At 66.9% G+C, this 111,352-nt stretch carries 110 protein-coding genes, 1 tRNA gene and 1 pseudogene; 55 read left to right on the top strand and 57 right to left on the bottom strand.

The features are described 5' to 3' along the window. The first annotated feature begins 25 nt into the window (after positions 1-25). The 6 genes from ACE3P6_RS11610 to ACE3P6_RS11585 all read left to right on the top strand — a co-directional run bounded on the left by ACE3P6_RS11610 (position 26) and on the right by ACE3P6_RS11585 (position 5,108). Positions 26-817 (top strand): lytic transglycosylase domain-containing protein, encoded by a 792-nt coding sequence (locus ACE3P6_RS11610; protein ID WP_374395096.1) that lies wholly within the window; start codon positions 26-28, stop codon positions 815-817. Positions 818-860: 43 nt separating this feature from the next. Then, positions 861-935 (top strand) — tRNA-Glu (locus ACE3P6_RS11605). Positions 936-1,024: 89 nt separating this feature from the next. After that, complete coding sequence (locus ACE3P6_RS11600; RefSeq protein ID WP_374395071.1) at positions 1,025-2,239, top strand: ABC transporter substrate-binding protein; 1,215 nt, start codon at positions 1,025-1,027, stop codon at positions 2,237-2,239. Positions 2,240-2,423: 184 nt separating this feature from the next. Then, positions 2,424-3,281, top strand: coding sequence for an ABC transporter permease (locus tag ACE3P6_RS11595; RefSeq protein WP_374395068.1), 858 nt, complete (start codon positions 2,424-2,426; stop codon positions 3,279-3,281). Next, positions 3,271-4,074, top strand: a complete 804-nt coding sequence (locus tag ACE3P6_RS11590; RefSeq protein WP_374395066.1) for an ABC transporter permease — start codon at positions 3,271-3,273, stop codon at positions 4,072-4,074. The genes ACE3P6_RS11595 and ACE3P6_RS11590 overlap by 11 nt, the downstream gene beginning before the upstream one ends. Next, on the top strand, positions 4,071-5,108 hold the full coding sequence (locus ACE3P6_RS11585; protein ID WP_374395064.1) for an ABC transporter ATP-binding protein: 1,038 nt from the start codon (positions 4,071-4,073) through the stop codon (positions 5,106-5,108). Before ACE3P6_RS11590 ends, ACE3P6_RS11585 begins: the two co-directional genes overlap by 4 nt. A gap of 9 nt (positions 5,109-5,117) precedes the next feature. Here the strand turns inward: ACE3P6_RS11585 and ACE3P6_RS11580 are convergent, their stop codons facing one another. Genes ACE3P6_RS11580 through ACE3P6_RS11570 form a run of 3 tightly spaced genes read right to left on the bottom strand, consistent with a single transcriptional unit; the run spans position 5,118 to position 8,477 of the window. Beyond that, positions 5,118-6,110: a diguanylate cyclase gene (locus ACE3P6_RS11580; protein WP_374395063.1), complete on the bottom strand. Its 993-nt coding sequence runs from the start codon at positions 6,108-6,110 to the stop codon at positions 5,118-5,120. Between the two features lie 3 nt (positions 6,111-6,113). Next, positions 6,114-6,731, bottom strand: coding sequence for a heme NO-binding domain-containing protein (locus ACE3P6_RS11575; RefSeq protein ID WP_374395061.1), 618 nt, complete (start codon positions 6,729-6,731; stop codon positions 6,114-6,116). A gap of 21 nt (positions 6,732-6,752) precedes the next feature. Beyond that, positions 6,753-8,477 (bottom strand): hypothetical protein, encoded by a 1,725-nt coding sequence (locus ACE3P6_RS11570; RefSeq protein WP_374395059.1) that lies wholly within the window; start codon positions 8,475-8,477, stop codon positions 6,753-6,755. Between the two features lie 129 nt (positions 8,478-8,606). Between ACE3P6_RS11570 and ACE3P6_RS11565 the strand changes: the two genes are divergently transcribed. Then, positions 8,607-9,056 carry an N-acetyltransferase family protein gene (locus ACE3P6_RS11565; protein WP_374395057.1) on the top strand — a complete coding sequence of 150 codons (450 nt, stop codon included), beginning with the start codon at positions 8,607-8,609 and terminating at the stop codon, positions 9,054-9,056. A 16-nt stretch (positions 9,057-9,072) separates the two neighbouring features. Here ACE3P6_RS11565 and ACE3P6_RS11560 read toward each other — a convergent pair whose 3' ends face one another. From ACE3P6_RS11560 to ACE3P6_RS11550, 3 genes are read right to left on the bottom strand one after another with little or no spacing between them, the layout of a single operon-like run. Further along, the gene (locus ACE3P6_RS11560; RefSeq protein ID WP_374395054.1) at positions 9,073-9,465 is read right to left on the bottom strand and encodes a c-type cytochrome; all 393 of its coding nucleotides are present in this window, start codon (positions 9,463-9,465) and stop codon (positions 9,073-9,075) included. Positions 9,466-9,518: 53 nt separating this feature from the next. After that, the gene (locus ACE3P6_RS11555) at positions 9,519-10,196 is read right to left on the bottom strand and encodes an ABC transporter ATP-binding protein (RefSeq protein WP_374395052.1); all 678 of its coding nucleotides are present in this window, start codon (positions 10,194-10,196) and stop codon (positions 9,519-9,521) included. Continuing rightward, positions 10,189-11,475: a lipoprotein-releasing ABC transporter permease subunit gene (locus tag ACE3P6_RS11550; protein WP_374395050.1), complete on the bottom strand. Its 1,287-nt coding sequence runs from the start codon at positions 11,473-11,475 to the stop codon at positions 10,189-10,191. The genes ACE3P6_RS11555 and ACE3P6_RS11550 overlap by 8 nt, the downstream gene beginning before the upstream one ends. Before the next feature lie 180 nt (positions 11,476-11,655). Here ACE3P6_RS11550 and ACE3P6_RS11545 point away from each other — a divergent pair, with 180 nt between their 5' ends. From ACE3P6_RS11545 to ACE3P6_RS11535, 3 genes are all read left to right on the top strand, one after another. Then, complete coding sequence (locus ACE3P6_RS11545) at positions 11,656-11,925, top strand: hypothetical protein (RefSeq protein ID WP_374395048.1); 270 nt, start codon at positions 11,656-11,658, stop codon at positions 11,923-11,925. 188 nt (positions 11,926-12,113) lie between these two features. Continuing rightward, positions 12,114-12,452 (top strand): ArsR/SmtB family transcription factor, encoded by a 339-nt coding sequence (locus tag ACE3P6_RS11540; protein WP_374395046.1) that lies wholly within the window; start codon positions 12,114-12,116, stop codon positions 12,450-12,452. Beyond that, positions 12,449-12,892 carry an SRPBCC domain-containing protein gene (locus tag ACE3P6_RS11535; protein ID WP_374395043.1) on the top strand — a complete coding sequence of 148 codons (444 nt, stop codon included), beginning with the start codon at positions 12,449-12,451 and terminating at the stop codon, positions 12,890-12,892. The genes ACE3P6_RS11540 and ACE3P6_RS11535 overlap by 4 nt, the downstream gene beginning before the upstream one ends. Positions 12,893-13,240: 348 nt before the next feature. Here the strand turns inward: ACE3P6_RS11535 and ACE3P6_RS11530 are convergent, their stop codons facing one another. The 3 genes from ACE3P6_RS11530 to ACE3P6_RS11520 all read right to left on the bottom strand — a co-directional run bounded on the left by ACE3P6_RS11530 (position 13,241) and on the right by ACE3P6_RS11520 (position 15,887). Beyond that, positions 13,241-14,797 carry a trimethylamine methyltransferase family protein gene (locus ACE3P6_RS11530; RefSeq protein WP_374395041.1) on the bottom strand — a complete coding sequence of 519 codons (1,557 nt, stop codon included), beginning with the start codon at positions 14,795-14,797 and terminating at the stop codon, positions 13,241-13,243. Positions 14,798-14,901: 104 nt separating this feature from the next. Further along, positions 14,902-15,594 carry an HAD family hydrolase gene (locus ACE3P6_RS11525; protein WP_374395039.1) on the bottom strand — a complete coding sequence of 231 codons (693 nt, stop codon included), beginning with the start codon at positions 15,592-15,594 and terminating at the stop codon, positions 14,902-14,904. A gap of 14 nt (positions 15,595-15,608) precedes the next feature. Next, positions 15,609-15,887: a DUF3572 domain-containing protein gene (locus tag ACE3P6_RS11520; protein WP_374395037.1), complete on the bottom strand. Its 279-nt coding sequence runs from the start codon at positions 15,885-15,887 to the stop codon at positions 15,609-15,611. 135 nt (positions 15,888-16,022) lie between these two features. Here ACE3P6_RS11520 and ACE3P6_RS11515 point away from each other — a divergent pair, with 135 nt between their 5' ends. After that, positions 16,023-17,408 (top strand): diguanylate cyclase, encoded by a 1,386-nt coding sequence (locus ACE3P6_RS11515; RefSeq protein ID WP_374395035.1) that lies wholly within the window; start codon positions 16,023-16,025, stop codon positions 17,406-17,408. Between the two features lie 24 nt (positions 17,409-17,432). Here the strand turns inward: ACE3P6_RS11515 and ACE3P6_RS11510 are convergent, their stop codons facing one another. From ACE3P6_RS11510 to ACE3P6_RS11495, 4 genes are read right to left on the bottom strand one after another with little or no spacing between them, the layout of a single operon-like run. Further along, a complete protein-coding gene (locus ACE3P6_RS11510) occupies positions 17,433-17,912 on the bottom strand; it encodes a periplasmic heavy metal sensor (RefSeq protein WP_374395033.1) in 480 nt (159 codons plus the stop codon). Between the two features lie 2 nt (positions 17,913-17,914). After that, positions 17,915-18,256: a hypothetical protein gene (locus tag ACE3P6_RS11505; protein WP_374395031.1), complete on the bottom strand. Its 342-nt coding sequence runs from the start codon at positions 18,254-18,256 to the stop codon at positions 17,915-17,917. After that, a complete protein-coding gene (locus ACE3P6_RS11500) occupies positions 18,237-18,845 on the bottom strand; it encodes an RNA polymerase sigma factor (protein WP_374395028.1) in 609 nt (202 codons plus the stop codon). Before ACE3P6_RS11500 ends, ACE3P6_RS11505 begins: the two co-directional genes overlap by 20 nt. A 40-nt stretch (positions 18,846-18,885) precedes the next feature. Beyond that, positions 18,886-19,392: an EF-hand domain-containing protein gene (locus ACE3P6_RS11495; RefSeq protein ID WP_374395026.1), complete on the bottom strand. Its 507-nt coding sequence runs from the start codon at positions 19,390-19,392 to the stop codon at positions 18,886-18,888. Between the two features lie 185 nt (positions 19,393-19,577). Between ACE3P6_RS11495 and ACE3P6_RS11490 the strand changes: the two genes are divergently transcribed. Together ACE3P6_RS11490 and ACE3P6_RS11485 are read left to right on the top strand one after the other, a co-directional pair. Further along, entirely contained in the window at positions 19,578-20,003 is a 426-nt protein-coding gene (locus ACE3P6_RS11490; protein WP_374395023.1) for a DUF983 domain-containing protein, read from the top strand. Next, positions 19,996-20,607 carry an NUDIX domain-containing protein gene (locus tag ACE3P6_RS11485; RefSeq protein ID WP_374372509.1) on the top strand — a complete coding sequence of 204 codons (612 nt, stop codon included), beginning with the start codon at positions 19,996-19,998 and terminating at the stop codon, positions 20,605-20,607. The genes ACE3P6_RS11490 and ACE3P6_RS11485 overlap by 8 nt, the downstream gene beginning before the upstream one ends. Here the strand turns inward: ACE3P6_RS11485 and ACE3P6_RS11480 are convergent. Further along, complete coding sequence (locus tag ACE3P6_RS11480; protein ID WP_374395021.1) at positions 20,527-21,519, bottom strand: fatty acid desaturase; 993 nt, start codon at positions 21,517-21,519, stop codon at positions 20,527-20,529. The genes ACE3P6_RS11485 and ACE3P6_RS11480 overlap by 81 nt on opposite strands. A gap of 108 nt (positions 21,520-21,627) precedes the next feature. Here ACE3P6_RS11480 and ACE3P6_RS11475 point away from each other — a divergent pair, with 108 nt between their 5' ends. After that, on the top strand, positions 21,628-22,485 hold the full coding sequence (locus ACE3P6_RS11475; RefSeq protein WP_374395019.1) for a helix-turn-helix domain-containing protein: 858 nt from the start codon (positions 21,628-21,630) through the stop codon (positions 22,483-22,485). Here the strand turns inward: ACE3P6_RS11475 and ACE3P6_RS11470 are convergent. Genes ACE3P6_RS11470 through ACE3P6_RS11460 form a run of 3 tightly spaced genes read right to left on the bottom strand, consistent with a single transcriptional unit; the run spans position 22,482 to position 24,601 of the window. Further along, the gene (locus ACE3P6_RS11470) at positions 22,482-22,925 is read right to left on the bottom strand and encodes a lipocalin (RefSeq protein WP_374395018.1); all 444 of its coding nucleotides are present in this window, start codon (positions 22,923-22,925) and stop codon (positions 22,482-22,484) included. The genes ACE3P6_RS11475 and ACE3P6_RS11470 overlap by 4 nt on opposite strands. 32 nt (positions 22,926-22,957) lie before the next feature. Then, positions 22,958-23,503 carry a hypothetical protein gene (locus tag ACE3P6_RS11465; RefSeq protein WP_374395016.1) on the bottom strand — a complete coding sequence of 182 codons (546 nt, stop codon included), beginning with the start codon at positions 23,501-23,503 and terminating at the stop codon, positions 22,958-22,960. A 57-nt stretch (positions 23,504-23,560) separates the two neighbouring features. Further along, complete coding sequence (locus tag ACE3P6_RS11460) at positions 23,561-24,601, bottom strand: aldo/keto reductase (RefSeq protein ID WP_374395014.1); 1,041 nt, start codon at positions 24,599-24,601, stop codon at positions 23,561-23,563. A 98-nt stretch (positions 24,602-24,699) separates the two neighbouring features. Between ACE3P6_RS11460 and ACE3P6_RS11455 the strand changes: the two genes are divergently transcribed. From ACE3P6_RS11455 to ACE3P6_RS11435, 5 genes and pseudogenes are all read left to right on the top strand, one after another. Then, entirely contained in the window at positions 24,700-25,338 is a 639-nt protein-coding gene (locus ACE3P6_RS11455; protein ID WP_374395012.1) for an ImuA family protein, read from the top strand. A gap of 73 nt (positions 25,339-25,411) precedes the next feature. Continuing rightward, positions 25,412-25,981 carry a YceI family protein gene (locus ACE3P6_RS11450; protein ID WP_374395010.1) on the top strand — a complete coding sequence of 190 codons (570 nt, stop codon included), beginning with the start codon at positions 25,412-25,414 and terminating at the stop codon, positions 25,979-25,981. A 1-nt stretch (position 25,982) separates the two neighbouring features. Continuing rightward, positions 25,983-26,525 (top strand): cytochrome b, encoded by a 543-nt coding sequence (locus ACE3P6_RS11445; RefSeq protein ID WP_374395008.1) that lies wholly within the window; start codon positions 25,983-25,985, stop codon positions 26,523-26,525. Positions 26,526-26,618: 93 nt separating this feature from the next. Continuing rightward, positions 26,619-28,337, top strand: a pseudogene (gene metG, locus ACE3P6_RS11440) (methionine--tRNA ligase). A gap of 380 nt (positions 28,338-28,717) precedes the next feature. Next, positions 28,718-28,873 carry a hypothetical protein gene (locus ACE3P6_RS11435; RefSeq protein WP_374372535.1) on the top strand — a complete coding sequence of 52 codons (156 nt, stop codon included), beginning with the start codon at positions 28,718-28,720 and terminating at the stop codon, positions 28,871-28,873. Positions 28,874-28,880: 7 nt separating this feature from the next. Here the strand turns inward: ACE3P6_RS11435 and ACE3P6_RS11430 are convergent, their stop codons facing one another. The 3 genes from ACE3P6_RS11430 to ACE3P6_RS11420 all read right to left on the bottom strand — a co-directional run bounded on the left by ACE3P6_RS11430 (position 28,881) and on the right by ACE3P6_RS11420 (position 31,204). Then, a complete protein-coding gene (locus ACE3P6_RS11430) occupies positions 28,881-30,089 on the bottom strand; it encodes an NAD(P)/FAD-dependent oxidoreductase (protein WP_374395007.1) in 1,209 nt (402 codons plus the stop codon). Positions 30,090-30,208: 119 nt separating this feature from the next. Continuing rightward, a complete protein-coding gene (locus ACE3P6_RS11425) occupies positions 30,209-30,715 on the bottom strand; it encodes a copper chaperone PCu(A)C (RefSeq protein ID WP_374395005.1) in 507 nt (168 codons plus the stop codon). Positions 30,716-30,841: 126 nt separating this feature from the next. Then, complete coding sequence (locus tag ACE3P6_RS11420) at positions 30,842-31,204, bottom strand: hypothetical protein (protein WP_374395003.1); 363 nt, start codon at positions 31,202-31,204, stop codon at positions 30,842-30,844. 125 nt (positions 31,205-31,329) lie between these two features. Between ACE3P6_RS11420 and ACE3P6_RS11415 the strand changes: the two genes are divergently transcribed. Then, positions 31,330-32,397 (top strand): dipeptidase, encoded by a 1,068-nt coding sequence (locus ACE3P6_RS11415; RefSeq protein WP_374395001.1) that lies wholly within the window; start codon positions 31,330-31,332, stop codon positions 32,395-32,397. Between the two features lie 36 nt (positions 32,398-32,433). Here the strand turns inward: ACE3P6_RS11415 and ACE3P6_RS11410 are convergent, their stop codons facing one another. Continuing rightward, positions 32,434-33,321 (bottom strand): LysR substrate-binding domain-containing protein, encoded by an 888-nt coding sequence (locus ACE3P6_RS11410; RefSeq protein ID WP_374394999.1) that lies wholly within the window; start codon positions 33,319-33,321, stop codon positions 32,434-32,436. 163 nt (positions 33,322-33,484) lie between these two features. On the opposite strand from ACE3P6_RS11410, the gene katG reads away from it, so the two are divergent. After that, positions 33,485-35,653 (top strand): catalase/peroxidase HPI, encoded by a 2,169-nt coding sequence (gene katG, locus ACE3P6_RS11405; RefSeq protein ID WP_374394997.1) that lies wholly within the window; start codon positions 33,485-33,487, stop codon positions 35,651-35,653. Positions 35,654-35,702: 49 nt separating this feature from the next. Here katG and ACE3P6_RS11400 read toward each other — a convergent pair whose 3' ends face one another. Continuing rightward, positions 35,703-36,611, bottom strand: a complete 909-nt coding sequence (locus ACE3P6_RS11400) for a LysR substrate-binding domain-containing protein (RefSeq protein ID WP_374394995.1) — start codon at positions 36,609-36,611, stop codon at positions 35,703-35,705. 92 nt (positions 36,612-36,703) lie between these two features. On the opposite strand from ACE3P6_RS11400, the gene ACE3P6_RS11395 reads away from it, so the two are divergent. Beyond that, positions 36,704-38,269: a trimethylamine methyltransferase family protein gene (locus tag ACE3P6_RS11395; RefSeq protein ID WP_374394993.1), complete on the top strand. Its 1,566-nt coding sequence runs from the start codon at positions 36,704-36,706 to the stop codon at positions 38,267-38,269. A 154-nt stretch (positions 38,270-38,423) separates the two neighbouring features. On the opposite strand, the gene ACE3P6_RS11390 is transcribed toward ACE3P6_RS11395, so the two are convergent. After that, on the bottom strand, positions 38,424-38,615 hold the full coding sequence (locus ACE3P6_RS11390) for a hypothetical protein (protein WP_374394992.1): 192 nt from the start codon (positions 38,613-38,615) through the stop codon (positions 38,424-38,426). Positions 38,616-38,892: 277 nt separating this feature from the next. Between ACE3P6_RS11390 and ACE3P6_RS11385 the strand changes: the two genes are divergently transcribed. From ACE3P6_RS11385 to ACE3P6_RS11350, 8 genes are all read left to right on the top strand, one after another. After that, positions 38,893-40,905, top strand: a complete 2,013-nt coding sequence (locus ACE3P6_RS11385) for a CocE/NonD family hydrolase (protein WP_374394990.1) — start codon at positions 38,893-38,895, stop codon at positions 40,903-40,905. Positions 40,906-40,995: 90 nt separating this feature from the next. Next, the gene (locus ACE3P6_RS11380; RefSeq protein ID WP_374394988.1) at positions 40,996-42,105 is read left to right on the top strand and encodes a succinylglutamate desuccinylase/aspartoacylase family protein; all 1,110 of its coding nucleotides are present in this window, start codon (positions 40,996-40,998) and stop codon (positions 42,103-42,105) included. Between the two features lie 23 nt (positions 42,106-42,128). Continuing rightward, complete coding sequence (locus ACE3P6_RS11375) at positions 42,129-43,733, top strand: peptide ABC transporter substrate-binding protein (protein ID WP_374394986.1); 1,605 nt, start codon at positions 42,129-42,131, stop codon at positions 43,731-43,733. Beyond that, positions 43,734-44,657, top strand: a complete 924-nt coding sequence (locus tag ACE3P6_RS11370) for an ABC transporter permease (RefSeq protein ID WP_374394984.1) — start codon at positions 43,734-43,736, stop codon at positions 44,655-44,657. After that, positions 44,647-45,519, top strand: coding sequence for an ABC transporter permease (locus tag ACE3P6_RS11365; RefSeq protein WP_374394981.1), 873 nt, complete (start codon positions 44,647-44,649; stop codon positions 45,517-45,519). The genes ACE3P6_RS11370 and ACE3P6_RS11365 overlap by 11 nt, the downstream gene beginning before the upstream one ends. Beyond that, on the top strand, positions 45,509-46,489 hold the full coding sequence (locus ACE3P6_RS11360) for an ABC transporter ATP-binding protein (RefSeq protein WP_374394979.1): 981 nt from the start codon (positions 45,509-45,511) through the stop codon (positions 46,487-46,489). Before ACE3P6_RS11365 ends, ACE3P6_RS11360 begins: the two co-directional genes overlap by 11 nt. Continuing rightward, positions 46,486-47,457: an ABC transporter ATP-binding protein gene (locus ACE3P6_RS11355; RefSeq protein WP_374394978.1), complete on the top strand. Its 972-nt coding sequence runs from the start codon at positions 46,486-46,488 to the stop codon at positions 47,455-47,457. Before ACE3P6_RS11360 ends, ACE3P6_RS11355 begins: the two co-directional genes overlap by 4 nt. Then, positions 47,454-49,262, top strand: a complete 1,809-nt coding sequence (locus tag ACE3P6_RS11350) for a prolyl oligopeptidase family serine peptidase (protein ID WP_374394976.1) — start codon at positions 47,454-47,456, stop codon at positions 49,260-49,262. The genes ACE3P6_RS11355 and ACE3P6_RS11350 overlap by 4 nt, the downstream gene beginning before the upstream one ends. Before the next feature lie 252 nt (positions 49,263-49,514). Here the strand turns inward: ACE3P6_RS11350 and ACE3P6_RS11345 are convergent, their stop codons facing one another. The 6 genes from ACE3P6_RS11345 to ACE3P6_RS11320 form a co-directional block, all read right to left on the bottom strand. Continuing rightward, complete coding sequence (locus ACE3P6_RS11345; RefSeq protein WP_374394973.1) at positions 49,515-50,591, bottom strand: ABC transporter ATP-binding protein; 1,077 nt, start codon at positions 50,589-50,591, stop codon at positions 49,515-49,517. Next, positions 50,591-51,508, bottom strand: a complete 918-nt coding sequence (locus tag ACE3P6_RS11340; protein WP_374394972.1) for a carbohydrate kinase family protein — start codon at positions 51,506-51,508, stop codon at positions 50,591-50,593. The genes ACE3P6_RS11345 and ACE3P6_RS11340 overlap by 1 nt, the downstream gene beginning before the upstream one ends. After that, a complete protein-coding gene (locus ACE3P6_RS11335; protein WP_374394970.1) occupies positions 51,505-52,503 on the bottom strand; it encodes an SIS domain-containing protein in 999 nt (332 codons plus the stop codon). Before ACE3P6_RS11335 ends, ACE3P6_RS11340 begins: the two co-directional genes overlap by 4 nt. A 3-nt stretch (positions 52,504-52,506) precedes the next feature. Continuing rightward, entirely contained in the window at positions 52,507-53,352 is an 846-nt protein-coding gene (locus ACE3P6_RS11330) for a carbohydrate ABC transporter permease (RefSeq protein ID WP_374394968.1), read from the bottom strand. 2 nt (positions 53,353-53,354) lie between these two features. Beyond that, positions 53,355-54,236 carry a carbohydrate ABC transporter permease gene (locus ACE3P6_RS11325; protein WP_374394966.1) on the bottom strand — a complete coding sequence of 294 codons (882 nt, stop codon included), beginning with the start codon at positions 54,234-54,236 and terminating at the stop codon, positions 53,355-53,357. Positions 54,237-54,307: 71 nt separating this feature from the next. Continuing rightward, positions 54,308-55,540: an extracellular solute-binding protein gene (locus ACE3P6_RS11320; RefSeq protein ID WP_374394963.1), complete on the bottom strand. Its 1,233-nt coding sequence runs from the start codon at positions 55,538-55,540 to the stop codon at positions 54,308-54,310. A gap of 121 nt (positions 55,541-55,661) precedes the next feature. On the opposite strand from ACE3P6_RS11320, the gene ACE3P6_RS11315 reads away from it, so the two are divergent. Then, positions 55,662-56,852 carry an ROK family protein gene (locus tag ACE3P6_RS11315; RefSeq protein WP_374394961.1) on the top strand — a complete coding sequence of 397 codons (1,191 nt, stop codon included), beginning with the start codon at positions 55,662-55,664 and terminating at the stop codon, positions 56,850-56,852. Positions 56,853-56,942: 90 nt separating this feature from the next. On the opposite strand, the gene ACE3P6_RS11310 is transcribed toward ACE3P6_RS11315, so the two are convergent. Then, a complete protein-coding gene (locus ACE3P6_RS11310) occupies positions 56,943-59,039 on the bottom strand; it encodes a sensor histidine kinase (RefSeq protein ID WP_374394959.1) in 2,097 nt (698 codons plus the stop codon). Here ACE3P6_RS11310 and ACE3P6_RS11305 point away from each other — a divergent pair. Then, on the top strand, positions 59,007-59,636 hold the full coding sequence (locus tag ACE3P6_RS11305) for a response regulator (RefSeq protein WP_374394957.1): 630 nt from the start codon (positions 59,007-59,009) through the stop codon (positions 59,634-59,636). The genes ACE3P6_RS11310 and ACE3P6_RS11305 overlap by 33 nt on opposite strands. A gap of 184 nt (positions 59,637-59,820) precedes the next feature. Then, positions 59,821-60,429 carry a LysE family translocator gene (locus ACE3P6_RS11300; RefSeq protein WP_374394955.1) on the top strand — a complete coding sequence of 203 codons (609 nt, stop codon included), beginning with the start codon at positions 59,821-59,823 and terminating at the stop codon, positions 60,427-60,429. A 17-nt stretch (positions 60,430-60,446) separates the two neighbouring features. Here the strand turns inward: ACE3P6_RS11300 and ACE3P6_RS11295 are convergent, their stop codons facing one another. Next, complete coding sequence (locus tag ACE3P6_RS11295) at positions 60,447-61,433, bottom strand: helix-turn-helix domain-containing protein (RefSeq protein WP_374394953.1); 987 nt, start codon at positions 61,431-61,433, stop codon at positions 60,447-60,449. A gap of 207 nt (positions 61,434-61,640) precedes the next feature. Between ACE3P6_RS11295 and ACE3P6_RS11290 the strand changes: the two genes are divergently transcribed. Beyond that, on the top strand, positions 61,641-62,858 hold the full coding sequence (locus ACE3P6_RS11290) for an aminomethyltransferase family protein (RefSeq protein WP_374394951.1): 1,218 nt from the start codon (positions 61,641-61,643) through the stop codon (positions 62,856-62,858). Positions 62,859-62,888: 30 nt separating this feature from the next. Here the strand turns inward: ACE3P6_RS11290 and ACE3P6_RS11285 are convergent, their stop codons facing one another. From ACE3P6_RS11285 to ACE3P6_RS11260, 6 genes are all read right to left on the bottom strand, one after another. After that, the gene (locus ACE3P6_RS11285) at positions 62,889-63,740 is read right to left on the bottom strand and encodes an ATP-binding cassette domain-containing protein (RefSeq protein WP_374394949.1); all 852 of its coding nucleotides are present in this window, start codon (positions 63,738-63,740) and stop codon (positions 62,889-62,891) included. Further along, positions 63,737-64,576, bottom strand: a complete 840-nt coding sequence (locus ACE3P6_RS11280; protein ID WP_374394947.1) for an ABC transporter ATP-binding protein — start codon at positions 64,574-64,576, stop codon at positions 63,737-63,739. The genes ACE3P6_RS11285 and ACE3P6_RS11280 overlap by 4 nt, the downstream gene beginning before the upstream one ends. Positions 64,577-64,580: 4 nt before the next feature. After that, positions 64,581-65,507: an ABC transporter permease subunit gene (locus ACE3P6_RS11275; RefSeq protein ID WP_374394944.1), complete on the bottom strand. Its 927-nt coding sequence runs from the start codon at positions 65,505-65,507 to the stop codon at positions 64,581-64,583. Beyond that, complete coding sequence (locus ACE3P6_RS11270) at positions 65,504-66,511, bottom strand: ABC transporter permease subunit (protein WP_374394942.1); 1,008 nt, start codon at positions 66,509-66,511, stop codon at positions 65,504-65,506. The genes ACE3P6_RS11275 and ACE3P6_RS11270 overlap by 4 nt, the downstream gene beginning before the upstream one ends. Positions 66,512-66,585: 74 nt before the next feature. Further along, entirely contained in the window at positions 66,586-68,184 is a 1,599-nt protein-coding gene (locus ACE3P6_RS11265) for an ABC transporter substrate-binding protein (protein WP_374395094.1), read from the bottom strand. A gap of 85 nt (positions 68,185-68,269) precedes the next feature. Further along, positions 68,270-69,463 carry a M24 family metallopeptidase gene (locus ACE3P6_RS11260; protein ID WP_374394940.1) on the bottom strand — a complete coding sequence of 398 codons (1,194 nt, stop codon included), beginning with the start codon at positions 69,461-69,463 and terminating at the stop codon, positions 68,270-68,272. Between the two features lie 214 nt (positions 69,464-69,677). Here ACE3P6_RS11260 and ACE3P6_RS11255 point away from each other — a divergent pair, with 214 nt between their 5' ends. From ACE3P6_RS11255 to ACE3P6_RS11215, 9 genes are all read left to right on the top strand, one after another. Then, complete coding sequence (locus ACE3P6_RS11255; RefSeq protein ID WP_374394939.1) at positions 69,678-70,370, top strand: GntR family transcriptional regulator; 693 nt, start codon at positions 69,678-69,680, stop codon at positions 70,368-70,370. 375 nt (positions 70,371-70,745) lie between these two features. Next, complete coding sequence (locus ACE3P6_RS11250; protein WP_374394937.1) at positions 70,746-72,404, top strand: Na/Pi cotransporter family protein; 1,659 nt, start codon at positions 70,746-70,748, stop codon at positions 72,402-72,404. A gap of 42 nt (positions 72,405-72,446) precedes the next feature. Further along, positions 72,447-73,562 carry an extracellular solute-binding protein gene (locus ACE3P6_RS11245; protein WP_374394935.1) on the top strand — a complete coding sequence of 372 codons (1,116 nt, stop codon included), beginning with the start codon at positions 72,447-72,449 and terminating at the stop codon, positions 73,560-73,562. 82 nt (positions 73,563-73,644) lie between these two features. Then, the gene (locus ACE3P6_RS11240; RefSeq protein WP_374394933.1) at positions 73,645-74,742 is read left to right on the top strand and encodes an ABC transporter ATP-binding protein; all 1,098 of its coding nucleotides are present in this window, start codon (positions 73,645-73,647) and stop codon (positions 74,740-74,742) included. After that, entirely contained in the window at positions 74,735-75,784 is a 1,050-nt protein-coding gene (locus ACE3P6_RS11235; RefSeq protein WP_374394930.1) for an ABC transporter permease, read from the top strand. The genes ACE3P6_RS11240 and ACE3P6_RS11235 overlap by 8 nt, the downstream gene beginning before the upstream one ends. Continuing rightward, positions 75,781-76,581, top strand: coding sequence for an ABC transporter permease (locus ACE3P6_RS11230; RefSeq protein ID WP_374394928.1), 801 nt, complete (start codon positions 75,781-75,783; stop codon positions 76,579-76,581). The genes ACE3P6_RS11235 and ACE3P6_RS11230 overlap by 4 nt, the downstream gene beginning before the upstream one ends. Further along, positions 76,578-77,615: a sugar phosphate isomerase/epimerase family protein gene (locus ACE3P6_RS11225; protein ID WP_374394925.1), complete on the top strand. Its 1,038-nt coding sequence runs from the start codon at positions 76,578-76,580 to the stop codon at positions 77,613-77,615. The genes ACE3P6_RS11230 and ACE3P6_RS11225 overlap by 4 nt, the downstream gene beginning before the upstream one ends. A 32-nt stretch (positions 77,616-77,647) precedes the next feature. After that, positions 77,648-78,409, top strand: coding sequence for an inositol monophosphatase family protein (locus ACE3P6_RS11220; protein WP_374394923.1), 762 nt, complete (start codon positions 77,648-77,650; stop codon positions 78,407-78,409). Between the two features lie 48 nt (positions 78,410-78,457). Then, a complete protein-coding gene (locus tag ACE3P6_RS11215; protein WP_374394921.1) occupies positions 78,458-79,945 on the top strand; it encodes a PLP-dependent aminotransferase family protein in 1,488 nt (495 codons plus the stop codon). Between the two features lie 311 nt (positions 79,946-80,256). Here ACE3P6_RS11215 and ACE3P6_RS11210 read toward each other — a convergent pair whose 3' ends face one another. From ACE3P6_RS11210 to glnH, 5 genes are all read right to left on the bottom strand, one after another. Further along, positions 80,257-81,177, bottom strand: a complete 921-nt coding sequence (locus ACE3P6_RS11210) for a MurR/RpiR family transcriptional regulator (protein ID WP_374394918.1) — start codon at positions 81,175-81,177, stop codon at positions 80,257-80,259. After that, the gene (locus tag ACE3P6_RS11205; protein WP_374394916.1) at positions 81,134-82,153 is read right to left on the bottom strand and encodes a C45 family autoproteolytic acyltransferase/hydolase; all 1,020 of its coding nucleotides are present in this window, start codon (positions 82,151-82,153) and stop codon (positions 81,134-81,136) included. The genes ACE3P6_RS11210 and ACE3P6_RS11205 overlap by 44 nt, the downstream gene beginning before the upstream one ends. Beyond that, on the bottom strand, positions 82,143-82,865 hold the full coding sequence (gene glnQ, locus ACE3P6_RS11200; RefSeq protein WP_374395091.1) for a glutamine ABC transporter ATP-binding protein GlnQ: 723 nt from the start codon (positions 82,863-82,865) through the stop codon (positions 82,143-82,145). Before glnQ ends, ACE3P6_RS11205 begins: the two co-directional genes overlap by 11 nt. 2 nt (positions 82,866-82,867) lie before the next feature. Beyond that, positions 82,868-83,524 carry a glutamine ABC transporter permease GlnP gene (gene glnP, locus ACE3P6_RS11195; RefSeq protein ID WP_374394914.1) on the bottom strand — a complete coding sequence of 219 codons (657 nt, stop codon included), beginning with the start codon at positions 83,522-83,524 and terminating at the stop codon, positions 82,868-82,870. Positions 83,525-83,599: 75 nt separating this feature from the next. Beyond that, complete coding sequence (glnH, locus tag ACE3P6_RS11190) at positions 83,600-84,331, bottom strand: glutamine ABC transporter substrate-binding protein GlnH (protein ID WP_374394912.1); 732 nt, start codon at positions 84,329-84,331, stop codon at positions 83,600-83,602. Between the two features lie 129 nt (positions 84,332-84,460). Here glnH and ACE3P6_RS11185 point away from each other — a divergent pair, with 129 nt between their 5' ends. Together ACE3P6_RS11185 and ACE3P6_RS11180 are read left to right on the top strand one after the other, a co-directional pair. Then, complete coding sequence (locus tag ACE3P6_RS11185; protein ID WP_374394910.1) at positions 84,461-85,789, top strand: aspartate aminotransferase family protein; 1,329 nt, start codon at positions 84,461-84,463, stop codon at positions 85,787-85,789. Next, entirely contained in the window at positions 85,786-86,577 is a 792-nt protein-coding gene (locus ACE3P6_RS11180) for a 3-keto-5-aminohexanoate cleavage protein (protein ID WP_374394908.1), read from the top strand. The genes ACE3P6_RS11185 and ACE3P6_RS11180 overlap by 4 nt, the downstream gene beginning before the upstream one ends. A 377-nt stretch (positions 86,578-86,954) precedes the next feature. On the opposite strand, the gene hisD is transcribed toward ACE3P6_RS11180, so the two are convergent. Genes hisD through ACE3P6_RS11150 form a run of 6 tightly spaced genes read right to left on the bottom strand, consistent with a single transcriptional unit; the run spans position 86,955 to position 92,717 of the window. Then, positions 86,955-88,253, bottom strand: coding sequence for a histidinol dehydrogenase (gene hisD, locus ACE3P6_RS11175; RefSeq protein ID WP_374394906.1), 1,299 nt, complete (start codon positions 88,251-88,253; stop codon positions 86,955-86,957). A gap of 5 nt (positions 88,254-88,258) precedes the next feature. Next, positions 88,259-89,116, bottom strand: a complete 858-nt coding sequence (locus ACE3P6_RS11170; RefSeq protein WP_374394904.1) for an ABC transporter permease subunit — start codon at positions 89,114-89,116, stop codon at positions 88,259-88,261. Next, a complete protein-coding gene (locus tag ACE3P6_RS11165) occupies positions 89,113-89,901 on the bottom strand; it encodes a taurine ABC transporter ATP-binding protein (protein ID WP_374394902.1) in 789 nt (262 codons plus the stop codon). The genes ACE3P6_RS11170 and ACE3P6_RS11165 overlap by 4 nt, the downstream gene beginning before the upstream one ends. Before the next feature lie 58 nt (positions 89,902-89,959). Then, a complete protein-coding gene (locus ACE3P6_RS11160) occupies positions 89,960-90,952 on the bottom strand; it encodes an ABC transporter substrate-binding protein (protein ID WP_374394900.1) in 993 nt (330 codons plus the stop codon). 42 nt (positions 90,953-90,994) lie between these two features. Then, a complete protein-coding gene (locus tag ACE3P6_RS11155; protein ID WP_374394898.1) occupies positions 90,995-91,678 on the bottom strand; it encodes an aspartate/glutamate racemase family protein in 684 nt (227 codons plus the stop codon). Between the two features lie 19 nt (positions 91,679-91,697). Next, the gene (locus ACE3P6_RS11150) at positions 91,698-92,717 is read right to left on the bottom strand and encodes a D-cysteine desulfhydrase (RefSeq protein WP_374394896.1); all 1,020 of its coding nucleotides are present in this window, start codon (positions 92,715-92,717) and stop codon (positions 91,698-91,700) included. A 111-nt stretch (positions 92,718-92,828) separates the two neighbouring features. Between ACE3P6_RS11150 and ACE3P6_RS11145 the strand changes: the two genes are divergently transcribed. Continuing rightward, positions 92,829-93,734 (top strand): LysR family transcriptional regulator, encoded by a 906-nt coding sequence (locus ACE3P6_RS11145; protein ID WP_374394894.1) that lies wholly within the window; start codon positions 92,829-92,831, stop codon positions 93,732-93,734. 91 nt (positions 93,735-93,825) lie between these two features. Here ACE3P6_RS11145 and ACE3P6_RS11140 read toward each other — a convergent pair whose 3' ends face one another. The 8 genes from ACE3P6_RS11140 to ACE3P6_RS11105 form a co-directional block, all read right to left on the bottom strand. Further along, complete coding sequence (locus ACE3P6_RS11140) at positions 93,826-95,322, bottom strand: amidohydrolase family protein (RefSeq protein WP_374394892.1); 1,497 nt, start codon at positions 95,320-95,322, stop codon at positions 93,826-93,828. Next, positions 95,319-95,975 carry a flavin reductase family protein gene (locus tag ACE3P6_RS11135; protein WP_374394890.1) on the bottom strand — a complete coding sequence of 219 codons (657 nt, stop codon included), beginning with the start codon at positions 95,973-95,975 and terminating at the stop codon, positions 95,319-95,321. Before ACE3P6_RS11135 ends, ACE3P6_RS11140 begins: the two co-directional genes overlap by 4 nt. After that, positions 95,976-97,148 carry an amidohydrolase family protein gene (locus ACE3P6_RS11130; RefSeq protein WP_374394888.1) on the bottom strand — a complete coding sequence of 391 codons (1,173 nt, stop codon included), beginning with the start codon at positions 97,146-97,148 and terminating at the stop codon, positions 95,976-95,978. A 56-nt stretch (positions 97,149-97,204) separates the two neighbouring features. Beyond that, positions 97,205-98,251 (bottom strand): extracellular solute-binding protein, encoded by a 1,047-nt coding sequence (locus ACE3P6_RS11125; protein ID WP_374394886.1) that lies wholly within the window; start codon positions 98,249-98,251, stop codon positions 97,205-97,207. A gap of 18 nt (positions 98,252-98,269) precedes the next feature. After that, positions 98,270-99,043: an ABC transporter permease gene (locus ACE3P6_RS11120; protein ID WP_374394884.1), complete on the bottom strand. Its 774-nt coding sequence runs from the start codon at positions 99,041-99,043 to the stop codon at positions 98,270-98,272. Further along, the gene (locus ACE3P6_RS11115) at positions 99,040-99,921 is read right to left on the bottom strand and encodes an ABC transporter permease (RefSeq protein ID WP_374394882.1); all 882 of its coding nucleotides are present in this window, start codon (positions 99,919-99,921) and stop codon (positions 99,040-99,042) included. The genes ACE3P6_RS11120 and ACE3P6_RS11115 overlap by 4 nt, the downstream gene beginning before the upstream one ends. Beyond that, complete coding sequence (locus ACE3P6_RS11110) at positions 99,918-100,970, bottom strand: ABC transporter ATP-binding protein (protein ID WP_374394880.1); 1,053 nt, start codon at positions 100,968-100,970, stop codon at positions 99,918-99,920. Before ACE3P6_RS11110 ends, ACE3P6_RS11115 begins: the two co-directional genes overlap by 4 nt. 101 nt (positions 100,971-101,071) lie before the next feature. Continuing rightward, a complete protein-coding gene (locus tag ACE3P6_RS11105) occupies positions 101,072-101,794 on the bottom strand; it encodes a GntR family transcriptional regulator (RefSeq protein ID WP_374394878.1) in 723 nt (240 codons plus the stop codon). Positions 101,795-101,930: 136 nt separating this feature from the next. On the opposite strand from ACE3P6_RS11105, the gene ACE3P6_RS11100 reads away from it, so the two are divergent. The 9 genes from ACE3P6_RS11100 (at position 101,931) to ACE3P6_RS11060 (ending at position 110,805) form a co-directional block, all read left to right on the top strand. Beyond that, positions 101,931-103,469 (top strand): sensor histidine kinase, encoded by a 1,539-nt coding sequence (locus ACE3P6_RS11100; RefSeq protein WP_374394876.1) that lies wholly within the window; start codon positions 101,931-101,933, stop codon positions 103,467-103,469. Further along, positions 103,466-104,074, top strand: a complete 609-nt coding sequence (locus ACE3P6_RS11095) for a response regulator transcription factor (protein ID WP_374394874.1) — start codon at positions 103,466-103,468, stop codon at positions 104,072-104,074. The genes ACE3P6_RS11100 and ACE3P6_RS11095 overlap by 4 nt, the downstream gene beginning before the upstream one ends. Before the next feature lie 88 nt (positions 104,075-104,162). Next, positions 104,163-104,645 carry a heme-binding protein gene (locus ACE3P6_RS11090; RefSeq protein ID WP_374394872.1) on the top strand — a complete coding sequence of 161 codons (483 nt, stop codon included), beginning with the start codon at positions 104,163-104,165 and terminating at the stop codon, positions 104,643-104,645. Between the two features lie 414 nt (positions 104,646-105,059). Beyond that, positions 105,060-105,317, top strand: a complete 258-nt coding sequence (locus ACE3P6_RS11085; RefSeq protein WP_374394869.1) for a hypothetical protein — start codon at positions 105,060-105,062, stop codon at positions 105,315-105,317. Positions 105,318-105,329: 12 nt separating this feature from the next. Beyond that, on the top strand, positions 105,330-106,673 hold the full coding sequence (locus tag ACE3P6_RS11080; protein WP_374394867.1) for a tyrosine-type recombinase/integrase: 1,344 nt from the start codon (positions 105,330-105,332) through the stop codon (positions 106,671-106,673). A gap of 164 nt (positions 106,674-106,837) precedes the next feature. After that, on the top strand, positions 106,838-107,038 hold the full coding sequence (locus tag ACE3P6_RS11075; RefSeq protein WP_374394864.1) for a helix-turn-helix transcriptional regulator: 201 nt from the start codon (positions 106,838-106,840) through the stop codon (positions 107,036-107,038). Continuing rightward, positions 107,035-107,241 (top strand): helix-turn-helix transcriptional regulator, encoded by a 207-nt coding sequence (locus ACE3P6_RS11070; RefSeq protein ID WP_374394862.1) that lies wholly within the window; start codon positions 107,035-107,037, stop codon positions 107,239-107,241. The genes ACE3P6_RS11075 and ACE3P6_RS11070 overlap by 4 nt, the downstream gene beginning before the upstream one ends. Before the next feature lie 69 nt (positions 107,242-107,310). Continuing rightward, entirely contained in the window at positions 107,311-109,881 is a 2,571-nt protein-coding gene (locus ACE3P6_RS11065; protein WP_374394860.1) for an AAA family ATPase, read from the top strand. A gap of 444 nt (positions 109,882-110,325) precedes the next feature. After that, positions 110,326-110,805, top strand: coding sequence for a hypothetical protein (locus ACE3P6_RS11060; protein ID WP_374394859.1), 480 nt, complete (start codon positions 110,326-110,328; stop codon positions 110,803-110,805). On the opposite strand, the gene ACE3P6_RS11055 is transcribed toward ACE3P6_RS11060, so the two are convergent. Continuing rightward, a partial coding sequence (locus ACE3P6_RS11055) for a hypothetical protein (RefSeq protein WP_374394857.1) occupies positions 110,789-111,352 on the bottom strand: 564 nt, incomplete at its 5' end. The genes ACE3P6_RS11060 and ACE3P6_RS11055 overlap by 17 nt on opposite strands.

The raw sequence follows: 111,352 nt of genomic DNA, 5'->3' as shown, positions 1-111,352 counted from the left end.
GCACAGGTGTCTGACCGTGAGCCTACTGTCCCGATTTGCCGTCCTCGCCCTTCTTTCCACGCTTCCCGCCTCGGTCCAGGCCGCCAGTTGCAGCGATACCGGCGGCCAGTATGAGGGCTGGAAAGCCGAAATGGCCACTGAGGCCAAGGCGGAAGGCGTCGGCAAGCGCGGGATCGACGCGCTGATGGCGACCTCCTATTCCAAGGCGACCATCGGTGCCGACCGCAACCAGAAAAGCTTCAAATACAGCCTGGAGAAATTCCTCAACGTCCGCGGCGCCGATACCATCGTGGCCCAGGGGCGGGCCCGCAAGGCGAAGAACCCCGACTTCTACGCCAGTCTCGAGGCGACCTACGGCGTTCCCGCCGGGGTCCTGATCGCGATTCACGGGATGGAGACCGGCTTCGGCGGCTTCATGGGCGATACCAACGTCGTTTCGGCCATCGCCACCCTGACCTACGACTGCCGCCGCTCTGACTTCTTCCGCCCGCACCTCATCGGCGCGCTGAAGATGGTCGATGCGGGCATGATCTCGGCCAAGACGACAGGGGCCAAGCATGGCGAGCTGGGCCATACCCAGTTCCTGCCCGGCAACGCCTATGCCTATGGCGTGGACGGCAACGGCGACGGCAGGGTCGATCTCTACAACCAGGCCGACGCGCTGGCGACCACCGCCAACTACCTTCGCAAGAAGGGCTGGAAGCCCGGCAAGGGCTACCAGGAAGGCGAGCCGAACTTCGCCGTGATCGGCCAGTGGAACGCCGCCAAGGTCTACCAGCAGGCCATCGCCATCATGGGCGCCCGCATCGACGGCTGACCCCTTGCATCCCCCCGCGCGCCCGGATAGGACGCGCGGCAGTGGCCCGTTCGTCTATCGGTTAGGACACCTGGTTTTCAACCAGGTAAGAGGGGTTCGACTCCCCTACGGGCTGCCACTTCCGTTACACTCCGCCAACGGCCCTGTGACTGGCATTTCATCCGGTTATCGGTTTCATGGGTTCAGACCCCGAGCCCCGGAGCCTCCATGCTGCGTCCCCTTGCCGTCCTCCTTCTCCTCTCCACCGCCGTCCAGGCCGACACCGCCGACGGCGCGGCGCTGAAGGCGATGACCTGGGACCAGATCACCGCAGAAGCCCGGGGCGGCACGGTCAACTGGTTCATGTGGGGCGGCGCCGACACCATCAACGCCTATGTCTCGGGCTACATCGCCGACCGGCTGAAGGCCGAGTACGACATCACCCTCAACCGCGTGCCGATCACCGATGCCGCCGACATCGTGAACCAGGTCCTGACCGAGAAGGAGGCGGGCGTCACCGACACCGGCGCAGTCGACCTCATCTGGATCAACGGCGAAAACTTCCGCGCGATGAAACAGGGTGATCTCGCCTTCTGCGGCTATACGGCATTGCTGCCGAACGACGGGCTGGTGAACTGGGACAATCCCGCCATCGCCAATGACTTCGGCGTGCCCGTCGACGGCTGCGAAGTGCCCTGGAACACCGTGCAATTCGCCTTCGCGACCGACAGCGCCAAGGTGGCCCAGCCGCCCGCCGACATGGCCGCGCTCCTGGACTGGATCAAGGCCAACCCCGGCCGCTTCACCTATCCCGCGCCCCCGGACTTCACCGGCAGCGCCTTCCTGCGCCATGTCTTCATCCATGCCGCCGGCGGCCCCGAGGCGCTGCTCGGCCCCTTCGACCAGGCGAAATTCGATGAAACCGCCGCGAAGACCTGGACCATCCTGAACGGGATCGAGCCCTTCCTCTGGCGCGAGGGCAAGACCTACCCCACCAGCGTCACCCAGCTGAACGAGCTTTTCGCCAACGGCGAGGTCGCCTTCACCTTCAACTACGACCCCGCGCAGTTCGGCCTTGCCGTCGATGCCGGGACCTACCCCGCGACAACCCGCTCCTTCGGGCTGAGCGACGGGACCATCGGCAACACCAACTACACGCTGATCCCGTTCAACTCGCCCAACAAGGCCGCCGCGATGGTGGTGCAGAACCTGCTTCTCTCGGGCGAGGCGCAGCTTGAAAAGGCCAAGACCGAAGTCTGGGGTGCCGCCCCCGCGATCGAGATCGCCCGCACCGCTCAGCAGGTCCAGGCCGGTTTCGCCGCGATCAAGGCGCACCCTTCCGTCGTCCCCGCCGCCGAACTGGCAAAGGCCGCGCTGCCTGAACTGCAAGCCGACTGGCTGACCGCCATCGAGAAGGGCTGGGCCGAACACGTCGGCAACTGACCGCTCCTCGTTCGCCTTCGGCTCCTCCTCGCCCGGCCCCGCCACACCGCGCGAGGAGGACCGAAGGTCCCGACGAGCTTCCTCACGGACGTCCGGCGACGAGAAGACGAAGTCGCACGAGGAGCACCCGCTTGCCCGCCGTTGCCGCATCGCGCAAGCTGCGCCCCACCGCAGGGACCGAACCGTGACCGACCGCAGCCGCCTCGCCCTTCTCCTCGCCCCCGCGCTGGCCATCCTGGCCGGGCTCTTCCTCACCGGCCTCGGCCTCACGTTCCTGCGCTCGCTGCACTACGCCCCCGCCCTGGGCGAAACCGCCCCGAACCTCTCCGCCTACTCCGCCATCCTCACCTCCCCCGGCTTCCTGAAATCCCTCGCCCTCTCGCTCTGGATCGCCACCGCCTCCACCCTCCTCGCCGCCGCCCTTGCCCTCTCAGCCGCCCTCCTCCTCCGCCAAAGCTTTCCCGGCCGCGCCCTCATCGCCTTTCTCGTCCAGCTGAATCTGACCATCCCCCATATCGTCGGCGCGGTGGGCCTCCTCTATCTGATCTCCCAGTCCGGCGCCCTCGCCCGCCTCGCCTTTGCCGCCGGGCTGATCTCCGGCCCGCAGGACTTTCCCGCCCTCACCCACGACCCCTACGCGCTCGGGATCATCCTGCTCTACGTCTGGAAGGAGACGCCCTTCATCACCCTGATCCTTCTCGCCAACCTGCAAACGCTGGGCGAGGATCACGAGGCCACCGCCCGCACCCTGGGTGCAACCCGCTGGCAGGCCTTCCGCCACGTCCTTCTGCCCATGCTGATGCCCGCCCTCGCTGCCGCCTCGGCGCTGGTCTTCGCCTTCGCCTTCGGCGCCTACGAGGTGCCACTCGTCCTCGGCGCCCATGCCCCGAAGGCACTGCCCATCCTCGCCTGGCAGGCCTGGACCGATACCGACCTCGCCACCCGGCCCGAGGCGATGGCGATGGCCGTCATCATCGCGCTGATCGGCCTCGCGACCCTCCTTCTCTACGCCCGCCTCCTCGGGGTCCGCGATGCCCGCTAGCACCCGCAGCCTCGCCGCCCTCGCCCTTGCAGGCTTCCTGGTCCTGCCGCTCCTGCCGCTTCTCGTCTGGTCCTTCGCCCACGGCTGGCGCTTTCCCGACCTGCTGCCGCAGGACTGGTCGCCGAAGGCCTGGGGCTACGCCCTCTCCCCCGCCTCCGGGGTCCTGCAGGGCTTTGCCACCACCACCCTCATCGCCGCTGCCACGACCCTGCTCGCCGCCCTGATCGGGGTGCCTGCGGGACGCGCCCTCGGCCTTCACCGCTTTCGCGGCAAGGCGCTTGTCACCCTCCTCCTCCTCGCACCGGCGATCCTGCCCGGCCTTGCCGTCGTCTTCGGCCTGCACGGCCTGTTCCTGCGCCTCGGCCTGACCGGAAGCCTGACCGGCGTCGTCCTCGCCCACCTGATCCCGGTCCTGCCCTACATGACCCTGATCATGGCCGCCGTCTTTTCCCGCTTCGACCCCGCGTTCGAGGCCCAGGCCCGCAGCCTTGGCGCCACGCCCCTGCAGACCTTCCGCGCCGTCACCCTGCCCGCCATCCTGCCCGGCCTGGTGACCGCCGCGCTCTTCGCCTTCCTCGTCTCCTGGTCGCAATACCTTCTGACCCTCGCCATCGGCGGCGGGCGGGTGCAGACCCTGCCCCTCCTCCTGTTCAGTTTCGCCAGCGCGGGGCGGAACGACATCACCGCCGCCGTGGCGCTGCTCTACATCCTGCCCGGCCTTGTCATCCTCGGCCTCACCGCCCGCCGCATCACCGGCCGCAACGCCGCCCTGACCGACAGCCTCCGACCATGACCACCCTGTCGCTGACCGGCCTGACCAAGGCCTTCCCCGGAACGGCGGGCGCCGCCGTGCGGGACCTGAGCTTCGTCGTCGAAAGTGGCTCGCTGACTGCCCTTCTCGGCCCCTCGGGCGCGGGCAAGACCACCACGATGAAGCTGATCGCCGGGCTTCTGGCCCCCGATGCGGGCGAGATCACGCTCGACGGCGCACCGATCACCCGCCTGCCGCCCGAGCGGCGCGAGGTGGCGATGGTGTTCCAGGCCCCGCTCCTCTTCCCGCACCTGACCGTCGCGCAGAACGTGGGTTTCGGCCTGAGGATGCGCGGCCAGACCGCCGCCGACAGCGCCAGCGCCGTTGCCGAGATGCTGGACCGTGTCCGCCTGACCGGCCTCGGCGACCGCCGCCCAAGCCAGCTTTCCGGCGGCCAGCAGCAGCGCGCCGCCCTCGCCCGCGCGCTGATTCTGCGGCCCAGGGTCCTGCTCCTCGACGAGCCGCTCTCGAACCTCGACCCCGCCCTGCGCGACGAGATGCGCGGCCTCATCCGCAGCCTTCAGCGCGAGACCGGCACCACCACCCTCGTCATCACCCATGACCAGGCCGAGGCGGTGGCACTGGCCGATTGCATCGGGCTCCTCCTCGACGGGCGCCTGGCCCAGTACGACATCCCCGAGACCTTCTACCGCCGCCCCGCAACCGAAGCCGTCGCCCGGTTCTTCGGCGGGGTGAACTTCATCCCCGGCACTGTGCGCGGCGGCCAGTTCCACTCCGCCCTCGGCCCAATGGCACTGCCCGCAGGTTCAGCCCAGGGCGACCATCTGCTGACGATCCGCCCCGAAGCCCTGCGCCTTGGCCCCGGCGAAAACAGCCGCCCCGCCCAGGTGACCGCCCTCACCTTCCTCGGCACCCAGACCCGCGTCGACCTTTCGGTCGACGGCATCGCCCTGCAGGCCCTTGCGCCGCCCGACGCCGCCCGCACCCTTGGCCCCGGCGACCGGATCACCGTCGCCCTGCCACCGGAAGCTCTCTGGCTCCTGCCCGCCAGCTGATCCTTTTGCCTAGACCCCCGGCAGAACCGCGCGCCCCCGCCCCGCGTGCTTGGCCGCGTAAAGCGCCCGGTCGGCCGCGGCCAGAAGCTGCATCGCATCCGGTGCGGCGAAATCGGTGGAGCGCACGATCCCGATGCTGGCCGAAACCCGCGCTGTCCGCCCCTCGAACGCCATTGGCTGGCTGACCCGGGCGATGATCCTGTCGGCGATGGATTGCAGCGTCTTCGGATCGCTGCGACCGGCGATGATCACCACGAACTCGTCGCCGCCGATCCGCGCCGCGCAATCCTCGGTCCGCACTTGCTCGCGCAGGATGCGGCCCACCGTCGCCAGCACGAAGTCGCCCGCCGCATGGCCCAGCGTGTCGTTCACCGCCTTGAAATAGTCGAGGTCCATGTGCAGCAGCCCGAACCCCGCCCGCGCCGCGCACATCCGCTCCAGCACAAGGTCGGCGGCGCGGCGGTTGCGCAACCCGGTCAGCGGGTCGGTCATCGCCTCTTCCTCGGCCGCCATCCGCGCGCCTTCCAGCCGCAGGTTCAGCCCCCGCAGCTCACGCGTGACGGCGGCATTGGCCTCGGCCAGGTACAGAAGCTCCATCGCCAGGTCGGTCGCTGCGAAATCGGCATCGGTCAAGGCGAGATCGCGCACCGCCGAGATCAGGTCGATCCCGAACGACAGGTTCAACAGCACCATGCCCCGTGATCCGAGCCGCTGGCCGAGGCCGCGCAGGCCAGCCTTGACCCCGTGGCGCGGCACCAGGCGAAAGCGGTTCCCGCCGCGCGCCAACACCTCCCCGACCGTCACCGCCCCGCCGGGCGAGCGCACCTCGAACAGGTCCTCGAACCGGGCGCCCGGCACCGCCGCGTCGCGCAGCACCTGCGCCAGCGTCGGCCCGTAGCTCAGCGCGCGACCCTCGGCATCAAGCAGCAGGTGCATTGGCATGAACCGCGCCAGCACGGCGCTGTCCAGCTCGATCCGATGGGCGGGAAGGTCGGCCTGCATGCCCTAGCCCTCCGGCGGCGCGAGATGAAAGTGTCGCGCCTCGGCGTGCCGCCGGTCAAGCACCGAAATCGTCGTGCGACCCTCCGCGCCCGGCTCGATCACGCAGAGCGCGCCATAGTCATCCGCCATCGCGGTCAGTAGACCGACCAGCACGCGCTGCAATCCGCGCACCGGTGACTGGCAGCGCAGTTCGAACCGGTCGGCCCCCACCTCGTCCAGCGTCAGGTCCGGCGCCTCCAGATGTGGCATCGCCAGCCGCGCCCGGCCCGGCAACTCCTCCAGGGAATGCAGGAAATCGGCATAGCAGGTGCCGCCGAAGCGCAGCAGCCTGCGCACGCCCTCGCGATCCGGGTTCGTCACCAGATAGGTTCCGACATCCTCCCAGACCGTGTCGACCGAGCGGCCCAGGACCTCTGCCGCCACCTGCCCGATGCGGTCCGCCGTGCCGGGATCATAGCGCAGCATCGGCTCGAAGGTCGGGATTTCCAGCCCCGCCGCGCTGCGCACCGCCTGCCAGACAGACGTGCCAAATGTATCAAGCACATAGCTTTGCAAGGACCGCAGCAGCAGCGCATCCATGTCCGACCCCGTCGCCATCTCGGGCCCCAGTCTAGCGCGCATGGGTTAACGGAATCCCCAGCGTCACGGCAGGAAGATCAGCCCGGTCGCGCCGGTGCCGATCTGGTTCAGCGGCACGGCTGTCACCGGCGGCGGAGTCTCCCGGAACTGCCGCAGCAGGGTTGCAGCCTCGGCGGCATCGGGATAGCGCCCGTCGGGATGCGAGGCGGTGCGCAACACCGGATTGCCGCCGTCATCCAGGTAAAGCCCCGATATCTCGACATAATCCGGGCTGCGCTGCAGGAACAGCATCGCCTCCTCGCCGGGACGGTCGGGCAAGAGGTCGGCCACCACCATCAGGCAGCGCGGTGCGCCTGTGTCCGGGCCCTCGCAAACCTGGTTCCAGTCCTGCAACTGGTAGTCGTCGACCGCCCGCAGAAGCGTGTCGCGCGTGCCCGTCGCCGTTGCGGGTTGCACCGGCATCGCTGCGATCAGCCCGGCCACCAGCGCCTCGCGGTCGACGACCGGCCCGGCAGGTTGCCCTGCCAGCGCCGCGGCCAGCGCCTCCTGCCCCGGTGCCTTGGCCTTTTCTTCAAGTGCCGCGATCACCGCCGCCCCCGGCTTTCCCCAGGACCGCAGCGCATACAGGTCCAGCGTCTCGACCCCGCCCGCCCCCGCTTCGAACCGCGCAAGCTGGCTTTCAGCCGAGATCCGTTCCGCGTTCAGAACCGGCGTCAGCCACAGGGCGGCCAGCGCGATGATCCCCAGTGCGATGCGGATGTTGCCTTGCCGGATACGCTCCATCCAGCCCGGGCCTCGCAGGACGGCCAGTGCATAGACCAGCCCGTAGACCAGCCCGACCCCCGCGACCAGCAGGATGAACAGCCGTTCCGGCGACCAACCGTGATCGGCCAGCCGCACCCAGATTGCGTATAGCGCCAGCCCCGCCACCACCGGCAGCACCAGCGCCATGCCCTTGGCACAGCGGACCAGGAGGCGGCTTTGCGTCGCGTCGGCATCGGTCTGGTCGATGGCGATGGAAACCAGCGCGATCCCTCCCGCCATCATGGTCAGCAGCAGCGTCGCCGGGGAAAGCCCGCCGGCCAGCCCGTCCAGCCCCCGGAAGGGCAACGCGACCAGGAACACCGCCATCACCGCCAGCACCACCGGCAGGAACAGCCGGAACACCCGCAAGGCGACATAGGGCGACAGCAGGTCGGCAAGGTCGTGGATCACCGCCATGCCCAGGCCGAAGACCGCCCCGGTCAGCACCATCGGCACCACCTCGTGATCCAGAAGCTGCCGGATCGCGTCGATGCCGACGATGCGCAGCACCTCGTCCGACAGGTAGATCACCAGCCAGACAAGGCCGGTGAACGCCGCCGCCGCCACTCCGCGCAGGACGATCGACCAGGCCTCCAGGAACAGCGTCGGATAGTCCCGCCAGCTTGTCCGCGCCGCTGCGATCAGGAAGGGCACCGGCAGCGCCGCCACCGTCAGCAGCGCAAGGGCAGGGATCGGGCCATTGAACATGTCCTCGGCATCTTCCCAGCGCAGCGCGGTCAGCCCGATCAGGCCCGCCACCAGCAGCCCCAGCCCGAAGGCCCGTGGCAGCGCACGGACAAGGCCGATGGGCCCGGCCATCGCCAGCAGCGCGCCGAAACCCGCCAGGACCAGGCCGAACAGCGCGAAAGCCGGATAGTGGCCGATCCAGCCCTTCTCTCCGGCCTGGAACACGGCCCAGACCAGCGCTCCGCCAAGGCCCCCCGCAATCGCAAGCCGGACCCGAGCCGCAATCTGCCCTGTCATCGAAGTTCCTCCTGCCTGCCCGTTGTTATTCATTTGTGCAGTCCCGACGCATAGTCAGGATTTCCAACCGATTGCCAAGCGCTTTGCGCGAGGGCTAAGCTTTCGGCCAGTCTCAGGAAAGGTCCTGCCATGTCCCCGACGATCCGCCCGCTCCGCCCGGAAGACGAGGCCGAATGGCGCAGGCTCTGGACCGGATACCTCGCCTTCTACCAGACCACCGTGCCCGAGGCTGTCTATGCCTCAACTTTCGCACGGCTTCTGGGCGACGATCCGCAGGATTTCAGCGCGCTGGTGGCCGAAGACGGTGGCCAGCTTCTTGGCCTGACGCATTTTCTCTTCCACCGCCACGCCTGGAAGATCGAGAATGTCTGCTACCTGCAAGACCTCTACGTCGACCCGCAGACGCGCGGCACCGGGCTTGGCCGCGCCCTGATCGAGGCGGTCTATGCCTGCGCCGATGCGGCCGGGGCTCCGGCGGTCTACTGGCTGACGCAGGACTTCAATCGCCAGGCGCGCCAGCTTTATGACCGCATCGCCCGGGTCACGCCCTTCATCCGCTACGTCCGCCCGCTCGGCTGACGATCTCGGCCCGCACCTACTTCTGCAGGGTCTTCAGGTATTCCGCGATCTGCACCAGCCGCACCGGCGTGGGCGAGGCGATGCCGTCGCCCCCGTCATAGGGCACGAGGTCCCCCTGCAACAGCGGCCCGAACTGCGGCATCGGCGATTTGCCGTCATGCCCGCCGGTATAGCCCCAGATCTTCGCCATCACCCGCGTGCCCGGGAACACCCCGCCATTGCGCGCCGACAGCCGCGTCAGGTCCGCCGGTTTCCGGTCCAGCGTCGCCGCCGCATCGCCGTCGCCCTTGCCGCCAAGCCCGTGACAGGCCGAACAGAAGGTCGCGAAATCCTCGGCCCCCGAAGGAACCTTCTCCTTCTCCACGCAAGCCGCCAGCGCCAGGACCGGGATCATCAACATCAACCGCATGGAACGCCCTCCTTTGCCCCAGCGTGACACCGCCCGACCCGCCGCGCCTTGATTCATGTCACCTGCCCCGCCGTCAGCCGCACGACCCGGTCCATCCGCGCCGCCAGCTCCAGGTTATGCGTCGCGATCAGCGCCGACAGGCCCGTCTCCCGCACCAGCTCCATCAACACCCCGAACACCTGGTCCGAGGTGCCCGGGTCCAGGTTCCCCGTCGGCTCGTCCGCCAGAAGCAGCTTCGGCCCGTTTGCCAGCGCCCGGCAGAACGCCACCCGCTGCTGCTCGCCCCCCGACAGCGCCGCCGGACGATGCCCGGCCCGCGCCGCCACGCCAACCTTGCCCAGCAGCTCCATCGCCCGCGCCTCGGCCACCGCCTTCGCTACGCCATTGGCCAGCTGCGGGATCACCACATTCTCCAGCGCGGTAAACTCCGGCAGCAGGTGATGGAACTGGTAGATGAACCCCACTTCCGCCCGCCGCGCCTCGGTCCGGGCCTTGTCCGACAGCCCCCCCATCTCGCGCCCGCCAAGCTTCACCGTGCCCCCATCCGGCACGTCCAGAAGCCCCGCGATGTGCAAAAGCGTCGACTTCCCCGCCCCCGAGGGCGCCACCAGCGCCACCACCTCGCCCCTGGCGACCGACAGGGTCGCTCCCCGCAGCACCACCACCTCGGACGGCTTGCCCCGGTTGTAGCCCTTCCCGATCCCCGAAAGCTCCAGCATCGCCTCACTCATAGCGCAGCGCCTCGACCGGGTTCATCCGCGCCGCCCGCCGCGCGGGCAACAACGTCACCACGAAGGACAGGACCAGCGACAGCACCACCGCCGACAGCACGTCCCCCGCCCGCAACTTCGCCGACAGGTGATAGATCGGCCGCACCGTCGGGTCCCAGACCCCGCCCCCCGCCAGCCAGTTGATGAAATCGAAGATCGGCGTGAAGTAGATGGCGAACAGACACCCCAGCGCCACTCCCAGAACAGTCCCCGCCACCCCGGTGAACGCCCCGCACAGGAAGAACACCCGCAGGACCGAGCCTTCGGTCAGCCCCATCGTCCGCAATATCCCAATGTCGCGGCCCTTGTTCTTCACCAGCATCACCAGCCCCGAGATGATGTTCATGCTGGCGATCAGAACCAGGATCGACATCAGGATGAACATCATGTTGTCCTCGACCGTCAGCGCCCGCAGGAAGGCCCCGGAACTGTCCTTCCAGCTCCACAGCATCGCCTCCGGGCCGCCCGCCGCCAGCAGTGCCGGGCCATAGCTGTCGATCTCCTCGGGGTGTTCCACCATCACCTGGAACTCGTCGACCCGCCCCTCTGCATTGAAGAAGGCCTGCGCCTCGGCCAGGGGCAGATAGGCCCGCGTCCGGTCGATGTCCGGGCTGCCGGTGTTGAAGACATAGACCACCTCATAGGCATTCACCCGGGGCGAATTGCCCAGCGCCGACTTCACCCCGTTGGGCGAGATCAGCCGCACCCGGTCGCCCACCGTCACCCCCAGCTCGCGCGCGACGCCCGACCCCAGCGCCACGCCCTTCGGGAAATCCTCGATCCGGCCCAGATCGTCCCCGCCCTCGTGCATCGCCGGGATCGCCGCGAAATCCTCCGGTCGCATCCCGTAGACCTCGGCGCCCGAATTCTCCTCGCCGTCCGAGACCATGACCTGTCCCCGCACCACCGGCGCGGCCTCGACCACCCCCGGCACGGCTGCCAGCGCGGCGTCGATCTCGCCGGTATCGGCAAAGCCGCGCATCAGCCGGCCATCGGCATCGACCTCGCCTGCGGAATAGACCGTCACATGCGCATTCGCCCCCAGGATGGTGCTGACGAATTCCGCCCGGAACCCGGCCCGGACCGCCATCGTCGCGATCAGCGCGAAGACCGCCAGCATGATCCCGATCAGGCTGATCCAGGTCATCACAGAAACCCCGCCTTCCGCCCGCCGCGCGCGCAGGTAGCGCCAGGCGATCATGAACTCGAAGCCGGAAAAGGGGGATGTTCTCGCTGCCATTCTCTCTCGCCCAAAACTGGCGCGACCTTCGGGTAGCGGGGCGGAAAGGTCAAGGCACAGCCCCGTCAGCGCGGATTTCCGCGCGTCCGGCTGTCGGGGAAGGCGTCCCCGCACACGTTGCGCTAGCTTTGCCGCGCGGCGCGTCCTGCCGCCTCAAACCAAGGTATGACGAGGGATATCATGCGTCTTGTCTCCAGCCTTCTGGCGCTTGCCGCCACCGGCTTTCTGGCCGCCTGCACCGAAGAGTCCTGCACGCAGGAGGTCGCGACCAGGAAGGCCACCGAGCTGACCACGAAACTGCAGGAGGTCGCCGCCTCCGACCCGGCGAAACTGGCCGCGCTGGCGCCCAAGGTGCAGGATCTTGCGACCAGGGCCGCTGCCAACGGGGGCAACGACCTGGCCGCCACCTGCAAGGCGCTCGACGAGATGATGGCCGAACTGTCGAAATGACAGCTTGGGTCCGGGTCTCCTGCAGGCCCGGACCACCCCCGGCGGCGCGCGGATCGTGCATCCCGCCCTTCGCCCGCTCCCCGAACGCATGACGACCACTCTCGCCTCGAAGGCGATCTGCAAATGTCTGTTTACTATTTCGCGAACTCATTATATAAATGATTCGTTAAATAACAACCAGCGAAACCATGTCCCCGCTCGATGCCCCCTTTGCCGCGCTTGCCGACCCGACCCGCCGCGCGATCCTCTCCCGGCTGGCGCAAGGCGAGGCGACCGTGCAGGACCTCGCCCGCCCCTTCGCCATCTCGCAGCCCGCGATCAGCCGCCACCTCAAGGTGCTGGAGGAAGCGGGCCTGATCGAAACCCGCATCCAGGGCACCGCCCGCCCGCGCCGCCTGAAGCCCGAGGCGATGGCCGGGCTCTGGCATTGGCTCGGCCAGTATCGCGCGCTCTGGGAAGACCAGTTCCGGCGCCTCGACGCCGTGCTCGACCGCCTCGACGATCAACCGGAAGGACCGCAAGAATGACCGATGCCCAGCTTGCCCTCGACGGCGACACCGACGTGGTGATCCGCCGCCGCTTCTCGCACCCGCCGGAAAAGGTCTGGCGCGCCCTGACCGAACCCGCGCTCATCCGCCAGTGGCTCTCGCCCGACCTCATCGACTGCCGGATCGACGCCCGCCCCGGCGGCAGCTTCCGCTACGACTGGCCGGAGTTCTCCTTCTCCGGCCCGATCCTCGAAGCCCGCGCCCCGCATCACATGGTGCATGTCGAGCATTTCAACGGCGACACTACCCAGGGTCCGACCGTCACCACCACCCTCGCCGCCGACGGCTCCGGCACCCGCATGACCGTGGTGATGCGCTACAAGGACGCCGCCGCGCGCGCGACCGCCATCGAACAGGGCTTCACCGACGGCATCGCCGAAGTCTACGGCCAGATCGAACAGGTCAGCTTTCCCGCCTGACCCCGAGCCCGCGGAAAAACTCTTTCACATTTGCTCAAATATCCCCGCCGGAGGCTCTTCACCCGAGCCTCTGCGCGTTCTTCACGCGCAGAGGCGAGACAAAAGGCTTGCGGCGCAGCCGCTCGATTCGAAAGCCGTCCCAACCCGCGACACCGCCGAATACAGCGCACCGACCTTGCACCATGCGCCTCCCCTCCCCCTCGTGGGGAGGGGCCGGGGGTGGGGGGCACCGGGCAGGGTGGGCAATTTCCCGCGCGCACGCCAATCCCAAACGTTAAAAAGATCTGAACGTCCGCGCGCAACCTATTGATTCAAAACGGCCCAAAATTCTGTCCACCGTGGACAGTTTCAGAAATCCGTCGGAGCGCCCCCCTCCTGCTTCCGCCGCGCCACGAAGCGCTGCAGCTCCTCCAGATGGTCGCCCGGCATCTCCGGCGCCTCGAACTCGGCCAGGATCTGCTTGTAGATCCGGTGCGCCCGCTCCACCGTCCAGACCGACCCGTCCGCAGCCCAAGCCTCATAGTTCCGCCAGTCCGACACGAAGGGCTGGTAGAAGGCGTGCTGGTAGCGATCCTGGGTATGCTGGATGCCGAAGTAATGCCCCCCGGCCCCCACTTCCCTGATCGCATCGAAGGCCAGGTCCTCATCCCGCGTCGCGAAGGTCGCCTCCTCAAAGTAGCGCTGGATCATCTGCAGGACCTCGCAGTCCATGATGAACTTCTCAGGGCTCGCGATCAGCCCCCCCTCCAGCCACCCCGCCGCGTGGTAGACCATGTTGGTCCGGCTCTGCACCGCCGACCACAGGCTGTTCGACGTCTCCCACATCGCCTGCCCGTCCGGCACGTTCGCGGCACAGACCCCGCTCGCCCGCATCGGCACGCCATAGTAGCGCACCAGCTGCCCCGTCATCTGCGTCGCCCGCATGTATTCCGGCGTCCCGAAGGCCGGCGCCCCCGACTTCATGTCGACGTTCGAGGTGAAGGTCCCGATCGCCACCGGACACCCCGGCGCGATATACTGCAGCAGCGCCACCGCCGCCAAAGCCTCGGCGATCGACAGCGCCACCGCCCCCGACATCGTCACCGGAGCCATCGCGCCGGCCAGCGTGAAGGGCGTCACCACCACCGGCTGGCCCCGCTTGGCCATCCGCATCGCCCCGTCCAGCATCGGATAGTCGTGCTTCAGCGGGCTGACCGAGTTGATGTTGGTATACATCCGTGGCCTGGCCTGGAATTCCTCCTCCGTCAGCCCCCCCGCGATCCGAACCATCTCCATCACGTCCTCGACCCGCTCCGCCCCCAGCGAATAGGCGTGGACAACCTTGTCGGTCAGCGTGAGCTTTTCATACAGGCAGTCCAGATGCCGGACGCTCGCATGGATATCCACCGGCTCCACCGGATAGCCGCCCGCCACATGGATGCAGTTGAAATACTGCGTCAGCTTCATGAATTCCTTGAACGTCTCGAAGTCGCCCGACCTCTTGCCCCGCTCCATGTCCCAGGCGTTCGGCGGGGACGAGACGTTCACGAACAGCATGTGCTTGCCGCCCATGATCAGCTCGCGCTCCGGGTTGCGCGGCGTGATGGTGAAGCTTTCGGGTGCGCGGCCCACCATCTCCATCACGAAATCCTCGTCCATGCGGACGTTGGTCCCGTTCACGGTGCAACCCGCGCGGCGCAGATGCTCCACCGCATCGGGGTTCAGGAATTCGATCCCGATGTCGCGCAGTATCCGCATCGCGGTCTTGTGGACCCGTTGCACCCCCTCGGCATCCAGCGGCTCGACCGGAGCGTCCGGGTTCACCGGAATCCGCCAGGGCATCTGGTCGATCACCGCCGAGCCCGCGCGAACCTTCATTCCCGCCCGCCCACCGGCACGTTTTCTCCGGGATGGTTCATCGGTCATCGTCGCTCTCCCTTGGCTTCAGCCAAGGATGACTGAACCCGCGCAGGAGTGATCACTGTGTTTGCGACGAAAAAGCGTCGTTTTTCGCAGATCGCGCTGAAGGGTCAGGCTTTCAGGCCGGAAAGCCAAGCCGGGATCGCCCCGATGTCGGCCAGAACCACATCGGCATGCGGCGCGAGATCTTCGCGCCCGGCGATGCCGGTCAGGACGGCGATGGTCCGCATTCCGGCCGCCCGGCCGGCTTCCAGATCATGCCGGCTGTCGCCCACCATGACAACCCGTGCGGGGTCCAGCCCCAACTGCCGCGCGAACGCCAGGCACATCCCCGGCCCTGGCTTCGCCCCGTGGCCCGAATCATAGCCCGAGATGAAATCGAAGCAGTCGGTGATGCCGTGGTTCGCCAGATGCCGCCGGGCGGGTACTTCGGAATCGTTCGTCGCCACCCCCAGCCGCAGACCCTGCCCACGCAGCGCCGACAGGAGCGGGAGCAGCGGCACCGCCTCGGACATCGGGGCCTGGCTGGCACTGGCGTCGATCCATTCGGTCAGGTCAGCAACCGTCCGGCCCGGAAGCTCGCCCACCAGCGCCGCCGCGATGTCTGCGGCAGTCGCGGCGATCACCGGGCTGTCCGGGGCGAAGGCGCCGGTGTCGAGATCATAGCCGATGGCCCGCCCCAGGCGCCGGGCATGAGCAGCATCCTCGGCGATCCGGGTCAGGAAGCCCTGAGCCCAGCGGCCCCAGCTCGCGCGGAAGTCGAACAGAGTTCCATCCTTGTCGAACAACAGACCGTCGATCATCGCGTGTCTTCCCCTCATGTCCAGTTTGCCACTGCACCCCCCGGCAGGGCTGCACGGGCCGTTTGCGGCGCGGTGTAGGCTTGGCCTTCCGAATCGCAGAAGGCAACCACCCATCGGTCGTCCTGCAGAAGGAAATCCAGCACCGCCGCCAGAAAGTCGGGATCCGAGGCCCGCGCCCGCAACTCACCCAGAGTCGCCCCGGTCGCGTTCAGGAACAGCGGGAACACCTCGTCGTCAGCGGCGATCCACCCCAGTGCTTGCAGTGCCAATGTTTGCGCAATCTCTGGTTGCATTTCGTTTGTCCTTCCGTTGCCCAAACCCTTTCAGCCCCCGAAATGTGATCATTCGCAACCTGACGGAAAGGATTTCTTAACCTTCTTGGCCGCAGACTCCCTGCATCAACAGCAAGAAAAGACGGCAACGGGAAGATGAGCGCAAGGATACTCATCGTTGACGACGTGGCGGCGAACCGGATCGTCCAGCAGGCCCGGCTCTCGGCCGCCTGCTACGACACGGTCCTGGCCGGTGACGGCGCGACCTGCCTTGCCATCGCGCGGCAGGATCGGCCCGATCTGGTGCTTCTCGATCTCGACCTGCCGGATATCTCGGGGCTTGAGGTGCTGCGCACGCTTCGGCGCGACCCGCAGAGCCGTGACATTCCGGTCATCGCGCTGACCGCCACCTCGGCGCCTGCCGACCGGCTGGCTGCGTTTGCCGCCGGGGCCGATGAGGTGATGGACCGCCCGGCCAACGAACGCGTGCTGCTGGCGCGGCTGCGCAACCTCCTCCGCCTGAAGGCCGAGGGAGAGTTTCCCGCCACCGACAGCATCGCGCTTGCGGGCCTCGCCGAAGCGCCCGCCGTCTTCGAGCCCCAGGGCACCATCGCGCTGGTTGCACCCTTTGCGGCCTGCGCCGACGGGTTGCGCGCGTCCCTGGCCGGACAAGTGCGCGACCGGCTGGTCGTGCTGTCGCGCCGCGAGGCGCTGGCCGACATCGCGGCGGGCGAAGGCGACGGCACCCTGCCGGACGTGTTCATCCTGGCAGATGACGGGCGCAATCCGGCGGCCACGCTCCGGCTTCTGTCAGAGCTGAAAAGCCACCAGTCCACCCGCTACGCCGCCGTCTGCGTCATGGGCCCGGCCGGTGAGGGCGACGAGGCCGCGATGGCCTTCGACCTTGGCGCAGATGATGCCGTCGGCACCTCCATCACGCCCGAGGAACTGGCGCTGCGCACGCGCGGCCTTCTGCGCCGCAAGCGGCAGTCCGACCGGCACCGCGCCCGGATGCAGGACGGGCTGCGCCTGGCGATGCTCGATCCGCTGACCGGGCTCTACAACCGCCGCTTCGTCGGCCCGCAGCTTGCCGCCGCCGCCGCCCGCGCCCGGGCGGAGGGCACGCCTTTCGCGGTGATGGTGATGGACCTTGACCGCTTCAAGCAGGTGAACGACCTCTACGGCCATGCCGCCGGCGACCAGGTCCTGGTCGAGGTGGCCCGCCGCCTCACCGCGAACCTGCGCGACACCGATATCCTGGCGCGCGTCGGCGGCGAGGAATTCCTCGCGATCCTGCCGGGAAGCTGCATGATGAATGCCCGGCGGGTGGCCGAGCGGCTGTGCCAGATGATGGATGACGCTCCGATCCGCCTGCTTTCGGGTGAGCAACTGCATGTCACCATGTCGATCGGCGTTGCGGTGGCCAGGGGCGACGGTGGGGGGGACATGCTTGTCGACGGGCTGGTGGAACAGGCCGACCTTGCACTCCTGGAATCGAAGGGGGCCGGGCGCAACCAGGTCACCTACCGGATGAGCGCCTGACCGGCCCCGACGGGGGGCCGGGCGTCAGCCCTTGTTGCGGTGCTTGAGGCCCTTTTCCAGCCGGTCGGCAAAGGCCGCGCGTTCCTCCGGGGTCATCTCGATCAGCCGGGTCTCGATCAGGCTGCGGCCCAGCTCCAGCCGTTCGGCATTGCGCGCCTCCAGCGCCGCCAGCGCCGTCTTCAGCGCCCCGGCGTCGAACGGATCGGCGCGAAGTGCGACAAGCAACGCCTCGAACTCCGCCCGTGCGGCGTCGCGCTGCTCGCGGAACTCGCCCAGCCGGGACAGCAGCGCCTTGCGGATCGCCTTGCGGTCGTCGTCGTCCAGCGCCTCGCTGAACGGCCCGAAGGACATGTCGCGCGGCATCCCCCGATGCGGCCCGTCGCCGAGCCAGGCCCCGACCGCCAGCCCGGCCACGCCGAGGTTCAGCGCCACCGACAGGGCCAGCGCGATCTTCACCCCGCGCGGGGTCGCCGATACCGGCGCGGTGCTGTTCGGCTCGCTCATCATCATCCTTCCGTCGTCAGGAAATCGCCGCCAGGAAAGAACTCGGCCGCGTCGGCCGAGGACCCCATCAGATAGTCCAGCGTCGCCGGGCTGTAGTAGCCCAGCACCAGCCCGAAGACCGCTGCCGTGCCCAGCCCCGCCAGCGCCGGCGCGCCGCCGAAGACCGCGGCCAGCCGGGCCATCAGCCCTTTGCGCGGCTGAGCAGGCGGGCGGAACCCCGCCGCCTCGGGTTGAAGCGCCAGCGCATCGGCCAGCACCCGCTCCATCAGCGCCCCGGAGGGCATTGCGGGCCGCTGCGCCGCCAGTGCCAGCAGGTCGCCCAGATCATCCTGCAACTGCGTCATCCTCATACCCCAGCTCGGCCTTTCGACCCGACAGGATCGCCGACAGGGCCCGCTTGCCGCGTGCCGTCAGGCTTTCCACTGCTTCCACCCCGATCTCCATGATCGCCGCAATCTCGGGGTTCGTCATCCCTTCCAGGTGGCGCAAGACCACCGCCTGCCGCTGCCGGTCCGGCAACCCGGCCAGCGCCGTCTCCAGCGCCGCCATCCGGCCCGCCTCGATCAGCCGTCCCTCGGCCCCCAAAGCGCCATCGGCCACCTCGGGCGCGTCGTCCAGCGCCATCTGGCGCCTGCGTCCGCGAGTCCGCTGCCGGTCGATGCAGAGGTTGGTGGCGACCCGGTAGGCCCAGGTCGTCACCTTCGTCTCGCCCTGCCGCCACTCTGGTGCCACGCGCCAAAGCCGAAGCATGGTTTCCTGCGCCACATCTTCCGCTTCCGCCCGGTCGCCGGACAGAAGCCGCGCGGCATAGGCCATGACCCGCGGGGTGACGCGCTGGGTCAGGGCCAGCGCCGCGTGACGGTCTCCATTGGCATAGAGCACCATCAGCGCCTCATCCGAGGGCTCCCCTTGCGCATCGAAGGCCATCACCATGCCCTGTGCTTAGCGGCTGCGGCCCAGGTCCGCAAAGGTCCTAGTTGTCGCCCATGCCCCACCAGCCGTGGCCGCGCTTCTTGTGGTGCTGCATCCCGGCCTGGATCTCCTCCTTGGTGACGAAACCGTCGTTGTCGGCGTCGATCCGGGCAAAGTTGCGCATCCCCGGGCCTTCGCCCATCTCGTCGGGCGAGAGACTGCCGTTGCCGTCGTTGTCCCTGTCGTCCAGCATGGCTTGTGTCCGTTCCGCCAGCTTCTCCTGGAACCGCGCCAGCGCCCGGGCCGACAGCTCGTCCGCGCTCAGCGCCCCGTCCTTGTTGGTGTCGGCCGCGTCGAACTCGGCCTTCCGGTGCGCTTCCATCTCGGCATAGGTGATCTTGCCATCCTTGTCGGCGTCGATCGTGTCGAACATCTCGGTCAGCATCGCGCCCCGGCCTTCGCCCGGGCCGCCCATGCCCATCCCGCCCTTGTCGGCCAGCACAGCGGACCCCAGCAGGGCGCCGAACACGGCCAGGCCAGCGATCACGGATTTCTTCGGTGCAGACATCACATTCTCCTGTATGCGGGGCCGCTTGGTCGACCCGTCTGCCCAGTCACACGCAGCACCCGCCGGTTTCCGTCGCGGGTATTTGCGACATCCCGGCGCAGGCAGATATTTTCCCTGTTAATGATCAGGGCGGCTGACTATGTAAGCGGCTCTTGCCAAAACGACTGAAGCGCGGGACGTTGCCGATGACCCTGACCGAGACGACTCCGATGACCGATGCCGAAGATCGCCCGCTGAAGCCCGCCCTCCTGCGCGGCTGGCGGATGCGCTGCCCGAACTGCGGCGCGGGGCCGATGCTGCGCGGCTATCTCAAGGTGCGCGACGCCTGCCCGGTCTGCGGCGAGGAACTGCACCACCACCGCGCCGATGACGGCCCGGCCTACCTGACCATCCTGATCGTCGGGCACCTGCTGGCCCCGCTCCTGCTCTTCACCTACATGAAATGGCGGCCCGAACCGCTGGTGATGGCGGTGGGCTTCACCATCGGAACTGTGGCGCTGTCGCTCTATCTCCTGCCCCGGCTCAAGGGCGCGCTGGTGGCGCTGCAATGGGCCCACCGGATGCACGGCTTCGGGGCGCCTGCCCCGGTGACTGAAGGGCGCGATGACTGACGAACCGATCCGCCACGCCGCGACCGTCGTCCTCTGGCGCGAAAGCCCGGACGGCCCGCAGGTCCTGATGGGCCAGCGTGGCGAGGGAGCGGTGTTCATGCCGTCGAAATTCGTCTTTCCCGGCGGGCGGGTGGATGACGAGGATCACGCCGCCGCCCGGCCCGGCTTCCTCGCGCCCGACTGCGCCCGCCGCCTGGCCCTGATGGCCTCCGACGACGCCCCTGCGCCCGACGTGCTGGTCGCCGCCGCGCTGCGCGAACTGACCGAGGAGACCGGCCTCAACCTCGCGGCGATGGAACATCCGACGCTTCGCTTCATCTTCCGCGCCATCACCCCGCCCGGTCGCACCCGCCGCTTCGACGCGCGCTTCCTCTTGGCGCATGCCGACAGCCTTGACGGGGACGGCAATGATTTTGCCACCGCGTCAGGGGAGCTTCAGCACCTGCGCTGGCTGCCCCTGCCCGAAGCCCGCGCGCTCGACCTGCCCTTCATCACCGAGGTCGTGCTGGCCGAGGTCGCAGCGTTAGTGGCGGGCGGGGACCAGCCCGGCGTGCCGTTCTTCGACAATTCCGGCACCACCCCCCAATTCCGCCGCATCGTCTGAGGCCACGGCCCCCTTGTAGACCGGCCAGATCGGATGCGGCACCGGATCCTTCGCCGCAAAGAGGTAGCGGCGGAAGATCTCGGTGTAGCTCGGGTAGACGTAGGCCTCGTTCCGGCGCTGGTAATGCTCTTTCCGCGCGGCATACATGGCCGGCAGCTTGTACCAGGCGACAGCGGGGTGCATGTGGTGGACGACATGGAAATTGTTGTTCAGGAACAGCAGGCTGAACGGCCCCCGGCTTTCGATGATCACCGTCCGAGCCCGCGCCGCCTCATGCGCGCGGTGTTCCAGGTAGGTGCGGATCTTCAGAAGCGCCGTCCCGACATAGGCCGCCACCAGGTAGGCCCAGACCGGCATCGTCCCCAGCGCCAGCAGCCACCACGCCACCAGCACGAGTCCCGGCAGATGCAGAGCCCAGGCCAGCCGCACCCGCGCGTCGCCCTTCCGCGCCAACCTCCAGTCGGTCGCGAGGAAGGAAGCGGTCCCCAGAACCGGCCCGATGAGGATGCGGCCCAGGAGCGTATTGTTGAACCGCAGCACCGCCTGCATCGGCGCCGAGAGCCGCGCCCAGACTGCGGGGTCGAAGAAGTTCGATTCCGGGTCGTCGTAGGGATCGGTCAGCGCCGGGTCGTTGTGGTGCTGGAGGTGAGTATCCTTGAAGCGCAGGTAGGGGATGAAGATCGAGGTCGCCGGGAAGACCAGCGCCTCGGATAGAAGCTGCGAGCGGAACGGATGGCCGTGCAGCACCTCGTGCGTCAGCGAGGAGAGCTGCGCGATGGCAAGCCCGGTCGCCAGCACCGCGAGGATTGGCGACAACGGCCAGAGATACACGGTCCCCGCGATCCAGATCCCCCAGGTCACGGCGAAAAGGATCACGGTCGGCCATTCGATGGCCCGGGTATCGGTCTGCAAGGTGTTGCCCCGTCTGCTTGTGGTGGTTCAAGAATAACAGCGGTCGCATCTGCTCGGAATTCGGGATAATGTCAACTTAACGCCACTATAGTTTTGTAAAATCAACACATGCTGGATAAGTCCGACAAACGCGATCTCGCCCCCCTGTTCCGCGCCCGCCTGGCCGAGGCGATGGCGGCGCGCAAGGTCAGCCAGGCGGAACTGGCGCGGCAGACCGGGGTCGACCGCTCGACGATCTCGGCGCTGCTGCAACCCGGCACCCGGATGCCGAACGCCCAGCTTGCCGCCGACAGCGCCCGCGCCCTGGGCGTCAGCGCCGACTGGCTTCTGGGCCTCTCCGGTCGCCCCGAACCCATCGCCGACCTCCTCGCCGCCTCGTTGTCGCTGACCGAGGCCCCCCGCGCGCTGATCGACGAGCGCATCTTTGCCTGGCATCAGGAGGCGGCGGGCTACAAGATCCGCCATGTCCCCGCCACGCTTCCCGACATGCTGAAGACCCGCGCGGTAGTGGAATGGGAATACGAACCCCAGCTTGGTCGCACCGCCGAACAGGCCATCGGTGCCTTCGAGGACCGGCTGGGCTGGATGCGCGGCTCCGGGTCGGACTATGAAATCGCCCTGCCCCTGCACGAACTGTCCGCCTTCGCCACCGCCTCGGGCTATTACGAGGGCCTGCCCGCCGATACCCGCCGCCAGCAACTGCGCCACCTGATGACGCTCTGCGACCAGCTCTACCCCTCACTCCGCCTCTGCCTTTTCGACGCGCGCAAGCTCTTCTCGGCCCCGGTCACCGTCTTCGGGCCGCTTCTGGCGGTGATCTACCTGGGCCGCCACTACCTTGCCTTCCGCGACTCGGCGCGGGTGGAAACCATCACCCAGCACTTCGACCTTCTGGTCCGTGAAGCCGAGGTCGGCGCGCGCGACATGGTTGCGCATCTTGAAGCGCTACTGCGGCGCGTCGGTTAGAGCGTGGCCAGAGCTTCGGTCCGGTAGCCGTTGAAATCGAAGATTTCCCGCGCTGCGTTCAGCCGGTCGGCGGGGATCGCCCCCCGGTCCAGGATGATCCCGAACCGCCCCGAAGGCGTGCCGATGGCCAGCGTCCGGTAGCCCACGTCGACCCAGATCACCCACCAGTCCTCGCCCTTCACCCGCAGCCGACCCGGCCCGACAAGGGGCGCCAGGCCCGACACCTTCTCGGCCCGTCCGGCGATGCAGAGCGACCCGGAAAGCCGCAGTCCCTGCACCTCGGGCGTGATCTCTACCGCGCCCGCCGTGCAGGAACCCGCCGCGCGGAAATCCCCGACCTGGGCCCAGGTCCCCGCCACCTGCCCCGGCTGGAAGGCCGCCGCCGACCAGATCGGCGCGCCCGCGGCGCGGAACGTGGACGTGGCCACCGGCTTTGCCACGCAAGCCGCCAGCAGCAGAACGAGGGCAAGCGTCAGTCGAGACACAATGTCACCCGCGCGCCATTGTCCTGCAGGATCTCGTTGCAGCCGTAAAGCGGCTTCAGCGGCGAACAGGTGCCCGACCGTGCAAGACACACCCCCTCGCACTGGCTTTCCCGGTCGCAGCGCTTGCCACCATCGCGGGTCTGGAAGACGCAGGCCCGCGCGTTGCCCTTGCCGATCCCGGACCACCTGCCCTTCTTCTTCTCGCAAGCCAGCTGCATCTCGGACTTCGGCGTCACTGGCGTTGCCTCAAGGTCGGCCTTGGGCGCCGGAGTGCCCGGGTCGGCCTTGGGGGCGGTCTCTGCTGCGGGCGTGGCCTGCGGGGCGGCCTTGGCCTCGCCGTCCGCCCCCGCGACTGCCGGAGGGGTCGGCGTTTCCGCTGCCGGGGCGTCGAGCGGCGTGACTTCGATCTCGCCGCCGGTCAGCGCATTTTGGGCAGGCGGTTTGGCCGGGGCCTTTCCCGGCCCCGCAAGCTGGCATCCCGCCACCAGGCTGGCGGCACAGAGGACAAGCGCAACAAGGGACAGACGCGGCATCGGGCTCTCCGGTTCGCGCCAAGCAGTGCCCGGAACGCCCCTCGCCCGCAAGTCCCGTCAATAGGGCGCGGGATGGGCCCGGTGGGTTTCCGCTATGTCCGCCAGCACCTCTGACGACAACGTGATCCCCGCCGCACCAATGTTGGTACGCAGCTGCTCCAGCGTCGTCGCCCCGATGATCGGCACCGTGGGGAAAGGCCGAGTCCGGGTGAAGGCGATCGCCATCTGGCAGGGGTCGAGCCCGTGCCGCGCCGCCACCCCCAGATAGGCCGCGACCGCCGGGAACACCCGCGCGGTGATGCGTCCCGACAGGTCCGGGTTCAGGCTGCGGCGTGAGCCTTCGGGGACCACGTCGCCCGCGTATTTGCCCGACAGAAGCCCCGTCGCCAGCGGCGAGAAGGCCAGAAGCGGCATGTCCTCGATCACCGAAAGCTCGGCCCAGTCGGTGTCGAACTGGCGGCAGAGCAGTGAATATTCGTTCTGCACCGTCGCCATCCGTGGCAGGCCCAGCACCTCGGCCAGATGCAGCCAGCGCGCCGCGCCCCAGGTGCTTTCGTTCGACAGGCCGATGGCCCGGATCTTGCCCTCCGCGACCAGCGCCTGTGCCGTCGTCAGGATGTCGGTCATGTTGGCCGTTTCCGCCGCCTTGTCGATCCCGGCCGGGGCATAGCGCCAGCTCTGGCGGAAGTGATAGCTGCCCCGGTTCGGCCAGTGCAGCTGGTAAAGGTCGATGTAGTCGGTCCGCAACCGTCGCAGCGATGCCTCCACCGCCGCCCGCATCGTCGCGCCAGTGACCGGCTCTCCGGGCCGGATCACCTGCCCCTTCCCCGCCACCTTGGTCGCCAGCACGATCCGCTCCCGCCCCCCGCGCGAGGCGAGCCAGCTTCCGATGATCTCTTCCGTCCGCCCCACAGTCTCGGCCCGGACCGGGTTCACCGGGTACATCTCGGCGGTGTCCCAGAAGGTCACGCCATGCTCCAGCGCCATGTCGGCCTGGGCGTGCCCCTCGTGTTCCGTGTTCTGCGTGCCCCAGGTCATCGTACCGAGGCACAGCTCGGAAACCGTCAGGCCGGTCTTGCCAAGGGGCAGGGTCTTCATCGTCGGCTCCTTCTTGTCCGGGCGAAAGCTAGGCTGGATCGTCTGCGCGGCAAAGGCCTGGGCTTGAGAACATTACGCGAACTCGATAGCTTTTCCGCATGAGTCTGCCGATCCATCACCACGCCCCGCGCCACGTCCCGGCGCAGCAGCCGCTGGCAGGCGACCTCACCCTGCAACGGGGCCGGGTGCATGAACTCTGTGGTCCCTCCCGCCTGATTCTCGCCGCCCGCATCATGGCCAGATGCCACGGCCCGGTGGTCTGGATCCGCCCCGGCTGGGTCACGGAACGGCTGAATGCCGCAGGCTTGCAACCCCTCGCCGACCCCTCGCGGCTGATCCTCGTCCAGGCCCCGCACGACGAAAGCCTGCTCTGGGCTGCCGAGGAAGCCCTGCGCTCCGGTGCCGCCCCCACCGTCATTGCCGAGCTTCTTGCCCCTCCCGCCCTCACCCCCACCCGTCGCCTGCACCTGGCCGCCGAGACGGGGGCCGAGGTCGCGCGGCGCGACAGGGCCACCGCACCCCTCGGCCTGATCCTCCTGTCGGGGCCGGGCGGCGCGCAAGGCGTGGAAAGCCGCTGGCACCTTGCCCCCGCCCCCAGCCGGTCGCTCCTCTGGTCCGAAGAGGAAAGCTTCACCCTCACCCGCCTCCGCGCCCGCCTGCTGCCCCCCGCCCGCTGGGCCCTGCACACCCGCCGGACGGACGAGACGCTGGAACCGCTCTCCTCGGGCGAATCCTGACCCGTCGCCCGCACGACCGCTTGATTTTGTCGCATCCCTCGGCCCTGCTACACTTGACGCAAAGGGAACCCCGATGGTCCGACTCGCCGCAATCGTCCTGGCTGTCCTGCTTCCGGCGCTTCCTGCCCCGGCTGCAACCGTCGCCTATCACCTTGATCCCGCCGCCTCGACCGTGGCCTTCGAGACCGACTTCGGCCCCGACCTCATCACCGGCTCGATCCCGCTGGAGAAGGCCGACCTCAGGCTCGACTTCGACAACCTGGCGAACTGCACTGTCGAAGTCGCGCTGGACGTGACCGGGGCCAAGGCCAGCTTCCCCTTCGCCGCCCAGGCATTGAAGGGCCCGAAAGTGCTGGACGCGAAGGACTTCCCGCGGATGACCTTCGAAAGCACCTCGGTCAAGCGCGCGGGCGAGGCAGCGGACATCACCGGCAACATCACCATCCGCGGCGTGACCAAGACTGTCACGCTCCGCGCGCAGATCTTCCGCCCGCAGGGCAGCGCCGCCACCGAGCTTGACCACCTCACCGTCAAGCTCTCGGGCCAGGTCAACCGGTCCGATTTCGGCGCAACCGGCTGGTCCGACATGGTGGGCGACCAGGTCCGCATCATCATCACCGCCCGCATCGACGCGACCGGCTGAGATGGCGCTGCGGAACGGTCCTGACGAATTCGGCCTCGTCACCCGGCTCTTGCACTGGACGATGATGCTGCTCATCTTCGGCCAGCTTGCCCTTGGCCTTCGCCTTGAACGCATGGAGCCCGGCCTCGCCAACCTCTGGCTCTACGGGTTGCACAAGACCGTGGGCTTCACCCTCCTTGCCCTGATCCTCATCCGCATCACCTGGCACCTTGCCAGCCCGCCACCCGCGCCCCTCGGCCCGCACAATGCGCTGTTCTGGGCCGCACGCGCCGCGCATTGGACGATCTACGCCCTCCTCGTCGGCATCCCGTTCACCGGCTGGGCCGGAAGCTCGGCCACCGGCATCGACGTGATGATCGCCGACCGCTGGACCGTGCCTCCGCTGGTCGAGGCGTCGGAGGCGGGCGAGGCCTTCTGGTTCGGCTTGCACGGCATCCTGACCAAGCTGCTGATGGCCCTCCTTGCCCTCCACATCCTCGGCGCCCTCAAGCGGCAGGTCGAAGGCGACGGCACCCTGACCCGGATGCTGAAAGGTCGCGTCTAAGAATTTTCGCGAAAATTTTTAGACCTGTCCCCGTGCTAGCCCTTTCCCGACGCATGAGCTAAGCAATCGCCGGACTCAAGCGAAGGCGCAGACATGGCACGCATCCTCATCACCTCGGCCATTCCCTACATCAACGGGATCAAGCATCTCGGCAACCTCGTCGGCTCCCAGCTGCCTGCCGACCTCTTCGCCCGCTTCAACCGCGCGATGGGGCATGAGGTGATGTTCATCTGCGCCACCGACGAACACGGCACCCCCGCCGAGCTTGCTGCCGCCAAGGCGGGCAAACCCGTGGAAGAATACTGCGCCGAGATGCACGAGGTGCAGAAGGACCTCGCGGCCGGGTTCCGGCTCTCCTTCGACCATTTCGGCCGCTCCTCGTCGTAGCGCAACCACAGGCTCACCCAGCATTTCGCGGGCAAGCTCGACGAACACGGCCTGATCGCGGAAGTCAGCGAAAAGCAGGTCTTCTCCATCGACGACAACCGCTTCCTGCCCGACCGCTACATCACCGGCACCTGCCCGAACTGCGGCTACACGGCGGCGCGCGGCGACCAGTGCGAGAACTGCACCAAGCAGCTTGACCCGACCGACCTGATCAATCCCCGGTCGTCCATCAGCGGCTCCACCAACCTTGAGGTGCGGGAAACCAAGCACCTCTACCTGAAACAGCGCGCCCTTCGCGACAAGCTGGAGGCCTGGATCGACTCGAAGACCGACTGGCCGATCCTGACCACCTCGATCGCCAAGAAATGGCTGAACGATGGCGACGGCTTGCAGGACCGCGGCATCACCCGCGACCTTTACTGGGGCATCCCGGTGAAAAAGGGCGACCAGCCCTGGCCGGGGATGGAGGGCAAGGTCTTCTACGTCTGGTTCGATGCCCCCATCGAATACATCGCCTGCACCGCCGAATGGGCCGACGCCAACGGCAAGGCCGAGGCCGACTGGGAACGCTGGTGGCGCACCGACAAGGGCGCCTCGGACGTGACCTACTACCAGTTCATGGGCAAGGACAACGTCCCCTTCCACACCCTCTCCTTCCCCGCCACCATCCTGGGGTCCGGCGAGCCCTGGAAGCTGGTCGACTACCTCAAGTCCTTCAACTACCTCAACTATGACGGCGGCCAGTTCTCCACCTCGCAGGGCCGGGGCGTCTTCATGGATCAGGCGCTCTCGATCCTGCCCGCCGACTACTGGCGCTGGTGGCTCCTCTCCCACGCGCCGGAAAGCGCCGACAGCGAATTCACCTGGGAGAATTTCCAGGCCTCGGTCAACAAGGACCTCGCCGATGTCCTCGGCAACCTCGTCTCCCGCGTGACCAAGTTCGCCGTGTCGAAGTTCGGCAACGAAGTCCCCGCCGGAGGCAGCTTCGGCCCGCTGGAGACCGCCCTCATCGCCGACCTCGGCGCACGGATCGCGGACTACACCCGTTTCATGGAACAGATGGAGGTCCGCAAGGCCGCCGCCGAACTGCGGGCGATCTGGGTCATTGGCAACGAATACCTGCAACAGGCCGCCCCCTGGTCCGTCGTCAAGACCGACCCGGAACAAGCCCAGGCCATCGTCCGCCTCGCCCTGAACCTGATCCGCGTCTACGCGATCCTCTCCTCCCCCTTCATCCCCGACGCCTCTGCCACGATGATGCAGGCCGTGGGCTCGGACGATTGGACCTGGCCCGCCGACATCTCCGCCGCGATGCGCGCCCTGCCGCCGGGCCACGGCTTCACCGTGCCGGAGAATCTGTTCCGCAAGATCACTGACGAAGAGCGCGCCGACTGGCAGGCGCGCTTCTCCGGCATCCGCAGCTAGGCAGCTTTCCGCCGCCCTGCTGCACCTGCATCCCGGCGGGGGCCGGGCAGGCCCGCAGCCGCAGCGAGCGGTTGGCGCCCGGCCGCAGCCCCGGTGGCTGCCGACCGCGCGTTAATGCTTGCTTCTCAGGACCTTGCACCAACCATTCGCGATCAAACGAATCGTCTTTCAAACCCGTGACAGGATACGGAAAAAGGTTCGTGTGCAGCCGCAGAAACGCCCCATGCGCGGGTGAAAATTTGTCCCCTCTGCGGGCTACAGGGACAAAATTCCGCCGACACTGAAATCTTGGGGAAGCTGAACCACACGCAATGGTGGTATTGTCCGGCCATCGGACCTGAGTCGCTGCCCGACTACTGCCAAGTCCAGGAGAACCCGAGATGACACAGATTCTGCAGTCGCGCCCCCGCCCCGCCAGAACCTATGCCGCCGTCGCCCTGTTCCTTGCCGTCTATGTGGGAGTGCTGGTTTTCGTCTTCGCGCCCAAGGACATGATCTCCGTCCAGTCCCCGACCGCACTGCTGGAAACCGACTGAACCGAAGCTAGATGATCGCCCCTTCCACCAGCGCGCGCCCCTCGGCGATGCGCCTGTAGTGGAATTCGGCCATGTCCAGCGTCCGGTAGCCGCCGTGCACGATCAACTCCGCCGTCGCCCGGCCCATTGCGGGCGATTGTTGCAGCCCGTGGCCTGAAAACCCGTTCAGGAACAGGAAGTTGCCGATTTCCGGGTGCGGCCCGGTGATCGCGTTCTGGTCGAGGCAGTTGTAGTCGTACTGCCCAGCCCATTCGCTGATCACCTTCACCGCCTCGAAGGCCGGGATGCGGGTGGCGATATAGGGCCAGATCTTGTCCATCCAGAGCCCGTGATCCATCGCGAAATCGTCGAAGGCCACCGCAGGGTCCACGTCGGCATGGCCCCCCGCCATATAGGTCCCGCCGCCCACTTCGCGCACGAAAACCCCTGACGGATCAATGGTCAAGGGCAACGGGCGGTCCAGCGGCGTTTCCGCCTGGATCACCCAGTTGAAGCGTTTCCTCGGCTCGATCGGAATCGCGATCCCGGCCATCGCCGCCACCTTCGCCCCCCGCGTGCCCGAGGCGTTGACGACCGTCCCGCAGCCCACCGTCCGACCGGATTTCAGCCGCACCCCCGTGACTTGGCCACCCGAGACGTCCAGCCCCACCACCTCGTCCGCGACATATTCCACCCCCGCCTCGCGGGCCTTGCGGTGGAACCAGTCGAACACGGTCGAGCCGTCGAAATAGCCCTCGTCTTTCGTGTTCAGGCTCCCCAGAACCAGACCATCCACCGTCATGAACGGGAACTCCGCCGCGATCTGGCCGGGCGTCAGGATGCGCGTTCCCGCCCCCGCCGCCGCCTGCACCTTCTGGTTGGCGCGCAGGACATTCGCGAAACCCTCGTCATTGGCGAGGTAGAGGTAGCCGAAATTCTGGATCTTCAGCTCCGGCACCCGGTCGTCCCCGCCCATGCGCGCCCGCAGAGACTGCACAAAATCGGCGCCGAACTGCGAGACGCGGATGTTCAACTCGGTCGAGAACTGCTGGCGGATGCAGGAGAAACTCAGCGTCGTCGCCGCCTGCTCATAGGACGGGTCGCGCTCCACCACCAGCACCCGGCCGGTGAAGCCCATTTGCGTCAGCCACCAGGCGGTCGACGACCCCATGATCGCCCCGCCGATGATCACCACGTCATAGACGCCGTGCTTCGGCTCCTTTTGAAATCCCTGCATGTCCGTCCTGCCCTCAAGCTCTCGGCCACGGGTGTAGCGCAGCTTTTCCGCAGGGTAAATCCGGGCCCGGAAGGCAGCAGGGCGACGAAAGCCGCCCCGCTGAAGGTTGCGGCTCCGGCCTAGTTGGAGCCCTCGTCCATCTGCATCCCGTCCATCTTGGAATGGTCCATGCCTTCCATTCTCTCGGCCATCGGCGGGTCGATCATGAATTCGACCTCGACCCGGCCGGCATGTTCGAAGATCAGCGTGACCTTGTGCATCTCGCCTTCGGTCAGCGTGCCGGTCAGGCCCATAAGCATGATGTGATAGCCGCCGCGTTCCAGGCTGACGGTCTCGCCCGCCGGAATGTCCAGCGCCGGAACCGGCTCCATCGTTCCGACGCCGTTGGCATCGACCTTGCTTTCATGGACTTCCGACTTCGCTGCCATGTCAGTTTCAACCCCGATCAGCTTGTCGGCCTCGCTGCCTTCGTTGACGATGGCAAGGTAGCCCCCGGCAGCCTTGGCGCTGGCAGCAGGCTGCGGGATATGGGGATGAATGAACTGCAGGGAGCCGACCGTCAGGTCATGGGCCAGCAACGGAGAGGAAAGGCACAGGGCCGCAACAAGGGTGAGAAGACGTTTCATCGTCAGGTTTCCTTTTGGAGTATCGACAGATTGGAAGCGCTACCCGGTTTCCTGCGAAGACCGGACAGCACCGAAAGTGCGTGGTGTACGCAGCGACCTGCGCAGCGACCTGCGCTGCGACCGCCGTCATGCGACCGGCGGGCCCTGCGGACTGCGCGCCAGATCAAGGACGCGCGCGACGGTCAGGTTCTCGCGCGGGGCAGTGACGGCGACCTCTGCGGCCTGGTCGGTCCGGACAGGCCCCCTCTCGGGGGGAGGCACATCGGCGCCGCCGGAAATGTGACAGGCCTGGCAGAGCGGGTCGCCGTGCGACCCCGGCACGCCGGCGCCGCCGCAGAAATCATCTGCGGTAGCACCGTTCGCAACCAGGAAGGCAAGCACCTTGTCGTTCACGTCCGGCGCGCGATGCGCCCAGCCGGTCGCAACCAGCGCGACGGCCAGGACGGCGAAAAGCGCCACCCGCAAGCGAAGCATGAAGGGCCCTGCCATGATGCGCCTGCCTAGGCCGGGCGACCCTGCCCGTCAACCGGACAATGCGGCGCAGGTCGCGGCTTGCCTTGTCCGAGGATCGGCGAAAGACTGCGGCCCGAAATCAATCAGCCCCGGATCGCCCCATGCCCACTCAAGTTCCCGTCTTCGATGGCCACAACGACATCGTCCTGAAGATCGCCGCCGCCGGTGAGAATCGCGCGAAGCTCTGGCTGCAGGGCGAAGGCGCGGGGCACCTGGATCTGCCGCGGATGCTGAAACACGCTTTCGCGGGCGGCTTCTTCGCGGTCTACATCCCCTCACCGGACGAGGGCGAGCCGGTCGACCACGACGCACTTATGGACAAGCCGCCCTATGACCTGCCGCTGCCCGGCCTGATCGACCACACCGCCGCCCAGCCCGTCGCGGTCGAGATGCTGGGCCATCTCCTGTGGATGGAGCGCGCCTCCGAGGGCCGCTTCCGCTGGTGCCGCAGCGCCGCCGACATCCGCGCCGCGATGGCGGCGGGCGCCGTCGCGGGCATCCTCCATTTCGAGGGTGCCGAACCCATCGGCCCGAACCTCGACGCGCTGCACCTCTTTCACGCGATGGGCCTGCGCTCGGTCGGCCCGGTCTGGAGCCGCCCGACCATCTTTGGCCACGGCGTCCCCTTCCGCTTTCCGTCCACCGGCGACACCGGGCCGGGGCTGACCGATCTGGGCCGTGCGCTGGTCCGCGAATGCAACGCGCTGCGCATCATGATCGACCTCAGCCACCTGAACGAGGCCGGGTTCTGGGACGTGGCGAAACTGTCGGACGCCCCCCTCGTCGCCACCCATTCCAACGCCCATGCCGTCACGCCTTCGAGCCGCAACCTGTCGGACCGCCAGCTGCGCGCCATCGGCGAAAGCGGCGGCATGGCGGGCCTGAACTTCGCCACCTGCTTCCTGCGCCCCGACGGCCGCCGCAGCCCCGAGATGACGCTGGACCCGGTCAAGCGCCACATCGAGCACATGCTGAAACACGCGGGCGAGGATCATGTCGGCCTCGGCTCGGACTACGACGGCGCGACCACGCCCAAGGACATCGGCGGGGTCGAGGGCCTGCCGGTGCTGATCGCCGCGATGCGCGAGATGGGCCTCGGCGAGGCGCTGATCACCAGGATCGCCCACGGCAACTGGCTGCGGCTTCTGGAGCGCACCTGGGGCGGCTGACGCCCCCCGACGAGACGACGAAGTGAACGAGGGGGCTCAGGCGAAGGCGACCCGCAACCCCTCAGCCAGCCCCACATAGCGGTCGGCCAACGGGTTCGACCGCCGCCAGACCAGCCCGATGGTCCGCTTTGGCCGCGGCTCCGGCAATTGGTGCAAGACCACCGGGGCCGAACGCAGTTCGACCTCCGCCGCCATCTCGGGGATCAGCGTCACCCCGATCCCGGCCCCCACCATCTGCACCAGCGTCGACAGCGACGAGCCTTCCATGATCTCGCCCGTCGGGCGCTGCGGCAGCTTGCAGACCGCGATCGCCTGGTCGCGGAAGCAGTGGCCTTCCTCCAGCAGCAGCAAAGGCTCGGCGGGCAGCTCGGCCAGGGGCGGCACCGGCAGATGCGCCGCGTCCAGGTTGCGGACCAGCAGGAACTCCTCGTCGAAAAGCGGCGTTTCGGCCAGCGAGGGCTCCGACACCGGCAGCGCCAGCAGCGCCAGGTCCAGGCGCCCCTCGCCCAGGTCGCGCACCAGTTTCGGCGTCACCGCCTCGCGCGGGCGCAGGTCAAGCTCGGGATAGGCCGCCGCCAGATGCCGCATCACCCGCGGCAGCAGATAGGGTGCCACCGTCGGGATCACCCCCAGCCGCAGCCGCCCCGACAAGGGCCCGGCCGCCGCCCGCGCCAAGGCCCCCAGCTCGTCCACCGCGCGCAACACGTCGCGGGCGCGCGCCGCCACCTCCTCGCCCAGCACCGTCAGGCTGATCTGCCGCGCCCCCCGTTCGACCAGCGGCGCACCCAGGATCTCCTCCAGCTCCTTCACCTGCAAGGACAGGGCCGGTTGCGAGATCGACGAGGCCTCCGCCGCGCGCCCGAAATGGCGGTGCCGCGCCAACGCGTCGAAATAGCGCAGGTGCTTCATGGTCAGCGGTGTCATAGGTTCTGCATATCGCGGCGATAGGAAAATGAAAATTCCTATTATCGCTCGAGGGTGCTAGCCATGACCCACGACGAAGACCGGCGAGTCGCTCCCCCGGCCCGAAAGGCTTGGGCGCGACCTGTCGTTTCGTTACCGCATTCAGCCAGACGAGGAGAGCAAGATGGACGGCAATGACGTGAAGAGCGGGGGCAAATGCCCGGTCATGCACGGCGCGATCACCGAGACGGGATCGTCGGTGACGGAATGGTGGCCGAAGACGCTGAACCTCGACATCCTCAGCCAGCATGACGCCAAGGTGAACCCGCTGACCGGCTTCAACTACCGCGAAGAGGTGAAAAAGCTGGACTTCGACGGGCTGAAGCGTGACCTCATTGCGCTGATGACCGACAGCCAGGACTGGTGGCCGGCCGACTGGGGCCACTACGGCGGGCTCTTCGTCCGCATGACCTGGCATGCCGCCGGGACCTACCGCATGGCCGACGGCCGGGGCGGGGCGGGCACCGGCAACCAGCGCTTCGCGCCGCTGAACTCCTGGCCGGACAATGGCAACCTCGACAAGGCCCGGCGCCTCCTGTGGCCGATCAAGAAGAAATACGGCAACCGCCTGTCCTGGGCCGACCTGATCGCCCTGGCCGGAACGATGGCCTACGAGAGCATGGGGTTGAAGACCTACGGCTTCGCCTTCGGCCGCGAGGACATCTGGGCACCCGAGAAGGACATCTACTGGGGGTCGGAAAAGGAATGGCTGACCGACCAGCGCTACCCCACGAAGGACGACCGCGCGAGCCTGGAGAACCCGCTCGCCGCCGTGGTCATGGGCCTGATCTATGTGAACCCGCAGGGCGTGAACGGCACTCCCGACCCGCTGAAGACGGCGCAGGACGTGCGCGTCACCTTCGCCCGCATGGCGATGAATGACGAGGAGACCGTCGCACTCACCGCAGGCGGCCACACCGTCGGCAAGGCACACGGCAACGGCAATGCTGCCCTGGTCGGGCACGAGCCGGAGGGTGCGGGCCTCGAGGAACAGGGTCTGGGCTGGATCATCAACGCCACCCGTTCGATTGGTCGCGATACCGTGACCTCGGGGCTCGAAGGCGCCTGGACCACCCACCCGACGAAATGGGACAATGGCTTCTTCCACCTTTTGCTGAAATACGACTGGTGGATGACGAAATCCCCCGCCGGGGCCTGGCAATGGCAGCCGATCGGCATCACCGAGGAAGACATGCCGGTCGATGTGGAAGACCCGTCGATCCGCCGGATGCCGATGATGACCGACGCCGACATGGCGCTGCGCTTCGACCCGGAATACCGCAAGATCGCCGAGCGTTTCCGCGACGACCACGCCTATTTCAGCGACTGCTTCGCCCGCGCCTGGTTCAAGCTGACCCATCGCGACATGGGGCCGAAGGACCGCTACATCGGCCCCTGGGTGCCGCAGGAAGACCTGATCTGGCAGGATCCGGTCCATGAAGGCCCGAGCGGCTGGGACGTGGCCGCCGTGAAGGCGAAGATCGCTGCCTCGGGCCTCTCGGTCAGCGACATGGTGACGACCGCCTGGGATTCGGCCCGCACCTACCGCGGTTCCGACCACCGCGGCGGCGCGAATGGCGCCCGCATCCGCCTTGCGCCCCAGAAGGACTGGGAGGGCAACGAGCCCGCTCGTCTCGCCCGCGTGCTTTCGGTGCTGGAGCCCATCGCCAAATCCGCCGGGGCCTCGGTCGCCGACGTGATCGTGCTGGCGGGGAATGTCGGCGTGGAACAGGCGGCGAAGGCTGCGGGGTTCGACGTGGCGGTGCCCTTCCATGCCGGTCGCGGCGACGCGACGGACGCCGAGACCGATGCCGACAGCTTCAGCGTGCTGGAGCCCCTGGCCGATGGTTTCCGCAACTGGCAGAAGCAGGACTACGTCGTCACCGCCGAGGAAATGCTGCTCGACCGGGCGCAGCTCATGGGTCTGACCGCCCCCGAGATGACCTGCCTGATTGGCGGGATGCGAGTGATCGGGACGAACCACGCCGACACCAAGCACGGGGTCTTCACCGACCGCGTCGGCGCGCTGACCACCGACTTCTTCACCGGGCTGACGGACATGTTCTACAGGTGGGTGCCGAAGGGGTCGAACCTCTACGACATCACCGACCGCAAGACCGGCGCGGTCAAGTGGACGGCCACCCGTGCCGACCTCGTCTTCGGCTCGAACTCGATCCTGCGCGCCTATGCCGAGGTCTATGCCCAGGACGACAATGCCGGGAAGTTCGTCCGTGACTTCGTTGCGGCCTGGACCAAGGTGATGGAAGCCGACCGCTTCGACCTGCGGGCCTGATCCGAAACTTGGGGAACGGCCTTCGGGCCGCTCCCCTCCCCGCCCCCTGTCAATCGCGGGGCTGCGCCAGAAGCCAGTCCCGCACTTCCAGCGCTGCGCGCGACAGGGTGGCGTTGCGCGGCCAGATGACGTGGAATTGCAGGCCGGTCGACAGTGCATGGTCGGAGAGTCGCACCAGCACGCCCTGATCCACCAACCCCTCGACCAGATGCCTCCAGCCGAGCGCGATCCCCTGCCCGGCGATCACCGACTGCACGACCAGCACATAGTCGTTGATCTGCAAACCCTTCGGCACCCGCCGCCCCTCGATCCCGGCCGAGGCGAACCAGTCGCGCCAGGTTGCCGCCGACCGGTGCGGCTCCTCCAGATGGATGAGCTGGTGGTCGAGCAGGTCCGCCGCCAGCCGAGGCCGGTCGCGCCCCGCCAGGTAGCCCGCGCCGCAGACCGGATAGATCACCTCCGCCGCCAGCGGGGCAGACTGATACTGCGGCCAGTCGCCCGGATCGCCGCCCCGGATCGCCAGCGGAATCCCCTCTCCGACCAGGTCAAGGTCGCGGTCCGCGGTCTGGATGCGCAGGTCGATCTCCGGCAGGTCGGCCCGAAGCTCTGCCATGCGCGGCACCATCCAGAAGGCCGCGAAGGCGGTGGAGCAGGACAGCGTCACATGCCCCCCCGTCGCCACCGCCCGCAAATCCTGCGCGGAACGCTGGATATGCTGAAGCCCGATTGACACATCGGCATGGAACCGCGCCCCCGCCTCGCTGAGCCGCACCCGGCGGTGTTCGCGCAGGAACAGGGCGGTCCCCAGATGCGCCTCCAGCCGGTGCACGGCATAGGACACCGCCGCCTGCGTCATCCGTAGCTCGCGCGCGGCGCCGGTGAAACTGGACAGCCGCCCCGCCGCCTCGAACACGACGAGGCTGTTGACCGAGGGAAGCAGGCTGCGCAGGTTTTCCATAAACCTACCTTATCAAGTCCATGAAACTTTTCCAGCGTCACACAGCGCGGCGAGAGGTCTACCCTGACGGCGGCTTATCGAAAGGCGAAATCATGGCGGACGGCGACCTTCCCGAACCGAAACGGCAGCGCGGCGGGCGGCAGAAGCTGCGCGATGCCCGCGTGGGCGTCGAGGCGGGCGTCCACCGCCCCTACATCGTGCGCGGCATCCCGACCTACGACATCCTGTCCGAGGAAAGCCTGGTCGCCATCGAGAAGACCGCCGACCGCATCCTGGCTGAGATCGGGATCGAGCTGCGCGACGACCAGCCAACGATGCAGCTCTACAAATCCGCCGGGGCCGAGGTGACGCCGCAGACCGAGGGCATTTGGCGGGTAAAATTCCCGCCCGGAATGCTGCGCGAAATCCTGAAGACCGCGCCGGAAGTCTTCACCCAGCACGCCCGCAACCCGGCGAATGCGGTGCAGATCGGCGGCAACAACGTCGTCTTCGCGCCCTCCTACGGGTCGCCCTTCGTGATGGACCTCGACAAGGGCCGCCGCTACGGCACGATCGAGGACTTCCGCAATTTCATCAAGCTGGCGCAATCCTCGCCCTGGCTGCACCATTCCGGCGGCACCGTCTGCGAGCCGACCGACGTTCCGGTGAACAAGCGCCACCTCGACATGGTCTACAGCCACATCCGCTATTCCGACCGCGCCTTCCTGGGCTCGATCACTGCCCCGGAACGGGCGGCCGACAGTGTGGAGATGGCGCGCATCCTGTTCGGCGAGGCCTTCACCGACCAGAACTGCGTGGTGATGGGTAACTTCAATACCACTTCGCCTTTGGTCATCGACGGGGTGACGGCTGCGGGCATCCGCACCTATGCCGCCGCGAACCAGGGCTCGATCCACCTGCCCTTCCTGCTGGGCGGGGCCGTCGCCCCCCTGACCACCGCAGGGATGGTCGCGCAAGGACTGGCCGAAAGCATGGCCTCCTGCGCCATCGCGCAGCTGACCCGGCCGGGCGCGCCGACGATCCTGGCCTCGTTCTTCTCCTCGATGAGCCTGCGCACCGGCTCGCCCACCTTCGGGACGCCGGAACCGGCCATCGGCTCGCTGGCGATGGGCCAGCTGGCGCGGCGGCTGAAGATGCCGCTTCGCTGCGCCGGGAACTTCTCCACCTCCAAGCTGCCCGACGGGCAGGCGATGCAGCAAAGCATGATGTCGATGATGTCCGCCGTGCAGGGTGGCGCGAACTACGTCCTGCATTCCGCCGGTTTCCTCGACGGGCTGCTGTCGATGTCCTACGAGAAACTGGTGATGGACACCGATATGTGCGGTGCCTTGCACGCCTATCTCGACGGGATGGCGGTGAACGAGGACACGCTCGCCTTCGAGGCGCTGAACGAACTTGGACCGGGCCAGCACCTGTTCTCCACCCAGCACACGCTGCGGCACTACGAGACCGCCTACTGGGATTCCGCGCTGGACGACAACCAGCCGTGGGAGACCTGGGACGAACAGGGCGGCATCGACTATGCCCAACGCGCCAATACCCGCTGGAAGAAGATCCTGCGCGACTATGAGGCCCCGGCGCTGGACCAGTCGACTGACGAGGCGCTCAACGCTTTCATGGCCCGGCGCAAGGAGTCGATGGCCGACATGTGGTACTGACCGGACGCACGCCGGGTCGGCGCGTCGTGCCTGTTGCGCGACTTGATCGCCGGATCCGCGTCTCCGGACGGGAAAAGTAGATACTCCGCCCGTGAAGAAGGACGCGGGCGGGGCATGGTCGCCGCCGGGGGTAACCCGGTGATCCGAGGGGGGGTCATTCCGCAGGTGGCGGCGGGTGGCCGTTGTGGGTGGCCATGTAGCCTTCGATCTCGACGTCCAGCCTGGCCATGCCGACGCCGCCTGCCATGAGGTCGGTGATCTCCTCGCGGGTCTTCTGGCCCTTCTTGAAATCGACCGCGACCGCGCCCCGAAGTGGACGGCGCGGGCGATGGCAAAGCTCTGCCACTCGCCGCCCGAGACACCCCCCACCAGCCGGTCGCCATCGGTGATCCGGGTGATGCCCATGTCCTGCACGGCTTTCGCTGCCACCGCATTCGCCGTCTTTCGGTCGTAGCGCTGGCGGATGTGCTGATCGGCCGGAGTGGCGAAATGCTGGGCTGACCTGCCGCCCGGCCAGCTTCCTCTCGATTGGATGGCCCTCGGCGCGGGGCAAGATTTCCGTCGCATTGTTGAACGATTGTATAGTAGGGTGACGGGAATCAGTCAGATCGAATGGAGATTTGATGGCCTCGATCCGCAGCCAGTTCCCGCGCCGGGTCGAGGTGGTCGAGAACCTGTGGATCCCGCTGCCCGACGGCACCCGGTTGGCGGCGAAGCTGTGGCGCCCGGCGGAAGGGCGGCATCCGGCGATCCTGGAATACCTGCCGTACCGCAAGCATGACGGCACCCGCGGGCGCGACCAGGGGATGCACATGTATCTGGCTGGGCACGGCTACGCCTGCCTGCGGGTCGACATAAGGGGGTGCGGCGAAAGCGAAGGGCTTCTCCACGACGAATATTCCGAGATTGAACAGCAGGACGGTTGCGACCTGATCGCCTGGATTGCCGCGCAAGGCTGGTGCGACGGACAGGTGGCGACGATCGGCATCAGCTGGGGCGGGTTCAACGGCTTGCAGATCGCGGCGCGGCAGCCACCCGCGCTGAAGACGGTGATCGCGGTCGGCTTCACCGACGACCGCTATGCGACGGATGTGCATTACATCGGCGGCTGCCTGTCGAAGGACAATCTGGACTGGTCGGGCACGATGGTCGCGGGGATGGACCTGCCGCCCGACCCCGCGCTGCATGGGCCGACCTGGCGCGACCTCTGGCTGCAAAGGATCGCGGCGAACCGGCCCTGGGGGCTGATCTGGATGCAGCACCAGCATCGGGATGACTACTGGAAGCAGGGTTCGGTCTGCGAGGATTTCAGTGCGATCAAGGTGCCGGTCTATGCGGTGTCGGGCTGGGCCGACAACTATTCGGAAGCGGTGCCGCGGCTGCTGGCGGCGCTGGGGCCGGACCGCTGCCGCGGGCTGGTCGGCCCCTGGGCGCATTCCTTTCCGATGGATGTGACGGTTGGACCGGCAATCGGCTGGCTGCAAGAGGTGCTGCGCTGGTGCGACCACTGGATGAAGGGGCAGGACACCGGGATCATGCGGGAACCGGCGCTGCGGGTCTGGATGCAGGACAGCGTGCCGCCGAAGACCTGCTATGCGGAGCGTCCGGGGCGCTGGGTCGGCGAGGAAAGCTGGCCGAGCCCGCGCATCGAGGACTGGCAGCTGTATCCCGTGGGGTCCGGGCTATGCGACAGCCCGGAACCGGGTGAAGCGCGTGTCTGCTCCCCGCTCTGGGTCGGCGCGGCGGCGGGGGAGATCGGACGCTATGGCGCGGAGGCCGACTGGCCGACGGATCAGCGCGAGGATGACGGCGGCTCGCTGGTCTGGATGACCGCGCCGCTGGAGGATCGGGTGGAAATCCTGGGCGCGCCCCGGCTGCGGCTGCGGGTGGCCTCGGACAAGCCGCTGGCTCTGGTGGCGGTGCGGCTGTGCGACGTGGCGCCGGACGGGGCCTCGACCCGGGTGACACTGGGGATGCTGAACCTGGCGCATCACCGGGGCCACGACCGGCCCGAGGCGCTGGTTCCCGGCAGGCCGGTCGAGGTGGTGGTGGATCTGGACGACATCGCCCATGCCTTCCCGGCGGGACACCGGATCGGGTTGTCGCTGTCCTCGGTCTACTGGCCGATCACCTGGCCCTCGCCCGAGCTGGCGACGCTGGCCGTCGACCTGGGCGCGGCGCAACTGGTCCTGCCCCGGCGTCCGTTGCGGGCCGAGGATGCCGCATTGCGTGCCTTCGACCCGCCGGAACTCGCGCCGCAAAGCCCGGTGATCGACCATCCGGTCGCGCCCGCCCATCCGCGCCGGGTGACGCGCGAGCTTCTGTCGGGAAAGATCACGGTGGATTTCCCACGCTGGTGCTATGACCACGAATTCCCCGATATCGGCATCAGGCAGGCGAGCGAGGGCCATGCGCGCTATGAGATCACCGAGGGCGACCCGCTGAGTGCTGCGATGGAGACCCGCTACCAGGTGGTGCAGACCCGCGCGGATGGGGTCTTCACGCATGACAGCCAAAGCCGGATGACCTGCGATGAAAAGACATTTCACATCTGGGCGGAAACCGTGATCCGGGAGAACGGCACCGAGATCGCCCGGCAGGAATGGCGCGAGGAGGTTCCGCGTGACCATGTGTAGGCCTGCGTCCGGTCGCCGCTGCAGGGTTGACTCGCGGGGGACGCGAAGAGCAAGCTTTGATCAAATGCCCCCGTCAGGCCCGAGGTGCGCATGAGAACCGAGACCGTGCCCCTGAGCGGGCCAAGTCCAGGCACCACGCGGACCCTGACCCGTCATCACTGGGGACAGGAAGGGGCAAGGCCGAAGGTCTATCTGCAGGGGGGCCTGCATGCCGACGAGATGCCGGGTCCGCTGGCGCTGTATCATCTGATGCAGCTGCTGGATCTGGCCGAGGCCGAGGGCCGCATCGCCGGGCATGTGGTGGTGGTCCCGCTGGCCAACCCCATCGGGCTGTCGGAGTGGCTGTTGCACAAGCCGGTGGGTCGGCGTGATCTGGAAGGGGCGCATAACTTCAACCGGGGCTATCCCGATCTGGCGGCGCTGGTGGGGGACGCGCTGGAGGGGCAGCTTGGCACCGACCCGGTGGCGAATGTCGCGACGATCCGGGCGGCCTTCGGCGCGGCGCTGGCCGGGGCGAAGATCGAGACCGAGGTCGACGAGCTGCGCATCCGGCTGATGGAAGCCACCCATGACGCCGACATCGTGCTGGACCTGCATTGCGACCACCGGGCGGTCATGCATTTCTATGCCTCGACCGCGCGGCCCGAGATCACCGATCTTCTGGGCCGCTGCACCGGGGCGGAGCTGGCACTGATCGAGGACAGTTCGGGCGGCAATGCCTTCGACGAGGCGCATACGGCGCCGTGGCGGGCCTTGCGGGATCGGTTCGGCGACAAGGTCCCGCAGCCCTGCTTCTCGACCACGCTGGAATATCGCGGGCAGCTTGACGTATCGGATGCGGTGGCGGCCGAGGATGCGGGCGGGCTGATGACCTTTCTGGTCGAGCTGGGCGCGCTGACCGGCGAGGCGGACCCGGCCTATGGTCCGGCCGAGGAAATGCCGTTGGCGGGCGCAGTGGAGTTCATGGCCCCCATCGGCGGGATCGTGACCTGGGTGACGCAGCCCGGCGACCGGGTGGCGGAAGGTCAGGTCCTGGGCCACATCACCGACCCCGCCGCCCGCCGCCGCGAGGAAATCCTTGCCCCGACGACGGGGCTTCTGTTCCGGCAGGAGCTGTGGACCACCTGCCTGAAGGGGCAGGGCCTCTGCCATGTGGCGGGGCATGAGATCCGGCGGCAGGGTGACCTCCTGTCCAACTGAAACCATAACAGGGAGTGACGCAGATGATCGGAAAGGCAAGCAAAGTCGCGCGGTGGCTGGCCGGTGCGGCCACGGCCTTGGCGCTGGCGGCGGGGCCGGGGATGGCGGATGCGGTGCTGGACCGCGGCATCGGCTCGGAGTGGTCCAGCCTCGACCCGCAGGTGAACTTCGACGCCGCGGCGGGCTGGATCATCATGGACGCCTACGAGGGCCTGGTGACCTTTGGTCCCGGCGGCGGCATCCAGCCCGGCCAGGCCGAAAGCTGGGACGTGTCCGAGGATGGCAAGACCTATACCTTCCACCTGCGCGAAGGGCTGAAATGGTCGAACGGCGACCCGGTCAAGGCACAGGAATTCGTCGATTCCGTCTTCCGCACGCTGGACCCGGCGACGGTCAGCGAAAAGGGCTATTACTTCTATTCGGTCGTGAAGATCAAAGGCGCCGAAGCGATTGCCAACGGCGAGGCGAAGGATGCCAGCGGTCTTGGCGTGACCGCCCCCGATGACCGGACCGTGGTGGTCGAGATGGAGACCCCTGCCCCGCATCTTCTGAACATCATGGGCGCCTTCCAGATCCCGCCCCTGCACGGGCCGTCCTATGCCGCGAACGGGGCGGCGGGCTTCGTCGACCCGGCCAAGCTGGTCACGAACGGCGCCTACACGATCACCGAGATCGTGCCGCAGAGCCATGTCCTGCTGACCAAGAACCCGAACTACTGGGACGCGGCCAACGTCAGGATCGAACAGGTGAAATACCACGTCACCGAAGACGTCGCGACCGAGTTCAAGCGCTTCCAGGCCGGCGAGATCGACATCACCTACGACGTGCCGGTGAACATGCTGGAAGAGCTGAAGACCTCGATGCCCGATGCGCTGAACATATCGCCCTCGACCGAGACGACCTATTACAGCTTCAACCTGACCAAGCCGGAACTACAGGATATCAACGTGCGCACGGCACTGTCACTGGCGATCAACCGCGAGCTTGTGCAGGGGAAGATCGTCAAGGGTGGCGCGATCCCGGCCTATTCCTACGCGGGCGGCTTCGACCCCAGTTACGAGGGGCCGATGATGCCGGGGTTCGATCTGTCGCAGCCCGACCGCGAGGCGAAGGCCAAGGAACTGATGGCGGCGGCGGGCTTCGGGCCGGACAATCCCTTGAAGCTGACCATCGTCACCACAGTCGCCGAAGACCGCGTGCGACTGGCGCAGGGCGTGGCGCTGATGTGGAAGCAGGTGCTGGGCGTCGAAGCCACCGTCAACCCGATGGAGCGCAAGGCCTGGCTCGATGCCTTCTATGCCGGAACCTGGGACGTCTTTGCCGACAACCTGGTGGGCGATTTCGCCGGGGCCGAGACCTTCCTCGCCTACATGCGCCCGTCCTCCGACCCTGGCTATCACTGGGTCAAACCGGAGTATGACGCTCAGATGGACCTGGCGGCGACCATGCCCGACGCAGCCAGCCGCAACGTGGAACTGGCGAAGGCCGAGAAGATCCTGCTCGACGACGTCATCTTCGCCCCCATCGCCAAGGAACCCCTGCGCCGTCTGGTCAGCCCCAAGGTCAAGGGCTATACCCCCTCGGTCACCGACTACATCAACAGCCAGTTCCTGACGCTGGAGCCATAGGTGCTGCGGTTCGTCGGGCGCAGACTGTGGAGCGGGGGGTTGACGCTGGCCGCGCTGGTCACACTGACCTTCTTCGTGATGCGCCTCGCGCCCGGCGGGCCGTTTTCCCGGAACCGCAAGATCAGCCCGGAAGTGCAGGCCAATATCGAGGCGGCCTTCCATCTGGACGAACCCGTCTGGATGCAGTTCGGCCGCTTCGTCTGGGGCGTGCTGCGACTGGACCTCGGGCCGTCGACCCGGCACCGGGACTATTCGGTCAACGACCTGATCGCCAGCGGCCTGCCCTATTCTCTGACCATCGGCTTCTGGGCCGTGGTGGTGGCGACGCTGGTCGGTGTGGCGCTGGGGATCGCCGGGGCGCTGCGCAGGAACGGCGTGACGGATTATGTCGCCGGGATCGTCGGCGTCACCGGCATCGCCATCCCGATCTTCGTCATCGGCCCGGTGATGCAGGTTATCTTCGGGCTGCGGCTGGAATGGCTGCCGATCGGCGGCTGGGACGGCACCTGGCGCTCCCTCGTGCTGCCGGTCATCGTTCTGGCCCTGCCGAACATCGCTTATATCAGCCGCCTGACCCGCACCTCGATGATCGAGACCCTGCGCGAGAACTATGTCCGCACCGCGCGGGCCAAGGGGATCGGCTGGCGGCGCGTGTTGTGGCGGCACACCCTGACCGGGGCGCTTCTGCCGGTGATCGCCTATCTTGGCCCGGCAACGGCGGCGATCATCACCGGGTCGATCCTGATCGAGACGATCTTCGCGGTGCCGGGCATCGGGCGGCATTTCGTCGATGCCGCGCTGAACCGGGACTATCCTTTGGTGATGGGGATCACGCTCCTCTACGGCGGGCTCCTGATCCTGTTCAACATCGGAACCGATGTGGTCCGCGCGCTGCTTGATCCGAGGATCCGCAATGAGCGTTGACCTTGCCCCGCCGCGCGGCACCTCAACCTTTCAGCTGCAATTCCGCCGCTTCCGGCAGAACCGGCTGGCGATGGCTTCGGTCGCGGTGCTGGTGCTGATCGTGGGGCTGTGCTTCCTTGGCCCCTATGCCTTTCCCTTCACGGGCGAGGACGCGGATTTCGACTTCATCTCTGCCCCGGCCGAATACACCTGGCCGCATCTTTTCGGGACCGACGACTTCGGGCGCGACCTGCTGGTGCGGGTGCTGGAGGGTGGGCAGGTGTCGCTGACCATCGGCTTTCTCGGCGCGCTGGTGGCGGGGGTGATCGGCGTCCTTTACGGTGCGGTGGCGGGCTATGCCGGGGGGCGGACCGATGGGCTGATGATGCGGCTGGTCGAGATCCTGTACGGTTTTCCCTATGTGATCCTGGTGATCCTGCTCAGCCTCCTCTTCGGGGGCGGCAACGTCGCGCTGTTCGCCGCCATCGTCTTCACCCTCTGGCTGACCCCTGCGGTCATCGTGCGGGCGCAGGCGCAGTCTCTGGCCCAGCGGGAGTTCATTCAGGCCGCGCGGGCGGGCGGGATGACCGGCCCGGCCATCGTGCTGCAGCATATCGTGCCGAACTGCATGTCCACGGTGATCGTCTACGGCTCGCTTCTGGTCCCCGAGGTGATCCTGTCGGAGTCGTTCCTCTCCTTCCTCGGCATCGGGATCAAGGAACCGCAGGCCAGCTGGGGCAACCTGATCCAGACCGGCACCTCGGCGATGGAGACGGACCTGCGGCTGCTGCTTCTGCCGGGGGTGCTGCTGGCGCTGGTGCTTCTGTGCCTCAACTTCATCGCCGACGGGCTGCGCGATGCCTTCGACCCCAATGACCGATAGCCTCCTTTCCATACGGGACCTGAGCGTCCGCTTCCGCCTGCCCGACCGCGAGGCGGTGGCGGTGGACGGGGTGTCACTGGACCTGAAACCGGGCGAGGTGCTGGGCATCGTCGGCGAAAGCGGGTCGGGGAAAAGCCAGATCCTCTATGCGATGATGGGGCTGCTGGCCGCCAACGGACGGGCCTCGGGGCAGGTGCTGTTCCAGGGCCAGGACCTGCTGGCGCTTTCCCCGCGCGATCTGGACCGGGTGCGGGGCGATGCGCTGGCGATGATCTTCCAGGACCCGATGACCGGCCTCAACCCCTACATGCGCGTCGGCGACCAGCTGGCCGAAGGGCTGATGGTCCACAAGGGGATGTCGCGGGTAGAGGCGCGGGCCGAGGCGGTGCGGATGCTCGACCGCGTCCGCATCCCCGACGCCGCCGCGCGGTCCCGGCGGTTTCCGCATGAATTCTCCGGCGGAATGCGCCAGCGGGTGATGATCGCGATGGCGCTTCTGGCGAAGCCGCGCCTGCTGCTGGCCGACGAGCCGACCACCGCGCTGGACGTGACCATCCAGGCGCAGGTGCTGGACCTGATGGCGGAGCTGGGGCGCGAGACGGGAACGGCGATCATCCTCGTCACGCATGACCTGGGCGTGGTGGCGCAGCTCTGTGACCGGGTGGTCGTCCTCTACGGCGGGCGGGTGATGGAGGAAGCCCCGGCGGAGACCCTGTTCGACGCGCCCGCGCATCCCTACACCCGGGGCCTTCTGGCGGCGATGCCACGGCTGGAAACCGCGCTCACCCCGCGCCTCGGCACCATCCCCGGCACGCCGCGCTCGGGCGGGGCCGTCACCGGCTGCCCCTTCGTCGATCGCTGCGAGGTTCGCCTGCCCGTCTGCGCCACCGACCGGCCCGCCCTGCGCGACCTTGCCACCTTCGGCCCGGGCCGCCGCGCCGCCTGCCACCTGACGGGGGCCGCGCCATGACGCTGCTCGACGTGCGTTCGCTGGGCGTAGGCTACCGCGTCCCCGGTGCCGGGCCCTTCTCCGCCCCCCGCCTGCTGCCCATCGTCCACGACGCCTCCTTTACCCTCGACGCAGGCCGCACCCTCGGCGTCGTCGGCGAATCCGGTTGCGGCAAGTCCACCCTCGGCCGCGCCCTCCTCCGCCTGATCGAGCCGTCCGGGGGCCAGGTCCTCTGGCAGGGGCAGGATATGGCCACCCTCCCCGACCTGCGCCGCCGCCGCTCCGAGATGCAGATCATCTTCCAGGACCCGGTCGCCGCGCTCGACCCCCGGATGACGCTGGCCCGCATCGTCAGCCGCCCGCTCGCCACTTTCGAGCCCGGCCTCTCCCGCCGCGAAGCCCGCACCCGCGCCATCGAGGCCCTGGGGCAGGTCGGCCTCTCCCCCGATTTCGCCGACCGCTACCCGCACGAACTCTCCGGCGGGCAGGCGCAGCGGGTGGGCATCGCACGGGCGCTGGTCGGCAGGCCAAAGCTCATCATCTGCGACGAACCCGTCTCGGCGCTGGATGTCTCGATCCAGGCGCAGGTGATCAACCTGCTGATGGACCTGCAGGAACGGATGGGCCTCGCCCTCGTCTTCATCTCCCACAACCTCGCCGTCGTGCGCCACATCAGCCATGACGTGATGGTGATGTGCCTTGGCCGCGTCGTCGAACACGCCCCGCGCAGCGCCTTCTACGCCAAGCCTCTCCACCCCTACAGCCAGGCCCTGATGCAGGCCGTCCCCGAACCCGACCCAAGGCGCGAGAAGGGTCGCGTCGGCACCGCCCTCGCCGGAGAACTCCCCTCCGTCCTCTCCCCGCCCCCCGGCTGCGTCTTCGCCAGCCGCTGCCCCAAGGCCGCCGACCTCTGTCGCACCACCCGCCCGGACCTGCGCGAGGTCGCCCCCGGCCGCCTCGCCGCCTGCCACTTCACCGAGGCCCCATGACCGACCTTGCCGCCCTCTGGGCCTCTGTCCCGCAACTCTCCAACATCCACGCCAGCGCCGATGGGGCTTGGGCCTTCTGGTGCCTCGCCGGGCCGGACGAGACCGAAAACGTCTGGTGCGCCCCCCTCGACGGCTCCACCCCGCCGCGCAGGCTGACCGAGGGGCAGGACCACTACCTCATCCGCGACGTGACGCCAGACGGCAGCCGCCTCCTCCTCGCCCAGTCGCTGAATGCGAACGAGCATGACCACCTTCTGCTCCTGAACCGCGAAACCGGGGCGCTGACGCAGCTCACCCCCACGCAGGACACGCATTACGTCTACGGCGGGGCCTTCTCGGCGGACCAGAGCACGATCTTCTTCCTGGCGGACTACGACTACGCCACAGGTCAGGTGACACCGGGCGCCTGGCTCTGGCAGCAGGACCTCGCCACCGGCACCCGCACCTGCCTCGCGCAGGCGGACAGCCCGCCGCATTTCTACGTCGGTCCGCTCCTCGCCCCCGATGGCACCCGGCTTCTCTGGCACCGCAGCGACCGCGCGCCCGGCGGCTATCAGCTGTGGGTCGTTCCGGTGGAGGGCGGCGCGGAAAAGGTTCTGGACCTTGGGCCGAAGAACAACATCCTCGCCGTCTGGCTGGACGACGACCGCATCGGCTTCGCCTGCGACCACGACGGACGCGACCGGCTGGGCGTCCTGACCCTCTCCACCGGCGGGGTCGACTGGATCGCCGAAGAACCGCAGCTCTACCCCCATGCGGTGCTGGCCGGAACGGGGCCGAACTTCCTCTGCATCCACCATCAGGAAAGCCACACCCGTGCCGCGCTGGTTGGCCCCACCGGCATCCGCCCGCTGCCCAACCTCTCCGGCCGCCGCAGCCTCCTCCCCCATGCCGCCCTGCCCAAAGGCGGCTGGCTGGCCGAGGCCTATGACGCCGACGCCCCGCATGACCTTGTGGCCATCGCCGCCGACGGCACCTGCCGCACCATCTACCGCGCCCCCCCTGAACCAGCGCGCCACCACATCGCCCCGCAGGACTTCCGCTGGACCGCCCCGGATGGCCGCGCAATGCAGGGCTGGCTCTACCGGCCCCAAGGGGTGCCGAAGGGCCTGATTGCTTACGTCCACGGCGGCCCGACCTGGCATTCCGAGGATTGGGTGAACCCCAAGATCCAGTTCTGGCTCGCGCAAGGCTATGCCGTCCTCGACCCCAACTATCGTGGCTCGACCGGCTTCGGCTATGCCCACCGCGAGGCGGTGAAAGAAGACGGCTGGGGCGGCCGCGAACAGGCCGACATCCGCGCGGGGCTGGTGGCGGCGCTGGCCGCAGGTATCCCCGGCCCGGTGGCGGTGGCGGGCAATTCCTACGGCGGCTTCTCCAGCTGGTTCGCGATCACCCGCCACGCCGACCTCGTGACCGCTGCCATTCCGATGTGCGGCATGTATCGCCTCGACATCGACTTCCATGAAACCGAAATGCCGCATGGCCGCGCCTACAGCGAAGAGATGATGGGCGGCACTCCCGAGGAGTTCCCCGAGAAATACGCCAATGCCTCACCGGGCCGCTTCATCGACCGGATCAGGGGCCATGTGATGATCGTGCACGGGCTGGCGGATTCCAACGTCGGGCCCGAGAACACCCATACCGCCGTGCGCGAGCTGACGGCGGCGGGCATCCCGCACCAGGTAATGCTCTTCGCCGACGAAGGCCACGGCGTGTTCCGGCGGCGGAACGTCGCGGCCTATCTGCGCGCCAGTGCGGTGTTCCTGGACCGCGCCTTCCACGACGGGATGCGACCGGCTTGATCCCGTGAGTCCGGTGCAGTCCCGACCGGAACCGGAAAGCAATGTGCATCAAGAGACGGACGACAGGACTGTCAGTTGACTGCGAACGCGTCGCCATTGCTCACACCTAGCGCCTGTCTTGACGAGCAGAAAGAGTACGCCTGGTCAGCTCGACGAGGTCCCGTATCTCCCTACCTTGCGACAGGCAAATATCCTTCGTCCGCACCCCACGAGCCGAGAGCAGGGGTCAGGTGAAGAGCCTTTCAGACCGCTTCAACCGTGGTCGATCCTCAGCCCTGTGGTGCCGTCGAACAGCAGGACCTCGGCCAGGTCGACGACAACATGACGGGTTTCGCCGACTTCCAACAGGCTTGCCGGAGGCAAGCTGGCCAAGAGCGTCTGCGACCCCATGCGAAGGTGGGCAAGCTTCTCCGGTCCGGTCAATTCGACCATCTCGACAGTGACGGTCACTGCACCGGGGTCCGTCGACGCAGCCAGCGCGATGTTCTCGGGCCGCACGCCATAGGTGACCGCCCTGCTTTCGTATCCTTCCGGCACCTCGGCCAGCGGCAGGTCGCCCCCGCCGCCGTCCGGCCGCAGGCGGCCATCCACGATGCGACCGGGGATCAGGTTCACTCCCGGCGAGCCGACGAAGCCCGCCACGAAAAGGCTTGCGGGGCGGCGATAGATTTCCTCGGGCGTGGCCAGCTGCTCGATCCGCCCGGCATTGACCACGGCAATGCGCGTGGCCAGCGTCATCGCCTCGATCTGGTCGTGGGTGACGTAGATCATCGTCTTGCCCAAGGCCTGGTGCAGCCGCTTGATCTCGGCGCGGGTCTCCATGCGCAGCTTTGCGTCCAGGTTCGACAGCGGCTCGTCGAAGAGGAAGACGGCGGGGTTCCTGACCAGGGCCCGGCCGATCGCCACGCGCTGGCGCTGACCGCCGGACAGCTGCGCGGGCCTGCGGTCCAGAAGCGGCGTGATCTGCAAGAGGTCGGCGACCCGCGCCACCGCCGCCTCGCGTTCGGCCCGGCCGACTCCCCGCATTTCCAGGCCGAAGCCGATGTTCCGCGCGACCGAAAGGTTCGGGTAGAGCGCATAGGATTGAAAGACCATCGCGATGTCGCGGTCCTTGGGGTGGACACCGTTCATCACCCGCCCGCCGATGCGGATTTCGCCCTGGCTCGGCTCTTGCAGCCCGGCGACCAGGTTCAGGATCGTCGACTTGCCGCATCCCGAGGGGCCGAGCAGCACCAGAAGCTCGCCCGCCTCAAGCTCCAGGTCGATGCCCTTCAGCGTCTGCAGCGCGCCATAGGACTTGCCCAGGTTGACCAGAGATACCGCGCCCATCAGGCCGCCCCCGTTGTGTCCGGCAGGCCGTATTGCCGCGGAAAGGTTGAAATCGCCCGGCTCGCCAGCGCCGTTCCGTCCGTAAGCGCGTCCGTCAGGTCCGCCCCTCGCGCCACCGCCGCCAGATAACCGGCATTGAAGATGTCGCCCGCCCCGATGGTATCGACCACTTGGACGGAGGGCGCCGCCGCACTGGCGTTCACGCCCCCCCGCCGTGCAAGCGCGCCCATCGGCCCGGCCTTGATCACCGCCGTCGCGCCCTTGGGCAACATACCCTCCAGGGCCGTCAGGGCGTCGGTCGTGTCCGCCGCGCCGGTCAGCGCCAACGCCTCGGCCTCGTTGATCAGCAAATGGCGCACATGGGCCAGCCATCCGGTCATCCGCGCCCGCTCCGGGCCGGACCAACCCGCCGGTGGCCAGCCCGGATCGAGCGCAATGGCGATATCGCGCGCTTCCGCCCAGGCGAAGATCGCCGGATAGGCGGCAGTCAGGCGATGGGTCAGGAAACTGCCGCAGAGGAGCAGAAGCCCGCCGGTCATGTGTTCGATCTGCGGGCGCAGTGCCTGCCAGTCCATCGACGGCAGATGCCCGCCCATCGTGAAGAACGTGCGCTCGCCATCGGGATGGGTCAAACCGACCGAGAGCGTCGTCGCCTCGGGCACGGTGACCCAGTCCGCCGAATGGGGGGCAAGCTGATCGCTCAACCAACGGCCGAAGAGATCGTCGCCGACGCTTGCGGGCACAACGAAGCGCAGCCCCAGCCCGGCCCATGCCAGCGCCGTGTTCCCCGCCGACCCGCCCGCGCGCAGGTCGTCATGGTCCAGCAGAACCTCGGTTCCCGGCACCGGCCAGGGCGCGACCGGCCCCATGATCAGATCGACGTTGACGTTGCCCAGGACCGCCAGCGGCAGCATCATTCGATCCTCGTGATCTTCGACGACCGGCGGGGAGTCCCCACGTCGGCGACCCGGCTTGCGGCGAAATCGAGCATCAGCCGCTGCATGGTCGGCAGCATGGTCAGGATGGCAGCCATCCCCCCCGCACGCGGCAGGGCAATCCCGGTGACACCCTCGACCGGCGGCTGACCCGAGGCATCCAGCATCACCACCCGCGCCCCGGCATCCCGCGCCGCGCCCGCCATCCCGGCTACCAGATCCGCCCCCGGCTCGTCGCAGCGCATCAGAAGGACGCCGATATCGGGCCCCAGCATCTCCATCGGCCCGTGACGCAGTTGCCCGCCCTCCAGCGCAAAGGCGGGAAGGCGCGCCAGTTCGCACAGGCCCAGTGCCGCCGCCTCGGCCACCCCCTGCAGGCGCCTGCCCGAAACTACGATCGCCGCGGCCCCGGCAAGCCGCGCCACGCCGGTCGAGACATCCACGGCCCCCGTCCCGGCCATCGTTGCGAGCGCGGGCGCCGGGTCCGCCCCGAGTTCCGCCAGCACCGCAAGATGCAGCGCGAACGTCACCGTCAGCGACCGCGTGGCAGCGAAAGCGACCTCGACACCGCCCGCGCCGACGAGCGACGGCAGTTCCCGCGCGAGTGTCGAGTCCGCATCGAGCGTCATGCCGAACGCCTCGCCGCCGCGCGCTGTCGCGAGCCACCGCACCACTTCTGCGCTTTCGCCCGACTGGCTGGCCACCAGCACGGTCCGCCCGTCCAGTGGCAACCCCATGCCCAGCTGCTCTGACATCGCCAGCGCCACGGCATCGAGCCCAAGATCGCGGTAAAGCGGCTCGACCGCCCGATTGACCGCCTGGGAAGCGCCCATGCCAAACATCACCAGCCGCCCGGTCCGGCGCAGACTGTCCGCGACACGTTTCGCGACACCCGCTGCCGCCCGGAAAGAGGCCAGCGCATCCGCGCCTTGCCGCGCCATCTCGGCGTCGATCGCCACCAGTCCCACAGGTTTCATCGCTTATCCCTTCACCCCGCCTCCGGTCAGGCCTGCAACAATGGCCCGCTGCATCACCATGCCGATCAGGAGGGGTGGCAGCGCCGCCAGCACCCCTGCCGCGGCAATCAGCCCGTAGTCGGCGATCTTGCCGCCCGCGATATCTGCAATCGCCACCGTCACCGTCTTGGCCCGCTGGTCGGCGGTGAAGAGGAGCGCATAGAAGAACTCGTCCCAGGCCAGAAGCAGGGCGAAGAGGGCGGCCGTCGACAGGACCGGCGCCGCAAGCGGCAGGATGATGATGCGCAGCGTCTGGTCGAGCCGCGCCCCGTCGATGGCCGCTGCCGCCTCCAGATCGCGCGGAATCGCGTCGAAGCCGGATTTCAGCAGCCAGGTGGTGAAGGGGGCGAGGATCGACAGATAGATCAGCGCCAGTCCGAACACCGAATTCAGCAGCCCGAGCTTCGCCAGCCCCATGTAAAGCGGTACCGCCAGCGCAACCGGTGGCAGCATGTAGGTCATGATCAGCGCATGCAGCGACCATTCGATCTCGGGCCGCCGCGACACCGCCCAGGCGGCGGGCACCGCAACCAGAAGCGCGGCCACTACCGCCATGCCTGCCACCTCCAGGCTGTTGCGCAGGGCCGACAGGAAATCGCGGCCCGTGGTGTTCTCGGCCCAGGTCAGCAATAGCCGGTAGCGCGACAGGTCGATCTGTTCGGGCCACCAGCGCAGCGGCTTGGTGGTCAGGTCGGCGGCTGGCGAAATGCTCATCACGAAGAGCCAGAAGATCGGCAGCACCAGACATACCGCGAGGATGATTGCCGCGGCGTAGATGAAGACAGTGAAGGCGGCGCTGCGGCGTTCCATTGTCAGACCCTCAGCGCCGTGCGGCGCATGATCGCGACATAGCCCGCCGCCAGAAGCGTGACGGCAAAGGTCACGATCAGTGCAAGCGAGGCGCCCGATCCCGCGCGCTGGAATGAGAAAGCCTCCTGATAGACCAGGATCGACAGGGTGCGCGTGGTGTTGGCCGGGCCGCCGCGCGTCATCACCCAGACGATGTCGAACACCTTGAACGCCTCGATCATCCTGAGAACCAGCGCGATCATCAGGGGACCGGCAAGATAGGGCAGGACGGCAAAGCGGAACCGCGCCCAGGCCCCGGCGCCGTCGACGGTGGCGGCGGCCAGCGTCTCGCGCGGGACAGATTGCAGCGCGGCGAGGCTGATAAGCCCGACGAGCGGGAAATTCTTCCAGACATCGGCCACGACCATCGCCAGCATCGCGCTGTTGGGCTCGCCAAGCCAGGACCGGTAGGCGTCGATCACGCCCAGTTGCAGAAGGGCCGAGTTCAAGGCGCCGTATTCCGGGTTGTAGATCAGCCGCCAGAGGATCGCGTTGACGACGGTCGGCAGCGCCCAGGGCAGGATCATCAGCGCGCGAAGCGCGGTCCGCCCGCGGAATTCCTGATTCAACAGAAGGGCCGCCAGCACCCCCAACACCAGCTCGGCCGAGATCGACAGGACGGTGAACCAGGTGGTGTTGATCAGCGCCGACTGAAAGGCGCGGCTTTGAAGGTTCCGGCTGAAGTTGTCCAGCCCGACGAAATTGCCCGACGCCGTCGCCATCCCTGCATCGGTCAGCGACAGGTGTACCGTGTTGATCAGCGGCCAGCTGACGACCCCCAGGATGACGACCAGCAGGGGCAGCATCAGCGCCCAGGCACGCAGGTCGGTCCGCAATCCAGACAAATCCGCCTCCTCCGCCCGGCGAGCGGTTGCATCAGGGCGGCAGATGGCTCCGCCGCCCGATCAGTCCCGTGTCAAAGGCCGCTTTGTTCCTTGGCATCGGCCAAGGCGTCGGCGGGGCTTGCCGTTCCCAGAAGCACCTGCTGGATCGCGACCTGAATGAGCGCCGACAGCTCGTTGTATTTCGGCGTCGTCGGGCGCGGGAACATGACGGAGAGCGCGCTCTTCGCGGCTGCGATCAGCTCTTCCTGTCCCTTGGCGACGGCCGGGTCGTCATAGGACGAGGCCCAGATCGGCAGGCTCAGCTTGGCGTAGGCGTCCTGGGTCTTCTGCGAGGTCATGTAGGTGACGAAATCCCATGCCGCATCCGGATTGGCCGAGGTGGCGGTCACGCCAAGCCCCATCGAGCCGTTCATCGCCGAAACGTCGGAAACCCCTTCGACGCCCGGTGCCGGGACGACGCCCACCTGGCCCTTGACCTTGCTGTCATCCCCGGCATTCGCAAGGTTGTACATGTAGGTCCAGTTCAGCGCGAAGGCCGCTTCGCCGTTGGAGAAGATCCGCCGCACGTCCTCTTCCAGATATTCCTTGGAGTTCGGGTTGGTCAGGCCCTCGTCCACGGTCTGCTTCATGTATTCAAGCGCCTGCAGCCCGCCACCCTGGTCGAACACCGGCTTGCCCTGATCGTCGAGGAACTTGCCGCCATAGGCGCTGATGAGGGTCGCATAATCGCAGATCACCGCCTCGGCCTGCGCCCAGGACCAGACGATCGGATACTCGACGAGGCCCTTGTCCTTGATGATCTTGGCATCCGCGCTCAGCTCCGCCCAGGTCCTGGGTGGTGCAGCTATGCCGGCCTGTTCCAGCATCGCCTTGTTGTAGAACAGGTACTTCGTATCGAGGATCCAGGGCATGCCGTAGCGATGCCCCTGGTATTCCACCGTCGTCCAGGCGCCCGGCAGAACGCCCGCGGTCATCTCCGGCGTGATCCGGTCGGTGATGTCGAGAAGAATGTTGTTCGTCGCATATTCCGCCGGCCAGATCACGTCGAACAGCACGACGTCATAGCCCTGCCCCGACCCCTGCGCGAGCAGGGTCTTGTCGCGCAACCCCTCGTAGGGCACGAACTCAAGGTTGATCTTGGTGTCGGGGTGTTCCTTCATGTAGCCGTCGGCCATCGCCCGCACGTCGGCCTCACTGTAGGCGGCCTGCGACATGAAGAGTGCGTTCAAGGTTGTCTCGGCCCGCACGGCAGAGCCGCCCAGAGCCATCGCCGCAGTCAGCGACGCCGCAATCAGTCGTTCCATGTTCTCCTCCCGATGATGGTCTGGCCTGGTTGCGGCCGATTTCACTTGCGCATAATTAATTCCATCATATGGATATATGTGCACGACTCGAACCACGGGTCAAGCCGCAAAAGGGCGCAGGGTGATCAGGACCAAGGCGGGCACGAACATCGGCGGCGCCGGCGAACATAACCGCCGGGTGGTGATGCACGGCCTTCGCGTCAACGGCGCGATGACGCGCGCCCAGATCGCGCGCGGGACCGGCCTTGTGCCGCAAACCGTCAGCAACATCATCGACGACCTGGAGCGCGACGGTCTGGTCGCGGCTTCCGATCCGGTCAAGGGTCGGCGCGGCCAGCCGGCCACCCCCTATTCTCTGGCGCCGAACGGCGCCTTCTCCTATGGCCTGCAGATCGACCAGCACCGGGCGCGAGTCGTCGCCATCGACCTTCTGGGCCATGTCGTCGCCCGCGCCGAAGCCGCATTCGCTCCCGGCGGCCTTCAGGCCAACCTCGACCATGTGCGCAGGGCGCTTGCGCAGGTCGCAACGGATCTGTCGACCCACGCCGCCAACCCGGCGCCGCGCTTGCTTGGACTCGGGCTCGCCATGCCCGCTCCGACCGGCGTGCATCGGTGCGATGGCGATCCCTGGATGACCGGATTGGCCGACGATCATCCACTGCTCCATTGGCTCGCCCGGCACACCGGCCTGCCGGTGCGGCTTCATCATGACGCATCCGCTGCCGCCATCGCCGAGCGGCTGCGTGGCAGTGCCAAGGGTATCGACAACTTTGTGCTGATCTTCGTCGGCTACGGACTGGGCGCGGGCCTTTACGTCAATGGCGAACCCTATCGGGGTCACCATCGCCTGTCGGGCGAACTGGGCCAGGTAACCGTTCCCGGCCCCACGGGTACCTGCGCGCTGGAACGGCTGGCCGCCCTGATCGGCCTGCTCGACCGGCTGGGCCTGCAACCCAACCAGCCCGACCTGTTCCAGCGGATCGACCTGGCGATGCGGAACCGAGACCCCGATATCCGGGACTGGCTTGACGAGGCGGCGGCTCATCTGATCTGGGCGATCGACCTGATCGACTGCCTTTTCGACCCCGAATGCGTGATCATCGGCGGACAGATGCCCGCGCAGCTGATGGACCTGCTGATGGAAGCGATCCTGACCCGGCAGCCGAACGCGCCTGCCGACGCGGTCAACCAGGGTCGCCAGATCGTCCGTGGCAGCGCCGACCCGTTCTTCGTCGCCATCGGCGCCGCCGCCGACCCGATTGCCCGCGCCTTCGACCCCAGCTTTTCGGCGATGATGAAATCTCCGGCTTGAACCTGGCGTCCAGCGTATGCGCCGCACGACGCGGAGGTCCAGCCGGCACTCGTTCAGCCCGCGTCGCGTGCCTCTGCAGTCCTGAAACGGCTAGGCCCGCTCCGACCGTCCGGCGCTGTCTCCGCCTTGCGGAATCGCGATGCGGATTGTCGCGCCGGATCGGCGGTGCTCGCAGGAACTCACCTGCCAGCCGTTGCTGTCGGCCACGTCCCTGACCACCGACAGGCCAAGGCCGCTTCCGTCGGCCACCCCTCGGTCGCGATCCAGGCGTTCGTTGCGCCGGAGGGCCTTCTCGAACGTGGCACCGCTCAGGCCGGGGCCGGTGTCGTGGACCTCGACGCTCAATCCCGCGCCGTGGCGGCGCAAGCCGATCAGGATCCTGCCCTCGCGGGTGTATTTGATTGCGTTCGAGACAAGATTGGCAACGACCCGCATCAGCGGATAGGCCTCGACCCTGGTGTCGGGTGCGGCGAGAACCAGCCGCAAACCAAGGCCCTTGGCCGCCGCCTCGGCGGAAAACATGTCGGCGATCCCGCGCAGGACATCGTGCAGACCGGGTTCGGCCTCGTGCCCACCATCCCCTGCCCTGCCGGTATCCATCCCGACCGGGTGATCGTCGGAAGCGGGTGCGACCGCCCCTTCCTTGCGCGGATCGTCGGCCAGCCGCTCGGCGACCAATCTCTCCATGTATCCAAGGGCTGCCTCGACCTGACCCACGTCTGCCTCGGCCCCGGCCGCGAACATCTGGCGCAGCGACAGCCGCAGCGCGTGCATGGGCTGGCGCAGGTCATGCACGGTGTCCTTGACGCTTTCCTCGCGCTCGCGGGCATTCACCGTCACCCGCTGGTAGCCTTCCTCCAGCGTCGCAAGCCTCTGGCTCAGCACAAGGTTCCGTTGGCTTTGGGCAAGCGTTTCCTCCATCGCCGACTGGCGCAGGAAATTGTAGCGGTCGAAGATCGCCAGCCCCGCCATCAGTGCATCGAAAATCAGCGCAAGACGGATTGCGTCGTAGGGGGCAAGCACTGCGGTTTCAAGCCCGAAGGCGAAGCGGGAGGTGAAGAGGACCGCCGGAATGAGGCCGGCAAACCAGGCGAAGACATAGAAGCGGACCTCGCGGAAGCGCGTTCGCGCCGCAACGATCCCGGCGGTCAGGAAGGTCAGGACGCTAACCGAGATCATCACGACAAGCAGCCGCTTCAGGAGTTGCGGGTCCGCGAACCATAGGATGACATCAACCGCGATCACGGCCATCACGACGGCCAGCAGCAGCCGGTGCATGATCGGGTGATAGCGCGCGGTCTGCAGGAAAGTCATCGCGTAGACTGCGCCGAACACCATGACGCCCGAGCCGGCAACGACCGAGGCCATCGAGTTGAAGCGTGGGAAATCGGACCAGATGAACTGGAAAGCGGTGCCGTCGGCATGGGCGATGTAGATCAGGATCGACGAAAGATAGGCCGCGTAGGCGGCGAAGACGGGTTGGCGCAGGACCAGAAGCGCCACCGTCGCAAGCGCGATCATCACCAGCATCATGCCGTAGAACGTGTAGCTCTTCGCCTGCGCCAGGCTGGCCTGCTCGGTGAAACTCTCCGGTGTCTCGACCGACATCGAAAGCCGCGATGCGCCTTGCGAGTAGTAGGCGACGACAAGCGTCGCCTTCGCACCAGGCGCCAGGTCGAAAGGTGCGACCATCTGCGGGGTCGATATCGGCCTCGCGCTGAAGGGGCTGTCTTCGTCAAGGTCGAGCAAGGTGGTGACGGCACCGTCTTCGGCGATCTTGTAGACCGCGACCTTCTGGGTGAAATTGGCGTGGATGAAGAAGCGCCAGGCGCTTGTGCCCGTGGTGGCATTCAGGACCGGAAGCCGCAGCCAGATCCGCGCCGGGGTATAGCCGAAATCGGGGATGGCGCCGGGAAGCGGCTGCATCGCGGCAGAAGAAGGGGGGACGAAATCGGCGATGGTCATTTGCCAATCGGGGTCGGTCGTGTATTCAAAATAGCGGCCAAGCTGTTCGGCGTCGGCAGGCCCGGCAAGGACGAGCGGGGTCTCCTCGGCGGCAAGACGTGACGGGGTGGAAAGCGTCATGAGCACCAGAGGGATCAGCCACACCGCAAGCTGCATCGCGCGGCGCGCCCTGGAATTGCGGGGCCAGCGATGAAGAAGCGCGTGCTGATTGCGGACGATCATGCATTCGTCTCCTGGGGGCTCGCCAAGGCCCTGCAAGCCCTGGGCGAGGTCGAAGTCGTGGGCTCGGTGACCAACGGCATCAACGCGATCGTGGAAATCAGGAAAGCCAGACCGGACTGCGCAATTCTCGACTACAGTATGCCGGGGGCGAATGGATTGGAAGTATTCCTCGAAGCACGGCGCTGGTCCCCAGATACGCGTTTCGTTCTGCTCACCGGCACCGCGTCGCCCACCATCATCCGCACGCTCGTCGAGGCCGGCATCCACGGCATCGCGCTGAAGGACGACACCGAGGGCGAGGTCGTTGCCATCGTCCGCGAGGTCTGTGCGGGGCGGACGGCGGTGGGGGCAAGCGCGCAATGCCTGCTGAAGGACACCTCCGAGAACATCGCCTTGACCGACCGCGAACTGACTGTGCTGCAGGCCCTGGCGCGCGGCCATACCAACGCCAGCGCCGCCGAAAGCCTTGGCATCAGCCCCAAGACGGTCGACAGCCACCGCACCAGCCTGATGCGGAAGTTCACTGTCAACTCGACGGCGAGCCTTATCCTCGCCGCCGTGCGGGCCGGGCTTCTCGACCCCGCCAGCATCCGCTGAAACCGCGGCACATTCCCTCGAAACCGACCCCGGCTCGACGGCAAATCAGGTGATCACCTGATGGTCCGACCCATCGATTTTCGCTGAACTTTCCCTTGTCGAGACGCTGCACCGCGCCTTGGCAGAAGCGGGGAAAGTGACCGGGAACACTCCGGCATCCCGCACACTCTGGCGGGAGGACGAAATGGACTATCACGCGTTCGGTCCCTACATCCTGGCCCTGGTGGCCTACGCGGCGTCACCCGGCCCGATCATGGCAGTGCTGGTGGTCCGCTCGCTTGGCAAGGACTGGAAGGACACCGCCGCTTTCGCCACCGGGCTTTGCGTTGCCGAGGTGATCGCCGTCCTGGCCGTGTTGCTGGGCATCGGCGTCTGGGCGCAGAGCCAGCCGCATACCCTGGCGCTGGCGAAGTACCTGGGTGTTGCCTACCTGTTGTGGCTGGCCGTGCAGATGTGGAGCGACACTTCCACCTTCACCTCGTCAAGACTGGGCAAGGTCGGCTGGCTTACATCGGCAACGGCCGGTCTCGCGCTGAGCCTGGGCAATCCGTCCACCCTTCTGATGCAGATGCTGCTGGTGCCGATCGTCGCGCCCAAGGGTGTCGTCAGCCTCGAACACGGGGCGCTGGTGGTTCTTGCGACCTTCGCGGCCTTCGGCCTGATCTTCTACGGCACCATCCCGCTGGCACGGCAGTTCAACCGGATCATCAGCTCGCGGCAGTCGACCGGCCTGTTCAATCGCCTGACCGCGGGCGTGATCGCACTGACTTCTGTCTGGATCCTTCTGGTGTGATATCTCGTGCGGCGCACCTACGCCGAAGTCACCGGCCCTGCCGGGACTGGTTTGGCGTGCAGATGAGGCATCGCCCGCTCGGTCTGCCTGCTGGCCAGGGCGCTGGAAATCGTTCTCCACGCCGCGCTTGAGACGCTGTCGGGCCGGTTCTCGCGCAGGATTTCAAGGACGGCCTGACTTCCCTCGACGATCATGCCGTCCTGCAGGACCGCCGCGACACGCTCATGGGTATCGATCAGCCGCAGCACCAAATTCAAGCGGTCCACGCGCTGCGACAGGGCCTCGAAATCCTTCTGGTGGTAGACGCAAATGTTGACGGCCGGCTCGCCGCCCAAGACCGCTGCAAGCGCCCCGCCCGACCGCTGGCACCATTCCTCTTCGTAGTCGACCTCGGCATCCGGGTTGACCACCCAGCGCATGACCGACGAGCAGTCGGCGATGATCACGCCATAGCTGTCGCTGCCCATGCGATCTTTCAGATCGACTGCCCGCAACGCGAGCGCTTCCGTGATCCGTTCGACCTCCAGATAGTCGCCGGGATAGGGCCCCGATCGGTAGGGCCAGGACCAGGCATGGAAGTCCTCGGTCGGTTCCGGCTCGGTATTCGGGTCGACGATGCAGAGCCAGTGCCCGACCATTCCGTTGGTCATCCGCCGAGAGATTTCCTGCAAACCATCGCGCCGGTCGTCCAGCCGGAACAGCAGCACATGCTCGCAGCCGGGGCGATGGTCGTGCCGATGCAGGCCGCGCGAAAAGATCGCGGCCCGGTCCAGCTTGAGGATGTCGCACAACCGGTCGACCGCCCCGACCGAGGGTTGCGGGGGCCGCCCGGTCGTCGGGTTGCGACCGCATTCGATGGAGGAAAGATAGCTGGCGGACAGGCCGACGCCTTGCGCAAGCTCGCGCAGCGACAGGCGCAGCAGTTTGCGGCTCTGGCGGACAGCCGCGCCAAAGGCAACCAGCCTTTCGTCCGCCGCAAGCAGATCCACCGGGGTCTCTTCCATGACGTCCAGACCTTTCCAGCGCGAGCAACGCCCTTTCGTTCGCTATACTGGACATCATCGGGATGAGTGTCAATTGTTCGCCGCGATCTTCAGTTTCAGGTCCTACATTACATTATGCTGGACATATTGTTCTCTTAACTGCACGTTGGCCTTGCGATGAGGGCGTGCGGTCCCGACTCGCAGCAGCGAAACCAAGGGAGGAATGACATGGGCGGACCTACGAGAGTTGTCGTGGCGGACTTCGAGGAGCCGGGCTGGGACTACGGGGTCCTCAGATCGCCCTATCACGACTTCCACCGGGCGAACGGCGCGAAGTTCTGCGTCTACAACGGGCGTCTGATGCCCGTTTCGCAGAAGATCGACCGGCTGGACGGCTACCGGGTCCTGCGGCAGTCAGTCGGCCTGTTCGACACCGGCGAGCGGCCGATCGAGATCGCGGGCCCCGACGCGCTGGCCTTCTGCAACCGGATCTTCGCGCGGGATGTCTCCGGGCTGCGGCCCGGTCGGGCGACCTACGGGCTTCTCCTCTACCCGGACGGCGGCATCCTTTGCGACGGGATCCTCATGCGGCTGGCGGAGGACCGCTTCTGGTATGTGCAGGCGGACGGGCCGGTCTATTCCTGGTTCATCGCGCATTCCCAGGGGTTGAAGGTCAGGATCAGCGATCCGCAATCCTGGGTCGCGCAGGTGCAGGGGCCACGGGCGCTGGACGTGCTTGCCGCCGCCTGCGACGCGCCGCTGACCGAACCGTTCGGCTATTTCGGCGTCACGACCGCGACGATGGGCGGGCAGAAGGTGGTCCTGTCACGCACCGGCTGGACCGCCGAGGTCGGCTTCGAGTTCTACACCTTGCCGGATCAGCCCGGCTATGACGGACCCGCGCTCTGGCGGCACATCCTCAAGGCTGGCAAGCCCTTCGGGATAGAGGTCTGCGGCCTCGATTCGATGGACATCCGCCGGATCGAGGCGGGCATCATGAACAACGTCTCCGACATGGACGAGACGATGAGCCCCTTCCAGGCTGGTCTGGGCGGTTTCATCAAGATGGACGGGCCGGACTTCATCGGCAAAGCCGCGCTTGGCAATGCGGACAGGGGCGTTCTGGTGCACGGCCTGCGCTGCCCGTCGGGCGAGCCGCTGATCGGCGGGACGCTCCAGTCCAGGGGCCAGCTGATCGGAAGGGTTTCGGCAGCGGCCTGGAGCCCGCTCTACGGCGCGGGCGTGGCGATCATCCGGCTTGCGGATGCCCGTCATCTGCAGGCGGCAGACGTGACGGTGCAATGTCGCGACGGCAACGCGTACCCGGCGACGATTGTCGCGCTGCCGATGTATGACCTGGAAAAGCGCATTCCACGCGGGCAGGACACCGGGATCCCGGACATTCCGCGGGCACGGGACGCCAAGGCGCCGGTTCCCGCCAACTGATCCGACACCGGCCCCAGCCGACAGGGGCGGTTACGCCCCTGCCCTTGCTAGACGGCGACGCTCGACCCGCGTGCGGATCGCCGCCACATCCGTCACCGGGGTCGCGGCGAAGAGTTGACGGGTATAGGCATGCTGCGGGTCGGCAAAGATCGCCTCGCGGCTGCCCTGCTCGACCGCCTCGCCTTTCGAGATCACCATCACCTCGTCGGCAATATAGCGCACGACCGACAGGTCATGGCTGACGAAGACATAGGTCAGCCCGAACTCGTCCTGCAGGTCGGCCAGCAGGTTCAGAACCTGCGCCTGCACCGACAGGTCCAAGGCCGAGACGGGTTCGTCCAGCACCAGAAGCGAGGGGTTCAGCATCAAGGCCCGCGCGATGGCGATACGCTGGCGCTGCCCGCCCGAGAACATGTGCGGATAGCGGTTGAAGTGTTCGGGCTGCAGCCCGACCTTCTTCAGCATCGCCTCGGCCCGCTCGCGCTGCTCGGCGGCGGGGACGTTGGTGTTGATCGCCAGGGGCTCCATCAGCACGTTGCCGATCTTCTGGCGCGGGTTCAGGCTGCCATAGGGGTTCTGGAACACCATCTGCACCTTGGACCGCATCTCCGGCCCCGGGCGATGGGTGCGGATGTCGACGGGCTTGCCCTCGATCCGCAACTCGCCGCTGGTGGGGGCGTCGATCAGGGCGATCACGCGAGCCAAAGTAGACTTGCCGGATCCGCTCTCGCCCACGATGGCCAGGGTCTTGCCCTTGTCCACCCTGAAATCCACGCCCTTCAGCGCGCGCACGGTCTTGGCACCGCCGAACAGGCCGCCGGGGACGTGATAGTCCTGAACGATGGCGCGACCTTCGACGACAGGAGTGGTTTGCATGGTCATCCTGCGGCCTCCTGCGTGAAGAAGTCGGAGACGGTGGGCAGCCGGTCGCCGGTGGCATTCTCGGGCAGGGCCGAGAGAAGCGCGCGGGTATAGGGGTGCTGCGGGGCCTCGAACAGGCTCAGCACATCGGCTTCTTCCATCTTCTTGCCCTTGTATTGCACCACCACCCGGTCGGCGGTTTCGGCCACCACGCCCATGTCATGCGTGATCAGGATCAGGGCCATGCCGTAATCCTCCTGCAACTTCATCAACAGATCGAGGATCTGCTTCTGGATCGTCACATCCAGCGCGGTGGTCGGTTCATCGGCGATCAGAAGGCGCGGATTGCTGGCGATGGCCATGGCGATCATCACCCGCTGGCACTGCCCGCCCGACATCTGGTGCGGATAGGCTTTCAGCTTTTCCTCAGGCTCGGGGATGCCCACCGCGCGGTAAAGTTCCAGCGCGCGGGCCCGCGCCTCGCGCCGCGACATGCCGAGGTTGAAGCGCAGTACCTCCTCGATCTGGAAGCCCGTGGTAAAGCTGGGGTTCAGCGAGGCGACGGGTTCCTGGAAGATCATGGTGATCTCGCGCCCGATCAGCTTGCGGCGTTCGGCAGGCGACAGGTTCGCGATGTCGCGGCCGTCATAGGTCATCTCGTCGGCGGTGATGGTGGCGGTGTCGGGCAACAGCCCCATCACCGCCAGCATCGAGACCGACTTGCCCGAGCCGCTTTCCCCGACAATCGCCAGCACCTCGCCCTTGTCGACGCGCACGTCGATGCCGTCGACGGCGGTAAAGCTGCCGGTAGCGGTGGCGAATTTGACCGTGAGGTTCTTGATGTCCAGAAGCGCCATCTCTTCAGCTCCGCTTCAGTTTCGGGTCGAGCGCATCGCGCAGCCCGTCGCCCATCAGGTTGATCGCCAGCACCGAGATCAGGATGGCAAGGCCGGGGAAGGTGACGACCCACCAGGCGCGCAGGATGAACTCGCGCGCTTCGGCCAGCATCGTGCCCCATTCCGGCGCGGGCGGCTGCGCGCCCATGCCAAGGAAGCCAAGCGCGGCCGAATCCAGCACCGCCGAGGAAAACGACAGCGTGGCCTGCACGATCAGGGGGGCCAGGCAGTTGGGCAGGACAGTCTTGAACATCAGCCGCAGATTGCCTGCGCCTGCGACGCGGGCGGCGGTCACATATTCGCGCTTCATCTCGCTCATCACCGCCGCACGGGTCAGGCGGGCAAAGTGGGGCTGGTAGACGATGGCGATGGCGATCATCGCATTGGTCAGCCCGGGCCCGAGCACGGCCACCAGCACAAGCGCCAGAAGAAGCGACGGGAAGGCGAGGATCACGTCCATGACGCGCATGATCACGCTGTCGACCCAGCCGCCGAAGAACCCGGCCAGAAGCCCGATGACGATGCCGCCGACCAGCGCGATCGAGACGACGACCACGCCGATGAACAGCGAATATTGCGCACCGAAGATCAGCCGCGACAGCATGTCCCGGCCCACGGCATCGGTGCCCAGAAGATAGGTCGACTGGCCGCCCTCCTGCCAGGCGGGGGGAACCAGCAGCGCATCGCGATACTGCATGATCGGGTCATGCGGCGCGATCAGCGAGGCGAAGACCGCGATCAGCACCAATAGGACGAACACGCCAAGCCCGATGACGGCGCCACGGTTCTGGCTGAAGTAGAACCAGAATTCGCGCAGCATCCGGCGGCGTATGGCGGCGTCCGACAGGCGGACGGGAGCGCTGGAAGGAACGGGGGAGGGGATGTCGCTCATTTGTTGCGGATCCTCGGGTTGATGAGGCCATAGGTCAGATCGACCAGCAGATTCACGATCATGACCAGCGCCGCGATCAGCAAGAGGCCCGATTGCACGACCGGATAATCGCGGCGCGAGATGGAATCGATCATCCACTTGCCGATGCCGGGCCAGGAAAAGATGGTCTCGGTCAGGATGGCGCCGGCCATCAGCACGCCGATCTGCAAGCCGATGGTGGTGACGACCGGGATCATCGCATTCCGCAGCGCATGAACGCCGATGACGCGGCGCAGCGGCATCCCCTTGGCGCGGGCGGTGCGGACGTAATCCTCGCCCATCACCTCCAGCATGGCCGAGCGGGTCTGCCGCGCGATCACCGCCAGGGGGATCGTCGCCAGCACGACCGAGGGCAGGATCAGATGCGAGAGCGCCGAGGTGAACGCCCCCTTCTGCCCCGACAGCACGCTGTCGATCAGCATGAAGCCGGTGACATCGGGAAAATAATACAGCAGGTCGATCCGCCCCGACACCGGCGTCCAACCCAGGATGCCGGAAAACAGGATGATCAAAAGCAGCCCCCACCAGAAGATCGGCATCGAAAACCCGACCAACGCGGTGGTCATGGAAATCTGGTCGAACCAGCTGCCGCGCTTGATGGCGGCCAGCACTCCCACCGGCACGCCGATCAGCGTGGCGATGATGATGGCGCAAAGACCCAGCTCGACCGTTGCCGGGAACAGGGTCAGGAATTCGGTCAGGACGGGCTTCTTGGTGACCAGCGAGTTGCCGAAATCGCCGTGGAACAGCCGTCCGAGGAAATCGAAATACTGCAGCACCACCGGCTTGTCATAGCCCAGCTGCGCCGTCAGTTCCGCATGCCGTTCGGGGGTGACGCCCCGCTCGCCCGCCATCAGCAGCACCGGGTCGCCGGGCAGGATGCGCACGAAGCTGAACGCGATGATCGTGATGCCAAGAAAGGTCGGCACCAGATACAAGAGCTTGGAGAGGATGAACCTGATCATGCGCCTCTTTCCTATAGAGAGCGCGCGGGGAACCCATTGCCCCCCGCGCGCCCGGTTTCGTCAGGGAAAGCCGATTACTCGGCGATATCCACGGTTTCGAAGGTGAAGTCGCCCAGCGGGCTCATCACGAAGCCCGACACCTTGGCCGACATCGGCACATACTGGGTCGAGTGCGCGATGGTGAACCAGGGCGCCTGTTCCTTGAAGATCACCTGGGCCTGCTCGTAGAGCTTGGTACGCTCGGCCTGGTCGGCGGTGATCTTGGCGTCCTTCAGGAGCTTCGAGAAGTCCTCGTTGCACCAGAAGGCCCGGTTCGCCCCGCCCTCGCCTGCGGAGTCGCAGGACAGAAGGACCGAGAGGAAGTTGTCCGGGTCGCCGTTGTCGCCGGTCCAGCCCAGGATCACCGCGCCGTCACGGCCCGGCTCCATCGACTTGGCCAGGTATTCGCCCCACTCGTAGCTGACGATCTCGACCTTGACGCCGACGGCGGCGAGGTCGGCCTGCATCAGCTCTGCCGTGCGCCGCGCGTTCGGCATGTAGGGACGCTGCACCGGCATCGCCCAGATCTTCATCGACAGATCCTTGACGCCTTCTTCCTCCAGGATCTTCTTGGCGGCTTCGGGGTCATAGGCGTCATCGACGATGGCGTCGTTGTAGGACCACATGGTCGGCGGGATCGGGTTCTTGGCCGGTTCGGCAGCGCCCTGGAACACCGCGTCGACGATGGCCTGCTTGTTGATCGCCATGTTCAGCGCCTTGCGGACCTTCGGATTGTCGAAGGGCGGCATGGTCGTGTTGTAGGCCAGGTAGCCCACGTTCAGACCGGCCTGCTCGTCCAGCTTCAGGGTCGGGTCGGCCTTGATCGCCGCGATGTCGGCCGGGGCCGGATAGGGCATCAGCTGGCATTCGCCGGCCTTCAGCTTCTGCAGGCGCACGGCGGCGTCGGGGGTGATGGCGAAGACCAGATCGTCGATGATCGGCGCGGTGCCCCAGTAGTCCGGGTTCTTGGTGTAGCGGATCACCGCGTCCTTCTGGTAGGCCACGAACTTGAACGGGCCGGTGCCGATCGGCATGTTGTTCAGGTCTTCCCGGGTGCCTGCGGCATCCAGCGCATCGGCATATTCCTTCGACACGATCGAGGCGAAGGGCATGGCGATGTTGGCCAGGAACGGCGCCTCAGGCGTGTTCAGCGTGAACTTGACGGTGTAGTCGTCCACCTTCTCGATCGACTTGATCAGCTGCGGCATCGACATCGAAGTGTAGTATTCGTAGGTGATGCCCGGGATGTACTGGTGCCAGGGGTTCTCGGCATTGCCCTGACGGTCATACGAGAAGATCACGTCATCAGCGTTGAAATCGCGGGTGGGGGTGAACTTTTCGTTCGACTGCCACTTCACGCCCTTGCGCAGGTGGAACGTGTATTCGGTGCCGTCCGCCGAGACTTCCCAGCTTTCGGCCAGGCCCGGCTCGACCTCGGTCGTGCCCTTCTTGAACTCGGTCAGGCGGTTGTAGATCGGGTGGGCCGAGGCGTCGAAGGTGCCGCCGGCGGTATAGGGCGCAGGGTCAAAGCCTTCGGGCGATGCTTCCGAGCAATAGACGAAGGTCTTGGCAAGGGCGGGCATGGCGGTGGTCATCGCCAGGGCCGATGCCGCAACAAGCATACGGGTCAGCATTTTCATGTCTTGGTCCTTTCACTCTCTGTTGTAACCTGCGCCGCCCTGTTCGGGCGGGCCGGATGTTTCGGGGCCCGGCCTTGGGTCAGGCCCCGATCTCTATCGCCCCGAAGGGATCGTCAAGCCGCGCGGCGGGGGGCACGAACCAGCGCGGGCTAGTCTCTGTCATGTAGACGATGTCTTCCAGCCGGACGCCGCATTCGCCATAGACACACAGCATCGGCTCGATGGAAAAGCACATGCCCGCCTGTAGCGGAGTGTCGTTGCCGCCCACGATATAGGGCGCCTCGTGAATATCCAGCCCCAGGCCATGCCCGGTGCGGTGCGGCAGGCCGGGCACTTCATAGCCGGGGCCAAAGCCCGCATCGGCAAAGACCTTGCGCGCCGCCGCATCGACTGCGGCGCAGGGCGTGCCGATCCGTGCGGCGGCAAAGGCGGCGGCCTGCGCCTGCCGCTCCAGCTCCCACAGCTGGCGCTGCCGGGGGGTGGGGTCGCCGAACACATAGGTCCGGGTGATGTCGGAACAGTAACCGTGCAGGGTGCCGCCCATGTCGATCAACACCATATCCCCCGCCGCCAGCACCTGCGGATGCGGCACGCCATGCGGATAGGCCGTCGCCTCGCCGAACTGCACGGCGGCGAACAGCGGTTTCAGGCCAAGGGCGGTGTGCGCGGCAAGGATGAACTCGGCGACCTCGGTGGTTGAAATGCCCGCGCGCAGCCCGGCATGGACCGCCTTTTGCACCTGAAAGCTCGCCTCCATCGCGGTTTGCATCAGCGCCAGTTCGGCGGGCGATTTCACCTGCCTTTGGGCCGAGATCATCGCTTGCGCCGAGGTCACGGGGCCGTTGACCGCCTGCATCAGCGCCGAGGCAAAGACAAAGGGCGTGGCCGGGTCGAGCGCAAGGCCCGCGCCCGGCGCGTCAAAGCCCGCCACGAGGGACGCGATCAGCGCATAGGGGTTTTCATGTTCTTCCCAGACCGCGACGTCGCCGGGAATGCGCAACAGGGTGCGCAGCTTCGGCTCCTCGAACCGGGGCGAGACATAGATCATCGCGCCCGTCGCCGGCACCAGCGCGCCGTGAATCCGCTCGGACAGGCCAAGCGACAGCCCGGCATAATAGGTCAGCGAGGACGAGGCATCCAGCCAGACCGCCTTGACGCCCGACAAGACCATCCGCGCCTGAAGCCCCGCGATCCGCGCCTGCAACTCTGTCAGTTGGATCGGCGTCGCCTGGACGGGGCGGAAGGCGTGAAGCGCGGTCGCATAATCGGTCATCAAACTTCCATTATCCCTTCGCGGGCGCGATGCGGGAGAGGGTGCGGTGTGACCGTTCGCGCCTTGGCGCGATGTGCCACCCGTGGTTGCGCACCCTTGCCCTCCGCAGGAACGCCGTGCCACCTAAACTGGATTGGATCCTATATACAACATCAAACTTCTTCCCGATCCTGCCGAAAATCGGTAAGGCGAAAGGATGCGGGTGGGGGCTGGCATGGCTTTGAAAGGTGTCGATATTTCCAGAACCGTCTCGGCTGGCGGGCTGGTGTTCGAGGCGCTGCGCAAGGCCATCATCGAAGGCAGCCTGAAGGACGGCGACTCGCTGCGCCAGGACGAAATCGCGCGCCTGTTCAACACCAGCCGGATTCCGGTGCGCGAGGCGATCACCATGCTGGAGCAGCAGGGCCTGGTGAAGAACCACCGCTTCAAGGGGGCGGTCGTGGTCGGCCTGTCCCTCGCCGAAGCCAGCGAGATCTTCGATTTCCGCTGCATCATGGATGCCCATGTGATCCGCGCCGCCGTGCCGCACATGACGCCCGAGGTGATCGCCGAGGCCCGCGCGATCTGCGACGCCTTTTCCGCCACAGACCATCCGGCGCGCTGGGGCGATCTGAACCGCGACTTCCACATGACGCTCTATCGGGCCAGCAACCTGCCCTTTCACCTCGGCACACTGAGCAACGCGATGGACCGGCTCGACCGCTATGTGCGCGCGCAGCTTCTTCTGACCGAGGGCCACGCCCGCGCCCATGCCGAACATCTGGAAATCCTGGACGCCTGCGCGCGCGGCGACGCCGATGCGGCGGCAGAGCTGACCGCCGCCCATATCCGCCGCGCCCATGCCATGCTGCGCGAGCATCTGACGAAGATCCAGGCGGCCTTCGGAACTGCATCCGAAACGGCCTAGGTATGGCCGTCCGGGAGATTGTGCACAGGACTCGGGGCTAGGCTGCAAGCGCCAAACTCCAGCCGCGACACCGCAGGGTGAAGAACCTCCCGCGAACTCACCTCCGATGGCTTCACGCTGTCGCCCCACTCCAGCCTTGAACAAAGCCAGTCAGGGCCCGTCATCCCCTCCCGAGAAAGAGAAAGCCGTCTGGGACAGCGCACTTTGGCAAAGTGGACTGCCGTATTTTACCATAGCGGCCATGTTGATCATGCCAGTTATCTGAACACCTGCCTGTCATGCCAAGTCAGGGCGGAGCAGGCGAATCATGCATCACATTCCCGGGCTGATCAGCCGCAACGGCACGCCGCGCCACCGGTCGGGCGCATGAGCGGCATGGCGATGCTTCTGCATCTGGCGGGAGCCGTAGCGCTCTTGCTCTACGCGACGCGGATGGTTCGCACCGGGGTCGAACGCGCTGGCGGTCCGTTGCTTCGCCGCCGCTTGCAGAATGTGTTGTCCAATCCCCTGTCAGCGGCCCTGATCGGGGCGGTGCTTGCCGTGGCGTTTCAAAGTGCGACGGCCGTCAATTTGCTGTTGTCGTCACTGGCCGGTGGTGGTCTGGTGACCGGGATCACCGCATTGATGGGCGCGCTGGGGGCTGATTTCGGCTCTGCCGTCGTGGTGCGGCTGCTGACGCTGGACCTGTCCCTGGTCATGCCGGTGGCCATCATTTGTGGCACGGTCATCTTTCTGTCGACCGAGCAACGCGTCTGGCGGCAGGCGGGGCGCATCCTGATCGGGGTAAGCCTGATGCTTCTGTCGCTGCAGCTGATCGGCCAGGCATCCGAGCCGCTGCGCGACAGTCGTCTCCTGCCGCAAGTGATCGGCTACCTGGCAAGCGACCCGGCGACTGCCTTCGTTGTTGCCGCCGTCTGCGCCTGGCTGTTCCACTCCTCGGTTGCCTTCATCCTGCTCGTGGTGGCGCTTGCGACCCGCGGGTTGATCCCGGCCGACCTCGGGTTGGTCCTGATGCTGGGTGGCAATCTCGGTGGTGCGCTCATCGCCGTGGTGCTGACACGGGGCGCCGTGCCGGAGACGCGGGCGGTGCCGGTCGCCAACCTGCTCTTGCGGGGCGGCGCTGCCTTGCTGGCCGTGACGGTACTGCGCCTTGGTCCGCTGCCGAACGGCTGGCTGGGGGCCACGGCGGCGGCTCAGATCCTGAACGGCCATATCGCGTTCAACTTCGCCGTGGTCTTGCTTGCCTTGCCCGTCGCAGGGCGCACCCATGCGGTCGTGCTACGCCTTCTCTCCAGATCAGCCGTGCCGCCCGCCGATCTGGCGCCGGCCACGGCCCTGGACGACAGCGTTCTCGGCTCGCCATCCCTGGCGCTGGCAAATGTCACCCGCGAAGTCGTGAAGATCTGCGGCGACCTCGAAACCATGCTGGATACCGTGATCGGGCTCTATGAAACCCCCGATGACAACCTGATGGACATGGTTGCCCGGCTGGATGACCGGATCGACCTGTCACACAGCGAGATCAAGCTCTACCTCGCGCGGCTGGCGCAAAGCAGCGTGGACGTTGCCACATCGCAGCGGATGCAGGAACTGCTGACCGCCTGCATCGCTCTCGAACAGGCTGGGGACGTCGCCAGCACCAACCTGACCGCGCACGCAAGGCGCAAGCATGACCGGGGCCTGTCGTTCAGCCCGGAAGGCTGGCTGGAGCTGGTCGATCTTCATTCCCTGCTGCTGGCCGATGCGCGCCTGGCGTTCAACGTCATCGTGTCGCGCGATCAGGAAACCGCGCTGGCGCTGGTCCGGGCGAAAGAGCGGTTCCGCGAAGCCGAACGCCGGGCCACGGCCCAGCATTTCGGGCGGCTCAGGGATCGCGGCATCCGCAGCATCGAAACCAGCTCGCTTCACCTCGACACGATCCGCGACCTCAAGCAGATCAACTCGCTTCTCGCAACGCTGGCCTACCCGGTTCTGGAAGAACAGGGGCTTCTGGCCAGTTCGCGTCTGCGCCTGCCTGACACCGGCACCGCCTGACCCTTCTCACTGCACTTCCACTCCAACCCGAGGATACCGACCATGACGAAACTGACCCGCCGCAGCCTTCTTGCCGCTGGTGCCGCCACCTTGGCCGCGCCGCTTTTCGCCCGCCGTTCGCTGGCCTCCTCCGGCGTGGTGAACGTCTTTGCCTGGGGCGACTATTTCCAGCCGAACATCGTGGACGCCTTCCAGAAGGCCACCGGCATCACCATCAACGTCTCGACCTATGGCTCGAACGAGGAAGCCGCCAGCAAGCTGCGCGCGGCAGGTGGCAAGGGGTTCGACCTGATCTTCCCCTCGGTCGACACCCGTCCGAACTATGACGAGGGCGACCTGCTGGCCGAAATCGACGAAACCAAGCTGAATGTCGCGCTGATCGAGCCGTCGCTGTGGCGGTCGTCGCTGGAACTGGGCGCGGCGCGTCGTGGCAAGCGCTACCTGGTGCCTTTCACCTGGGGGACCGAGGGCATCACCTATGACAGCTCGGTCCACACCGTCGCGCCGGGCGAGCTGTCCTACGGGAATCTCTGGGCCGACGGCCTGGATGGCAAGGTTGCGCTGCGGCAGAAATCCATCCTGGTCAGCCTGGCGATCTATCTGGATGCCACGGGCGAACTGCCGTCGAACCGGGCGATGGACCTCTACAAGTCTGAGGAAGACACCCGCCGCATCTTCGACGCCTGCGTGGCTTTCGCCGCCAAGCACAAGAAGAACATCGGTTCCTACTGGAACGATGCGACCTCGGCGACTTCGGCCTTCACCGACGCGGGCTGCACCATCGGCCAGACCTGGGACACCACCGGCATCAAATTGAACGGCGAGATCGACAAGAAATGGCGCTATGCCGCGCCGAAGGAAGGCGCGCTGGCCTGGATGGATACCGCGGCCGTGCCTGCAGGGGCCGAGAATATCGACCAGGCCTATGCGCTCCTGAACTTCCTGCTCTCGCCCGAAGTCGGTGGCATGTTCTCCAACAACACCGGCTACAATTCGGCGGCGACGGGCAGCGCTGCGCATCTTTCCGATGCGGGCAAGGCGGCGTTTGAATTCGCCTATCCGGGCGATGCCATCGCGAACCTGTGGTGGTGGCCGATGTTCACCCCCTGGTTCAGCCAGGTGCGTGAGGAATACGTCGAGAAGCTGACCAACGCCTGAGGCTGGTCTTCGCGCGGCGCGGGGCAGCCTTGGCGCGGCCCCGCGCCTTCGTTCAACATTTCAATTGGGTAGAGGCTTCCAGATGACTGGCCAGACCACCGGCAAAGCGATCGAACTTGAGCGGGCCGCAGTCCGGTTCGGGTCGTTCCAGGCCGTGCAGCCCACCGATCTGCGGATCGAGCCGGGTGAGTTCTTTTCCATCCTTGGCCCCTCGGGCTGTGGCAAGACCACGCTTCTGCGGCTTCTGTCGGGTTTTCTCGACCCGACCGAGGGCGATGTGCGGATTGGCGGGCAGTCGGTGGTGGGTGTCGATCCGTCGGTCCGGCCGACCGCGCTGATCTTCCAGAACCTCGCGCTGTTCCCGCTGATGACGATCTGGGAAAACGTGGCCTTCGGCCTGGAGATGCGCGGCTGGCCACGCGCAAAGCGCAAGGCCCGGGCCGAGGAACTGCTGGCCACCGTCGCCCTGAGCGAACACGTCGGCAAGATGCCCGCACAGCTCTCCGGCGGCCAGAAGCAGCGCGTTGCCATCGCGCGGGCCCTGGCGGTCGAGCCTTCGGTGCTGCTCTTGGATGAACCCCTGTCGGCGCTGGACCTGAAGCTGCGCCAGCACATGCGCGCCGAACTCAAGCAGATCCAGGCGCGCACTGGCATCACCTTCGTCTATATCACTCACGATCAAGGCGAGGCGCTGACCATGAGCGACCGCGTCGCCGTGATGAACCGAGGCCGCGTCATGCAGATCGGCTCGCCGGATGAGGTCTATGACCGGCCCGACAACGCCTTTGCCGCAACCTTCGTCGGCGAGATGAACGCGCTGGACGGCAAGATCGCCAGCACTGCGGACGGGCTGGCGCTGGTGGAAACTGCATTGGGCAGCTTCCGGGCCGCCAATCCCAAGGGGCTGCGGTCGGCCGAAGGAGGCATCCTGTTCCTGCGTCCCGAAAAGCTGCGCCTGCTGTCGCCCGGCGAAAGCGACGAGAACTGCATCGCCGCCAGGGTCTCCCGCCGCGACATGGAAGGCGCGTGGTCCACCGTCGTGGTCGCGGCGCAGGGCCGTGAGTTGAAGCTGCACCTTCCCCACAATGGGCGGGAGGTGCCCCCTTCGGGCGAGGTGACACTCGGCTTTGCCGCCGCCGACGCCGTACTCCTGCCCAAGGGGGAGATGTCCGATGACTAGGCTGTTCCGGGCTTTTGGCGCCCCCTTGGCCACGGTGATCCTGCTCCTGTCCAGCATCTGGATCCTGGGTCTGATCGCCGCGCCGCAGCTGATCATGATCGAACAATCCTTCTGGCGGATGGAACGCCCCGAGGGTGCCGCCGAGGTCTCGGTGCAGATCGATGCGCTCTACAACCGTCTCGACGTGATGACGCTCGACCGCAGCACCGCCGAGGCACAGACGGATGCCGCCAAGCGGACGACCGATCTGGCGGCGCTCGATGCCGAGGAAGCCAGGCTGAAGGAGCAGATCACCGCTCTCGAACAAACGGAAAGCACCCCGGTCAAGGTCTACACCCTGGCCAACTTCGGCCAGATGGGGGCGGCGCATCTGGCGATCTTCGCCAAGACAATCGCGGCCTCGCTGGCGGTATCGGCCATCGCGCTGGTGGTCTGCTATCCGATCGCCTATGCCGTGGCCAAGCTGGAAACACCGCGCACCGCCGCAGTGATCATGCTGGCCCTTGTCATCCCCTATGCAATCAACGAGCTGCTGCGCATCTTCGCCTGGCAGATGATCCTGAACCACAACGGCCCGGTCAACGCTCTTCTTGGCCTGGCGGGCCTTGATCCGATCCCCTTCCTGGAAAGCGGTGCGGGCGTCTTCATCGCGATGGTCTACGCGTACATCCTGTTCATGGTTTTCCCGCTCTACAACGTGCTGGAAACGCTGGACAGCAATCAGGTCGAGGCCGCCCGCGACCTTGGAGCCTCGACCTGGAACATCCACCGCCGGGTGGTGATCCCGCATGCAAGGCCCGGCATCGCGGTCGGCTGCATCATGACTTTCATGCTCTCGGCCGGCTCCTACGCGGTGCCCTACATCATGACGCGAGGCACTGCCTCGCCCTGGTTCACCCAGCTCATCTACAACCGGTTCTTCGAGGCGACGAACTGGAACGTCGGCGCGGCCTACGCGCTGAGCCTTCTGGCCGTCTGCACAGTCTTCATCTTCGGGATGATGCGCCTTCTGAAAGTCAGCCTGAAGGATATCGCCAAATGACCCGCAACGGCAGCACCCTTGTGCTACGGCTCTACATGGGCCTGTTCTTCGCCTACATGTTCCTGCCCCTTGGGGTGATGGTGGCGGCTGGCGTGAATTCCTATTCCCCGCCCTCGATCACGGTCTGGCAAGGCTTCACCCTGCACTGGTTCGCCGAGTTCTGGGGCGACGCGCGGATGTGGTCCGGGCTGGTCAATTCGCTGGTGATCGCAGCCGCCGTCATGGCGCTGGCGCTGCCGATGGGTCTGTCGGGGGCACTTCTTCTGTCGCAGCTCGGGCGTCGATCGGCGGGGATCGTCTATACTCTCATGGTCTCGCCATTGCTTACGCCCGGGATCATCATCGGCATCTCGACCGTCATCCTGTGGCGCAACTTTGGCACCACCGCCGGCCTTTTCACCGCCATCCTCGCGCAATCCGCCTTCATCGCCTCCTATGCGATGCTGATGTTCATGGCGCGCCTGCAACGGCAGGATCACACGCTGGAAGAAGCCGCGCTGGACCTTGGCGCCACGCGGGCACGCGCCTTTCGTCGCATCACGCTGCCGTTCCTGAAACCGACCATCGTCACCGCCGCCGTGATCGCCTTCCTGCAAAGCTTCGAGAACTACAACACAACGATCTTCTCGATTGGTGGCGATCATACGCTGGTGACCGAGATCGGCGCGCGGATGCGGTTTGGCATCAGCCCGATGATCAACGCCATCGGGATCCTGTTCATCGCCGTCACGATCGTCTGCGCCGTCATCTGGTCGCTCTTGCGTCAGCGCGAACGGCAGCGGGAGTCCGCGGCATGACACTGTCGCTGACTGTCGACGCAGAGAGCCGCCACTGGCAGCCCCGGATTGCGACGCTTGCTCCAGATGAAGCCGTCCGGCTTGCCCGGCGGGCCCGCACTGCCCCGCTGTTTGCCCATGCCTATGCCTTCCACCTGAACTTCCGCTTTGGCGGCATGGTTCCTGCCGATCTTCTGGCACATGCCGCAGCGCAGGGGTTGGTCGGCGTGCAGATCCATGTCGAAGACGGTGAGGCGGCCAGCCTCGCTGCGATGGACGGCGCAGATCTCGCAGCCTTCGGGGCGGAGGCCCGCCGCCTGGGACTGGCAGTGCATGTGGAAACCTCGTCAACCGAAGCCTGGGACCTGGCGCGGACCGTTGCCATCGCGCATGCGGTGGGTGCCGCCGCGATGCGCTGCTATCCCCGCCATGAGGGCCGCCTTTCGACGGTGATTGCACGCACCATCGAGAACCTGCGCGGGCTTGCCGCGCTTGATCCCGCCGACCGGCTGCGCTTTACGCTGGAGCAGCATGAGGACCTGACATCGGCCGAGTTGATCCATATCCTGAAAGCGGTGGACAACCCGCGTCTCGGTCTGCTGTTCGACTTCGGCAACATGGTCAACGCCGGCGAGATGCCACTTGCGGCCTTGCAGCTGCAGGCGCCCTGGGTGCGCGAGGTTCATGTCAAGGATTGCCTCGTTATGCCCGATCGGGGCGGATGGGCGCACCGGGCCTGCCGAAGCGGCGAAGGCCACCTGCCGATGCAGGCGCTTCTGGTCGAACTTCTTCTTCTGGGTGAGGATGCACCTCAGGTCGTGGCCTTCGGCCTGGAGGAGGAGGAAGACTATTTCGCCCCCGCCTTGCGTTTCCCCGACGAAGGGGTTGACCCGCATATCCCCGCCCGCAGCGCCAGCTTCACCGATCCCGGGCCCGGCGATCTCGCGGCCCGGCTTCATCTCGAACGCGAAGCCGCCCTGCGCCAGCTGCGGATCGTGCGGGACATGCTGGAGGACATCGCCACCGCCGCCGAGACAGTCAGGACAAAGCCATGATCACCCTCTCGAAACCTCAATGCCCGGCTGAGATGACTGCGTTGGCGAACGCGATGGCCGACGCTGTTCGACCGCTGATCCGCCGCCATTTCCGCACCCGGATCGCCGTCGATGCCAAGGACGACGCCAGCCCCGTCACCATCGCCGACCGCGAGGCCGAGCAAGCGATGCGGGACATGATCGCCGCGCGCTTTCCCTCTCATGGGATCCGGGGCGAAGAATTTGGCCTGCATCAACCGCACTCCGAATTCGTTTGGGTGCTGGACCCCATTGATGGCACAAAGTCCTTCGTCTCGGGCTCCCTCGCGTTCGGCACCCAGATCGCATTGCTCCATCATGGGCTGCCGGTCCTGGGCCTGATCGACCAGCCGATCACCGGCGAGCGGTGGCTTGGTCGGGCCGGGGAGCTGACCCTGTTCAACGGGACGCCCGTCAAGACCAGCGCCACCGCCAGTTTGGCCGAGGCGGTGATCTACACCTCAGCCCCCGACCATTTCGCCCCGGCCCAGAGGGTGCGGTATGACCGCCTGGCCAGACAGGTGCGGTTCAGCCGCGCCTCGCATGATTGCTATGCGGCGGGGCTCTTGGCGCTTGGCACGGTGGACCTGCTGGTCGAGGGCAACGTCCACGACTACGACATCCTGCCACAGCTTCCGATCATTCAGGGGGCGGGCGGCATTGTCACCGATTGGGAGGGGCGGCCCCTGACCGATGCGGCGCTGTTCGACACCGTGCTGATGGCGGCGAACCCGCAGCTGCACGCGAAGGCCTTGGCAGCTTTACGCCCCGACTGAGCATTGGTAACAATCGTCCATCGCTGCGCAGATCAATCGGTGGGGACGATGGCCAAGCGCAAGTCCGGGGCCCTTCTGACGCGCATCGTGATCGACCGCTCCAGTCGGGCGCCTTTGTTCCGACAGATCGAGGACCAACTGCGCGGCGCGATCCTGGCAGGCTCGCTTTCCGGCGGAACTCGGCTTCCCGCCAGCCGGGCGCTGTCCGTCGAACTCGGCGTATCGCGGCAGACGGTGGTGCAGGTGCTGGAAAGCCTCGCGGCGGAAGGCTTTCTGGAGATGCGCCGGGGCTCCGGCACCTTCGTTGCGACCACGATCCCGCAGCATGTGCCGCAGCGGGTCCCGAGTACCGTCGCGCCGGGTATGCCAGGAAACGCTGCCCCTCGGGTCTCCTTGCTCGGCTCGCGATTTGGGGCGGCAGAGGTCGATTTCGTTTCTCGCGAGAACCGACTCTTCCTTCCGAATTCGCCAGCCTATGACCAGTTTCCGTTCGCACTCTGGCAGAAGTATGTGAACCGGCAGGCCCGCCAGGCCTATCGTGGCAACATGGGATACGGCGATCCGGCGGGGCATGCCCCCCTACGCCAGGCCATCGCCGACTATCTCGCCCTGCATCGCAGCGATGCCTGCGATCCTGACCAGATCGTCATCACGCCCGGCGGCCACGCCGCCTTCATGGTTGCGGCGCTCATGCTGACCGACCCCGGCGACGGGCTGTTGTTCGAGGACCCGGGGCCGCTCATCGCGCGCAACCTGTTTGAATCCCTCGGCCGGAAGCTGGTCCACGTCCCGATTGACGACGAAGGCATGGATTTCGAGGCCACAGTGGCGCGGGGCGGTGGCGAGAGATTGGCCTTCGTCATGCCCTCGCGCCAGCATCCGCTTGGCCGGACAATGTCGCTGGCGCGGCGGCTGCGGCTTCTGGATTGGGCAAACGCAAATGAAGCCTGGATTCTCGAGGACGATTACGACAGCGAGTTTCGCTATACGGGGCGTCCGTTGCCTTCGATCCGCAGCATCGACCGTAGCGGGCGGGTGATCTATGTCGGTACCTTCAGCAAGGCCCTGTTTCCGGCCCTCCGGCTCGGCTACCTGGTTCTGCCGCCCGCGCTCGTGGGCATGTTCCGCAACGCCATAGCCCTGATGCTGCGCAGCGTGCCGCTGGCCGCGCAGATGGCGCTGGCGGGTTTCATCGCCGATGGGCATTTCGCCAGTCACCTGCGCCGGATGCGGGAACTTTACGCCGAGCGTCGGCAGGCTTTTCTTGTGGCCGCCGCCCGAAGTGGCGCCGGGCTCTTCGAAGTCGACATGCCGGACAGCGGGATGAACGTCATTGCCTGGCTACAGGAGGGACGAAACGACCGCGACCTCGCGCAGCGGGCGGTCGAGGCTGGCGTGCATGCCTATCCGCTTGGCGAGTATGGGGCGCAGCCTCTGCCGCGTCCGGGCTTGCTTCTGGGCTTCACCGGTGTCGCGCCGCACCAGCTCGGGCCGGGGCTGGAGGCACTGGCGCGGGTTTTGGCCTGCACGGGCTAAGAAGGCGCCGCTGATTGGCGACAGCCCGGCGAGACGTCGGGTTGCCTTCGAAAGATGGTTGACCGTCGGTCGTGGCGAACCTTGCCGTGCAGGGTCGATCCGGCGCTGTCTCGCGCGGGCCCGGAATGTGCGGCCGATGGCTCTGGACGACACGCCGGCCCGCGGGACCATCCCGGAGAGGCAAGCTGCCCTTCTGGCCGCGCGCCAGACCTGCGTCACCACGGTCGCAGCAACCGCTTGCCGCAGAAAAGGCGCTGTAGGGCCGCCCTCAGGTGACGACCTCGGTCCGCCCGCGACCCTGCGCATCGGAGTTATCCGATCTCGATGCCCAGTCGTTCGATCATTCGGTCGCGTTCACGCAGGGCCTTGCGCGAAGTTTCCGGGCTCGCGGCGGCGCAGGCGTTGATCAGGCATTCCACCGCGACGATGAAGGCGCCGATGCTGTTCGACAGAAAGCTGGTCTTGTGGCTGACAAGCAAGGCAGCGCGAGAGTTTCGCGCCAGCGGGGAATCGACGTAGTCAGTGATGGCGATCGTGTCGATGCCCATGCGCCGGGCCTCGGCTGCGACCTCGACCACCTGCGCGGAATAGGGGGCGCAACTTGTCGAGATCAGCAGGTCCCCCTCGCCCATGAGCGCCAGCCCCTCAGCGATACCCAGGCCATTGGCATCCAGCAGTGCCACATCCGAGCGGATCATCCGCAGCCCATAGACCAGGAAACCGGCCACCGAATGGAACTGACGGATGCCGTGGACGACCACCCTTGGCGCGGCCATGATGGTGGCGGCGATGGCCTCGAACCTGATCTCGTCGAAGCCTTCGACGAAACGGTCGATATTGGCCTGGTTCTCGCGGCAGAGCTGCGCCGCCCGGGCATGAGTGGAGCTACCCCCCTCCAGCGCCGCGCGTGCCTGGAGCGAATAGAACTCGCCAGGCACGTTGAGAGAAGCTGAAAGCAGGACATGCTGAAGGGCGGGAAAGCCCGAATAGCCAAGCGAAGTCGCCAGCCGCGTCAGGGTCGAGGGATTGACCTCCAGCTTCTCGGCGAGGCTGGTGATCGACAAAAGCGCCGGATCGCCCACCATGTCGAGGATACGCGACAGGGCGGCGCGGGCCTTGGCGCCCAGCGAGACGCCCGCGTCGCCCCGGGCGATCATCAGGGCAAAGGCGCGCAGGTCATGCAGGTTGTCAGGCGGTTCCGCTGTAGCGGGCGGGTCCATCGGCGCCGTCATGAATGCTCCAGTCAAGGCGCTGGCCGGAAAGACGCATCATCGCCGTGCCAAGCGTGTTCTCTTCATCGGGATCATCCGTTGCGGCGCGTCGGATGGGAAGCCCGGAACCGCCGGTATCGCGCAAAATCGCGAGTGGCTCGTGTCCGGCAGCAACCAGCGCCTCACCCCGGGCCTGGCGGTCGCGCGACGAGTCGGTGATGGTCTGCGCCGTCAGCGCTCCCCTCAGATGCAAGGCATGATTGGCGTGAACCGCAGCTGCGTCGATCTCCTTCACTGAATACCCGCCGCCGCCGAATTCGACCGAAATCATGCGCGGATCTCCCCGCTGCATCAGCGCGAAATGAAACCCGCCCGAGGGCGCGTCACGCAACAGCTCCAACGCGGCGGCGAGGCTACCGGTGGCCAGAAGCGCCCGGCCCAGCACCATGCGCGGGATGCCCGGCTCCACCCCGACCAGGCGCAGGTTGTTCACGGCCTGCACCAGCCCGGCACCGGTGAAGGCGAAGGTATGGCCGGGAATCGAGCCGGGATAGCAGAAGGCGTGGAAACCGGGGCGCCCTTCGGGTTGTGCCTCTGCGATGAAACAGGTGTCGCGGAAGAAGGGCAGCCCGTCCTCATTATGCGCAAGCATGGGCTCGGGCCCGGGCAGCATGACGGTGGTGCAGCCGTCGGGCACCGAGGCCAACAGGTCGCCGCGGCAGTTCCAGGCGAAGACCTGCCAGATCGGCAGGCCAAGTCCTTCGGCCAACCCCTCGATCTCTGTCCAGATCCACGGGAAGCGGGCCCGCGTGGTCTCGGCCATACGGGCCACTCTGGCGGCCTGGGCAGGCGCATTCACCGTTTGCCACAGAGGATGCACCAGCAGATTCTGCGCAACCGCCGCGCGCCCGGCCCGACCAAGGGCAAGGCCAAGATCGCGCGGGCCGCCCGACAGCCTCAGCCAGCCCAGACCACGGGTGACGGTCTCATTCGACATGTTGCAGAAAGTCCTTCAGACGGTCACTCGGCGGGTTGGCGATCACCTCGGCCGGGTGGCCATCGACCGAGATCTTGCCGTGTTCCATGAAGATCAGCCGCGAGCCGACCTGGCGGGCGAAAGACATCTCGTGCGTAACGACGACCATGGTCATCCCCTCCTGTGCCAGCGCGCGCATGACGTTCAGCACCTCCTGCTTCAGTTCGGGGTCGAGCGCCGAGGTCGGCTCGTCGAACAGCATGACCTTGGGGCGGATCGCCAGCGCGCGGGCAATGGCGACGCGCTGTTGCTGGCCACCCGACAGCGCCGAGGGCACATGATGGGCACGTTCCTTCAGCCCGACCTTCTCCAGCAGCGCCAGCGCCTGGGCCTCGGCCTCGGCGCGCGACAGGTCACGCACCTTGCGCGGACCGAAGGCCACGTTCTGCAGGGCGGTCATCTGCGGGAACAGGTTGAACTGCTGGAAGACCATCCCGGCTTCTTGCCGGATCTGGCGCAGCTTGCGTCCTCCCGCCCGCACCGAGATTCCATCGACAATCAGATCGCCGCCGGTGATCTGCTCAAGCCCGTTGATGCAGCGCAGAAGCGTGGACTTGCCCGAGCCCGAAGGACCGATCAGCACGACGACCTCGCCCTCTTCGATGGCCAGATCCACCTCGTCCAGCACTTTCAGATCGCCGAAATGCTTCGAGGTCTTGTGGAATTCGATGATGCTCACAGGATCCTCATGCGTTTTTCCATCACCCGCAGGATGAAGGTCAGCGTGCCGGTCATCATCAGGTAGAGCACAGCCACTGCCGTCCAGATTTCGACCGCACGGAAGTTCGAGGCCATGATCTCCTGCCCCGTCCGGGTCAGCTCTCCCACGCCGATCACGATGAAGAGCGACGTGTCCTTGAGCGAGACGATGAATTGATTGCCAAGCGGCGGAATCAGCCTGCGGAAGGCCAGTGGCCCGACGATATGGGCCAGCACCTTCCATTGCGGCAAGCCCATTGCCAGCCCCGCCTCGGTCAACCCGCGGGGGATCGACAGGAAAGCGCCGCGCACGATTTCGGCGATATAGGCGCCCGCATTGACCACGATGGACAGGATCGCCGCCGTCATCGGATCCATGCGGATGCCCAACAGGACCGGCAGGGCGAAGTAGAGGAACATCACCTGCACCACGATGGGCGTACCGCGGATCAGCTCGATGTAAACGAAAGCGATGGCATTCAGCACCCGCCCGCCATAGGCGCGCATCAGCCCGGCGATCAGGCCGAGGATGGTCCCTCCGACCAGACCGGCGAATGCGATGAGAATGGTGACACGGGCTCCCGCTGCAAGCTGCGGCAGAAAGCCCGGAAGCACGGACCAGTCGACTTCCAAGCGAAGCCCTCCATGATACAGGACAGGGAAGAGACGGACGGGACAGCCAAGAGCTGCCCCGTCAGGTGCAGGGTGTCAGTTGGCAGGTTTGGCTCCGAACCACTTCTCGTAGATCGCATCATAGCGACCGTCGGCCTTCAGCTTGGCCAGCGCCTCATTGACCTTCGGGGTCAGCTCGCTGCCCTTGGGAAAGCCGATGCCGTACTGGTGCGCCATCATCTGCTCGCCCACGGTCTTGACCGCGCCGTCGCCCGCAGTGGCGATGTAGTAAAGCACGTTGGGCGTGTCGTGCATCGCCGCGTCGACGCCGCCTGTGCGCAGCTCCAGGTAGGCGTTGTCGATGTTGGGGAACTTGCGCAGTTCGGTTTCCTTGAAATTCTCTTCAGCATAGTCCGAAGACGACGTGCCGGTCTTCACGGCAAGTGTCTTGCCCGCCAGATCGGCCGAACTCGTGATCTTGCTGTCGGCGGGAACCATCAAGAGAAGGCCGCTGTCGTAGTAGCCATCCGAGAAGTCGATGACTTCCTGGCGCTCCGGCTTGATGGTGATCCCGGCCAGCGCCACGTCGACCTGCCCGGTCTGCAGCGCAGGGATGATACCGGCGAAATCCATCGGCCGCAGCTCATAGGTGACGCCGATCTCCTGGGCGATGGCGTCCCAGAGGTCGATGTCGAAGCCGACATATTTGTCGCCCTCCTTGAATTCGAACGGCACGAAGGCGGTGTCGGTCGCCACGATCAGATCATCGGCCTGGGCGGCGCCGATTCCGATGGCAAAGGCGGCAGCCAGTGAGAATAGTCGCTTCATTGCTGGGGTCTCCCTGTGGTTGCGGGCCGGACGCAAAACCGGCACGGTTGACGCAAAAGTATTTGCTTAAACTTACCACAAATGCAATTCATTTTGCGCTACACGCCCTGTGGAAAGGAATGTCTCGCCATGACCGGTCATATCTTCGGACGTTCGACGCGGGGGGTTCTGCCCGTCGCTGCATCCGGCGATGGCTGCTATCTCATTGACAGCGATGGGAAACGTTACCTTGATGGTTCCGGCGGGGCGGCGGTGTCCTGCCTCGGGCATTCCGATCCCGATGTCAGGGCGGCGCTGCATGCCCAGATCGACCGACTGGCCTTCGCCCATACCGGCTTCTTCACGGCCGAGCCCGCCGAATCACTGGCGGACCAGCTGGTCACCCATGCCCCTGCGGGAATCGAACGGGTCTATCTGGTTTCGGGCGGGTCCGAGGCGGTCGAGGCAGCGATCAAGCTGGCCCGGCAGTACTTCATTGAGACAGGCCAGCCGGAACGTCACCGCATCATCGCCCGACGGCAGAGTTACCACGGCAACACGCTGGGCGCACTGGCAGCGGGCGGCAACGAATGGCGCCGGGCGCAGTTCGCACCGCTGCTCTTCGAGACCTCGCATATCGCGCCCTGCTACGAATACCGCGACAGACATGTGGGCGAGAGCCGGGAAGCCTATGGCCTGCGTGTCGCCGACGAGCTGGAGGCCGAGATCCTGCGCCTTGGCCCGGAAACGGTGATGGCCTTCATCGCCGAGCCGGTCGTGGGGGCAACCTCTGGCGCTGTGCCGGCGGTTCCCGGCTATCTGAAACGCATCCGCGAGATCTGTGACCGCTACGGGGTGCTCTTGATCCTCGACGAGGTGATGTGCGGCATGGGACGGACCGGGCACCTGTTTGCCTGCGCTGAAGACGGGGTTGTCCCTGACATGATCACCATCGCCAAGGGTTTGGGCGCGGGCTATCAGCCGATCGGGGCACTTTTGGCCTCAAGGCAGATATACACGGCCATCGCCGAAGGGTCGGGCTTCTTCCAGCATGGCCACACCTACATGGGCCATCCGATGGCGGCTGCGGCTGCCGGTGCAGTTCTTGACGCCATTCTCGGACGCGGGCTTCTAGCGCGGGTGCTTGAACAAGGCGCAAAACTCGACGCCGCCCTGCGTGCCGAACTCGGTCAGCATCCCCATATCGGTGACATTCGGGGGCGGGGCTTGTTCCGAGGTATCGAACTGGTGGCCGACCGAGAGACGAAGGCCCCCTTCGATCCAGCGCGCAAGCTTCATGCGGAGGTGAAGAAACGCGCGTTCGAGGCAGGTCTGATCTGCTATCCGATGGGCGGAACCATCGACGGGCACCGCGGCGACCATGTTCTGCTCGCACCGCCCTTCATCATCGAGGATGCACAGATCGACGAACTGGTCGGCAAGCTCGCAACCGCGATCCGCGGGACGCTCGGCGCATGACGACACCCCTTCTGCCGACGATCATGGTTGCGCCGAATGGGGCAAGGCGGGGCAAGGCGGATCATCCTGCCCTGCCGGTCACCATCCCCGAAATCGTGGCCTGCGCCGCCGATTGCTTTGCGGTGGGCGCCGACGGAATCCATGCCCATGTCCGCGACGCCGAGGGGCAGCATGTGCTGGATGCGGGCCTCTACGCCGAGCTGATGGCGGAACTTGCGCGCGCCGTGCCTGGCATGGCGGTTCAGATCACCACTGAAGCCGTGGGTCGGTATTCCCCGGCGGAACAACGCGCACTGGTGGAACGGCTGCGGCCCGCCCTGGTTTCGGTGGCGCTTCGCGAGATCACCGTCGAGCCCGATTCCAGGCTGACGCGCAGGTTCTTCCATGACTGCGCCGCCGCGGGCACGGCGGTGCAGCACATTCTCTATTCGGCCCATGACGTTGACAATCTGGCCGCACTGGTCGCGGACGGGACAGTGCCGGGCGGGCCGTTGCAGGTGCTTCACGTCCTCGGGCGCTACGCGGCAGGGCAGACATCCTCACCGTCCGACCTGGCCGCGCCGCTGGCCCGGCAGCGGGCGCTCGGTCTGCAGGCCGACTGGGCGGTTTGCGCCTTTGGCCCCGACGAAACCAACTGCCTTCTGGCGGCGAGGCGCGAGGGTGGCAAAGTGCGGATCGGCTTCGAAAACAATCTCTACATGGCCGACGGCAGCATCGCCGCTTCAAATGCAGCCCGCGTTTCCGATCTGGCTACACGATTGGCGGACAGGCAGTCCGGTCCGAGATGAGGTCGCCAGCCGTCCCGGCACTTCGCTCCCCGGCCCCTTTCGCCGCCCCGCCCGTCCTGAGATCGGCGCTTGATCATCTACGGGCCTGCGCCGACCAGGCTTCTCTCGTTTGTGTGGCCCCGACGCAAGGTCAACCCGGCTTCGGGTCGGGACGCGGCAAGCCCGCACCACGCGGCGCGTGTGCCAGCACGGATATCGCCCGCCCCCACCAGGTCGAACCGGGTCCACTATGCCTGTTCTGGTGACGGATCTTGTGCAGGAACGCAGCGCCCGTGATGAAATCGCGGCAGGGGGAGCGTTTGAGCATCCCCCTGGGCTGGCAATCTGCCCTGCACCGCCGAAAACGAAGTGCCTTGGTCGGCACTATCGGCAGCCATCTACGGCGTATTCAGATCGAAGCTTTCGCCCGGGAAAAACTTCGTCAGGCGGATGTCGGCAGATCGCGCATGCCCCTCCATCCCCTCCAGCCGCGAGATGCGCGCCGTCGCCTCTGCCAGCGGGCGCGCGGCCTCACGGGTGGCGCGCTGCCAGGTGACGGTCTTCATGAACTTGTGGACCGAGAGCCCGCCGGTATACCGCGCCGCGCCCGAGGTGGGCAGCACATGGTTCGGCCCCGAGGTCTTGTCGCCGAAGGCCACCGTCGTCTCTTCCCCCAGGAACAAGGAGCCATAGGCCGTCAGCCGCTCCAGCCACCAGTCGAGGTCGCGGGCCTGGACATGCAGATGCTCGGGCGCATAGCGGTCGGCCACCCGCGCCATCTCTTCGCGGCTGGCGCAGAGGATGACCTCCGCCATGTTGTCCCAGGCCGCCCGCGCGCTTTCGCGGTTCACCTCGGGCAGGGTCTCGATCAGGTCCGGCACCAGCCGCATCACCCGCCGGGCCAGCGCCTCGTCCGTGGTCACCAGCCAGACCGGAGAGTTGTAACCATGCTCGGCCTGGCCGACGAGATCGGCGGCCACCATCTCGGCATCGGCGCTGGCGTCAGCCAGGATCATGCTGTCGGTCGGTCCGGCGAACATGTCGATCCCGACCTGGCCGAACAGCATCCGCTTGGCTTCCGCGACATACTGGTTGCCCGGACCCACCAGGATATCCGCCTTGGGCAGGCCGAACAGGCCATGCGCCATCGCCGCCACGCCCTGCACCCCGCCAAGGTTCAGGATCACATCCGCGCCGCACAGGTCCATCGCGTAAAGGATCGCCGGCGGAATGCCGATGCCGGGCCGGGGCGGCGAGCAGGCGGCGATATGCGGCACACCCGCGACCTTGGCCGTGGTGATCGTCATGATCGCGCTGGCGACATGGCTGTAGCGCCCGCCCGGCACATAGCAGCCCGCCGCCGACACCGGGATCTGCTTCTGCCCCGCAATCAACCCCGGCAGGATTTCCACCGCGCAGTCCGACAGGGTGGCCTTCTGCGCCTCGGCGAAGCGGCGGATGTTGGCATGGGCGAAGCGGATGTCCGCCTTCAGCCGGTCGGGCACCTGCGCCGCCGCCGCGTCCAGCGCCGCGCGGTCGACGATCAGCGCGCCCTCCCACTTGTCGAAGATGCGCGAATAGTCCCGCACCGCCTCTTCGCCCCCCAGCGCGATCCGCGCCAGCATCACCGCCACCAGATCGCGCACGTCCTGGTGGTCGGTCTCGGCGGTGGCTGTGGCTTGCTTCAGATAGATCATCGGCTCTACATCCGGCCCTTCCAGGGCACCAGTCGGCGTTCCAGGAAGCGCATCAACAGGTCGAAGGCGAAGGCGATGGTGGCGATCACGAAGATCCCCATGATCACCACCGAGGTCTGCAGGAACTGGCTGGCCGACAGCACCATGTAGCCCAGACCCTTGGTGGCGGCGACCATCTCGGCGGCGACCAGCGTGGTCCAGCCGAAGCCGATCCCCACCCGCATCGCCGTCAGGATTTCCGGCATGGCCGAGGGCAGGATCACATGCCGCATCACCTGCCAGCGCGTCGCGCCGAAGGAATAGGCGGCGTGGATCTGCTCGATGGCCGCCGATTTCACCCCCGACCGCGCGCCAAGCACGATGGGTGCGAAGACCGACAGGAAGATCAGCAGCACTTTCGACGTCTCGCCGATGCCGAACCAGATGATCATCAGGGGCAGGTAGGCAAGCGGCGGGATCGGGCGGTAGAACTCGATCGGCGGGTCGAAGATGCCGCGGATCAACGGGCTCATCCCCATCGCCAGCCCAAGCGGCAGGCCGATCACGCAGGCGAGGAGGAAGGCCCCGAAGACCCGCGCGGTCGAGATCAGGATGTGCTCGATGAACGAGGTGTTCGTGAACCCCTCGCGCCAGATCTGGCCGAACTTCGCCAGCACCAGCTCTGGCGAGGGCACGAACAGGGGCTTCACCAGCCCCAGCTTGGTGACCAGCCACCAGACGAAAAGCATCGCCAGGACCGAGGCGACCGACAGCCAGAACGTGTTCCCCTGCCCTGGCACGCCATAGATCTCGCCCGGCTTCGTCGGACGGGCACGGGCCAGACGCGCCCAAAGGCCCGCAGGTTTCGGCGGCAAAGCGGTCATTCGACGGCCTCCTCGTCGGCGAAGATGATGTTCAGGACCCTCTCGCGCAGCGCGATGAACTCGGGTGCGGCCTTGACCTGGCGGGCGGGCGCACCGGACTGGAACTGGCGTGAGAACGGCAGATCGAAGACATGGGTGATCCGGCCCGGCCGGGGCGACATCACGATCAGCTTGGTGCCCATGAACAGCGCCTCCTCGACGCTGTGGGTGATGAAGAACACCGATTTCCCGGTCTCGCCCCAGATCTTCAGGATCAGCTCCTGCGCCTTTTCGCGGGTCAGCGCGTCCAGCGCGCCAAGCGGTTCGTCCATCAGCAGGATCTTCGGGTCGCAGGTCAGGGCGCGGGCGATCCCCACCCGTTGCTGCATCCCCCCCGACAGCTTGTAGACCGGCGAGCCCTGGAACCCGTCCAGGCCCAGAAGCCCGATGAATTCGTTCGCGGTCCGGTAGCGGTCCTGTTTCGCAACCCCTTGAATCTGCAACCCGAAGGCCACGTTGTCGATCACGTTCAGCCAGGGCAGCAGGGCGTGTTTCTGGAACACCACCGCCCGGTCGGCGCCCGGCCCCAACACGGTCTGGCCGTCCAGCGTCAGGCTGCCGGAACTTGGCGACAGGAAGCCCGCGATCAGGTTCAGAAGCGTGGATTTCCCGCAACCCGAGGCCCCGAGCGCCACCACGAACTCGCCCTCGGCAACGGCAAGGTTGATGTCGCTGAGAGCCGAGACCGGCGGTCGCCCGTCAGCGGCGGGGTAGACGACCGAGACATGATCGATGTTCAGGCTCAAGGCCGCTCCTTCCGGCAGGGAAAACCGCCCGGACCCGACAGGCCCGGGCGGCAAGGGCTTACTGCGCGGCGGCTGCAGCGGCGTAGGTCGGGTTCACGAAGCCGGAATAGTCGTCCAGCGCCGCGTCGATCCGGCCCGCCTTGACCAGGAAGTCCGCCGTGGTCTTGATCTTCGGCGCGGCAGTGGCCAGCCAGGCCTCGCCGGTCTGGTCGGCGATCGGCAGGAAGGTGAAGCCCTCCAGGATGCCCGGCACCTGCGCCGGGTCCGCACCCGTTGCCGCTGCCAGCGCCTTCACCTCGGCGCTGTCGGCGGTCCAGGCGGCCTTGTCGGCCAGATACATGCCGTTGACCTTGTCGACCGCCTTCAGGAAGGCGACGATCTTGTCGGGGTTCGCCTCGGCATAGGACTTGTTCACCACCCAGCCGTCATAGGTCGGAAAGCCCCATTCCGCCGTCTGGTCCGCGCCCATCACCAGCGTCCCGGTCTTCAGGATCTCGGCCTGCACCGGTTGCCAGACCCAGGCGGCGTCGATGGTGCCCTGCCCCCAGGCCGCCGCGATGTCGTCGGGCTTCATGCCGACGATGTTCACGTCCGTCTCGCTCAGGCCTTCATGTTGCAGGGCCCCCATCAGCGAGTAATGCGCAGTCGAGCCAATCGGCACCCCCACCGTCTTGCCCTTCAGGTCCGCTACGCTGGTGATGCCGGACTCGTTCCGTGCGATCAGCGACTCGGCCTTCCCGATCACGTCGGAATAGGCGATCAGCTGGATATCCAGGCCCGAGCTTGTGCCGATGGCAATCGGCGACGACCCCAGTTCCGACAGCACCACGTCGCCCGAGGCCATCGCGGCGATCACGTCGGTCCCGGCGTCGAACTTGCGCCACTCGACCTCCCATCCCGTCGCCTTGGCCAGCTCGTCCGTGGTGGACAGAAGCTGCATCGGTGTCGGGTTGCCGAAATGGCCGATGATGATCTTCTCGGCCAGGGCCTGCCCGGCCAGGATCGCCGATGCCGCCGCGCCAAGCAGGAAGTGTTTCAGTTTCAGGGTCATGGTCGTCTCCTCTGATGTCACGTTTCTAGTTGGTCCCTCAGGTCAGCCGATGGCGAAATCCCGGATCGCCCCGACCAGCACGTCCAGCGTATCGAAAGCCGTCACCCCCCCTGCCGTAGCCCCGGCAAGCAGCGAGAACTCGGTGCAGGCGATCATCTGCACAGTCGCCCCGCGCCGCAAGAGCCAGTCTGACGCGGCGCGCAGGACTTGTGCCACCTCGGGTGCCGGGCCACCGGCCTTGATCTGCCGGATCGCCGCCAGCAGCGCCGCTTCGTCCTCGGGGTAGACGGGCCTTATGCCGGTCCCGGCAAAGGCCGCGTCGAAGAGCCCGATCCTGCGCACTGCGGGCGAGGCGAGGATGCCCACCTGGCCCCCTTCTGCCAGCCCGACTGCCCGCTGCACCGAAAGCGCGACCATGTCGATGAAGGGTACGTCGACCGCCGCCCGGATCACCGGCGCATAGTGATGCGCGGTGTTGCAGGGCATCGCCAGCGCCTCGGCCCCGCCTGCCACCAGCCGCCGAGCCATGTCGGCCAGCACCGGGCCGGGGTCCTCGCCCACCCCCTCGATCAGGCGCCGGATGCGCGAGGGCACTTGCGGGTTCTGGTCGACGATCAGCGGGATGTGACCGGCATCGTCCTGCGCCGGAACAGCCGCCAGCACCTTCTGCATCAGAAGGATGGTCGCCTGCGGCCCCATGCCGCCCAATATCCCCACCCGTCTCATCTGCCGGCTCAACCCTTCGTCAGACCTCCAGCGCCTTGCGCCCTTCGGCGAAGACCGCGTCATAGCCGAACAACCCCGCCGCACCCCCGGTATGCAGGAAGACCACGCGCTGTCCCTTCTTGAACCGACCCTTCCGGACATAGTCGATCAGCCCCGCGGCACCCTTGCCGGAATAGACCGGGTCCAGAAGGATGCCCTCCAGCTGGGCGAACATGCGGATCGCCTCCAGCGTGTCGGCGCGCGGGATACCGTAGCCTGCGCCGACATAGGAGGAATCCGCCACCACGTCGGCCCGGGCCACCACGCCGGGACAGCCCAGCTTTTCCGCCGTCCGCTCGGCCAGCGTGAAGACGTTCTCCTCCTGCTTCTCCTTCGGGGCGCGCACCCCGATCCCCAACAGCGGGATGCCCGCATTCAGCGCCTTCAGCCCAGTGATCAGCCCGGCCTGCGTCCCCGCGCTGCCTGTCGCCGTGACGATATGGTCGATCAGAAGCCCCTGGTCGTTGGCCTGGCCCAAAAGCTCGAACGCGCAGTTCACATAGCCCAGCGCCCCGGTCGGGTTGGACCCGCCACCGGGGATGACGTAGGGCTTGCGCCCCTCGCCCCGCAGCGCTTCGGCCAGCACCTCCATCTCTGCCGCCATGTCCACGCCCCCCGCCCGGCGCGAGGTGGTGGCTCCGTGCAGATGGTCCAGAAGCACATTGCCGTTGCTGTTGTAGTTCGCGTCGTTCGATCCGGTCCGGTCCTCCAGCAGGATGTGGCAGGCAAGGCCCAGCTTGGCCGCGAAGGCCGCCGTCTGCCGCGCGTGGTTCGATTGCGTGGCGCCCTGCGTGATCACCGTATCCGCACCCTGTGCCAGCGCCTCGGCCATCAGGAATTCCAGCTTCCGGGTCTTGTTGCCGCCCGTCGACAGCCCGGTGCAATCGTCGCGCTTGATCCAGATATCCGGCCCGCCCAGTTCCTTCGACAGCCGGTCCAGCCGCTCCAGCGGGGTGGGCAGATGCGCCAGGAAGACGCGGGGAAACCGGGCGAGATGCATGGGATGCGTCCTTGTCTTAACTTGCAGAAGCCAAGAGTTGTCCAGGAATGACGCAATTGCAAATGCGAAGAATTCCGAATATCTTGCAAATCTTGCATGTTAGGACATGCGATGCGACTCGAGTGGCTGGAAGATATACTTGCGATTGCGCAGACGGGGTCGTTCAGCAGCGCGGCCGAACGGCGCAACCTGTCGCAATCCGCCTTTTCCCGGCGAATCCGGCAGATCGAGGATCACGTCGGCGTCGAGCTTTTCGATCGCAGCCGCAAGCCAGTGCAGTTGCGACCGACCGTCCTCGCGCAGGGCACACAGATCGAACAGATTTCCGCCGCGCTCCGCCAACTGATTGCGGACCTTCGCCGGGGCGACCGCGTTGCCTCGAACCGGATCGTCATTGCCAGTCAGCATTCGCTGACAACCTCGTTCGCTCCCCGGATCGTCCAGGCCATCCAGTCCCGGGGGGAAGACATTCATGTCCGGTTGCGGTCGGCCAACCTTGATGAGTGTTTTGGGCTTCTGCTGTCACGGCAGGCCGATCTGGCGATCCTGTACGCCACGCTCGACGCGGACGAACAGGTGTCCGGCGAATTCCTGGAAAGCGTCGATGTCGGCACTGACCGGCTTGTCCCGGTCCTGCGCACTGGTCTTGCACTGCCGCGCCTGTCCGACGACCTGCCCGGTGATATTCCCTATATTGCCTATCCCACGGAAGTCTTTCTCGGGTCCGTAATGGTGAAGCAGATCCTGCCGCAACTCGGGCCGGGACGGGCTGCAGTACCCAAGGCGGAAACAGCGTTGACGAACGCAGCGCTGGAAATGGCCGCCGCAGGTGTCGCGGTCGCATGGGTCCCCGAAAGTCTCGCGCGGCGAGACCTTGAGTCTGGACGCCTCTCCGAACTTGGCGATGCCCTGCCGTCCTGTCCGTTGTCCGTGCGCGGCGTCCGACTGAAAGGCCATCCGAGCCGGGCCGAAGCGGTGATCTGGGAGTTTCTGGCCTTGCCCGGAAGCCTTGGGTGAGGCCGTCCTCGCGGGATTTCCTCGAAGTGCATGGGTCGGCTTGACGGAACCGGGGTTCCGTCAAGCCAGACCTGCGGACGAGACATGCGCTTCAGTCCGTCAGCCCGGACGGATAGGTGGGTGGGAAAAGCGTCCCCAGGGCGGGATGGCCCCAGGTCCGGTCCGGGTATTTTGCCAGCAGGCCGTCGAACTGGCGCTGCACCTGCTGCCGGGCGGCGTCGATGTCGATCCCGGCGACCTTGCCATCGCGCATGGAGAGACGGCCATCGACGAAGACCGCCCGGGTCACGCGGCCCGTCGCGCCGAAGATCAGGGTCTGGATCGGGTCGATGGTCGGCGCGAAGCCGGGGTTGGACAGGTCGAAGATCGCGATGTCCGCAAGCGAGCCGGGGGCCAGTCGTCCCAGATCAGGGCGGCCAAGCGCATCCGCGCCGCCGGTCGTTGCCGCATCGAAGATCTCGGCGGTGGTCAGCCCGGCCGCGCCGCCTTCCGCCGCCCGCCCCATCATCAGCCCCACCGCCATGTTCAGCACCATGTCGGGCGGGGCGGTGTCGGTCCCCATGCCGATGCGGATCCCGAGGTCCCGGCACTTGCGGAACGACCGCAGCATCTCGCCGTCGCGGGCATAGACCAACGGGCAATGCGCGATGCTGACGCCGTGGTCGGCGTAAAGCCGCAGGTCTTCCGGCGTCGCCTCGACCGCGTGGGGGGCGATCAGCCGGTCGTGCAGCAGCCCGTTCTTGGCCAGCCAGCGGGGGGCCGTGGTGCCGTGCAGCGCCTCCACCGTCTTCCGTTCCATGCGACCCTGCGCCATGTGCAGCCGAACCGGAAGCCTGCGTTCAGCCGAAGCCGCCATCGTTCGGCGCAAGAGCGGCAGCGTGCAGGTCTCGACCCGGTCGGGGGCGAGCATCGGCTGGATCAGGCCGTCGAAGCGGCCCGCAATCCGGTCGGCGAAGGCAAGGGCATCGTCGAGCCCCCGCATCCCGCGCGCCTCGTCGAACTGCGGCTCCAGCACGCCGGGCGCGGTGCAGACCATGCCGCCGGACCGATAGGCCGGTCCCAGCCAGACCCGCAGGCCAAGCGCACCTGCCGCTTCGGCCGCAGCTTCGAACTCGGCAACCGTCTCGCCCCAGGCGCGATAGAAGAGCGAGGCTATGGGCAGCGCGGTCGTGATCCCGTTCCGCAAAAGCTGCGCGAAGGCGAAGAGCTTCTGGAAGGCCAGTTCCTCGGGCGCATACATCTCGTAGGGGCCGCGCTCGACATAGGATTGCGGCCAGACCCGGCCCTTGGCCCAACCCGGGCCGTAGTCGACGGTCAGGAGCGTGGTGTCGATGTCGGACAGGGCGTCCAGATCGACGAAGCCGGGCGAGACCAGTGCCTGCCCGAGGTCGATGCGGCGGGCGACCTCGCCGGGGAAGGCCGGACCGACGTAAAGGACGCGCTGGCCTTCGAGGACCACCTCGGCATTCTCAAGCAGGCGGTGGCTGCCGCCAGCATGGCCGACGATCCAGCGGGCGCGAAGGGCAGTCCGGCCCGAGGGCCGCTGGCCAAGGGTCAGGGCGTCCAGCGTCATTGTCGCGCCCGTCACCCTGCCGCCCTTTCGCTGCGGGGTGTCACCTGCGCGGCCTCATGGTGCAGCAGATGCTCGGGCTTCTTCAGCTCGAACTGGCGGTCCGAGGTGATGTAGGAATCGGCGTGCAGCCGCGCGATGGGCTGGTAGGTCGCGGGGTTCACATAGCGCCCGCCCGCGTCCAGACAGCGGTCGTCGACATGCATCTGCACCACCTCGCCGATCACCAGCACCCGCCGGGGATAGTCGATGATCCGCTCGACCCGGCATTCGAAGGCGCAGGGGCTTTCCCCGATCCGCGCGGCGTCGACCTGCCGGCAGGGCACCGGGGTCAGCCCGGCGAAAGCCAGCTCGTCGACGTCCGAGGCGAGGTTCAGGCCGCAAAGGATCATCGCTTCCGAAAGGCCCATGTCGACCATGTTGACGACGAATTCGCCGGTACGCCGGATATTGGCGACCGTGTCCTTCTCGTCGCCGTTGCCACGGTTCTGGATCCCCAGCGCCACGATGGGCGGCTCATGGGCGAAGACGTTGAAGAAGCTCATCGGAGCGGCGTTGTCGTGCCCGGCGGGAGAGCGGGTGGTGACCAGCGCGATGGGGCGCGGGCCGACGAAGTTGGTCAGCAGCCGATAGCGGTCGGGCGCGGGCAAGGCGGTGAAATCGAAGTCCATCTATTCCCTGCCCTGTCCCGCGACGACGGTGCCGCGCCGCACCACACGGCGCGCCGGGGGCCGTCGACACAGCGCGTCGCCGACATTCATCGCGTCGATCATCACGAAATCCGCCCGCCCGCCGGGGTGAAGCCCGTAGTCGGCCAACCCGATGGCCCGGGCCGCTTGCGTCGTGGCGCAACCCATGGCGCGGCGGAAGTCCTCGTCGGTGTTCCAGTCGAACCGGAAAGCGGTCAGGAAGGCCCGCTCCAGCATGTCGCCATTGCCAAGCGGCGACCAGGCATCGCGGATGCCGTCCGAGCCGCAGCAGACGGTGACGCCCATCGCCGTCAGCTCCTCGACCGGGGGCACCGCCACATCGGCAGGCGCCGAGGTCATCAGCGAGATGCCAAGGTCGGCCAGGCGGCGACCGATCCGTTCCAGCCGGGCTGTGGGGATCTGCCCAAGGCAGTAGGCATGGCTGATCATCACCTTGCCGGTCAGGCCCGCCGCCTGAACATGGTCGGCGATGCGTTCGACTTGCCAGGCGCCAAGCTCTGCCTTGTCGTGCAGGTGGATGTCCACGCCCGCGCCGGTCTGCGTCGCAAGATCGAAGACGAAGCGCAGCTGCCCCTCGGGGTCGCCGTCGATCCCCGCCGGGTCAAGGCCGCCGACCGTCTCGACGCCCATTGCAATCGCCTCGCGCATCAGGTCGGCGGTGCCGGGGCGGGAGAGAAGCCCTTGCTGGGGAAAGGCCACGAACTGGAGGTCAACGCGATCCGACCAGGCGTCGCGCAGGCGGAGCATCGCCTCGACATGGGTCAGGCCGATGTCGGGGGCAATGTCGATATGAGACCGGACCGCCGTGGTGCCAAAGTGCAGCATCTGTTCCAGCAACCGGCCCGCGCGTTCCTCCGGCGGAGTGGTGCAGGCCGAAAGCACCCGCCGTTCGTTCTCGATATAGTCGCGCAGGCGGGCGGCGCGGCGGCCGGGCTGCCAGGGCTCGCCCCAGAGCGTCTTGTCCAGATGCACATGCGGCTCGACGAAGGCGGGAAGCACCAGCCGCCCCGCGCCGGGAATGGCACCGGGTGCGGCAACCTGGGGACCGATCTCGGTGATGCGGCCCTGATCGCAGCGGATGCCGATGGTCCGGCCATCCATGTCGCGCAGGTCTGTGTATACGGTCTGATCCATTCTGCCTCTCGAAAAGGTTGGGGCATGGCCCTGATGCGGGCCATGCCGGTCAGGTGTCAGCCCTTGAGCCGGGTCCAGATCTTGTCGCGCAGCTCGCGCGCAGCCGGTCCGCAGTCCTGGGTCGGGACCAGGCGGCTGGCATATTCCTCGGGCATGTTGATCGCGTCCATCGCGCGCCACTGGTCGCTGAGGAATTCATCCGACTTGATCGCATTGCCATAGGCGATGGCATTGGACACGGCGGCGGCGTTTTCCGGCTTCATCATCCAGTTGATGAAGATCTTCGCATTCTCGGGATGCGGGGCGCTCGCCGGAACGGCGAAGTTGTCGCGGAACATCGGCGTGCCCTCGGCGGGATAGAGGAAGCGGATCGTGTCGCGCTGCGCCGTCGCCCGGGCGGTCGCTCCGTTCCAGACATGGTGCATCGCCACTTCGCCCGAGGCCATGCGGTCCACCGTGCTGTCCGAGCTGTAAAGCTTCAGCTTCGGCTTCTGCGCTTCCAGCAGTTCAAGGATGCGCTTGGCGTCGTCGTTGCTTTCGGTGCATTGCGGGATGCCGAGATAGAGCGAGGCGGCGAGGATCTCGTCGCTTGCGGTGTCCAGCGCGGCGATCTTGCCCTCAAGCTCGGGGCGCGGCTCGAAATATTCCTTCCAGCTTGCCTCCAGCACCCCGCCCTCGACCTGGGCGCTGTCATAGGCGAGCCCGGTCACGCCCCAGAGATAGGGCGCGGAATATTCGTGCTTCGGGTCGAAATCGGGGTTCTTGAAGGCGTCCTTCATGTGGACGTAGTTTTCCATCGCGTTGGTGTCGATCTTCATCAACAGCCCGTCGGCGATCAGCCCGGGGATCACGTAGTCGCTCGGCACGATCACGTCATAGGCGGCCCCGCCCGACTGCAGCTTGGCCAGAAGCGTGTCGTTGCTGTCATAGCCGTCGAGGATCACCTTGATCCCGGTCTCGGCCTCGAACTTCGCCAGCAGCTCGACCGGGTAGTAGTCGGTCCAGTTGTAGAAATAGAGCGTCTTTTCCGCGTCCTGCGCGGCGGCGGGAAACGCCAGCAGGGCGGCAAGCGCCGCGGCGGTCATCAGCTTGGGTCGGGTCATGGTCTCTCCTGTTGGTTGTTATCGGCGTAGGCGGGTGAGGGCAAAGGACAGGCTGACGAGCAGGATCGAGATCACCAGCATGACGGTCGAGATCGCGTTGATTTCCGGGGTGATCCCGGCGCGGATGGCCGAGAAGATGTAGACGGGCAGCGTCGTCGTCCCCGGACCCGACAGGAAGAACGAGGTCAGGAAGTCGTCGAGGCTGGTCACGAAGGCCAGTGTGAAGCCGGCCAGCACCCCCGGCCACAAAAGCGGCAGCGTCACCCGGCGGAAGGTGCGGAAGCGGTTGGCGTAAAGGTCCTGCGCGGCCTCTTCGTAAGACCCGCTCATCCCGTCCAGCCGGGCGCGGATCGGCAGGTAGGCGAAGGGAATGCAGAAAACGGTGTGGGCCAGGATCATCGCGCCGAGGCCGAGGTCGATCCCCACCGCCACGAAAAGGATCAGCGTGGCGACCGCCACGACGATCTCGGGCAGGATCAGCGGCAGTTTCAGCAGCGTTTCGCTGGCATCGCGGCCCGGAAAGGCGCTCCGGGTGGCGAGCGCGGCGAGAAGCGCGATCACGGTGGCGGCGGTCGCCGCACTCAGCGCAAGGACCAGCGAGTTCCAGGTCGCCGCCCGGATCGACGGGTTGTTCAGGATGCGGACGTACCAGTCCAGCGACGCATGGGTCCAGACCGTCGCCGTGCGGTTCGCGTTGAAGCTGTAGCCGATCAGCACGAAGACCGGCAGGTAAAGATAGGCCAGCACGAAGAACGACACTTCGCGCGTCAGGGGAAAACGCCGGATGTTCATGCCGACCTCCGGTTCCGCCACAGGGCCAGCGCGGTCATCGCGACCAGCATGATCGCCAGAAGCACGACCGAGATCGCCGCACCGAAGGGCCAGTTGCGCGACGGCCCGAACTGCATCTGGATCACGTTGCCCAGCATCAGCGTCTTGCCGCCGCCAAGGAGCGCAGGGGTCACGAAGGCGCCAAGGCAGGGAATGAAGACCAGAAGCGAGCCTGCGAGAAGTCCCGGCATCGCCACCGGAAGGATCACCCGCCGCAAGGCCCGCGACCGGGTGGCGCCAAGGTCATGCGCCGCTTCGACCAGCCGCCAGTCGAACTTTTCGAAGACGGAATAGACCGGCAGGATCATGAAGGGCAGGAAGGAATAGGTCAGCCCGATCGCCACCGCCACGTCGTTGTAGAGAAGCTGTACCGGGCCGAACGGCCAGATCGCATCGACCGCCATTCCGAGCCAGCCGCCTTCGCGCAGGATGATCAGCCAGGCATAGTTGCGCACCAGAAGGTTGGTCCAGAACGGGATCGTCACCAGAAACAGCATCATCGCCCGGCCCGCAGGCGTCAGGCCCGCCATCCACAGGGCCACCGGCACGCCCAGAACCAGACACAGCAGCGTGGTGACCGCCGCCTGCACCACCGAGCGCAGGAAGATCACCAGATAGTTGGTGTTCAGGATGAGCGTGCCGTCGAAATCCTCTTCCCAGATCAGGCGCTGGTAGTTGCCAAGCGAGGGGGTCGAGGTCCAGTCCACCCCCGCGCTGGTGCCCTTTTCCAGAAGCGTGACCCAACCCATGAGGCCAAGGGGCGCGCCCACCAGCAGCAGGATCGCCACCAGCGCCGGCAGGATCAGGGCAATGCGGCGGAAAGCGTCGGACCGGCTCATTCCTGCAGCACCTGCAACGCATCCGCAGGCAGCGCCACGCCGACGCGGCTGCCCTTTTCGGGCGCGGCCTCGGTCGGGTCGGACTGACGGATCAGGAAATCCCCGCCGCCCGCCAGTTGCAGCTTGTGCAGCGTCGCCGTTCCCAGAAAGGCGCTGTGGATCAGCGTCGCCTGCAACTCACCGGCTCCGGCAGCCACCAGCCTCGCCCGCTCGGGCCGGATCGCAAGCGTCACCCGTCCGGGCCGCGAGGCCGGGGCCGTCACGCCACCCAGCACCCGGACCCCGCCGCCCGTCAGGGCTTCGCCTTCCAGAAGGTTGATGTCGCCGATGAAATCCGCGACGAACCGATGGGTCGGCGCATCGTAGATCTCGCGCGGGGGACCCATCTGCAGGATGCGGCCCCCCTGCATCACCGCCACCCGGTCGGACAGCGCCAGCGCCTCTTCCTGATCATGGGTGACGAACAGGAAGGTGATCCCGGCTTCGGCCTGCAACTGCTTCAGCTCGATCTGCATTTCCTTGCGCAGCTTCAGGTCCAGCGCGGACAGCGGTTCGTCCAGCAGCAGGAGCTTCGGCCTTGGCGCCAGGGCACGGGCAAGCGCCACCCGCTGTTGCTGCCCGCCCGACAGATCCGAAGGGCGGCGACGGGCGAAGGCCTGCATCCGCACCATCTCCAGCGCCTCGCCGACCCGCTGGCGGATCTGCGCGCGCGGCAGGCGCTGCTCTTCCAACGAGAAGGCGACGTTCTCTTCGACCGTCAGGTGCGGGAACAGGGCGTAGTTCTGGAACACGGTATTGACCGGCCGCCGGAAGGGCGGCGCATGGGTCACATCCTGCCCCTCGATCCGTATCGTCCCGGAATCCGCAGTCTCGAACCCCGCGATCAGCCGCAGAAGCGTGGTCTTGCCGCAGCCTGACGGGCCCAGAAGCGTGAAGAACTCCTGCCGGGCGATGTCGACCGACACGTCACGCAGGACATGGACAGCCGCCTCACCGCGACCGAAGGCCTTGCTCACGTCCCGAATTGTAACGGTGTCTTGCCCTGACATGCAGCCTCCAGCGTCCAGTCGCAGGAGGTTGGCGTATTGCATACGATTCTGTCAACATCGCATGCAAAATAATGTCAGATTGCATACGATCTTGTTGACGGCTAGCTTTCCCCGATCCGCGAAGCGAAATCCGCAAGCACCTGCCGCACGTCGGTCTTGGGCCGCACCGAAAGCTGCGCCCGCGCGGCGACGTCCTCGACATGCTGCTCCATCAGGTCACCCGCCCGGGTGAAATCGCCCGCCACCAGCGCATCGACGATCTCCCGGTGTTCGCGCGCGCCACAGTCCGCCGAATGCGGCCTGCCATACATCGTCATGACCAGCGAGCAGCGCGAGATGATCTCGACGAGATACCGCTGCAGCAGCGGATTGCCCGTCAGGCTGGCGAGGTAGAGATGGAACTCTCCCGCCAGCCGGATCGCTTCCACATCACTTTTCTCGGCAAGCCGGGTTTCCGCTTCCACCATCCCGGTCAACCGCTCGACCGTATCCGCGTCGATCCGCCCCGACAGCTGCCGGACCATCCCCCGCTCAAGTGCGGCACGAATGACGAAGATTCCGCGCCCCTCTTCCAGCGACGGGTTCGCGACGAAGGCCCCGCGGTTCGGGATCAGCTCGACCAGCCCTTCCGTGGCAAGGCGGCCAAGCGCCTCGCGCGCAATGGTGCGCGAGGCCCCGAACGCCTCGCCGATCGCGTCCTCGGGCAGCCGGGTGCCCGGGGTCAGGCGCTGTTCCAGAATGGCGCGCCGCAAGGCCTGCTGTACCTTTTCGGTCCGGGTCGGCGTGCGGGCCGCTGTTTCCTGGCTCTTCTTGCTGTCTGGCATGGAAAGGTCTCTCGATTCGGATTGGACTGTACCTGCTATTCGGCCCACTTCCAGCGCCAGCGGTGAATGTCCCCTGCGGATGGCGCGCCCGGCAGTTTGATCTTTTCTTCTGACGGCGGCGGGCTAAGAGACAGACATGCTGTCAGCCAAACCCCTTGCGACTTTCAAACACCGAAGCCTGCAGCTGGCGGGCTGGCTGGTGTTGGTGGTCGCCGGACTGCTTCTCACGGCAATGCTCGAACGCAGCCGACTGGCATCCGAGTTCGACACCGAAGCCACGATCCTGCACCGGCTGTTGTCGCAGCGCGCCGACCAGCACGACGCACACCTGACGGCGCTTTCAGCGCTGGCGAGCGCTGATGGCGGCAACCGGCCGGATCTCTTCCTGGAGGTCGCGGCCACGATCATCCGGTTCTATCCGCGGATCGTGGCCGTAGACCTGGTGCCGCTGGCCGCGCCGGGCGATTATCTGACCACCCGCCCGAGCTTGCGCGCCGAACAGATCGAAACCCTGCGCGCGGCAGCACTTGGATCGGGCGGAAAGCTGGACGTGCAGGCGGCGCCCTGGGCGCCCGGGCGGTATCTCCTGATCAAGCGCAGCCCCAACACCGCCGATGCAAGGTTCGCCCTTGCGATGGAAGTGGATGGCGCGGCCCTCATGGACGTGAGTTCGGCCTACTGGACTCGCCCCTCGGTCCGCTGGTCGCTGCTGCTGCCGGACGGCGCGCCGTTGGCGGGTGCGGGCCGGATCGCCGCGCCCGCGTTCGAGAAGCCGCTCGGCAGCCAGTCGCAGCCGCTTGTCCTGCAGGCCGATTTTGCGCCCCGCCCCGCCGACCTGCTTCCGGTCGGTCGGCTTGCCACCATCACCGCCCTGATCACGCTGGGCTACCTCGGCCTCGTCCTTGGGCTGGGCCAGTATGCCCGCGCCCGCCGCGCCGAACGTCAGGCCTATCTCAGCGCGCAGGAGGCACGCCTGGCCCATGCGTCCCGCGTCAACGCGCTGGGGGAACTGGCCAGCGGCATTGCGCACGAACTGACCCAGCCGCTGACCGCGATACTCAGCCAGGCCCAGGCCGCGCGGCACCTGTCCCGGCGCGGGGACATCGCGGCGCTGGAGCCTGCCATGCAGGGAATCGCGGACCAGGCCAAGCGCGCCTCGGCGATCCTGGAGCGGCTGCGGAACTGGACCGTGCCCGCGCAGGATGCCGGTCGTGTCGCCGATATGGGGATGGCCCTGCAGAACGTGCAGCTTCTGCTTCAGCCAGAGGCCGGCCACCGGGGCGTGACCCTGAGGTTCGACCCGGCTCCCCTTCCGCTCGACATCCAGGGCGATCAGGTCGAACTGGAGCAGATCGTCTTCAACCTGGTCCGCAACGCCATCGAAGCCGCATCCGCGCAAGCGGGTGGAGAAGTCTCCGTCTCGCCCCGCCGGTCGGGTGATCAGGTCATCCTCGATGTCACCGACACCGGCCCCGGCGTGGCCGAGGCGCTGCGCGACCGGCTGTTCGAACCCTTCGTCACCGGCAAGCCGGGCGGAACCGGCCTGGGTCTCGCCCTGTGCCAGCGCCTTGCCGAGCGGATGGACGGCGAGGTGCAGCTCGTCACCGCACGACCGGCGCTGTTCCGGCTGCGCCTGCCGGTCCGGGGCCAACCCGCGGGAAAGGCTGCACCATGACCCCGCCGGTCTATCTGGTGGATGACGACGACGCAGTTCGCGAGGCCATCGGGCTCTTGCTGCGGACGGTGGGCCTCGAGGTCCGCAGCTTCGCCTCGCCCGACGCCTTCCTTGCCAGCCTCGCCACGCTGGCCCCCGGTTGCCTGATCCTCGACATCCGCATGCCGGTGATGTCGGGCCTGAAGCTCCAGCAGGCCCTGCGCGACCGGGGCGTGACCTGGCCCACGGTGATCATCAGCGGCCACGGTGACATCGAGGCCTGCCGCCGCGCCTTCCGCAACGGGGCGATCGACTTCCTGAGCAAGCCGGTCGACGAGGAGGACCTGATCGACGCGATCCGCAAGGGCCACGACGCGCTGGAGCGCAACAGCCGTCAGGCCGCCGAAACCGCCGAGGCCAGGGAGCTTCTGTCCCGCCTGACCCCGCGCGAGGCGGAAGTGCTGGACATGATCGCGAGGGGCCTGACGACCCGGCAGATCTCCGAGGCGCTGGAGCTGTCCGCGCGGACCGTCGACAGCCACCGGGCTGCGATTGCCGCCAAGTTCGGCACCACCTCGACCGCCGAGCAGACCCGGTTCTGGCTGGACGCGGGCGGCTCTCGGTAGAACTACCGACCGCGCCGCAAGGCCTACGAATATCCGCCCCGACCGGACGGGGCTAGGTTCGCTCCATCGATCCCGAAGGAGAACCAGGATGTTCCGCAAGCTTGCCCTCACCGCCGCCCTGCTGGCCCCGATCGCTGCCGCCGCGCAGGACCTGCCGACGGCGCCCTACCTGCCGCTCGACATGGCGACGACCGCTGCTCAGGCTGCCCTTGCCGCCTGTGCCGCCGAAAAGAACAACGTCAGCGTGGCGATCATCGCGCGAGACGGGTCGACCAAGGTGGTGCTCAAGGCCGATAACTCCGGGCCGCACACGACGGCGAGCGCGACCGGCAAGGCCTTCACCTCGGCCGCACTGGGCCGTGACACCGCCGGTCTGGCCAGCTTCATCGCCGAGACCCCGCAGAATGCCGGCCTGCGCGACATGGATGAGCGCCTGGTGATCCAGGCCGGTGGCCTGCCGATCAAGATCGGTGGCGCGCTGGTCGGTGGCATCGGGGTGGGCGGTGCCCCGTCGGGCGACGCCGACGCCGCCTGCGCCCGGGCCGGTCTGGACGCCATCGGCGCGGAGTGATCGACCGAAACCCTGGCCAGCCGCAAAGGCTGGCCAAACCGCTGGGGAGGACTCGCATGAAAGCCGTCCTTCTTGCCGCCATGCTCCTTCCCGTGGCTCACGGCGCCACGGCGCAGAGCGCACCCTCCGCGGCCGAAGTTGCCGCCTGTGACGGCCTGCTCCGCGCCGCCTATCTGGGCCATCCGGACAAACGGAACGGGGCTTTCTCGGCGCGGAGACGTAGGCCGCCTAACTTATGTTCGCGCAGGTTCGCGGATGTCCGTGAACGACGCCGACAAGGCAGACAACATTCGGAATATAAAGCATTTATTCTGAAACGTCGTTCGGGATCGTTCACGAATGATCGTTGACAGCCACCCCAATTCTAGTGCCCATCTAGTGCCCAGATGAACCGGCACTAGATGGAGAAGCCAAATGACCCTGACAATCACCGCCCGCAACACCCTGTCCGCTCTTGTCGCCAATGGGGCGGACTTCGGCGCGGTCCTTGCCGCTTTCTCGTCCCTGCCGGACGCGGCCCATGCCGCCCTGCCGGACGCGTGGCGCGACCTTTCCGCCTCGCTCGTGACGATGATCGTGGACGATGAACTGCCCGCGCAGGCGGTGGCCGACGCCTCCGGCCTGCCGCTGGAAGCCGTCCGCGCCTTCGCGTTCGACCTCGAACTCGTCTAAAGGGGAACCGCCATGTCCAAGTCCCTGCACCGCCTGACGGTCAAGCAGATCGAAGCCGCCGCCCCCGGCACCGCCCTCGCGGACGGGGGCGGCCTTCTTTACCGGGCCACGGCCAAAGGGTCCGGGAAATGGTCCTTCAAGTTTGTCAGCCCCGACGCGGACTTCCGCGCCGCCCAGATCGCCAAGGGCAGCAAGTCCTTCCAGCGCGCGATGGGGCTGGGGGCCTTCCCTGCCGTGCTACTGGCCGCGGCACGGGAACGGGCCGCAGCCGCGCGTGACCTTCTGGCGAAGGGCGTGGACCCCATCGAAGACGAACGCCGCAGGGCCGAGGAAACCCGGCAGCGGGCCGCCGCAATCACCCGCGCCGCGTCTGAACAGGCCATGACCTTCGGGCGCTATGCCGACCATCACTTCCTGCCCTTCGCCCTGACGGGCTTTTCCAACCCGGCCCATATCCAACAATGGAAGGCGTCTTTCGCCACCCATGCCAAGGCGCTGCGGGACAAGGCGCTGGCGACGATCACGAGGGAGGACGTTCTTGCCGTCCTGCAACCGATCTGGACGACGCACACGGTCACGGCCAGCCGGACCCGCCAGCGGATCGAACGGCTGTTCGCCCACGCAATCCAGAACGGCCATTATCGGGGCGACAACCCGGCCTCGTGGCGCCAGTTTGACGCCACCCTGCCCCCGCCCCGTGTCGAACCCCGGCACCACCCTGCCGTCCCGCATGACCAGATCGCGGCCTTCGTCGCCGCCGTCCGGGCGAAACAACCGATTAGCATGGCGGCCCTCATGCTGGATTGGATCACGCTGGCCCTCTGCCGGATGAGCGGCGCCCGCTGTGCGACGTGGGCGGAAATCGACCTTGAGCGGAACGTGTGGGAAATCCCGGCAGGGCGCATGAAGGTGCGGCGCCCCCATATCGTCCCCATCACCGCACGCATGACGGAAATCCTTGAGGAAGCGAAACGCCGCCATCCCGCCCGCGAGAAGGGCGAAGACCCCGCGGCGACGGACTTCATCTTCGCCAACAGCAAGGGGCGGCCATTGTCCGAAATGACAGCCTTGGCGCTCATGCGGCGCATGGACGGCTTCAAGGACTTCACCGTCCACGGGCTGCGCTCGACCTTTAGGGATTGGGCGGCCGAAATGACCGACTACCCGCGCGAACTGATCGAGGAACAGTTGGCGCACCAGTTGGGCGCGGTGGAGCGGGCCTACAAACGCGGTTCGGCCCATGAACGCCGCAGGCCGATGATGGAAGCATGGGCCGCCATCTGCGCGGGAGAAACCCCGGCAGAGGCGGGCAACGTCGTGCCGCTGCGGACGGCGGCCAGCGGGGGGCAGGCGTAGAGGCTACGCCACCCCTTTTGTCTGCTTTGTCAAACTCTTAAGGGCAGAACCTGCCCCAATTCGCCATTGCATCGCGTTGGATCGCGTGCCAATATCCAAGCCCGAAGCAGCATAGGAGAGCCGATGAGTTGCGCTGATCATCCCCAAGGTTAAGGAGAAAAACCGTGGGACAGTCCGCAACTCTGCTTCGCAAGGATGAAGTCCTTCGGATCATCGGCGTAAATGCTTCGACCCTCTGGCGCTGGCGCAAGGCTGGCGCGTTTCCCGCACCGTTCAAAGTGACCCGCCAAACGCTTCGCTGGCGCGAAAGCGATATTGCGAACTGGCTGGAAAGCCATCGCCGGGCCGAAGGGGGTGCGAATTGAGCGCCGCCCCCGCCTACAGTGACCGCTTGCTGCGCTTGCCTGCCGTGCAGGAACTTACCGGCTTGGCCCGCGCCACGATCTACAAGGCCGTCGTTCAGCGCCACTTCCCGAAACCCGTGAAGCTGGGCCGTGCCTCTGCCTGGCCGGAAGCCGAAGTCCGCGACTGGATCGAAGCCCGCAAGGCCGAACGCAGCGCCGTCTAACCCGCCCCCGAAATGGAAAGGGCCGCCCCGCGCGCCACGCGAAACGGCCCCCTGAAAGGAACTTCTACCGTGACTGATGTTATCGAAAAGACCCCCGCGGGGCAAGTGGACAAGGCTGACAACGAAGCCTTGAACCTGCTGAAAGATGCGACCCGGCACGGGCTGATTGACCCGGCAGGGGCGGACCAGATCGAAGCGCCCTACATGTTCGGTCAGTTGACGACCGAGGGCTTGCGCGCCCGCGTCCCGGACCTGCTGCGGGCTGGCCCCGCTGCCGGAAAGGCGCTGGACGCCATCGCCCCGGCCTTCGCCCCCGGCGACGTGATCGAACTGCGGGCGCTGAACCCGGCAGGGGGCGGGGGCGCGTTCCGCTGCGGGCGGTTGGACAACCCTGCCGAACGTGCCGCGTTGGAAAGCTTCATCGGCCAGCATAACGGCAGGTGGAACGTCTACGTCGGGATCAACCCGCGCCGCCCGGACATGGCGGGGACGGATCAGAAGGCGTCCGCGCAGGACGTGGTGGCCCGCCGGGTTGTGGTGCTGGACCTCGACCGGAAGGACGCGAAGGCCGCGGACCCGGACTGGACGCGGACGGTGGCGGCGGTGAAGGCCAAGCTGGACCCGCTCTTGGTCGTGGACAGCGGCAATGGCGTCCACGTCTGGTTGCCGGTGGAAGCCGTGTCCGGGCCGGACGTGGCCGCCTCCGCCGCCCCGTTGGCTGCGGCGATGGAACGGCTGGGGGCTGACAACATGACGGACGCCCCCCGGATCGCCCGCCTGCCGTGGACGGTGAACCTGCCGAACGCGGCGAAGCGCGAGAGGGGCGCGGTGGCGCGTGTGGCCGCCCCCCTGCCGGACTTCACCCCCAAACCCCACGTCCTGCGGTCCCGGCCCCTGTCGGCTGACCGCCTGTCCGGGGAGTTGAAGGATATCGCTGTCCGGTTGGGGTTGCCCGGCAGGGGCAACGCCCTGTCCGCCGCTTCGCCCTCTCGCGTCGCCTCTGACGGTGGGGAGAAAACCCCTCACCCCGCGCCCAGCGCGGACGTCCTGCGGCTGGCCCTGGATGAAGCGCCGAACGCCCCCGGCGGCCCCTTTGATGCCCGTGAGGCGTGGGTGGATATGGGCCACGCCATCAAGGGCGCGTCCATCGCGGGCGGGATCGAAGCCGAGGGGCGCGAAGCCTTTGTCCAGTGGTCCCGTCAATGGGGCGGCGACCCCGACGAACCGGGGCGCGTCTGGGACGGGATCAGCCACCCGCACACGGGCTGGGGCACCGTCATGCGGACGCTTGAAGCCCTCAACCCGGCAGGGGCGGACCGCGTGAAGCACGCGGCGGCGCAGGCGGCCTTTGCGCAGGCTGCGGCCACCAACCATGCGGCGATTGTGGGCAACGGGCTGGAACCGTTCGACGGGTTCGACCCGAAGGCTTACAGCCCGCGCCCCTTCCTCTACGGGACCAGCGTTATCGCAGGCTTCATCACCGTGCTGGCCGCGCCCGGCGGCCAAGGCAAGACCTCTGTCCTGCTCGCGGATATCCTCGCGATGTGCAGCGGTAGGAACTTGATCGGCGAGGCGCCCGTGCGTCCGCTGGCGGTGCTTTACCACTCCGCCGAAGACGACCGGGCGGAAGCCGGGCGGCGGATCGCCGGGGCCATGAAGCATCACGGCATCGCGGCGGCCGACTTGGGCGGCAGGCTGTTCGTTACCTCTGGGCGCGGGAAGGCCGCACGCCGGATCAAGCTGGCGAGGATGGGTGCCAAAGGGCCGGAAGAAGTGCCGGGCGCCGTGGACGCGGTTGTGGACTTGGCGACCTCCGGGAAGGTGGACGCGATTGCGTTCGACCCGCTCGCGGCGATGCACGACCTGCCCGAGAACGACAACGCGGCCATGAACTTCCTGCTGGACCTCCTGCGGCAGATCGCGGACCGGACGGGCGCCGCGGTCATCCTCTCGCACCACACGTCCAAGGCTGCCGCGCAGGACATGGACGCGGCCGGGGCTGGGGCCGTCCGGGGTGCGTCGGCCGTCGTGGACGGGTCGCGTGTCACCCGGACGCTCGTCCGCATGACGCCCAAGGAAGCGGCCCGCTTTGGGGTGTCGGAAGAACAGCGCCGCGCCTTCCTGCGGATCGAAGATGCCAAGGTGAACCTTTCCCCTGCCGGGTCCGCGCGCTGGGTGCGGATCGTGGGCGTGCCCTTGGACAACGGGGCCGGGTATTGGCCCAAGGGCGACTTTGTGGGCGTGGCGGAAAGCTGGACGCCGCCCACGGCGCAGTCCGGCACGGGGGCGGACCTGGCCCGCGTCCAGGCCGCGCTCACGGCCTCCCCGCGTCCGCCGCGCGCCGACCAGCGGTCCCCGGAATGGATTGGCTGGATGGTGGCGCGGGTGATGGGCCTCGACACGGGCGGCGCGTCCATGCCGAAGGAGGATCGCACCCCCGATCAGGCGGCGGCGCTGGCCCGCGTCCGCGCCATCGTGGCGGGCTGGGTCCAGAGCGGGGGGCTGGTTGAGCGGCAGGAACTGGACGCCGACACCCGCAAGAAACACCGCTTCGTCTTCGCCGGTCAGCCCGCCGTTGTGCTGGACGCGGACGCCGCGGTCAGCCCGCCCGACACGGACGGCGCGGACGATGACGAGTAATTCCCGGCAGGGGCGCTTGGGTTTGCGCAAGTCTGCGCAGGTCAACTTGCGCAAACCTGCGCAGACCGGAGCAGGGTAGGCACACTTACGGCGCATTTGCCCCCCTCAAGGGGCATTTGCGCAAGTAGTGTTACTACCTAGGGGTCCGAACTACTTGCGCACCCCAAAACCTCTTATTTTCAAGGGGTCGCCACTGCCGGGAAAGATGGGTTTCTGACTTGCGCAAAATGCGCCTTCCGGGGTGCTTGGAAGGTGCGCAGGTCGGGGGTGAGATTGACGATTGCGGGGCGCGTCCTGGCCCCCTGAACTACACCTGCGCGCTGGACCTCCGGCGATAATGGCGGACCGCAGGACGCCACGGGCAGATCGAGGCGCAACGCCCAGCGCACCCACCGCCGTCCGCTGCCGGACGGCTGACGCTGAACTGAAATGCGGAGACCCATCATGCCTGATGGCGTTTACAGATACTTCCCGAAAGCCAACCGCCCCAAGGGCCGGAAGAAGACCGAACACTGGCCGATGATCGACCCGGCTGCGGATCACGAATGGCTTCGCGCTCATCCCTACAGGTTGGCCCGCGTCCATCGCATCAATCTGGGCACCGCGGGCGAGGAATGGATCGTCTGGGTTATTGCGTGCCGGGTTCACGACCCTTGCCTTCCCGAAGGCTGGCGCCCGACCTGGCTCGAAATCGCGCCCGACCCGTTCGATGACGCGGACGCGCCCACGTTCGACACGCCGGACTGGGACACCATCGTCAAGCACGAACATCTGTTCGAGGAAGCCGCACGGGTGCTGGCCGTCATCAACCACGCGGCCCGCACCCGCCCTGACGCCATGCTGGTCCGTGATCTGCTGGTGGCCCTCCGCTGGGTGGAGTTGGGCCATGCGCGCGACGACTTCGAATTCATCGAGAACGACTGACCCACACCATCCACCGACGCAGCGCCCCGGCATCGACCGGGGCGTTCGCATATCCGGCCAGATCGCGCAGGAACCGCAGGCGGTCTTCCTGCCGGGGGATTGCCTCATACATCGCGCGGACCTGCGGTCCCGCAGCACGCAGGACCGCGCCATAGGCCGCCACGTCCTCCGGGCCGTCCGGCACCCGCGGCGGACGCCCCAGAGGATTGGGGGGCCGTGCCGGTGCCGGGGGCGGCTTCTGCCTATCGGACTGACGCCGCTTCCAGCCGTCCGCCGCTGCACCCGCCGTCCAGGGCCGCACAGGAAGCGCCGTGAGGGGTCCGGCAGGGGCGTCCTTGCCCTTGTCCAAGGGCACGTCCACCGCCGCGCTGGACGCGGCGCGCAGCGCGTCCACGACGGCCCGCGCCCGGTCCACGCCCCCGGCACGCAGGGCCTTCCTGGCGGCCCGTGCTTCGCGCGTGCGCCGGTCCGTGATGCCGAGGCTCACCCACACCAGCGCCGCGTCCGCCGCGGCCCGCTGCCGGGGCAATTCCGTCCGCACCGCCCT

The sequence above is a fragment of the Tabrizicola sp. genome (genome assembly GCF_041911175.1).
Lineage (GTDB): Bacteria > Pseudomonadota > Alphaproteobacteria > Rhodobacterales > Rhodobacteraceae > Tabrizicola.
This window is presented reverse-complemented; position numbering and strand designations above follow the sequence as displayed.

Bases quoted from the DNA above. Each gene is read 5' to 3' on its own strand.
- ACE3P6_RS11600 (WP_374395071.1), top strand. From the start codon at position 1,025: ATGCTGCGTCCCCTTGCCGTCCTCCTTCTCCTCTCCACCGCCGTCCAG.
- ACE3P6_RS11590 (WP_374395066.1), top strand. From the start codon at position 3,271: ATGCCCGCTAGCACCCGCAGCCTCGCCGCCCTCGCCCTTGCAGGCTTC.
- ACE3P6_RS11585 (WP_374395064.1), top strand. From the start codon at position 4,071: ATGACCACCCTGTCGCTGACCGGCCTGACCAAGGCCTTCCCCGGAACG.
- ACE3P6_RS11580 (WP_374395063.1), bottom strand. From the start codon at position 6,110: ATGCAGGCCGACCTTCCCGCCCATCGGATCGAGCTGGACAGCGCCGTG.
- ACE3P6_RS11575 (WP_374395061.1), bottom strand. From the start codon at position 6,731: ATGCGCGCTAGACTGGGGCCCGAGATGGCGACGGGGTCGGACATGGAT.
- ACE3P6_RS11570 (WP_374395059.1), bottom strand. From the start codon at position 8,477: ATGACAGGGCAGATTGCGGCTCGGGTCCGGCTTGCGATTGCGGGGGGC.
- ACE3P6_RS11565 (WP_374395057.1), top strand. From the start codon at position 8,607: ATGTCCCCGACGATCCGCCCGCTCCGCCCGGAAGACGAGGCCGAATGG.
- ACE3P6_RS11560 (WP_374395054.1), bottom strand. From the start codon at position 9,465: ATGCGGTTGATGTTGATGATCCCGGTCCTGGCGCTGGCGGCTTGCGTG.
- ACE3P6_RS11555 (WP_374395052.1), bottom strand. From the start codon at position 10,196: ATGAGTGAGGCGATGCTGGAGCTTTCGGGGATCGGGAAGGGCTACAAC.
- ACE3P6_RS11550 (WP_374395050.1), bottom strand. From the start codon at position 11,475: ATGGCAGCGAGAACATCCCCCTTTTCCGGCTTCGAGTTCATGATCGCC.
- ACE3P6_RS11545 (WP_374395048.1), top strand. From the start codon at position 11,656: ATGCGTCTTGTCTCCAGCCTTCTGGCGCTTGCCGCCACCGGCTTTCTG.
- ACE3P6_RS11540 (WP_374395046.1), top strand. From the start codon at position 12,114: ATGTCCCCGCTCGATGCCCCCTTTGCCGCGCTTGCCGACCCGACCCGC.
- ACE3P6_RS11535 (WP_374395043.1), top strand. From the start codon at position 12,449: ATGACCGATGCCCAGCTTGCCCTCGACGGCGACACCGACGTGGTGATC.
- ACE3P6_RS11530 (WP_374395041.1), bottom strand. From the start codon at position 14,797: ATGACCGATGAACCATCCCGGAGAAAACGTGCCGGTGGGCGGGCGGGA.
- ACE3P6_RS11525 (WP_374395039.1), bottom strand. From the start codon at position 15,594: ATGATCGACGGTCTGTTGTTCGACAAGGATGGAACTCTGTTCGACTTC.
- ACE3P6_RS11520 (WP_374395037.1), bottom strand. From the start codon at position 15,887: ATGCAACCAGAGATTGCGCAAACATTGGCACTGCAAGCACTGGGGTGG.
- ACE3P6_RS11515 (WP_374395035.1), top strand. From the start codon at position 16,023: ATGAGCGCAAGGATACTCATCGTTGACGACGTGGCGGCGAACCGGATC.
- ACE3P6_RS11510 (WP_374395033.1), bottom strand. From the start codon at position 17,912: ATGAGCGAGCCGAACAGCACCGCGCCGGTATCGGCGACCCCGCGCGGG.
- ACE3P6_RS11505 (WP_374395031.1), bottom strand. From the start codon at position 18,256: ATGACGCAGTTGCAGGATGATCTGGGCGACCTGCTGGCACTGGCGGCG.
- ACE3P6_RS11500 (WP_374395028.1), bottom strand. From the start codon at position 18,845: ATGGTGATGGCCTTCGATGCGCAAGGGGAGCCCTCGGATGAGGCGCTG.
- ACE3P6_RS11495 (WP_374395026.1), bottom strand. From the start codon at position 19,392: ATGTCTGCACCGAAGAAATCCGTGATCGCTGGCCTGGCCGTGTTCGGC.
- ACE3P6_RS11490 (WP_374395023.1), top strand. From the start codon at position 19,578: ATGACCCTGACCGAGACGACTCCGATGACCGATGCCGAAGATCGCCCG.
- ACE3P6_RS11485 (WP_374372509.1), top strand. From the start codon at position 19,996: ATGACTGACGAACCGATCCGCCACGCCGCGACCGTCGTCCTCTGGCGC.
- ACE3P6_RS11475 (WP_374395019.1), top strand. From the start codon at position 21,628: ATGCTGGATAAGTCCGACAAACGCGATCTCGCCCCCCTGTTCCGCGCC.
- ACE3P6_RS11465 (WP_374395016.1), bottom strand. From the start codon at position 23,503: ATGCCGCGTCTGTCCCTTGTTGCGCTTGTCCTCTGTGCCGCCAGCCTG.
- ACE3P6_RS11460 (WP_374395014.1), bottom strand. From the start codon at position 24,601: ATGAAGACCCTGCCCCTTGGCAAGACCGGCCTGACGGTTTCCGAGCTG.
- ACE3P6_RS11455 (WP_374395012.1), top strand. From the start codon at position 24,700: ATGAGTCTGCCGATCCATCACCACGCCCCGCGCCACGTCCCGGCGCAG.
- ACE3P6_RS11450 (WP_374395010.1), top strand. From the start codon at position 25,412: ATGGTCCGACTCGCCGCAATCGTCCTGGCTGTCCTGCTTCCGGCGCTT.
- ACE3P6_RS11445 (WP_374395008.1), top strand. From the start codon at position 25,983: ATGGCGCTGCGGAACGGTCCTGACGAATTCGGCCTCGTCACCCGGCTC.
- ACE3P6_RS11435 (WP_374372535.1), top strand. From the start codon at position 28,718: ATGACACAGATTCTGCAGTCGCGCCCCCGCCCCGCCAGAACCTATGCC.
- ACE3P6_RS11430 (WP_374395007.1), bottom strand. From the start codon at position 30,089: ATGCAGGGATTTCAAAAGGAGCCGAAGCACGGCGTCTATGACGTGGTG.
- ACE3P6_RS11425 (WP_374395005.1), bottom strand. From the start codon at position 30,715: ATGAAACGTCTTCTCACCCTTGTTGCGGCCCTGTGCCTTTCCTCTCCG.
- ACE3P6_RS11420 (WP_374395003.1), bottom strand. From the start codon at position 31,204: ATGGCAGGGCCCTTCATGCTTCGCTTGCGGGTGGCGCTTTTCGCCGTC.
- ACE3P6_RS11415 (WP_374395001.1), top strand. From the start codon at position 31,330: ATGCCCACTCAAGTTCCCGTCTTCGATGGCCACAACGACATCGTCCTG.
- ACE3P6_RS11410 (WP_374394999.1), bottom strand. From the start codon at position 33,321: ATGACACCGCTGACCATGAAGCACCTGCGCTATTTCGACGCGTTGGCG.
- katG (WP_374394997.1), top strand. From the start codon at position 33,485: ATGGACGGCAATGACGTGAAGAGCGGGGGCAAATGCCCGGTCATGCAC.
- ACE3P6_RS11400 (WP_374394995.1), bottom strand. From the start codon at position 36,611: ATGGAAAACCTGCGCAGCCTGCTTCCCTCGGTCAACAGCCTCGTCGTG.
- ACE3P6_RS11395 (WP_374394993.1), top strand. From the start codon at position 36,704: ATGGCGGACGGCGACCTTCCCGAACCGAAACGGCAGCGCGGCGGGCGG.
- ACE3P6_RS11385 (WP_374394990.1), top strand. From the start codon at position 38,893: ATGGCCTCGATCCGCAGCCAGTTCCCGCGCCGGGTCGAGGTGGTCGAG.
- ACE3P6_RS11380 (WP_374394988.1), top strand. From the start codon at position 40,996: ATGAGAACCGAGACCGTGCCCCTGAGCGGGCCAAGTCCAGGCACCACG.
- ACE3P6_RS11375 (WP_374394986.1), top strand. From the start codon at position 42,129: ATGATCGGAAAGGCAAGCAAAGTCGCGCGGTGGCTGGCCGGTGCGGCC.
- ACE3P6_RS11365 (WP_374394981.1), top strand. From the start codon at position 44,647: ATGAGCGTTGACCTTGCCCCGCCGCGCGGCACCTCAACCTTTCAGCTG.
- ACE3P6_RS11360 (WP_374394979.1), top strand. From the start codon at position 45,509: ATGACCGATAGCCTCCTTTCCATACGGGACCTGAGCGTCCGCTTCCGC.
- ACE3P6_RS11355 (WP_374394978.1), top strand. From the start codon at position 46,486: ATGACGCTGCTCGACGTGCGTTCGCTGGGCGTAGGCTACCGCGTCCCC.
- ACE3P6_RS11350 (WP_374394976.1), top strand. From the start codon at position 47,454: ATGACCGACCTTGCCGCCCTCTGGGCCTCTGTCCCGCAACTCTCCAAC.
- ACE3P6_RS11345 (WP_374394973.1), bottom strand. From the start codon at position 50,591: ATGGGCGCGGTATCTCTGGTCAACCTGGGCAAGTCCTATGGCGCGCTG.
- ACE3P6_RS11340 (WP_374394972.1), bottom strand. From the start codon at position 51,508: ATGATGCTGCCGCTGGCGGTCCTGGGCAACGTCAACGTCGATCTGATC.
- ACE3P6_RS11335 (WP_374394970.1), bottom strand. From the start codon at position 52,503: ATGAAACCTGTGGGACTGGTGGCGATCGACGCCGAGATGGCGCGGCAA.
- ACE3P6_RS11330 (WP_374394968.1), bottom strand. From the start codon at position 53,352: ATGGAACGCCGCAGCGCCGCCTTCACTGTCTTCATCTACGCCGCGGCA.
- ACE3P6_RS11320 (WP_374394963.1), bottom strand. From the start codon at position 55,540: ATGGAACGACTGATTGCGGCGTCGCTGACTGCGGCGATGGCTCTGGGC.
- ACE3P6_RS11305 (WP_374394957.1), top strand. From the start codon at position 59,007: ATGAAGAAGCGCGTGCTGATTGCGGACGATCATGCATTCGTCTCCTGG.
- ACE3P6_RS11310 (WP_374394959.1), bottom strand. From the start codon at position 59,039: ATGATCGTCCGCAATCAGCACGCGCTTCTTCATCGCTGGCCCCGCAAT.
- ACE3P6_RS11300 (WP_374394955.1), top strand. From the start codon at position 59,821: ATGGACTATCACGCGTTCGGTCCCTACATCCTGGCCCTGGTGGCCTAC.
- ACE3P6_RS11295 (WP_374394953.1), bottom strand. From the start codon at position 61,433: ATGGAAGAGACCCCGGTGGATCTGCTTGCGGCGGACGAAAGGCTGGTT.
- ACE3P6_RS11290 (WP_374394951.1), top strand. From the start codon at position 61,641: ATGGGCGGACCTACGAGAGTTGTCGTGGCGGACTTCGAGGAGCCGGGC.
- ACE3P6_RS11285 (WP_374394949.1), bottom strand. From the start codon at position 63,740: ATGACCATGCAAACCACTCCTGTCGTCGAAGGTCGCGCCATCGTTCAG.
- ACE3P6_RS11280 (WP_374394947.1), bottom strand. From the start codon at position 64,576: ATGGCGCTTCTGGACATCAAGAACCTCACGGTCAAATTCGCCACCGCT.
- ACE3P6_RS11275 (WP_374394944.1), bottom strand. From the start codon at position 65,507: ATGAGCGACATCCCCTCCCCCGTTCCTTCCAGCGCTCCCGTCCGCCTG.
- ACE3P6_RS11270 (WP_374394942.1), bottom strand. From the start codon at position 66,511: ATGATCAGGTTCATCCTCTCCAAGCTCTTGTATCTGGTGCCGACCTTT.
- ACE3P6_RS11265 (WP_374395094.1), bottom strand. From the start codon at position 68,184: ATGCTGACCCGTATGCTTGTTGCGGCATCGGCCCTGGCGATGACCACC.
- ACE3P6_RS11260 (WP_374394940.1), bottom strand. From the start codon at position 69,463: ATGACCGATTATGCGACCGCGCTTCACGCCTTCCGCCCCGTCCAGGCG.
- ACE3P6_RS11255 (WP_374394939.1), top strand. From the start codon at position 69,678: ATGGCTTTGAAAGGTGTCGATATTTCCAGAACCGTCTCGGCTGGCGGG.
- ACE3P6_RS11250 (WP_374394937.1), top strand. From the start codon at position 70,746: ATGGCGATGCTTCTGCATCTGGCGGGAGCCGTAGCGCTCTTGCTCTAC.
- ACE3P6_RS11245 (WP_374394935.1), top strand. From the start codon at position 72,447: ATGACGAAACTGACCCGCCGCAGCCTTCTTGCCGCTGGTGCCGCCACC.
- ACE3P6_RS11240 (WP_374394933.1), top strand. From the start codon at position 73,645: ATGACTGGCCAGACCACCGGCAAAGCGATCGAACTTGAGCGGGCCGCA.
- ACE3P6_RS11235 (WP_374394930.1), top strand. From the start codon at position 74,735: ATGACTAGGCTGTTCCGGGCTTTTGGCGCCCCCTTGGCCACGGTGATC.
- ACE3P6_RS11230 (WP_374394928.1), top strand. From the start codon at position 75,781: ATGACCCGCAACGGCAGCACCCTTGTGCTACGGCTCTACATGGGCCTG.
- ACE3P6_RS11225 (WP_374394925.1), top strand. From the start codon at position 76,578: ATGACACTGTCGCTGACTGTCGACGCAGAGAGCCGCCACTGGCAGCCC.
- ACE3P6_RS11220 (WP_374394923.1), top strand. From the start codon at position 77,648: ATGACTGCGTTGGCGAACGCGATGGCCGACGCTGTTCGACCGCTGATC.
- ACE3P6_RS11215 (WP_374394921.1), top strand. From the start codon at position 78,458: ATGGCCAAGCGCAAGTCCGGGGCCCTTCTGACGCGCATCGTGATCGAC.
- ACE3P6_RS11210 (WP_374394918.1), bottom strand. From the start codon at position 81,177: ATGACGGCGCCGATGGACCCGCCCGCTACAGCGGAACCGCCTGACAAC.
- ACE3P6_RS11205 (WP_374394916.1), bottom strand. From the start codon at position 82,153: ATGTCGAATGAGACCGTCACCCGTGGTCTGGGCTGGCTGAGGCTGTCG.
- glnH (WP_374394912.1), bottom strand. From the start codon at position 84,331: ATGAAGCGACTATTCTCACTGGCTGCCGCCTTTGCCATCGGAATCGGC.
- ACE3P6_RS11185 (WP_374394910.1), top strand. From the start codon at position 84,461: ATGACCGGTCATATCTTCGGACGTTCGACGCGGGGGGTTCTGCCCGTC.
- ACE3P6_RS11180 (WP_374394908.1), top strand. From the start codon at position 85,786: ATGACGACACCCCTTCTGCCGACGATCATGGTTGCGCCGAATGGGGCA.
- hisD (WP_374394906.1), bottom strand. From the start codon at position 88,253: ATGATCTATCTGAAGCAAGCCACAGCCACCGCCGAGACCGACCACCAG.
- ACE3P6_RS11170 (WP_374394904.1), bottom strand. From the start codon at position 89,116: ATGACCGCTTTGCCGCCGAAACCTGCGGGCCTTTGGGCGCGTCTGGCC.
- ACE3P6_RS11160 (WP_374394900.1), bottom strand. From the start codon at position 90,952: ATGACCCTGAAACTGAAACACTTCCTGCTTGGCGCGGCGGCATCGGCG.
- ACE3P6_RS11155 (WP_374394898.1), bottom strand. From the start codon at position 91,678: ATGAGACGGGTGGGGATATTGGGCGGCATGGGGCCGCAGGCGACCATC.
- ACE3P6_RS11150 (WP_374394896.1), bottom strand. From the start codon at position 92,717: ATGCATCTCGCCCGGTTTCCCCGCGTCTTCCTGGCGCATCTGCCCACC.
- ACE3P6_RS11145 (WP_374394894.1), top strand. From the start codon at position 92,829: ATGCGACTCGAGTGGCTGGAAGATATACTTGCGATTGCGCAGACGGGG.
- ACE3P6_RS11135 (WP_374394890.1), bottom strand. From the start codon at position 95,975: ATGGACTTCGATTTCACCGCCTTGCCCGCGCCCGACCGCTATCGGCTG.
- ACE3P6_RS11130 (WP_374394888.1), bottom strand. From the start codon at position 97,148: ATGGATCAGACCGTATACACAGACCTGCGCGACATGGATGGCCGGACC.
- ACE3P6_RS11125 (WP_374394886.1), bottom strand. From the start codon at position 98,251: ATGACCCGACCCAAGCTGATGACCGCCGCGGCGCTTGCCGCCCTGCTG.
- ACE3P6_RS11120 (WP_374394884.1), bottom strand. From the start codon at position 99,043: ATGAACATCCGGCGTTTTCCCCTGACGCGCGAAGTGTCGTTCTTCGTG.
- ACE3P6_RS11115 (WP_374394882.1), bottom strand. From the start codon at position 99,921: ATGAGCCGGTCCGACGCTTTCCGCCGCATTGCCCTGATCCTGCCGGCG.
- ACE3P6_RS11110 (WP_374394880.1), bottom strand. From the start codon at position 100,970: ATGTCAGGGCAAGACACCGTTACAATTCGGGACGTGAGCAAGGCCTTC.
- ACE3P6_RS11105 (WP_374394878.1), bottom strand. From the start codon at position 101,794: ATGCCAGACAGCAAGAAGAGCCAGGAAACAGCGGCCCGCACGCCGACC.
- ACE3P6_RS11100 (WP_374394876.1), top strand. From the start codon at position 101,931: ATGCTGTCAGCCAAACCCCTTGCGACTTTCAAACACCGAAGCCTGCAG.
- ACE3P6_RS11095 (WP_374394874.1), top strand. From the start codon at position 103,466: ATGACCCCGCCGGTCTATCTGGTGGATGACGACGACGCAGTTCGCGAG.
- ACE3P6_RS11090 (WP_374394872.1), top strand. From the start codon at position 104,163: ATGTTCCGCAAGCTTGCCCTCACCGCCGCCCTGCTGGCCCCGATCGCT.
- ACE3P6_RS11085 (WP_374394869.1), top strand. From the start codon at position 105,060: ATGACCCTGACAATCACCGCCCGCAACACCCTGTCCGCTCTTGTCGCC.
- ACE3P6_RS11080 (WP_374394867.1), top strand. From the start codon at position 105,330: ATGTCCAAGTCCCTGCACCGCCTGACGGTCAAGCAGATCGAAGCCGCC.
- ACE3P6_RS11060 (WP_374394859.1), top strand. From the start codon at position 110,326: ATGCCTGATGGCGTTTACAGATACTTCCCGAAAGCCAACCGCCCCAAG.